Here is a 115343-nt window from a genome sequence, read left to right as displayed (position 1 = left end):
CGCCCGCCGCCCGCCGCACACCCCCCTCGAACACGCCCGCTTCGTCCCACTCGACGTATGCGACGCCGACGCCGTCCACGCCTTCTTCGCCGAACTGCCCCGACTGGACGTCCTCGTCAACAACGCCGGCGGCGCCCCCTACCGGCCGCTCGCCCACGCCGACGCCCGACGGCACGCGCGCGTCATCGAACTCAACCTCCTCGCCCCCCTGACCGTGTCCCTGGCCGCCCACGACCACCTCTCCCGCAGCCAGGGCTCCGTCCTGATGATCGGCAGCGTCAGCGGGGCCCGCCCCTCACCCGGAACCGCCGCATACGGCGCGGCCAAGGCCGGCCTGGAGAGCCTCGCCCGCTCCATGGCCGTGGAATGGGCGCCCCGGGTGCGGGTGAACACCCTGGTCGTCGGAATGGTCCGCACCGAGCGGAGCCACCTGCACTACGGCGGCGACGACGGCCTGCGCGCCGTCGCCCGCACCGTCCCCCTCGGCCGGCTCGCCGACCCCTCCGACGTCGGCGCCGCGGCCGTCTTCCTCGCCTCCGACGCCGCCCGCTACATCAGCGGCGCGAGCCTGCTCCTCCACGGAGGCGGCGAACGCCCCGCCTTCCTCGACGCCGCAACGGCCAACAAGGAGACCTGAGATGAGCGCACTCTGCGACGGACGGGTCGTCGTCGTCACCGGCGCCGGACGCGGCCTCGGACGCGCCCACGCCCTCGCCTTCGCCGCACAGGGAGCCCGCGTCGTCGTCAACGACCTCGGAGTCGCCCTGGACGGCGCCCCCCACCCTCCCGGCCCCACCGGCGCCCGCCCCGACGGCCCGGCCGCCGCTGTGGCCGCCGAGATCCGCGCCGCCGGCGGCGAGGCGATCGCCCACGGCGGGGACATCGCCACCTCCGAGGGCGCCTCCTCCCTCGTCACGACCGCCCTGGAGACCTACGGCCGCCTCGACACCCTCGTCAACAACGCCGGATTCCTGCGCGACCGCATGCTCGTCAACCTCGACGAGGACGACTGGGACGCCGTCCTGCGCGTCCACCTCAAAGGCCACTTCCTCACCCTGAAACACGCGGCCGCACACTGGCGCGCGCAGACCAAGGCCGGCCGCACACCGGACGCGCGCGTCGTCAACACCTCCAGCGGCGCCGGACTGCTCGGCTCCGTCGGACAGGGCAACTACAGCGCCGCCAAGGCCGGCATCGTCGCCCTGACCCTCGTCGCCGCCGCCGAACTCGCCCGTTACGGCGTCCAGGTCAACGCGATCGCCCCGGCCGCCCGCACCCGCATGACACAACGCACCTTCGCCGAGACCATGGCCGCCCCCGCCACCGGCTTCGACGCCATGGCGCCCGAGAACGTCTCCCCGCTCGTCGTCTGGCTCGGCTCGGCGGCGAGCGACGGCGTCACCGGACGCGTCTTCGAGACCGAGGGCGGCCGCATCACCGTCATGGACGGCTGGCGCCCGGGCCCGACCGCGGACCGCGGCGCGCGCTGGAGCGCCGCCGAGGCGGGGGAGACGGTACGGAAACTGCTGACGGCCGCGGCGCCCCCCGGAGCGGTCTACGGCGCCTGAACCGCCCCGGAAACGTCCGTGCTCCCGCACCACGGATGACCACCCGCCCGCCCGCACGCCCGCACGACGGTCTACGTGTCGCACTCCAGCACCGTGCGGCACAGCCCGCACCGGGCCCGCACCCGGCCCCGCACCGGCACCCGGATCCGCTGGTGACAGGTGGGACACGGGAACGTCACCCGCAACGGCCCGGCCGGATCAGCCGCGAACGCGTACGGCACGTCCCCCGCGCCCGCGTCCCCCGCCGACCCGCGCCCCTGCGCCGGCCCGTGCCCCTGCCCATGGCCCTGCGCCTGACGACGGTCACGGGCGTAGCGCCGACGGCCCGTCCAGCCCGCCGCCGTCAACGGCGGCTGCCGCTCGTCACGACGGGCCCGCTCCCACCCCCGCTCGTACGCCGTGTACGCCTGCGCACTGGTGAACCACACCGACGGATCCTCACCGAACGCCGACGACCGCTTCGCCAGCACGTACCCGAACTCCTCCGGCGTGAGATACCCCAGCTTCTGCGACGACGCACCGTCCTCCCGGTACGCGTCCAGCAGCAGCCACCCCGCCCCCAGATACGTCGTCGCCGTGTCCGTGAGGATCTCGTTGTCCCGCGTCCCCGGGAACGACAGATCCACCCGATGCAGATACACATGCATGATCTCGTGCGCCAGCGCCGCACCGATGTCCCGCCGATGCCCCCGGAAACGGTCGTTCAGCTCCACGAAGTACTCCGGGCCCGCCGTCAGCTCCACGTTCGCCGCATGCTGCATCTCACGGAACGCCACGATCATCCGCGCGTCCGGCAACCGGAAATGCCGCACCAGCTCGCGCGCCACCCGCTGCGTCCCCAGATGCAGATCATCCGTGTCGCAGAACGCCACATCGGCAGGCGGCACACTCGTCGAGAACTGCTGGACGGTGTCGTACGACAACCGCCGGTACAACGCCGTGACAGCCGCCCGCACCGTCTCCAGATGCGGAAAACCGTGCTCGACCGGTCCGCCGTCGGCCACGCCACCACCCCCAGGACGCGTGCACCCGATTCCACTGTACGGGCAGCGCGTCCCCCCGCGAAGACATGCCCTAGGGTGATCGCCCATGACCACCAGCAACACCCCCACCGGCGACGCCTGCGGACCCGGCGCCCCCGCCGTCGACCCCGCCGTCCGCGAAGAGCTCGCCCGGCTGCGCGACAGCATCGACAACATCGACGCGGCCGTCGTCCACATGCTCGCCGAACGCTTCAAGGCCACCCAGCAGGTCGGCCACCTCAAGGCCCGCCACCAGCTGCCCCCCGCCGACCCCGCCCGCGAGGCCCGCCAGATCGAGCGGCTGCGCACCCTCGCCGAGAACGCCAAACTCGACCCCGCGTTCGCCGAGAAGTTCCTCACCTTCATCATCGCCGAGGTCATCCGCCACCACGAGCGCATCGCCGAGGACACCGCGGCCCCCACCGGCGGCTGACCGGCCGGCCGCCCCGGCGCTCCGGCCCTGCGGCGCTCCGGCGCGAGAAGCGACATAGCGCGCGTACCGATCCGCCCCTGTGCCCGGCCTGCGGTATCAGGCAGCATGTCGTGCATGTCCGTACTGACGCGCGACGAAGCGCTAAGCCGTGCCAAGCTCCTCGACGTCCACCGCTACACCATCGAGCTCGACCTGACGACCGGCGACGAGACCTTCGAATCCGTCACCGTCATCCGGTTCGCCGCGCGCGCCAACGGGGGCACCTTCGTCGAGGTCAGGCCCGACACACTGCACTCCGTCACCCTCGACGGCGAGCCCCTCGACCCCGGGACGCTCGACGGCGGCCGGCTCGTCCTCGACGGCCTCACCGCCGGCGACCACGAACTGCGCGTCCGCGCCGCCATGCGCTACTCCCGCACCGGCGAGGGCATGCACCGCTTCACCGACCCCACCGACGGCGAGACCTACGTCTACACCCAGCTGTTCATGAACGACGTGCAACGCGTCTTCGCCGCCTTCGACCAGCCCGACCTCAAGGCCGTCTTCGACGTGTCGGTGAAAGCCCCCGACAATTGGACCGTCCTCACCAACGGCATCGCCGAACACCTCGGCGAAGGCCGCTGGCAGGCCGCCCCCACCCCCCTCGTCTCCACCTACCTCGTCGCCGTCGCCGCCGGCCCCTGGCACACCGTGCGCACCGAACACGCCGGACTGCCCTTCGGCCTGCACTGCCGCCGCTCCCTGGCCCCCTACCTCGACGCGGACGCCGACGAACTCCTCGACATCACCCGCGCCTGCTACGACCGCTACCACGAGAAGTTCGAAGAGCCCTACCCCTTCGACTCCTACGACCAGGCGTTCGTCCCCGAGTTCAACGCCGGCGCCATGGAGAACCCCGGCCTCGTCACCTTCCGCGACGACTTCGTCTACCGCTCCGCCGTCACCGACACCGAACGCCAGACCCGCGCCATGGTCATCGCCCACGAGATGGCCCACATGTGGTTCGGCGACCTCGTCACCCTCCAGTGGTGGGACGACATCTGGCTCAACGAGTCGTTCGCCGAGTACATGGGCTACCAGACCCTCACCGAAGCCACCCGCTTCACCGACACCTGGACCGACTTCGGCGTCGTCCGCAAATCCTGGGGCTACGACGCCGACCAACGCCCCTCCACCCACCCCGTCGCCCCCGAGAACGTCGACGACACCGCCTCCGCCCTGCTCAACTTCGACGGCATCTCCTACGCCAAGGGCGCCTCCGCCCTGCGCCAACTCGTCACCTGGCTCGGCGAGAAGAACTTCCTCGCCGGCATCAACACCCACTTCGCCCGCCACAGGTTCGCCAACGCCACCCTCGCCGACTTCATCGACTCCCTCGCCGCCCACACCGACCGCGACGTCCACGCCTGGGCCGACGCCTGGCTGCGCACCACCGGAGTCGACACCCTCACCCCCACCGTCAGCGGCGCCAACGGCGACCGCACCCTGACCGTCGCCCACCACGGCAGCCGCCCCCACCGCGTCGCCGTCGGCCTCTACGACCTCGACCTCGCCGACGAGGGCCGCCACCTCACCCTGCGCCGACGCCTCGAAGTCGACATCCCGCAGAGCGCCCCCCAGCCCATCGGCAAGCTCCCCGCCCTCCTCCTGCTCAACGACGGCGACCTCACCTACACCAAGATCCGCTTCGATCCCGAGTCCTTCACCACCGTCCGCAGCAACCTCTCCGGCCTGCCCGACCCGCTCACCCGCGCCGTCGTCTGGAACGCCCTGCGCGACGCCGTCCGCGACGGAGAACTCGCCCCCGCCGCCTACCTCGAAGCAGCCCGCGCCCACCTCCCGCAGGAAACAGACCTCGCCCTCACCCAAGGCGTCCTCGCCTTCGCCGCCGGCCAGATCGCCGACCGCTACGTCACCCCCGAAGAGCGCCCCGCCGCCCTCGCCACCCTCACCACCCTGTGCCGCGACCTCATCCGCCGCACCGAGGACGGCGACCACCCCGGCCTGCGCCTCATCGCCGTACGCCACTTCATCGCCGTCGCCGCCCACCCCGACACCATCGCCGCCTGGCTCGCCGACGGCATCGTCCCCGGCGGCCCCGAACTCGACCCCGACCTGCGCTGGCGCATCCTCGCCCGGCTCGCCGTCCTCGGCGCCACCGACGCCGAAGCCATCGCCGCCGAACTCGACGCCGACCCCTCAGCCACCGGCCGGGAAGGCGCCGCCCGCTGCCGCGCCGCCCTCCCCGACGCGGCCGCCAAGGAACAGGCCTGGGCGGCCATGTTCTCCTCCGACGGCCTCTCCAACTACCTCTTCAACGCCACCGCCCAGGGCTTCTGGCAGCCCGAGCAGACCGACCTCGTCAGCGGCTACGTCCCCCGCTTCTTCGAGGACGCCGTCACCGTCGCCGCCCGCCGCGGCCCCGCCATCGCCGAGGCCGTAGGACGCTGGGCGTTCCCCGCCCACGCCGTCGACCCCGAGATCCTGCGCCTGGGCGAGCAGTGCCTCGCGACCGCCGGACCCACCCCCGCCCTGCGCCGCAAACTCGTCGACCAACTCGACGACCTCACCAGGGCGCTGCGAGTCCGCACCACCGGCCTGCCCCAGCGGTGACCGACCGGCGGGCCGCCGGTGACCGGCCCGCGGCCCGCCGATGCCGACCCGTCCCCGCTCCCACGAAAACGGCGGACCCGCCCGCCCGAGCCGACGCGCAGACCCCTACAGCGGGCCCCGGCGCAGCTCAGCCCGGCGCACGCCCCCTTCACGCGGTCCCGCACGCCGGTTGCCCACCCCGGCAGCCGGCGTCGGCCCCGGATCCTCCAGGACGAAGCCCGACCGCTCCAGGAAGCGTTCCCCCGGCGCCCATCCCGGCGGGACCGTCGCCGTCACCCGCGTGACGCCCCCCGCACGCGCCAGCAACGCGCCGGCCACCGCCCGCCCCAGGCCCCGCCGCCGGGCCTCCGGCGCCAGCAGGAACATGCCCACCGCCACCGCACCCGGCTCCGGATGATCCCGCACGGCGTCCACCACGCCCGCCACCACACCCGCCCACTCCACCAGCAGCACCACCTTGTCCTGCGGCGCCGCCCCCTCCGGCAGCGCATAGAACAGGCTCTGCACGTCACCCGGCGCCGACGGCAGCCCCGTCGCCGCGACGAACCAGTCCTCGCACTCCTCGAACAGCGCGAGCAGCGCGGCCTCGTCCCCGGGACCCGGCTCACGCACCACCACCGGCTCACCCTCCCACTCCAACTCCCACCCCGACTCCCACTCCCGCCCCGGCACAGACTCCTGCCTTCCCACGCACCACACCTCGCTCGACCGTAGACGTCCGGCAGGGGCCCACACCCCCACCCGCATTCCCCCTACGGGAGTACCCCCTTTCGAGTACCGATCTCCGAGCTTTCGCGCGCGCCCACGCAACCCCGTACAAGCTGGAATCCCGCTGCCCCGCGCCAGCCCGGAGGAGCCCCATGAGCACGCCGCCCCTCGCCTCAGGCCCCCAAGGCCCCGACGCCCTCAGGCCGTTGCTCGCGACCGTCCTCGACGCCCTCGACGCCGGCGCCCGCTCACGCGGCGGCCCGCTCCCCGCCGGCGGACCCGACGCCGTGACCGCCCGACTCGCCCACACCGTGGGCGACATCCTGCCGACCCACGGCGACCCCCACGCCCTGCGCACCCTCGTACACGCCCTCGCCGAAGGCTCCGCCGACCCCGCCCACCCCCACTGCGCCGCCCACCTGCACTGCCCGCCCCTCGCCGTCGCCACCGCAGCCGACCTCGCCGCCTCCGCCCTCAACCCCTCCCTCGACTCCTGGGACCAGGCCCCCGCCGCCTCCGCCCTCGAAACCCTCGTCACCCGCGCCCTCGCCGCCCTCGCCGGCCTCGCCGACGCCCTCGTCACCACCGGCGGCACCGAAGCCAACCACCTCGCCCTCCTCCTCGCCCGCGAAACCCACGGCCCCACCCTCCACCTCGTCTGCGGAGCGAACGCCCACCACTCCCTGCCCCGCGCCGCCTGGCTCCTCGGCCTCCCCCCACCCCTCATCCTCCCCACCCCCACCGGCACCCTCGACCCCACCGCACTCCACCAGGCCCTCACCACCCGCCCCCACCCCCACCCACCCGTCGTCGTGGCCGCCACCGCAGGCACCACCGACGCAGGCCTCATCGACCCCCTCCCCGCCATCAGCGACCTGTGCCGCACCCACGGCGCCCGCCTCCACATCGACGCCGCCTACGGAGGCGGACTCCTCTTCAGCGACCGCCACCGCCCCAAACTCGCCGGCCTCGACACCGCCCACACCGTCACCCTCGACCTGCACAAAATCGGCTGGCAACCCGCCGCCGCCGGACTCCTCGCCGTCCACGACCCCCACGACCTCACCGCCCTGCACCACCACGCCGACTACCTCAACGCCGCCGACGACACCGACGCCGGCCTCCCCGACCTCCTCGGCCGCTCCCTGCGCACCACCCGCCGACCCGACGTCCTCAAGATCGCCGCCACCCTCAAAACCCTCGGCCGCACCGGCCTCGGCGCCCTCGTCGACCAGGTCTGCGACCACGCCCGACACCTCGCCGACCTCATCACCGCACACCCCCGCCTCCAACTCCACGCCCCACCCACCATCAGCACCGTCCTCTTCCGCCCCACCGACGCCACCGACACCACCGTCGCCGAGACCCGCCGCCGCCTCCTCACCGAAGGCCGAGCCGTCCTCGGCCGCGCCCGCCTGGACGGCCGCCTCTGGCTCAAAGCCACCCTCCTCAACCCCCACACCCGCCCCGCAGACCTGACCGCCCTCCTGCACCTGGTGGAAGGAAACACCCCCACATGAGCACGCCCCCACCCCACGACACCGACACCCCCCGCGACCTCGTCGGCATCGGCATCGGCCCCTGCAACCTCTCCCTCGCCGCCCTCGCCCACCCCCTCGCCGAACTCGACGCCGTCTTCTACGAACAACGCCCCCGCTTCGACTGGCACCCCGGCCTCCTCATCGACGGCGCCCGCATCCAGGTCCCCTTCCTCGCCGACCTCGTCACCCTCGCCGACCCCACCAGCCCCTGGACCTTCCTCAACTACCTCAAAACCCACCACCGCCTCTACCCCTTCTACTTCGCCGAGCGCTTCCACACCCACCGCGCCGAATACGACGCCTACTGCCGCTGGGTCGCCGACAACCTCCCCGGACTCCACTTCCGCCACCAGGTCGACGCCGTCCGCTGGAACCCCGAACACGACGTCTTCGAAGTCGACTTCACCCACCTCGACACCGACGGCGAAGCCGAAGCCCTCGGTCGCACCCACACCCGCAACATCGTCCTCGGCATCGGCACCCAGCCCCACATCCCCGACCCCCTGCGCCCCCTCGTCGACGCCCCCGGCGTCCCCGTCGTCCACGCCACCGACTACCTCACCCATCGCGACACCCTCCTCGCCGCCGGCCACATCACCGTCGTCGGCTCAGGACAGTCCGGCGCCGAGATCTTCCTCGACCTCCTCCGCCACCGCCCCACCGGCCGCGAACAACTCCACTGGATCGGCCGCACCCACGCATTCGCCCCCATGGAGTACTCCAAACTCGGCCTCGAACACTTCACCCCCGACTACACCCGCTACTTCCACGCCCTCCCCGAAAACGTCCGAGACCGCCTCACCGACGCCCAATGGCAACTCCACAAAGGCATCGACGCCGGCACCCTCTCCGCCATCCACGACGAGCTCTACCGCCGCACCCTGAACGGCGACTGGCCCGACACCGTCCTCACCCCCGGCGTACGCGTCCGCACCGCAGGACGCATCGCCACCACCAAAATCGAACTCCACCTCGAACACCTCCAGCAGAACACCCGCACCCGCCTCACCACCGACGCCGTCGTCCTCGCCACCGGCCACCGCGAACGCCCCCTCGACCGCATCCTCGCCGGCCTCGACCCCTACATCCGCCGCGACAACAGCGAACGCCCCCGCATCGACGAACACTTCCGCCTCGTCCTCGACCCCTCCGTCACCGCCACCGGCTGCAACGTCTACGTCCAGAACGCCGAACGCCACACCCACGGCGTCGGCACCCCCGACCTCGGCCTCGCCGCCTGGCGCAGCGCCACCATCCTCAACACCCTCACCGCCAAGGAGCCCTACCTCCTCCCCACCCGAACCGCCTTCACCACCTTCGGCCTCGAACAACCACCACAACACCGCATCCCACCCGCCCGACAGGCCCCCACCCTCACCCCCCTCGTCGACCGCCGCCAGCCCCCACCGCCGACCCCCTCCCGCACACGCGAAAGGCGGTGATCACGCAACAGCCGAACCGGCCACCGCGCAACCACCGCCCACCGCCCCGGAACGCCTAGAACACCGGCGTACCGTCCCGCGTCAACTTCCAGTCCACCGACGCGAAGTCCTTCGGGTCCAGCACACCCTTCGCCGTCACCCACTCCGAGATCCGCGTACGGATCTCCGTCGACTCCGACCACAGCTCCTGCGCCGCCGCCACATGCGGGAACGCGCCACCACCGTTGGCCCGGTAGTTGTTCACCGCCAGCACGAACTGCTGCCCGTCCGCCAGCGGCGCACCCTGGAACGTCAGGTTCCTGATCCGCGAACCGGCGGGCTGCGCCACATCGATGTCGTACGACAACCCCGACACGTAGTCGTAGTTGTAATCCGGCCGGTTGTTCGCGTTCGTCAGCTTCTCCACGTCCACCACCACACCGGCAGCCGTCTGCACGAAATACTCCGCCGAATACTCCAGATACGCCCGCACCTGCGCACCCGTCAGCAACTTCGCCACCAACGTGTTGTCGTACACGTACAGGCTCGACAGGTCCCGGATCGTCACCTTGCCCGCCGGGATCTCCGACGTCCGCGAGAACGGCGACGCCTGCGCGATCACCGGCAGCGACGCGTACGACGTCCCCGCCAGCGCCGCCTTCACCACGTCCTCCTGCACCTTCGTGATCAGATCGATGATCGGAGCGTCCTTGTACCGCGCCTCCACCGTCGTCAACGTCTCCGTCGCCGACCCCACCACCTGATTGACGTACTTCACGACCTTCGCGTGCTCGTCGCTCAACAACCTCGTGATCTTCGGATCGTCCGCCACCGTGTTCGAGTTCAACACCTTCGACGAAACCGACTCGACGACCCACCTCCCCTTCTCGAACACCAGCGACACATCGAACACCGACAACCGCTCCGCAAAAGCCAACGGCTCCGAAAGCACCACCGCCCGGCCCGTCTTCGCGTTCGTCACCCGCAGCTCGGGAATCTCCACATGCGCATGCCCGACCAGAATCGCATCGATGTCCGGCACCTGCTGCGCCACCAGAGCCGCGGAATTCTCCACATACGGCAACTGATCACCGTACGACGACGTACCCGACGAACCCGAGTGCGCCGACACGATCACCACATCCGCACCCAGCGACTTCAACCGCGGCACCCACTTCGCCGCCTGCTCCTCCAGACCCGGGAACGCCAGCTTCCCCTGCACATACGCCTTGTCCCAGATGGCGATACCCGGATTCGTCAGACCGAGCACCGCCACCTTCACCGGCGGCGCACCCTTCACACAGAACGTCTTCATCACATACGGCACGAACGCCGGCCGCAACGTCTTCGCGTCCACCGCATTCGCCCCGAGCAACGGGAACCGCAACTGCGACTCGAACTTCCGCAGCGTCTCGATCCCGTAGTTGAACTCGTGATTGCCCAGCGCCGCCGCGTCGTACCCGATCGCGTTCATCGCCTGCGCCATCGGATGCACCGGACCACCCTTGGCGGTGATCGGATCCACCTTCGCGTAGTAATACGTCAGCGGAGTCCCCTGGATCGTGTCACCCGCATCCACCAGGAGCGTGTTCTCGCGCCCCTTCTCCTCCCGGATCCGGTTCACCAGCGTCGAGATACGCGCCAGCCCCTGCGCATTGCCCGCCGCGTCCTTGTACTCCGCGTCCTTGAAGTAGTCCCAGTTGAAGACATGACCATGCAGGTCCGTCGTCCCCATCACCGTCAGCGCGTACCGCTTCGGCTCCCGCACCGGCTTCACCGGCTTCCCCCCGGCCGCCGCCTGAGCCGACGGAGCCGCCACCGCACCCGCGATCGCCACCCCCGCCCCGGTCACAGCGGACTTCTTCAGGAACTTCCGGCGGTTCAACGGCATGTCTCTTACTCCTCGGGGGAAGGCCAATGACGCGCGTAGATTCTGACCCGGCCACGACCGACCGCAACAGGTCCAGGAGGTTGCGATCTGGTGACCAGCACGGTCAACTCCGCCCAGGGAACAGGGAAAGCCGTGACAAGGTAGGACGTATGGCCACCCCCCACGAACCCCCGTACGGCACCCCCCACGCCCCCCTCCTCACCGTCCACGGCCAGGCCGAACTCGAAGTCGACCCCGAGATCGCCCGCCTCGCCGTCACCCTCACCGCCCGCGGCCGCGACCGCCGCACCACCCTCGACGACCTCACCCACCGCAACACCACCGCCCTCACCCTCATCAAGTCCTACGGCCAAGCAGTCGCCGACCTCTCCACCGGCGCCCTGTCGATCACCCCCGAACTCGGCGAACGCAGCCGAGGCGAACACGTCCGCACCTACCACGGCACCCTCCGCCTCACCGCCGACCTCACCGACTTCACCGCCCTCGGCGAACTCACCACCCGCCTCGCCGACCTCGACCTCACCACCGTCGACGGCCCCTGGTGGACCCTCCACCCCCACTCACCCGCCCACCGCCACGCCCGAGAGCAAGCCGTACACGACGCCCTGCAACGAGCCCGGGAATACGCCGAAGCCCTGAACACCACCCTGGCCGCACTGATCCAACTCGCCGACACCGGCTCCGCAGTCACCGGCCTCCACCCCCGAACACACCGCACCGCCCGCATGACCCGATCGGCCGCCATGGCACATGACGAATCCACACCCGAGCCCCTCGACCTCGAACCCCAGCGCCAGCAGGTCAGAGCAGAGGTCAGCGCCCATTTCACGATGAATCCACCACGACTCTGACCGGCCCCCGAATTCACCCGTTCGAGAAAATGCTCATCAGAGCGGAAGACCGCACAATTTATAAGTTGTCAACAACCCTTCACTCAAAGGTTGTTGAGCAGCCATGTGCCACCAATTCCCTACCCACCGGTAAGACATAAGCTCGAAACATGCGCCGAGCAAAAATCGTCTGCACCCTGGGCCCCGCCACCGACACATACGACCAGCTCAAAGCCCTGGTCGACGCCGGAATGGACGTAGCCCGCTTCAACCTCAGCCACGGCACCCACGCCGAACACGAGGAGCGCTACCACCACGTACGCAAGGCCTCCGACGAGACCGGCCACAGCGTCGGAACCCTCGCCGACCTTCAAGGCCCGAAGATCCGCCTCGGCCACTTCACGCAAGGTCCCGTACTCCTCGAACGCGACGACACCTTCACCATCACCGTCGAAGAAGGCGTCGCAGGCGACGGCACCCTCTGCGGCACCACCCACGCCGGCCTCGCCCAGGACGTCACCCCCGGCGAACGCATCCTCGTCGACGACGGCAAAGTCTGCCTCGAAGTCACCCACGTCGACGGCCCACGCGTCCACACCCGCGTCATCGAAGGCGGCGTCATCTCCGACCACAAGGGACTCAACCTCCCAGGCGTCGCCGTCTCCGTCCCCGCCCTCTCCAAAAAAGACGAAGAAGACCTCCGCTGGGCGCTCCGCACCGGCTTCGACGTCATCGCCCTCTCCTTCGTCCGCACCGGCCGCGACATCGTCGACGTCCACCGCATCATGGACGAAGAAGGCCGCCGCCTCCCCGTCATCGCCAAAATCGAAAAACCCCAGGCCGTCGAGAACATCGACGACATCGTCGCCGCCTTCGACGGAATCATGGTCGCCCGAGGCGACCTCGGCGTCGAAATGCCCCTCGAACAGGTCCCGATCGTCCAGAAACGCGCCATCAAACTCGCCAAACGCAACGCAAAACCGGTGATCGTCGCCACCCAGATGCTCGACTCCATGATCGAGAACTCCCGCCCCACCAGGGCGGAAGCCAGCGACGTCGCCAACGCCGTCATCGACGGCACCGACGCCCTCATGCTCTCCGGCGAGACCAGCGTCGGCAAACACCCCATCCAGACCGTCCACACCATGGCGAAAATCGTCGAAGCGGCCGAGCAGGACATCCTCGCCAAAGGCCTCCCCGACCTCACCGAGAACAACAAACCCCGCACCCAGGCCGGCGCCGTCGCCCGCGCCGCCGCCGAGATCGGCGACTTCCTCGACGCGAAATTCCTCGTCGCCTTCACACAGAGCGGCGACACCGTCCGTCGACTCTCCCGCTACCGCTCCCCGATCCCGCTCCTCGCCTTCACCCCCGAACCGGCGACCCGCTCCCAGCTCAACCTGACCTGGGGCGTCGAAACCTTCCTCGGCCCCGCCGTGGCCTCCACCGACGCGATGGTCGACCAGGTCGACGAACTGCTGCTGCGCCACGGCCGCTGCCGCAAGGGCGACGTGGTCGTGATCACCGCAGGCTCCCCGCCCGGCGTCTCGGGCTCGACGAACCTCGTCCGGGTCCACCACGTGGGCGAGGACGACAGCCCGAAGTAGGGGTCAGTGCTTGGGGCCGACGTGGGCGTCGAGGAGAGCGACCTGCGCCTTCTTGGCGACGGAGATGTTGTAGGGGTTTCCGTTGCGGGTGCAGTGCGTCCACTCGATGCCCAGCTTCTCGAGGGTGTCGGTGAAGAGTCGCCGGATGTCGTCGGAGACGTTGGTGAAGAAGTACCGGGGATACTCGTAGCGCTTGCGCTCACCGGCGACGATGCGGGTCGTCCAGTTGGTGATACGGCACCCGTCGGAGTGGATGAGGCCCCGGATGAATTCCCAGGGGTAGGCGTCGACGATGGCCTGCTGCCACGCTTCGAGCTTGATGGGCCGCTCGTGTTTCTTGCCGGGGCCGTGCTGGGGGAACATGCAGGTCCAGTGTCTTGTGTATGACTTCACCTCGACGCAGCCCGCCTTATGGCGCTGACTGACACTGGGGAGTGGCATCACGTTACGCATAGCCTCTTCGGCGGCGACGATCAGGCCGACCTGGGATGCGTTGCAAAAGACGGACAGATGGTGCTGCTTCGGCTTGGAGACGATGTGTCCGTCGCCGAGATAAAGCCCCAGCAGGTATGAATACGCCGTCTCATCGAACTGGCGGTCCGTGCACTTGGGACAGTCCGTCGGCTGTTCGTACGTCTCTCCGCGTACTCTGCGGTCCTCGCTGCGCCACCACCCGACCGTTCCGCGAGGAATGGTCAGACGCTCCGCGACGACTCGATTGGCGACACCTTGCCGCATGAGTGCGACGGCTTGAGCCCGAATCGAAGGGCTGTGCTGTTCCATGTGCCCAGATTGATGGAGCGGTCAGGGCGGCACGCGGCAAAAAAGCGGATGTTCACGAGAACGGGAACATCCGCTTTTCTTTCGCGACCTTGGGAACCAAGGAAAAGTGCCCCGAGTCGGATTCGAACCGACGCTGGATGGGTTTTGAATCCATGGCCTCTACCGCTGGGCTACCGGGGCCCCTTCGAAACGAAGGTCAGCGGTCACCCGCTGTGTCACCACCTTACCGCAGCTAGGTAGGCTCTTGTCAGCAGTACCCGCCCCTGAACGAGGAGCCCCCGTGACCGCCCCCGAGTCGCCCCAGCCCGTAGACGCGCCCGACGACGACAAGTCGCACGTGCCTCCGCTGACGACCCGTGTCGTCATCGCCGAGGACGAGGCGCTGATCCGCCTCGACCTCAAGGAGATGCTGGAGGAGGAGGGCTACAGCGTCGTCGGCGAGGCCGGTGACGGTGAGCAGGCCGTCGAGCTGGCCCGTGAGCACAAGCCGGACCTCGTGATCCTCGATGTGAAGATGCCGAAGCTGGACGGCATCTCGGCGGCGGAGAAGATCGCCGAGGAGCGGATCGCGCCGGTGCTGATGCTGACGGCGTTCTCGCAGCGGGACCTGGTGGAGCGGGCGCGGGACGCGGGTGCGATGGCGTATCTGGTGAAGCCGTTCAGCAAGAGTGATGTCGTCCCGGCGATCGAGATGGCGGTTTCGCGGTTCACGGAGCTGCGTGAGCTGGAGAACGAGGTCGCGGATCTGACGCTGCGGTTGGAGACGCGGAAGCTGGTGGACCGGGCGAAGTCGATCCTGCAGACGGAGTACGGGCTGACGGAGCCGGCGGCGTTCCGGTGGATCCAGAAGACGTCGATGGATCGTCGGATGTCGATGCAGCAGGTGGCCGAGGCGGTCATTCAGGACGCGGACGAGAAGAAGGCGAACAAGGGTTAGTTCCTGCGGCGCTCTGTGCGCATGACGAAGGCCCGCGCCCGGAGAAGGGGTGCGGGCCTTCGTCGTGTGTGAGGGGGGTGGGTCAGTCCTCGCCGAGGTAGGCCTTGCGGACGGACTCGTCGTGGAGGAGGTCCTGGCCGGTGCCGGAGAGGACGATCTTGCCGATCTCCATGACGTGGCCGTGGTCGGCGAGCGAGAGGGCGGCCTGGGCGTTCTGCTCGATGAGCAGGATGGTCATGCCCTGGGACTTGAGCTCGGCGATGGTGGCCATGATCTTCTGCATCATGATGGGGGAGAGGCCCATGGAGGGCTCGTCCAGCATGAGGAGTTTGGGCTGGGACATGAGGGCGCGGCCCATGGCGAGCATCTGCTGTTCGCCGCCGGAGAGGGTGCCTGCGGCCTGCTTGCGGCGTTCTCCCAGGATGGGGAAGAGGTCGTAGGCGCGCTGGATGTCCTTCTCGATGCCTGCCTTGTCGTTGCGGAGGAAGGCGCCGAGGCGGAGGTTGTCCTCGATCGTCATGCGGGGGAAGATGTGCCGGCCCTCGGGGGAGTGGGCGAGGCCCTGCGAGACGATGTTGTGGGCGGGGATCTTCTTCAGCGATTTGCCGTTGAATTTGATCTGGCCGCCGACGGGCTTGAGGAGTCCGGAAAGGGTGCGCAGGGTGGTCGTCTTGCCGGCGCCGTTGGTGCCGATGAGGGTGACGACTTCGCCGGCTTCGACCTTGAACGAGATGCCTTTGACGGCTTCGATCTTGCCGTAGGCGACCCGGAGGTCCTCGACTTCGAGCAGTGCGGTCATCGGTCGTTCTCCTTGCCGGGCGCGGCGTCCGCAGTGGTGTCGGCGCTGTCGGCGTGTGCTTCGGCGGCCTCGACTTCGGCGAGTTCTTCGTCGCCGGGGGCGCTTTCGAAGGGTTCGCCGAGGTAGGCGGCGACGACGCGTTCGTCGCCCTGGACGGTGGCGCTGTCGCCTTCGACGAGTTTTTCGCCTTGGACGAGGACGGCGACGCGGTCGCAGAGGTTGAAGATGAAGCGCATGTCGTGCTCGATGACGAGGACGGCGATGCCCTTGTCGCGGATGGCGAAGACGAGTTCTTCGGTGGCGCGGGTTTCCTGGGGGTTCATGCCGGCGGTGGGCTCGTCCAGGAGGAGGAGGCCGGGTTCGCTGGCCAGGGCTCGCGCGATCTCGAGCTTGCGCTGTTCGCCGTAGGGGAGGTTGCGGGCGAGGTGGTCGGCCTTTTGCTCCAGGCCGATGAACTCGAGCAGTTCCATGGCGCGTTCGCGGGAGGCGGCTTCGGCCTTGTGGAAGGCGGGGAGGCGCAGGACGGCCGACCAGAAGCCTTCTTTGGTGCGGGTGTGGCGGCCGACCAGGACGTTTTCCAGGACTGTCATGTTGCCGAAGAGGCGGATGTTCTGGAAGGTGCGGGCGATGCCTGCGGCCGTGACCTTGAAGGATTTGGGCGGCAGGACTTTGTCCTTGTAGCGGACTTCGCCTTCGGTGGGGATGTAGAGGCCGGTGAGGCAGTTGAAGAAGGTGGTCTTGCCGGCGCCGTTGGGGCCGATGAGACCGACGATTTCTCCGGCGTTGACGTGGAGGTCGACGTCGCGGACGGCGGTGAGGCCGCCGAAGCGCATGGTGACGCCGCGGGCGTCGAGGACCCTTTCGCCGGTGGGGGCGACCGTGGTGGTGGTGTCGGTGGTCATGGTGGTCAGGCCCCTGCCTTCGTCAGGACGGTGGGAGCTTCCGCGTCCTCGTGGAACTCGAGCTGACGTCGCCGGTTGGGGATGAGGCCCTCCGGGCGGAAGCGCATCAGCAGGATGAGTGCGAGGCCGAAGGCGAAGAGCTGGTAGTCGCCGAGGAACTGGAGTTTGTTGGGGATGAGGAAGAGGAGGGAGGCGCCGATGAGGGGGCCGCCGATGGTGCCCATGCCGCCGAGGACGACTGCGGCGAGGAGGAAGGCGGAGTTGGGGGGGATGGGGCCGGCGAAGACGTACTGCTCGGGGGTCACGGTGTAGGTGACGTGGGCTTGTACGGTGCCGGCGAGTCCGGCGAGGGAGGCGCCGACGGCGAAGGCGATGAGTTTGACGCGGAAGCCGTTGATGCCCATGGCGAGGGCGGCGGTCTCGTCTTCGCGGATGGCGACCCAGGCGCGGCCGATGCGGGAGTCTCCGCTGCGTCGGAAGACGGTCACGACGATGGCGGTGATGATCAGCATCAGGAAGAAGTAGTTGGCGAAGCGGCCGATGCTGAAGCCGGCGATGTCGTGGACGGCGCCGAAGTCGAATCCGAGGATGTCGAGGTTCGGGATGGAGGAGATGCCGTTGGAGCCGTTGGTGATGTCGGGTCCGGAGGTGCCGTCGAGGTTGTTGGCGGTGATGCGGAAGATCTCTCCGAAGCCGAGGGTGACGATGGCGAGGTAGTCGCCGCGCAGTCGCAGGGTGGGGGCGCCGATGAGGACGCCGAAGACGAGGGAGGCGGCGGTGCCGACGAGGGCGGCGGCCCAGAAGGGGAAGTGGACGCCGAAGGGGGAGCTGGGGGAGCCGGAGACGAGGGAGGCGGCGTAGGCGCCGACGCCGAGGAAGGCGACGTAGCCGAGGTCGAGGAGTCCGGCGAGGCCGACGACGATGTTGAGGCCGAGGGCGACGGTGGCGAAGATGAGGATGTAGACGCCGACGGTGGCGTACTGGTCGTCGGTCTGGGTGAAGGGGAAGAGTGCGGCGGCGACGAACGCGCCGCAGGTGGTGATGTTCTGGTGGCGGGCGGTGATCTGGCCTGCCTGGGCGACGAGGCCGGCCTTGTTGACGGCGGTGAAGCCGAAGCCCGCGGTGATGAGGAAGCCGACGAAGAGTTCGTCGTACTCGGTGCCGATGCCGTAGGTGAAGACGGTGAGGCCGATGGCGAGGACGGCGACGATGATGAGGATCTCGGCGTAGGAGGGGAGCTTGCCGACGGGCTTGGCGGTGCCGGAGCCGAAGGCTGCCTTGATGGTCTCCCACTGGTGGGCGGCCTTGTGCTTGTTGTGCTCCCACGCGGAGTCGTCGGGGTCGATCGGGTCGGCCTCGGGGTGCTCGAAGGGCAGGGCGAGGGCGCCGATGAGGGCGGCGAGGCTGCCTATGGCGACGAGGTAGCCGCCGAGTTCGAGGTTGACGATGCCGCCGAGTTCGGTGCTGATCGCGATGACCGTGTACCAGCTGGTGGCGAAGGTGGCGAGGGCGGCGAATTTGATGGCGCCGTCGCCGCCGGCGGGGACGAGCCAGCCGAGGCCCTTGATGCCGTAGGTGGCGAGGGCGAAGAGGGTGGTGAGGGCGGCGCCGATGAGGACGAGGACCTGGAGGCCGCCGGGGTAGCCGTAGACGGTGAGGTCGCCGGGGAAGGCGGAGGTCCAGGTCCAGGCGAGGAAGGTGGAGATGAGGGTGAGGACGGCGCCGCCGGTGGCGAGGGCGCGGCCGGCTGCTGCGGGGATGCCGATGAGGCCGGCCTGGGCGGAAGCGGGGGTGTCGAACGCTTCGGCGGTGGTGGTCTGTGTCGTCATCGGTGTCACGCCCTGTCCGCGACGCGCTCGCCGAGCAGGCCTTGTGGCCGCAGCAGGAGCACGAGGATGAGGAGTACGAAGGCCCAGACGTCGGCCCAGGCGTTGCTGCCGAACTGGCCCATGCCGGGGATGTCGGCGATGTAGGCGGTGGCGAGGGTTTCGGCGATGCCGAGGACGATGCCGCCGATCATGGCTCCGTAGATGTTGCCGATGCCGCCGAGGACGGCCGCGGTGAAGGCCTTGAGGCCGAGGAGGAAGCCCATGGTGAAGGAGATCTGGCCGTACTTGAGGCCGTAGGCGACGCCTCCGATGGCGGCGAAGGCGGCGCCGAGGGCGAAGGCGACCACGATGATGCGGTCGGTGTTGACGCCCATGAGTTTGGCGGTGTCGGGGTCCTGGGCGGTGGCCTGCATGCCGCGGCCGGTGCGGGTCTTCATGACGAAGTAGCCGAGGAAGGCCATGCTCAGGGGGGCGGCGACGAGCAGGAAGACGTCGCCGGTCTGGATGGTGACGTTGCCGATGTTGAAGGGGCCGCCGTCGATCTGGGGGAAGACGCGGGCGGACTTGGCCTCGGGGTACCAGGCCCAGACGGCCTGCTGGAGGGCGAGGGAGAGGCCGATGGCGGTGATGAGCGGGGCGAGGCGCGGTGCGTTGCGGAGGGGACGGTAGGCGAACCGTTCCGCTCCCACGGCGACGGTGACGGAGACCATCACGGCTCCGACGAGCATCAGTGGCAGGGCGATCGCCATGGAGGTGCCGTCGGGCAGTACGTACGCGTAGACCGTGAGAGCGCCGAACGCTCCGGTCATGAAGATCTCGCCGTGGGCGAAGTTGATGAGCTGGACAATGCCATAGACCATTGTGTAGCCGATGGCGACAAGGCCGTACATGGATCCCAGTAGCAGGCCGTTGACCAGCTGCTGCGGCAGTTCGTTCACCGCATGTCCTCCGAGACGGTTCGGATGTTTCGACGGGGGGCCGGATGCGAGTCCGCGCGGGGCGCTTGTGGAACAGCGCCCCGCGCGGCTCGGCTGTGGTGCGGGTGTGGTTGTCAGCCGGAGTAGGTGCCGGACTTGACGGCCTTCCAGGCACCGTTCTCGACGGCGTAGACGGTGAGCTGCTTGTTGGTGGCGTCGCCGTACTCGTCGAAGGAGACCTTGCCGGTCACGCCGTCGAAGGAGACGTTCTGGACGGCTGCGGTGACCTTGGCGCGGGCGTCGTCGGGGAGCTTGCCGCCGTTGTCGTCGACGACCTTCTTGACGGCCTCGATGATGGCCCAGGCGGAGTCGTAGGAGTAACCGCCGTAGGCGGCGTACTCCTCCTTGTAGCCGCCGGCCTTGTAGTTGGCGACGAACTCCTTGGCGGAGGGGAGCTGCTCGACGGGGGCGCCGACGGAGGTGGCGAGGTCGCCGGTGGCGTCGGAGCCGGCCAGCTTGATGAAGGTCGGGTCGAAGATGCCGTCGCCGCCGACCACGGGGATCTTGGCGCCGGCGGCCTTGATCTGCTTGCTGAGGGGGCCGGCCTGCGGGTATTCGCCGCCGTAGTAGACGACGTCGGCGCCGGAGTTCTTCACCTGGGTGGCGACGGCGGAGAAGTCCTTGGAGTCGGGGTTGATGTGCTGGGTGCCCGCGATGGTGCCGCCGAGCTTCTTGAACTCCGCGGTGAAGGTGCTGGCGAGGCCGGCTCCGTAGGTCTTCTTGTCGTCGATGACGAAGACCTTCTTCTTCTTGGCGTCGTTGAAGACGTACTGGGCGGCGAACGGGCCCTGGATGGCGTCCGTGGTCGCGGTGCGGAAGTACGACTTGTAGGTGCGCTTCTTGGAGGTGGCCCAGTCGGTGCCCTGGGTGAGCGCGGGGTTGGTGTTGGCCGGGGAGACCTCGACGAGTTTGGCGTCGTCGAAGACCTTCTGCATCGACTCGGCGACCGAGGAGTTCAGCGGGCCGACCACGCCGAGGACGCTCTTGTCGGCGACGAGGGCGGAGGCGTTCTGCTGGCCGGCGGAGGGCTGCGCCTGGTCGTCCTTGGCGACGATCTTGAAGGTGACGCCGTCGACGAGCTTCTGCTTGTTGGCCGTCTTGGCGGCGAGGTCGACGGAGTTCTTGATGCCGAGGCCCAGCGCGGACAGGTCGCCGGTCAGCGGGGCGTCGACGCCGATGGTGACGGTGGTGCCGCCGCTGTCGGAGCCCTTGTCGTCGCCGCTGTCGCGCGAGCCGCAGGCGGTGAGGGTGAGTGCTCCCGCGGACAGCGCGGCGGTGATGGCGATGAGCGAACGTTGACGCACGTTCCAGTCCTTTCCCTGGGCGGCTCTCCCCCCTGGAAGAGGCCGAGTCGAGCGCGGACCTGGAGGGGTATTCCAGCCGCGCGGTGACTGGGCGTGACTCTAAGCGGGTGGAGGGAACGTGGAGGAGGGTCTGACGAAGGCTGTGACTCTCTTGTTATGACACGAGGTAATGCAGAGCGGTACTTGGTGGGTGGAACGGCGGAATTCAGGCCGATTCGCCCTGTCCGCATGCTGAGAATGTGCAGGACGACCCTGGGTGTGGTCAGGCGTCTCGGGTATTTTGGTGATTACCTAATATCGTTGCTGCAGGCGACCTGTAGGGCGTGTGAGAGGTCGTGCGCATAGCGCGGTCCCAGGATGAAACTCTGCACCTGCATTGCGCGCGCATTACGTAGAGTTACGTCTATGAAAGGGAGTCCGGCGTCCCGGGGGACTTTTCCGCATTCCGTCACGTGCATGGTGACGACGATCTTGCGGGCGGCGCCCGACTTCGTCCGGAACGGGGCGCGCGGGGCCGAGGTCAGGGAGAGGCCGTCGTATGGCTGCGTCATTCCGGTCACGGTGACCGCCGGTCCGGACTCCACGCCGAGCAGTACCTCGAAGGCGAAGGTGCGCGGTCGGGTGCCGGGCGGCACGGTGACCTCGCCGAGGTAGCTGACGTCCACCGTCTGCGCGGGGAACGGCAGTTCGGCCCTGACGGGCCGGGCGGCGGGCGGCCGGGTCGCGTACAGGTAGCCGCCGCCGGCGGCGAGGAGGGCCGCGGCGAGGAGGGCGTGTGCGGCGCGGCGGTGGGCGGTGTAGAGGCGGGCGAGCGGCCGGGTGGCGGGTCCGGCGGGCTCGGGGGTGGCGAGGGGATGGCCCTGGGTGCCCTCGCCGGGCTCGACCGGCCCGATGGCGTTCACTGCCAGGGGCCTTCGCCGGGGCCGCCGGAGCGGTACCAGTCCACGCAGCCCCTGTGGGCCTGACGGTCGATCAACTTCGCTGCGGCTGCCGCTCCTTGCTGCTTCTTCTCGGCGCGGGCGGAGTCCAGGACGGTCCGCAGGATGTCGTACTGGCCGTTGGAGAGCCCCATGGACTGGTAGTCGCCGTAGGTGTCGCTGTCGAGCATGACGTGCGACCAGTGGGCGACGATCCGTGTGCACAGCTCCTCGGGGGCGGCTGACGCGGTGGGCGCGGCTGACGTGGTGGGTGTGGAGGCGGCGGTGGGCGCGGCTGACGTGGTGGGTGTGGAGGCGGCGGTGGGCGCGGCGTCCGCAGGCCGGGGGGCCCGGTCGCAGGCGGTCGCCGTCGCCCCGGCCAGGGTCGCCGCCAGAAGGGCCGGCCCGAGCAGCCGTGCCGTCGCTCTCGCCCCCGGGGCGCTCGCCGTCGTCATGCCTGTGACGCTAGGCCGCCGGGGCGGCGCCGGGCAACGGGTGACGCCGCACCGGGTGTCGGGCGTCAGCTCCGGACGGCGGGCGCGTCGCGCAGCAGGCAGGTGAGCCGGGCGGTGCACACGCGCCGGCCCTCCTCGTCGCTGATCACGATCTCGTACGTGGCCGTGGAGCGCCCCCGGTGCACGGGGGTGGCGACTCCGGTCACCAGGCCGGAGCGGGCGCCGCGGTGGTGGGTGCAGTTCAGGTCGACGCCGACGGCGATCTTGGTGCTGCCGCCGTGCAGCATCGAGCCGACCGAGCCGAGGGTCTCGGCGAGGACCGCGGAGGCGCCGCCGTGGAGCAGCCCGTAGGGCTGGGTGTTGCCCTCGACGGGCATGGTGCCCACGACGCGGTCCGCGGACGCCTCGACGATCTCCACGCCCATGCGGGAGCCGAGATGTCCGGCGGAGAACAGGGCGGCGATGTCGATGCCGAGGGCGGCGTACTCGTCGATGACCTCTTGCGGGAACTTCACGTGCTGCTGCTCGCCCATGGGGTCCTGCTCCGTTCGTCGATCACATCCGGCGTCACTGAGCAAACGCTCAGTCGGTGGCCGATTGTTCCAGACGGACCACGACGGACTTGCTGGCCGGGGTGTTGCTGGTGTCGGCGGTGGCGTCCAGCGGGACCAGCACGTTGGTCTCCGGGTAGTACGCGGCGGCGCACCCGCGCGTGGTCGGGTAGAGCACGACCCGGAAGCCGGGCGCCCGCCGCTCCACCCCGTCCTCCCACTCGCTCACCAGGTCCACGTACGCCCCCTCGGCGAACCCGAGGACGCGCGCGTCCTCGGCGTTGACCAGGACGACCCGGCGGCCGTTCCTGATGCCGCGGTAACGGTCGTCGAGGCCGTAGATCGTGGTGTTGTACTGATCGTGCGAGCGCAGCGTCTGCAGCAGCAGCCGGCCCTCGGGCAGCTTCGGATACTCGACCGGCGCGGCGGTGAAGTTGGCCTTGCCGGTGGCCGTGGGGAAGCGCCGCTCGTCACGCGGGGCGTGCGGGAGGGTGAAGCCGCCCGGGCGACCGTCGGAGTCGCTCACGCGCGCGTTGAAGTCCTCGAAGCCGGGGATCACCCGCGCGATGCGGTCGCGGATCGTCGCGTAGTCCTTCTCGAACTCCTCCCACGGCGTCGCGCTGTTCTCGCCCAGCACCCGGCGGGCCAGCCGGCACACTATGGCCGGCTCGGACAGCAGGTGCGCGCTCGCGGGCGCGAGACGGCCCCGGGAGGCGTGCACCATACCCATGGAGTCCTCGACGGTCACGAACTGCGCGCCGCCGTCCTGCAGATCACGCTCGGTGCGCCCGAGGGTGGGCAGGATCAGGGCGCGTGCGCCGGTGACGACGTGCGAGCGGTTCAGCTTGGTCGACACGTGCACGGTCAGCCGGGCGCGCCGCATGGCGGCCTCGGTGACGTCGGTGTCGGGGGAGGCCGACACGAAATTGCCGCCCATGGCGAAGAACAACTTCGCCTCGCCGTCGCGCAGCGCGCGGATGGCCCGCACCACGTCGAAGCCGTGCGCGCGTGGCGGCGCGAACCCGAACTCCTTCTCCAGGGCGTCCAGGAAGGCCGGTGCGGGCCGCTCGAAGATGCCCATGGTGCGGTCGCCCTGCACGTTGGAGTGGCCGCGCACCGGGCACACGCCCGCGCCCGGGCGGCCGATGTTCCCGCGCAGCAGGAGGAAGTTGACGACCTCGCGGATGGTGGGCACGGAGTGCTTGTGCTGGGTGAGGCCCATGGCCCAGCAGACGATGGTGCGCTGCGAGGCGAGGACCATGCGCAGGGCTTCCTCGATCTGTGCGCGGCCGAGACCGGTCGCGGTGAGCGTCTCGTCCCAGTCGGCGGCCCGCGCCGTCTCGGCGAACTCCTCGAAGCCGTGGGTGTGTTCGGCGATGAACGCCTCGTCGAGCGCACCCTCGGTCTCCAGGACGAGCTTGTTGAGGAGACGGAAGAGCGCCTGGTCGCCGCCGATGCGGATCTGCAGGAACAGGTCGGTGAGCGCGGCGCCCTTGACCATGCCCTGCGGGGTCTGCGGGTTCTTGAAGCGCTCCAGGCCCGCCTCGGGCAGCGGATTGACGCTGATGATCTTCGCGCCGCCCGCCTTGGCCTTCTCCAGGGCGGAGAGCATCCGGGGGTGGTTGGTGCCCGGGTTCTGTCCGGCGACGATGATCAGGTCGGCCTGGTAGAGGTCCTCCAGCAGGACGCTGCCCTTGCCGATGCCGATGGTCTCCGACAGGGCCGAGCCGGAGGACTCGTGGCACATGTTGGAGCAGTCCGGCAGGTTGTTCGTGCCGAGTTCGCGGGCGAACAGCTGGTAGAGGAACGCGGCCTCGTTGCTGGTGCGGCCCGAGGTGTAGAAGACGGCCTCGTCGGGGGAGGCGAGGGCGGCCGTCTCCTCGGCGATGATGTCGAAGGCGCGCTCCCAGGTGACCGGCTCGTAGCGGTCGGCCCCTTCGGGCAGGTACATGGGGTGGGTGAGCCTGCCCTGCTGGCCCAGCCAGTAGCCGCTGCGGCCGGCGAGGTCGGCGACGGTGTGCGCGGCGAAGAACTCGGGGGTGACCCGCCGCAGGGTCGCCTCCTCGGCGACCGCCTTCGCGCCGTTCTCGCAGAACTCCGCGGCGTGCCGGTGCTCGGGCTCGGGCCACGCACAGCCCGGGCAGTCGAAGCCGTCCTTCTGGTTGACGCGCAGCAGCGTCAGCGCCGTGCGCTTCACGCCCATCTGCTGCCTGGCGATACGCAGGGAGTGCCCGACGGCCGGCAGGCCCGCTGCCGCGTGCTGGGGCTCGGCGACCCGCGGCGCGTCCTGGACCGGATCAGCTTTGGGCGGCTTCGATGCCATCGCGCGCTCTCCTTCGACCTGCCGTGTGTGCCGTGTGCCGTGCGTGCCGTGTGTGCCGTCCGGCGGGCGTGGCGCACGTCGTGCCGTGCGCACCGCCACACGGGATCCTCGCACGCGGCGCCGACAACGATCCCGTGTGGTACTGGTCACTGACACGGATACGGGCAAAGCCTGCGTGCGGGGGACGCCGGGCTGGGGCGCGGGGCTGGGTGGACGGCGGCGGCGGCGGACGGGCAAGGGGCACGGGGAGCCGGGGAGCCGGGAGCCGGGGAGTGCGGGCTCGTGCCGCGGGCAGAGGTTCGGGCGGGGACCGCGGGCGCCGGGTGCGCCGGTCGGGCGGAGTCGGCCGGAGCCGACTGTCAGTGGGGCGTGGCAGGATCGGGGGCGTGGCAGAGACAGCAGCGAAGAAGACCGACACCCCCACCGGCGCAAGCCGCCCGCGCCTGATGCTCATGGACGGGCACTCGCTGGCGTACCGCGCGTTCTTCGCGCTGCCCGCGGAGAACTTCACCACCGCGACGGGCCAGCCGACGAACGCGATCTACGGTTTCGCGTCGATGCTCGCCAACACGTTGCGTGACGAGTCGCCCACGCACTTCGCGGTCGCCTTCGACGTCTCCCGCAAGACGTGGCGCTCGGAGGAGTTCACCGAGTACAAGGCCAACCGCTCCAAGACGCCCGACGAGTTCAAGGGCCAGGTCGAGCTGATCGGCGAGCTGCTCGACGCGATGCACGTCTCGCGGTTCGCGGTGGACGGCTTCGAGGCCGACGATGTCATCGCCACGCTCGCCACCCAGGCCGAGGCCGCAGGCTTCGAGGTCCTGATCGTCACCGGCGACCGCGACTCCTTCCAGCTGGTGTCCGAGCACACCACGGTCCTGTACCCGACGAAGGGTGTGTCGGAGCTGACCCGGTTCACCCCGGAGAAGGTCTTCGAGAAGTACGCGTTGACGCCCGCGCAGTACCCCGACTTCGCGGCGCTGCGCGGCGACCCGTCCGACAACCTGCCCGGCATCCCGGGCGTCGGCGAGAAGACGGCCGCGAAGTGGATCAACCAGTTCGGTTCGTTCGCGGAACTCGTCGAGCGCGTCGAGGAGGTCAAGGGCAAGGCCGGGCAGAACCTGCGCGACCACCTGGAGGCCGTCAAGCTCAACCGTCGCCTCACCGAGATGGTCCGGGACGTCGAGCTGCCCAAGGCGGTCGCCGAACTGGAACGCGCCCCCTACGACCGCACGGCCGTCGCGATGGTCCTGGACACCCTGGAGATCAGGAACCCCTCGCTGCGCGAGCGGCTGTTCGCCGTCGACCCCGGCGGCGAGGAGGCCGAGGCGACCCCGGTGATCACCGCCGGCGTGGAGCTGGACGGCACGGTGCTGGGCACGGGCGAGCTGGCCGGCTGGCTCGCCGAGCACGGCACGCAGACCCTGGGCGTGGCCACCGTCGACACCTGGGCGCTGGGCGCGGGCTCGGTCGCCGAGATCGCGCTCGCCGCGGCCGGCGGAGCCGCCGCCTGGTTCGACCCGACAGAACTGGACGAGACCGACGAGAGCGCGTGGGCGGCCTGGCTCGCCGCCGAGGAACGCGCCAAGGTCCTGCACGACGCCAAGGGCGCCATGCGGGTGTTCGCCGAGCACGGCTGGTCGGTCGCCGGCGTCCTCATGGACACCGCGCTCGCCGCGTACCTGGTCAAGCCCGGCCGCCGCTCCTTCGACCTGGACGCGCTGTCCCTGGAGTACCTGGGCCGTGAACTGGCCCCCGCCGCGACGGCCGACGGCCAGCTCGCCTTCGGCGCGGACGACGGCGCTGAGGCCGAAGCCCTCATGGTGCAGGCCCGCACCATCGTCGACCTCGGGGAGGCCTTCCGCGGCCGGCTGGAGGAGGTCGGCGCCACCGACCTGCTGCGCGACATGGAACTGCCCACCTCCGCCCTCCTGGCCCGCATGGAACGCCATGGCATCGCGGCCGACCGCGCCCACCTGGAGGCCATGGAGCAGATGTTCGCCGGCGCCGTCCAGCAGGCCGTGAAGGAGGCGCACGCCGCGGCCGGGCACGAGTTCAACCTGGGCTCGCCCAAGCAGCTCCAGGAAGTCCTCTTCGGCGAGCTGGGCCTGCCCAGGACGAAGAAGACCAAGACCGGCTACACCACCGACGCCGACGCCCTGGCCTGGCTGGCCGGCCAGACCGACAACGAGCTGCCGGTCGTCATGCTCCGCCACCGCGAGCAGGCGAAACTGCGCGTCACGGTCGAGGGCCTGATCAAGACGATCGCCGCCGACGGCCGCATCCACACCACCTTCAACCAGACGGTCGCCGCGACCGGCCGGCTGTCCTCCACGGACCCCAACCTGCAGAACATCCCCGTCCGCACCGACGAGGGCCGCGCCATCCGCCGCGGCTTCGTCGTCGGCGAGGGCTTCGAGTCCCTGATGACGGCCGACTACAGCCAGATCGAGCTGCGGGTGATGGCCCACCTCTCGGAGGACGCCGGCCTCATCGAGGCGTTCACCTCCGGCGAGGACCTGCACACCACGGCCGCCTCCCAGGTGTTCGGCGTGGAGCCCGGCGCGGTGGACGCGGAGATGCGCCGCAAGATCAAGGCCATGTCCTACGGCCTGGCGTACGGGCTGTCGGCGTTCGGCCTGTCCCAGCAGCTGAACATCGACGCGGGCGAGGCCCGTGCCCTGATGGACGCCTACTTCGAGCGCTTCGGCGGCGTCCGGGACTACCTGCGGCGCGCCGTCGACGAGGCACGCGCGACGGGCTACACGGCCACCCTGTTCGGCCGCCGCCGCTACCTGCCCGACCTCAACAGCGACAACCGTCAGCGCCGGGAGGCGGCCGAGCGCATGGCCCTCAACGCGCCCATCCAGGGCACCGCGGCCGACATCGTCAAGATCGCCATGCTCAAGGTGGACGGGGCACTGCGCACGGCGGACCTCGCCTCCCGCATGCTGCTCCAGGTCCACGACGAAATCGTCCTGGAGATCGCCCCCGGCGAGCGGGTGGCCGTGGAGGAACTGGTCCGCAGGGAGATGGCAGGCGCCGTCCACCTCAGGGCTCCGCTGGACGTCTCGGTGGGCGCGGGCGCGGACTGGGAGTCGGCCGCGCACTAGCCCGCGGCAGCCGAGGCGCCGTCACCGCCCCCGCTGCGCCTTCGGACGGATGAGGGGTCCTGCCCGCCCGGACAGGACCCCTCACCCATTTCCCCTTTCACCCTTTCCCCTTCCCCCTGCGCTTTTCTCCCCTCGCCCCCTCCCGGCCCTTCCCGCCCTCGCGTCCCTCCGTCGGAGCCGCCGCCCGCGGCGACGCCCTTCGTCACGGCCGGTCATCCCCCGAAGGGCCCTCACCCGCGTGGCCGTCGAGAACAGGCCCCCGACCCTCGCCGACCGCCAGGATGCGGCCATGGGTATACGCATGCTTCACCGCCGCAAGGCCCACGCACGCGTTCACGCCACGGCCGCCGCCGGCACCCGGGACGAACCCGGCACGGCGCACTGGAGGCGTCCACGCCCCGCCCTCGCGCCCCGCGCCGCCACCGCCCGCGTCCCGAGAACGCCCGCCACGGTCCTGCGCACAGCCGCGAGGATCCTGCGCACGGCCGCCGCGCGCCTGCACCGCCCGGACCCGGCCCGGCTCGTCCCCGCGGAGCTGCTCGCGCTCGTCCTGCGGACGCTGCCGCGGGACGGCGCCCGGCGTCTGTGGGCCGCGGTGGCCCACGGCCGGCCGGCGCTCGCCCTCGGCGTCCTCCGCCGGCTCCTCAGGCCCCGCGGAATCCGACGGATCCCCGTGTTCGTCGCGACCGCGCGACCCCTCACGGACCGCCCGGACCGCCCCGCCGCACACTGACCGCCCGCGCTCCCGCACCCGCCTGCGCACCCGCCCCCGTCTCCGCGCCCGGCCGTTCGGGACGCCCGGCCGGGGCGGTCGGCCGCCACAGCCGCACGCCCACGGAGTACAGCAGCACGCCCAGCGCCAGCCCCGCGCCCGCACCGAAGCACACCGTCGGTACGAGCTCCCACGGCTTCGCCCCGCGCGTCCCCCAGTACTCCCACCACCGCGTCGCCCGCCGCACCGCGGCAACCAGCGCACACCCGACGATCAGGCCGCTCGCCCACCACCGGTCCCGCACCGAGAGCACCGCCACCCCGGCCGGCTCGCCGTCGGGCGCCCGGCGCAGCGCGTACGCGACGAACACGGCGATGACGACCGCGGCCACGGCCGAACCCCCGTACTGCAGGTACCAGTACAGCGGCGAGCCGGCGATCTGCTCGCCGAGGACGGGGAACAGACGCATGCCCCAGCGGTCGAGGTGCGTGAACGCGTCCCAGACCACGTGCGTCAGCGCGCCCAGCGCCGCGGAGACGTACCACCGAAGGAGGAGCGGGGGCCGCACCCGCGCGCGGGGGCGCCCGCAGCCGGTCAGGGCGGCCGTCCGGCCCTGCCGTCCGCGCGGCAGCAGCGCCACCAGCGGCTCGCGCACCAGCAGCCAGAGCCCCACCAGCGCCCAGGCGACACCCACGTCGACCGTGAACACGCCGGCGAAGGAATGTGTGACGTTCCCGAACTCCATGGCCCCCGGCAGGACACTCGCCGCGTAGTAGGTCATGTCCGGAGCGAACGATCCCGCCACCAGAGCGGCCGGCGCCAGCCGCCCGCGGCCGGATCCGTCGGCGCGCACGGCGGGCAGCACCGCCGCGGCGTGACTCAGGGTGAACGGCAACGGGGCTCCCGGGGGCGGACGTTGTGGGCCCGAGCGGCCCTGCGGTCGACGACGTCCAGTATGCGGGGCACGGTTCCGGGTTGACGGCGCGTGACCGGCCGGTGAAAACGGCGCTCGAACGGGTGCCGGTAGAAAAGAAGTTGTCGTAGGGTCGCCTGGGTCGCCGCGACCCGAACGCGTCGAACGAAGGCACAAAAAAGAGGGCAAATCGCTTGCGCGTGCAACCCTCGCGGCGGGTGGACCGTCCCACCAGGGGCAACGGAAACCGGCAACCGCAACGAAAACCGGCAACCGCAACGGCCTCAAGCACGACAGCAGCACGAAGGCATCAGACAGCACGAACAACACGGCACACGAGCGACACGGCAATACAGCACCACGAGCGACACGGTGGCTGAGCAGCCGGGCGTCCGGGCGACCGGGCGGCACGGCGACGACAACGTCACAGCGGTGCAGGCGAAGACGGGCGTTCGGCGTCCACGGGAGGGTTTCACTTCATGTCGGCGCATTTCGGCACGAGACTGCGCAAGGGAGCGGTCAACACGACCGTGGCCGCACTCGCCGTCGCGGCTCTGGCCGCGTCCCAGGCACCGGACGTCACGGCCGACGGTCACGGCAGACAGACCGCCGCCGACACCCCGTCCGCCGACGCCGGCACCGGTATCGCCGACAGCGCCACCGGCAACTCGCCGTACTACACGGACCTGCCGCCGCTGAAGAGCCCCGCCCCGGCCCCGACCGCCGGCTCGCCCACTGCCCCGGCCGCCGCCGGCACCGCCGAGGCCGGCATCCCCGCGACCGTCCTCGACGCCTACAAGAAGGCCGAGGCGGCGCTCGCGCAGGCCAAGCCGGGCTGCAACATGCCCTGGCAACTCCTCGCCGCCATCGGCAAGGTCGAGTCGGGCCAGGCGGGCGGCGGCAACGTCACCGCCGACGGCACGACCATCACGCCGATCCTCGGCCCGGTCCTCAACGGCGTCGGCTTCGCCAACATCAAGGACACCGACCACGGCTCCTACGACGGCGACAGCACCCACGACCGCGCCGTGGGCCCCATGCAGTTCATCCCCTCCACCTGGGCGTGGGCGGGCCGCGACGGCAACGGCGACGGCAAGAAGGACCCCAACAACGTCTACGACGCCGCGCTCGCCGCCGGCCACTACCTGTGCCGCTACAACTGGGACATGGCCACCACGGCCGGCATGCGCAGCGCGATCCTCAGCTACAACAACTCGACGGACTACCTCAACACCGTCCTGTCGTGGCTGGAGTACTACCGCAACGGCACGCACGAGATCCCGAACGGCACCGGCAGCGTGCCCGCCAACCGCAGCGACGACTACCCCGGCACGCCCGCCTCGCCGTCCGCCCCGCCGACGCCCGCCCGGCCCGGCGGCCCGTCGACGCCCGCCAAGCCGACGACGCCGAGCAAGCCGCCGGCCCCGCCCAAGCCGCCGGCCCCCACGCCCCCGACCCCCGGCAAGCCCACCCCGCCGGCGCCCACCCCGACCGACACGGTCGACCACCTGGAGGACGCGGGCACGGCGAGCCTCACCGCCATGGCGGGCCACGCCTACACCGAGCGGATCAGCACCCGGGCGGAGACCGCGGCCGGCAAGGCCGTCGCCAAGGTCAGGATCCGCTTCACCATCGTCGGCGACACCGACGCCGTCTTCGCCGGCGGCGAGAGCGTCGCCGTGATCGCCACCGACGGCAAGGGCGTCGCCCTCGCGCCCGCGCTCACGGCGGGCGAGAAGACCGGCGACTTCACCGTTCGCGCCACGCTCCTCGGCCGCACGCTCACCGCCCTCGACTACCGGGCCACCGTCACCGCCCGCGCCGCCGACGCCCTCGCCCGCACCGGCGACACCGCGCTCACCTGCGTCGCCGGCGGCGAGTTCGCCGACCAGGTCGAGGTCAAGGCCACCTACAAGGGGGCCGTCGCGGACAAGGTCGCGGCCACCGCCACCCTGGCCAAGTCGGCCGACGACCCGACCGCGAACGACAGGGGCCCCTACTTCAAGGACGCCGCCGGCAACGCCGTGCGCACCCTCGACCTCCAGACGGATGCGAAGGGCCTGCTGCAACTGCCCAAGCTGTACGCCGACGACACCGCCGGAACGTACCTGCTGCGCATCACCACCGCGGGCGGTGCGACCCTCACCGTGGAACTGGCCGTCACGGCCGCCGCGGCCCCCTCCCCGAGCCCGTCGCCCAGCGAGTCGCCGTCCACGGCCCCCGGCTCGTAACTCCCCGGCCAGTAACCCCTTTCCGCACCACGACCACGGCGTCCCCGCGAACCAGGGGGCGCCGTCGTCGTGTACGACGTGTTCTCATCTCGCGCGCCCGTTGCTACGGTGCCGCACCTGACGACCTGTCAGTTGCGCTGCCGGGCCCCCGGCCGGTTCCGGCAGCCGATTCCGTGGCCGTTGCGCAGGGAGGCCCGATGCGCGCCCTCATCGCCGCCGCGACCGGTCTCGCCGTCGCGCTCGTCCTCGTCCTCACGCTCACCGCGCTGGGCACACCCACCGGCAAGACCTCCCCGAAACCCCTGCTGACGACCGTCCCCGCGCACCCCTGACCGTCCCGGCCCACCCCTGAGCGCCCCGCTCACCCCTGACCGCCCCCCGCCCGGCGGCACCGTCCGCGAAGGAGGCCGAGATGCGCCGCACCGCAGGCCTGGTCCTGCTCGCCCTCGCCGTGTTCTTCGCGGCGCTCGCCCCGCTGCTGCGCTGGTACGCCTACCCGCGCCTGGCCAAGATCCCGGCCGACGAATACCAGACGATGGTCCTGCAGGCGAAGAACGCCACCCTCCTCGACTACGGCACCATGACCGCCCGCACGGTCCCCCAGGTCACCATCGTGCAGACCCTCAAGGGCGATGTGCAGGCCGCCGAGAGGATCGAGAAGACCGCGGGCCGGGACGTCGTCGTCTGGGACGGTCTGTCCTACGTCCAGGGACCCGACGGCAAGATGGTCTCCAAGGTCCCCGAGCGCTACATCTTCGACGCCCACACACAGGAACCCGTCCACGCCACCGGCGAGATGGTCGACGGCGACCCGGTCCGCCGCACGGGCATCGAGTTCAAATGGCCCTTCCTCACCCAGAAGCGGGACTACGAGTACTTCGACGCCCAGACCCGGACCACCGCCCCCATCCACTACCAGGGCACCCGCGACTTCCGCGGCCTGAAGGTCTACTACTTCGAGCAGACCGTCCCATGGACCGAAGTCCCCATGCCCAAGGTGATGCCCGTCCAGGGCATCACCCCCCAGACCGTCGCCAAGACCGGCACCACCCGCTGGTACACCACCGTCCGCAGGTTCTGGGTCGAACCCGTCACCGGAGCGCCCGTCTACGGCGAGGAGATCCACCGGGAGGAACTGCGCGGCGGCACCCTCCTCGGCGGCCGCGCCAAGGTCACGGCGTTCGCCGGACACGTGAAGATGCGCGAGGACTACGTCGAGCACACCGTGGCCATGGTCAAGTCCAACCGCACCCTGGTCCTGCTCCTGACCGCCTACCTGCCCTGGGGCTTCCTCCTGCTCAGCGTCGTGCTGATGTCCCTCTCCCTCTTCCTGGAGGCGCGCTCCCGCCGCCCGCGCGGCCCGGCCCCCGCCGAACCCGCCGAACCCCGGCCGGTCCCCGCCTGAACCACGGCCCCGTCCCCGCCCGAGCCCCCGCCGGTCACCGTCGGAGCCGAGCGTTGGTGTACCGCGTCGCCTCCGCGCCCGCCGGATCCTCCGGCCACGGATGCTTCGGATACCGGCCCCGCAACTCCGCCCGCACCGCCCGGTAGCCCTCCCGCCAGAACGACGCGAGATCGGACGTGACGGCCGCGGGCCGCCCGGCCGGCGACAGCAGATGCACGACCAGCGGCGCCCCCGCCACCCGCGGCGACTCCTGCAACCCGAACATCTCCTGCAGCTTCACCGCCAGCACCGGACGCTGCGGATCGCCGTAGTCGACCCGGATCCTGGACCCGCTCGGCACGGTGATCCGCTCCGGCGCCAGCTCGTCCAGCCGGCCCGCCTCCCCGGACGCCCACGGCAACAGCCGCCCCAGCGCCTGCCCGGCGTCGATCCGCCCCAGATCGGCCCGCCGCCGGGCCCGGCTCAACTCCGGCTCCAGCCATTCGTCCACGCGCGCGTGCAGCGACGCGTCGCACACGTCCGGCCACGGATCCCCCACACGCAGCCGCACGAACGCGAGCCGCTCCCGCAAGGCGTCCGCCTCGGGCGACCACCGCAACAACCGCAGCCCCTCCTGGCGCAGCCCCTCCACCAGCGCACCTCGCACGAGCGAGGCGTCGGGCTTGCGCAGCGGACGCTCCGCCAGCTCCACCGCCCCCAGCCGCTCGACCCGCCGCGCCACCACGTCGCCGTCGGCCCAGTGGACCTCGTCCCGCTCCCGGAGCAACGCACCGGCCGCGCGCCGGGCCACCCCCTCGTCCACGACCGCCGCGAGCTGCACACGCGCGTGCACCTGACCGACAGGCCGGTCGGCGACCGCCACCGCCAACCAGGGCGCCCCCCGCAGCCCGGTGCCCCGACCGGCCTCGGCCCGGGTCCCGGACACCATGAGATACGAACCGCCCTCGGCCCTGGCGAGCCGCTCGGGGAACGCGAGGGCCACCACGAGCCCCACCAGCCCTTCCCCGTCCCCCTCCGCCGCAGCCGGGAGCGGCCCGGACGGCACGGAGACGTCCTGGGCGACGACGGCCCGCAACCGCCGCACCTCGGCCCGCCACCGCCCGGAATACGCGTCACCCCCACGCCGGGCGGCGCGCAACGCGACGGCCAGATCGTCCCCGTACTCGCGCGGAGCCTCCTCGCTCAGCAGCGCCACCACCTCGGCGGCCCGCTCCGCACCCACCGCCGCCGCCCCGTCCAGCAGCGCCCGCCCCAGCCGCGGATGCAGCCCCAGCCGGGCCAGCCGCACCCCGCGTCCGGTGGCCGCGCCGGACGCGTCCACCGCGCCGATCGCCGTCAGCAACTCCCGGGCCGCCGCCATCGCCCCCGCCGGCGGCCGATCCAGCAACGCCAGCCCCGACGCCCGCGGATCGCCCCAGCACGCCGCCTGAAGGGCGAACGAGGCCAGATCGGCAACCTTGATCTCCGGCGCCGGAAACAGCGGCAGCCGAGCGTCCTCCGCCTCCGCCCAGCACCGGTACACCGCCCCCGGCGCCTCACGCCCGGCCCGCCCCGCCCGCTGCCGGCCCGCGGCCCGCGACGCCCGCACGGTCGCCAGCGCGCTCAACCCGCGCGCGTGATCCACGCGCGGCTCCCGCGCCAGCCCCGAGTCCACGACCACCCGCACCCCCGGCACCGTCAACGACGACTCCGCCACGGACGTCGCGAGCACCACCCGCCGCCGCGCCCCCGGCGCCAGCACCGCGTCCTGCACGGCCGCCGGCGCCCGCCCGTGCACCTGGAGCACATCCACCCCGTCCGGAGCCCCGAGCAACCCCGCGACCCGCGCGATCTCCCCGACACCCGGCAGGAAGCACAGCACGTCCCCCGACCGCTCCACCAGCGCCCGCCGCACCACCGACGCCACATGCGACAGCAACGCCGGATCCACCCGCATCCCGTGCGGCGGCCGCACCGCGCCCGCCGGCGGCGCCCAGACCACCTCCACCTCGAAGGCCGCACCCCGGGCCTCCACCACCGGCGCCCCGCCCAGCAACCCCGCCCACCCGGCCGTGTCGGTCGTCGCCGAGGCCGCCACCAGCCGCAGCTCGGGCCGCAGGGTCTCGCGCACGTCCCACAGGAACGCCGCCGACGTGTCCGCGTCCAGATGCCGCTCGTGGCACTCGTCCAGCACCACCACGTCCACACCCGTGAGCTCCTGGTCACGCTGAAGACGTTGCAGCAGCACACCGGTTGTGACGACCTCCACACGCGTGTGCCGCCCCACGACCCGCTCCCCGCGCACCGTGTACCCGACGGTCTCCCCGGCCCGCTCGCCCAGCAGCCACGCCATCCGCCGGGCCGCCGCCCGCGCCGCGATCCGCCGAGGCTCGGCCACCACCACCCGCCGGGCAGGCCCCGCCCCCAGCAGCCCGGCCAGCGCGAGCGGCACCAGCGTCGTCTTGCCGGTGCCGGGCGGCGCGGCGAGCACGGCGGCCCCGTGCCCGTCCAGGGCGTCGTTCAGAGCGGGCAGGGCCGCCCGCACGGGCAGCGCGTCCAGGGCGTCGTCACGAAGGCTCACGCCCCCAGTGTCGTACGCGGCCGAACGCGCGCCCCACGCGCGGGCGCCGCCAGGAGCGGCCTTCCGACGACCGGCGCCACTGCGCCCCCTCAGCCCCCTCGGCCCCGCTCAGTCCCGCTCGCACACGAAGACGGCGGTCCCCGGGATCAGATTGCCGCGCAACGGCGACCAGCCGCCCCACTCCGACGAGTTCCACGACGGCCACTGCGGCTCGACCAGGTCCACCAGCCGGAAACCGCCCGCCACGACGTCGCGGACACGGTCGCCCAGCGTGCGGTGGTGCTCCACGTACACCGCCCGGCCCTGCTCGTCCTGCTCCACGTACGGCGTGCGGTCGAAGTACGACGACGACACCGTCAGCCCCTCCGGCCCCGGCTCGTCCGGGAACGCCCACCGGATCGGATGCGTCACCGAGAACACGAAACGGCCGCCCGGCCGCAGCACCCGCCGCACCTCCTTCAGCACCAGCACCGGATCGGCGACGAAGGGCAGCGCCCCGTACGCCGAGCACGCCAGGTCGAAGGAGGCGTCCGCGAACGGCAGCGCGCCCGCGTCGGCGCACACCAGCGGAAACGGGCCGCCGATGCGCAGCGCGTGCTGGAGCTGGCGGTGGGAGATGTCCAGGGCGACCGGCAGCGCGCCCTGCGCGGCGAGCCAGCGCGCGCACTGGGCCGCGCCGGCGCCGATCTCCAGGACCGCCCGGCCCTTCAGCTCCTCCGGCGGGCCGAGCAGCTCCGCCTCCACCTCGTCCAGGCCCTCCGGGCCCCACACGAAGCGGTCGTCGCCCAGGAAAGTGCCGTGCTCGGTCTGGTATTCGTCCGCGTTGCGGTCCCACCAGCCCCGGTTGGCCCGGGTGCTCTCGGCGACGTCGGCGTCACGTCGGGTGGCTTCCGGCTCGAAGGCCGTCTCGGACGATGCGGGCTCTTGGATGATCGGCTCCCTCGTCGTACTCTTCCGTGCAACCCGCCCGACGGCGGCACCCAGGTGTCACCGAAGGGGCTTCCTGCGGCCTGCGTGGCCTCGGGAGAAAGGTTGTGTGCCGGGTATGCGGCGATCCGCCCCGGGTGTGCGCCTTCGCGCATTGACCCTGCCCGGCTGCCCCCGTATGCTACAAGTTGCGCTGCGGGCCTGCGCACCTCAGACCTAGCAGGCTGCGCTCGCATCTGTTGTATGTCCCCTCGGTTCTCGAGGTGTCATCACCAGTTTCCTGGTGGGACGCTTCCTTGGCTGTCCGGCTTCTTCAGAGCGATACGGGCTCCCGGCGTAGCAGTACCTACGACTTTCTGTCCGTAACCGGAGCCCTTTCCCACATGACGAGCAGCACCGAGACCACCGCCACCACCCCGCAGGTTGCGGTCAACGACATCGGTAACGAGGAAGCCTTCCTCGCCGCGATCGACGAAACGATCAAGTACTTCAACGACGGCGACATCGTCGACGGCGTCATCGTGAAGGTCGACCGGGACGAGGTCCTGCTCGACATCGGTTACAAGACCGAAGGCGTGATCCCGAGCCGCGAACTCTCCATCAAGCACGACGTCGACCCCAACGAGGTCGTCGCCGTCGGCGATGAGATCGAGGCCCTCGTTCTCCAGAAGGAGGACAAGGAAGGCCGTCTCATCCTGTCCAAGAAGCGCGCTCAGTACGAGCGTGCCTGGGGCACGATCGAGAAGATCAAGGAAGAAGACGGCATCGTCACCGGTACCGTCATCGAGGTCGTCAAGGGTGGTCTCATCCTCGACATCGGCCTCCGTGGCTTCCTGCCGGCCTCCCTCGTCGAGATGCGCCGCGTCCGCGACCTCCAGCCCTACGTGGGCAAGGAGCTCGAGGCGAAGATCATCGAGCTGGACAAGAACCGCAACAACGTGGTCCTGTCCCGCCGCGCCTGGCTCGAGCAGACCCAGTCCGAGGTCCGCCAGACGTTCCTCACGACCCTGCAGAAGGGCCAGGTCCGCTCCGGCGTCGTCTCCTCGATCGTCAACTTCGGCGCCTTCGTGGACCTCGGCGGCGTCGACGGTCTCGTCCACGTCTCCGAACTGTCCTGGAAGCACATCGACCACCCCTCCGAGGTCGTCGAGGTCGGCCAGGAGGTCACGGTCGAGGTCCTCGACGTCGACATGGACCGCGAGCGCGTCTCCCTGTCGCTGAAGGCGACCCAGGAAGACCCGTGGCAGCAGTTCGCCCGCACGCACCAGATCGGCCAGGTCGTCCCCGGCAAGGTCACGAAGCTGGTTCCGTTCGGTGCGTTCGTCCGCGTCGACGAGGGCATCGAGGGCCTGGTCCACATCTCCGAGCTGGCCGAGCGCCACGTGGAGATCCCGGAGCAGGTCGTCCAGGTCAACGACGAGATCTTCGTCAAGGTCATCGACATCGACCTCGAGCGTCGCCGGATCTCGCTGTCCCTCAAGCAGGCCAACGAGTCCTTCGGCTCCGACCCGGCCTCGGTCGAGTTCGACCCGACGCTGTACGGCATGGCCGCGTCGTACGACGACCAGGGCAACTACATCTACCCCGAGGGCTTCGACCCCGAGACCAACGACTGGCTCGAGGGCTACGAGACCCAGCGCGAGGCGTGGGAGGGCCAGTACGCCGAGGCGCAGCAGCGCTTCGAGCAGCACCAGGCCCAGGTCATCAAGTCCCGCGAGGCCGACGAGGCCGCTGCCGCCGAAGGCGGCGAAGCCGCCGGTGCGGCTCCGGCCGCGAGCAGTGGCGGTGGCGGTTCGTACTCCTCCGAGGGCGCCGACACCTCCGGCGCGCTGGCCTCGGACGAGGCGCTCGCCGCGCTGCGCGAGAAGCTGGCCGGCGGCCAGAGCTGACCTCCCCCAGCCGGGAGACCCCCAGCTGCTGAGGCTCGGCAGGCAGTAGCCGAAGGCCCGCACCTTTCGAGGTGCGGGCCTTCCGCGTTGCCACGCAACAGTTCCCCCGCATCGCTGAGCGCCGCGGCCGCGCTGCGCGACCCACGACCCGGACGGACGACTGCCGGCCGGCTGGGGCCATTGCCCGCCGGCTCTGGCCGGCTGCCTGCCGGACCGGAGCCTGAGCGCCTACCGGCCACGGACCCTTTGCGTGACCACCGACCGGCTGCGGACCGGTTGCGTGACTACCGACCGGCCGCGGACCGGTTGCGTGACCGTCGACCGGGTACGGACTGGTTGTGCCATCGACGGCTGGGCTGCGCGACCGCTGCTCCGGTCGTGCGGCCGACCACCGACAACGGCCGACAACGGCCGACGACGGTCGACGGAGTTCGACGGACGGTCGACGGACGGAGACGGAGGCCGGCGGCGTACGGGTCCCCACGCCCCTCGGGCAGGAGGATCCCGCCGCCAGGGAGAACCAGCACGACGACGAGCCGGGGGATCCGCAAGACTCCGCCGATCTTGACCGCCCGGCGGGAATGCCCACGCCGCAAGGCGCGTTGTCCTCTAAGAACACGAGGAGGAGCGGTCCAAGTGCTTGATCCGCAGGGTTTGTACGCATGGGAGCCGAAAGGCCTGGCAGTCGTCGACATGGCGTTGGCCCAGGAATCGGCCGGACTTGTCATGCTCTACCACTTCGACGGATACATCGACGCGGGCGAGACCGGCGACCAGATCGTCGACCGACTCCTCGACTCGCTGCCCCACCAACTCGTCGCCCGCTTCGACCACGACCGGCTCGTCGACTACCGCGCCCGCCGCCCGCTGCTCACCTTCAAGCGCGACAGGTGGACCGAGTACGAAGAACCGACCATCGAAGTGCGCCTCGTACAGGACGCCACCGGAGCCCCCTTCCTGCTGCTCTCCGGCCCCGAGCCGGACGTCGAGTGGGAACGCTTCGCCGTCGCCGTGAAGCAGATCGTCGAACGGCTCGGCGTCCGCCTCTCGGTGAACTTCCACGGCATCCCCATGGGCGTCCCGCACACCCGCCCCGTCGGCATCACCCCCCACGGCAACCGCACCGACCTCATGCCCGGCCATCGCAGCCCCTTCGACGAGGCCCAGGTCCCCGGCAGCGCCGAAGCCCTCATCGAATACCGCCTCATGGAAGCCGGCCACGACATCCTCGGCGTCGCCGCGCACGTGCCCCACTACATCGCCCGCTCCACCTACCCGGACGCGGCCCTGACGGTCCTGGAAGCGATCACCGCGGCCACCGGACTCGTCCTGCCCGGCATCGCCCACTCCCTGCGCACCGACGCCCACCGCACGCAGACCGAGATCGACCGTCAGGTCCAGGAAGGCGACGAGGAACTCACCAGCCTCGTCCAGGGCCTGGAACACCAGTACGACGCAGCGGCCGGCGCCGAAAGCCGCGGTAACATGCTCGCCGAACCGGTCGACATCCCGTCCGCGGACGAGATCGGGCAGGAATTCGAGCGGTTCCTCGCCGAACGCGAAGGAGAGGGCTGACCCGTCCGCCGCGCGGCCCCGCCAAGGTCTGCCGGAGCATCCCAGGGCCTGCCGAGTGCGATGTCACCGGCAGGCCCTAAGCTTCCCGTCATGCTGAAGGTGGGCCTGACCGGCGGGATCGGCGCCGGCAAGAGCGAAGTGTCCCGACTGCTCGTCGAACGCGGGGCCGTGCTGATCGACGCGGACCGCATCGCCCGCGAAGTCGTCGCGCCCGGCACCGAAGGCCTCGCGGCCGTCGTCGACGCCTTCGGCGAGGACGTCCTCACCGAGGACGGGAGCCTCGACCGCCCCCGGCTCGGCTCCATCGTCTTCGCCGACCCCGAGAGACTCGCCGTCCTCAACTCGATCGTCCACCCCCTCGTCGGCGCCCGCTCCCGCGCACTGGAGACCTCCGCCCCCGACGACGCCGTCGTCATCCATGACGTCCCCCTCCTCACCGAGAACGGCCTCGCGCCCCTCTACGACCTCGTCGTCGTCGTGGACGCCCGCCCCGAGACCCAGCTCGACCGCCTCGTACGCCTGCGCGGCATGACGGAACAGGACGCCCGCGCCCGCATGGCCGCCCAGGCCACCCGCGAACAACGCCGCGCGATCGCCGACATCGTGATCGACAACGACGTACCCCTCCCCGAACTGCGACAGCGCGTCACAGACGTGTGGAACGACCTCGTCCGCAGAGCCCACACCCCCCGCGAGACCTCCCCGGAATAGGGCCCCCGGCTCCGCGCGTTGAACCCTCCCAGCAAGGGAAGGATTTTTCCGTGCCCGATACCGCAGGTTCGACCGGACGAACTCCGGAGACACACGTCATCGACTTCCGCGCCGCCGAGCAACTGCTCGCCGCACGGGACCCGCGGGGCGCGGTGAAACTGCTCGACCAGGTCATCGCCGCCCACCCCGAGAACACCGCCGCCCGCCTGCTGCGCGCACGCGCCTTCTTCGCCGCAGCGCAACTACGCCCCGCCGAACTCGAGTTCACCGTGGTGCTGGAACGCGAACCGGACAACGCCTTCGCCCACTTCGCGCTCGCCCGCACCTACGAGCGACAAGGACGCGGCGACCAGGCCAAGCGCCACTTCCGACTGGCCGCGGCACTCGACCCCAACCCGCAGTATGTGAAGGCAGCCCGCTTCGAGTCCTGAGGACGGGCCGACCGCGCCCCGTCCCGACGGCTCGACGACACCCCGTCCCGACGGCGCCCCTTCCCACGGCCGCCGCCGTCCCGCCCCACGCGTACCACCACCCCACCCCGCAGCCGAGGCCCGCCCCGTCTCAGGGGCGCCGCTGCTCCGGCGGTCGGTACGGCGGAATGTCGCGGCCCGGCTGATAGTGGGGGCCCTGCCGGATGTGCCGGATCACCACCGTCAGATCGACCGTGGTCACCACCCACAGCGCCGCGCACGCCGCCGCCCACCCCGGGCGCCCCGTCAGAGCGAACGCGGCCGTCCCGAACACCGTCCAGACCACGCCCCACAAGGCCAGCCCGAAACGCAGCCGCAGCGCACTGCGCGCGGTCGTCGGCTCACTGCCCGTACGCATCGTGAAACACCGCTCCTCCCTGAAACGTACTCTTCGCCCCGGACGTTCTCCACAGGGATCCGACGCTTGACGACCAACAGGGGGCCGCCCTTCCATGCTGCCGAACACCGACGAACTGGCCGAAGCACTCCTCGACCTCGCGGTCCCGCACCAGGACATCGACGAAGCCGTCCGGCTGAGCCGGCACATCACGAGCGACACGGAGACCCTGCGGATCCTGGACACGGCCGTGACAGACCTCGTCCAGGACATGGGTCAGCTCCGAGGGACCACCCTCGACTTACCCGGCCTCCCCGACGCCTCCAGCGCGACGGCCCGCTTCTTCCCCCTGTACGTCTTCGTCGCCGCGCTGCCCCACGTCTGGGCCCACCACCAAGAGCGGGGCATTCCCGACGACGTCAGCCGACACACCCTGGCCGACGTCGGCCGATGCGTCGCCTGGTACCGGCGGTGGCACGGCACCGGCGGGCTGCTCATCCCGGAATGGCTCACCCTGCACTTCCACGGCGAGCTGTACCAACTGGGACGACTGCAGTTCCAGCGCACCCGCATCGGACGCCGGACCGGCGCCTCGATCGCGGCGGCGGGACTGCCCCAGACACCAGGAGAGCCGGCACTCGCCGTCCACGTCCCCGACTTCATGGGACCCCTGACCCCGCAGGCCGTCGAGCGATCCCTCGCTCTCGCCCAGGCGTTCTTCACCCGTCACTACCCCGAAGAGACCTACTCGGTGGCCACCTGCGCATCCTGGCTGCTCGACCCCCAACTCAAGCGCCGCCTGCCGAAGGACTCCAACATCGTCCGCTTCCAGGAACGGTTCCATCCCGTCCGCCCGCTGACGGCCCCCGAAGCTCCCGAGCACCTCGAGGACATGGAGCCCGTCCGCTTCGTCTTCGGCACCACCGACGTGCCCCTGGACCGGCTTCCCCGCCGAACCGTCCTCGAACGAGCCGTCCTCGACCACCTCCGGGAGGGCGGCCACTGGCACGTCGGCCGCGGATGGCTCGAGCTGTAGCCGCCACTTGCCGCTGCCCACAACCCGGGGCTCGAACAAGCAGTCACTCCCTCGAACGAGTGAACCCCCACCGGACCCGGAACAGTTGCCCACAGCCCATCCGTTCGCAAGACATGACGCCACACATGCGAGACGGATACAACGGAACCGGCCCCGGTGCGATCACTCCGGACGGCTGCGCGGTCGAGTTCTACTCACGCCTGCCGGTGGGCGACGAGCCGGACGTCATCTCCGCAGCCGTGCCCCCAGGCGCCCACATCCTCGAACTGGGCAGCGGCGTCGGGCGCGTGACCCACGCCCTGCTCCAGCGCGGATTCACGGTCACAGCAGTGGACGAGTCCACCGACATGCTGGAACGGGTCCACGGCGCGCGCACCATATGCAGCCCCATCGAGGACCTCGACCTGGGCGAGACGTTCGACGCCGTGATGCTCGCGTCGTTCCTCGTGCACAACGGCGACATCGAGACACGGCGAAGGATGCTCCAGGCCTGCACACGCCACCTCGCAGAACACGGATGCGTACTGATCCAGCGCGAAGGCGAGGACTACCACTCCGACCTGCCCCGCGAACGCGTCGACCCGAGCGGCTTCACCGTACGCATAGCCTCGGCCGGGCCTGCCGAGAACGGCGTCCACCCCGTGCGCGCGGAGTACGAATTCCCCGACGCGGTGTGGACCCAGACCTTCCGGACCCGGCCACTGACCGAGGGACAGTTCGAAGAGGCGCTCGCGGAGGCAGGCCTGCGCGTGGACCGGTACCTGACCCAGGACCGGATCTGGGTGCGGGCGGTGCGGGCCGCGCGAGCTGTGCCGGGGGAGCCGGCCGGGGAGTAGGCGGGTGGGGAGGGAGGGGGGGGGAGGGGGGAGGCCCCCTGAATTCAACCGACCCGGTCTTACGGTGGAGACATGGACGCCTCCGCCGCCTCCGCTGCCTCAGCATCCGGCACCCCCGCCACCGCCCCGACCTCCCCCGCCCCGACCTCGCCCGTCACTGCCCCGACCTCCCGTGCCATCTCCGCCTGCGATCCCGCCTCCGCCCCATCCGCTCTGGACGTGCTCGACAAGCGGGTCGCGGGGTGCAGGGCGTGTCCTCGGTTGGTGGACTGGCGTGAGGAGGTGGCCCGTACGAAGCGGGCGGCCTTCGCGGACTGGACGTACTGGGGGCGGCCCGTGCCGGGGTTCGGTCCGCCGGACGCCCGGATGCTGATCGTGGGGCTCGCTCCGGCGGCGCACGGCGGGAACCGTACGGGCCGCATGTTCACGGGCGACCGTTCCGGAGACGTGCTGTACCAGGCGTTGTACGACGTGGGGCTTGCCTCGCAGCCCACGTCCGTGGCCGCCGACGACGGTCTGGAGCTGTACGGGGTGCGCGTCACGTCGCCCGTGCACTGTGCGCCGCCGGCCAACAAGCCGACACCCGGGGAACGGGACACGTGCCGGCCCTGGCTGGTGCAGGAGCTCCGGCTGCTGAGGCCGACCCTGCGGTCGGTGGTCGTGCTGGGCGGCTTCGGCTGGCAGGCCGCGCTGCCCGCGTTCGCCGAGGCGGGTTGGAGTGTGCCTCGGCCGCGGCCGGCCTTCGGGCACGGGGTAGTGGTGCCGCTCGACGACCCGGGTGGCGGCGGCGGTCTGGACGTCTTCGGCTGCTTCCACGTCAGCCAGCGCAACACCTTCACCGGTCGGCTCACCCCGGAGATGCTGCGGGACGTGCTGCGCGCGGCGGCGGAGAGCGCCGAGGCCCATGGAGGGTAATCCGTGCGACGGCGGGGGCGCCGGGATCGTACGGTGTCGCGATGGGCCTGTATGCGGAGATCGAACCGTACGAGCACGGCATGCTGGACGTCGGGGACGGCAACCACGTGTATTGGGAGACCTGCGGGAACCCGCGAGGCAAGCCCGCGTTGGTGCTGCACGGCGGGCCGGGTTCCGGAGCGACCCCGTATCTCCGGCGGTTGTTCGATCCCGCCGCGTACCGGATCGTGCTGCTCGACCAGCGCGGCTGTGGTCGGTCCGTCCCGCATGCGAGCGTCTACGGCACCGATATGAGCGTCAACACGACGGCGCACCTTGTGGCCGATCTCGAACTGCTGCGGCGGAGTCTCGGGATCGAGCGGTGGTTGGTGTGGGGGGTGTCGTGGGGGTCGGTGCTGGCATTGCGGTACGCGCAGACGTGTACCGCGGCGGTGAGCGAGTTGGTGCTGACCGGCGTCGCGACCGGGTCCGACGCCGAGGTGGAGTTGTTGACCCGCGGGTTGGGGAAGGTGTTTCCGGAGGCGTTCGAGCGGTTTCTTGCGGGATTGCCGGAGGGCGCGGTGCGGGACGGCAATCTCGCCGCCGCGTACAACAGGTTGCTCGAGTCGCCTGATCCCGGTGTGAGGGAGCGGGCCGCGCGGGCGTGGACGGACTGGGAGACGGCGATGATCCCGGCGCCGCCGCGGTCCGTCGAGCGGTTCGAGGACCCGGTGTTCCGGGCGGGTTTCGCCCGTACGGTCACCCACTACTGGGGCAACGGTCACTTTCTGGACGGGGAGGATGTCGTTCTGCGCGACGCTCACCTCCTCGACGGTGTGCCCGGCACTCTCGTGCAGGGCAGTCTCGACTTCGGGAACCTTCTGGGCATCGTGTGGCGGCTTCATCACGCCTGGCCGGGCAGTGAGTTGGTCGTCGTCGACCACGCCGGACACGGTGCGAAAGCGCGGGGCGTGGCGGAGGCGCTGGTGGCGGCCACGGACGGTTACGCCCGGGGCGGGCAGTGAGGCAGTGAGGCGGGGCGGACGGCCTTCAAGGGGCCGGGAGAGTCTGGGCGGACGGCCTTCGACGGGTCGGGGCAGTTCAGGCGGGCGGTGTTTCCGATGGGGTGCCGAACAACTGCCGTACGGTGGAGCGGTGGTTGGCCCGGACGTGCTTGAGGGCGTGGGTGCGGGCGCGCTCGGGGTCGCCGGAGGCGATGGCGTCGTAGAGCTCCTGGTGTTCGGTGAGGAGTTGGGGCCATTCCTCGTTGCGCCGGGTCAGCCATTGCAGGCGTCCCGCGACGGGTTCCATGACCGAGATCAGCAGGGTGTTGCCGGCCAGGGCGAGGAGGCGGTCGTGGAAGCGGGTGTTGATGTCGGTGATGGTCTCGGCGTCTTCGGCTGCGGTTGCGTCGGCCGCGTCGGCCAGTAGTTGGCGCAGTTCGGCGAGGGCTTCGGGGGTCGCGCGGGTGGCGGCCAGCCCGGCGGCGTACACCTCCAGCGCCTCGCGCAGTTCGAAGAGTTCCTCGACGTCCGTGGGGCTGAGGGGCCGTACGACGGTGCGTCGGGGAGTTTCGAAGTGGACGAAGCCCTCGGCGACCAGGGCGCGGATGGCCTCTCGGACGGGAACTCTGGAGACGCCGAAGCGCTCTGCCAGTTCTCGTTCGACGAGTCGGTCTCCGGGGCGCAGCCGGCCGGCGATGATCTCCTGCCGCAGGGTTCCCAGGACGCGCTCGCGCACCGCTCCGAGCGGTTCGATCTTCGTCATGGGCTCATCTTCGCCGATGCGAGGGGGCTTTTACGGAGCCGTAACGGGACGGACATCGGTCGCAATGCTTGACGGCGGGACTATGAGCGCAGTTTGGTATACCAAACGGCCCGGTCAGTTCTCCTCCTCCGTCCCCTTGCTCAGGGAGGCCCCGTGTCCCTCGCCGACAGCGCCCGAGCCACCGGCGCACCAGCGTTCGTTCCCGATCCCCGGCTCACCAACGAAGACCTCGCGCCCGCCCAGAAACGGAACTGGAAGGCCTTCGACCTCTTCGCCATGTGGATGTCGGACGTCCACAACCTCGGCAACTACACCTTCGCGGCCGGCCTGCTCGTCCTCGGCATGAACGTGTGGCAGATCTTCACCGCCCTCCTCGTCGGCTTCGTGCTGATCTACGTCGGCATGAACTGGATGGGAAAGATCGGTCAGCGGCACGGAGTGCCCTTCCCGGTGATCAGCCGCATCAGCTTCGGCGTCTGGGGCGCGAACATCCCGGCTCTCATCCGGGCCGTGATCGCCATCATGTGGTACGGCATCCAGACCTACCTCGCCTCCGTCGCCGTCAACGTGATGCTGCTGGCGGCCTGGCCGGGCCTGGAGTCCTGGACGCACAGCTCATTCCTGGGGCTCGACGCGCTGGGCTGGATCTCCTTCGTGTCCCTGTGGCTGATCCAGGCGCTGATCATCAGCCAGGGCATGGAGTCGGTGCGCAAGTTCCAGGACTTCTGCGGCCCCGCGATCTGGCTGGTGATGATCGCGCTCGCGGTCTGGGTGCTGGCCAAGGCCGGCTGGACCATCTCGCTCACGAGCACCCCGCACCCCGTCCCGGTGGGTGAGCAGTGGCGGCAGTGGTTCGGCGCGATCGGGCTGATCCTCGCCACCTACGGCACGCTGATGCTCAACTTCTGCGACTTCTCCCGCTTCGCACCCGACTACCGGACCGTGCGCCGCGGCAACTTCTGGGGGTTGCCCCTCAACTCGACGGCCTTCGTGGTCGTCTCCGTGATCGTCACGGCCGGCTCGCTGGAGGTGTTCGGTGAGGCCATCACCGACCCGGCGGAGCTGGTCGCCAAGGTCGGCAACACCTGGGTGCTGGTCCTGGGCGCGCTCACCTTCGCCATCGCCACCATGGGCGTCAACATCGTCGCCAACTTCGTGTCGCCGGCGTACGACCTCGCCAACGTGTGGCCGCAGAAGATCACTTTCAGGATCGGCGGCGTGATCAGCACGGTCGCCGCACTCGTCGTCACCCCCTGGAACCTCTTCTCCAACCCGACCGTCGTCAACTACTTCCTGGGCGGCCTCGGCGCCTTCCTCGGCCCGCTGTTCGGCGTGATCATGGTCGATTACCACTGGGTCAAGCGCGGCCGCGTCGACGTCGACGAACTGTTCGACGCCACTCCCGGATCCCGCTACTACTACCGCAAGGGCGTCAACCCCAAGGCGCTGTGGGCGTTCCTGCCCTCGGCGGCCGTCGCGGCGGTGCTGGCGCTGGTGAAGTCCTTCAGCGATGTGGCTCCTTACTCCTGGTTCATCGGGACGGCGCTCGGCGCCGTCCTGTACCTGCTGCTGTGCCGCAGTGAGCGGGCGACCGGATCCAGGGTCGGCGTCGAGAAGCCCGCGGAGGTCTGAGCAGGTGCGGAACGTGCGGATCATCGTCACCAACTGCAACACCACGCAGGAGATGACCGAGGAGATCGTGCGAGGCGCCCGGGCCGCTGCCGGCCCGGGCACCGCCGTGACCGGGCTGACCCCCGCCTGGGGGCCGGAGTCCGCGGAGGGCTGGCTGGACAGCTACCTTTCCGCGACGGCGGTCATGGACGCCCTGCGCACCTACGACGGGCCGACCTACGACGCCGTGGTCATGGCAGGCTTCGGCGAGCACGGGCGGGAGGGCGTGCGGGAACTGGTGGACGTGCCCGTCGTCGACATCACCGAGGCCGCCGCCCATCTGGCGTGTCTGCTGGGGCGCCGATACGGGGTGGTGACCACGCTGGAGCGCTCCTGCGGCCAGATCGAGGACAGCCTGGAACTGGCCGGAGTGGGCCGCAACTGCGCGGCCGTCGTCGGCACCGGCCTGGGCGTTCTCGACCTGGCCGACGCCGACCGCACCCGGACGGCCTTCCTCGCCGCCGCCGGACGGGCCCGGGAGGCGGGGGCCGAGGTGCTGGTCCTGGGCTGCGCGGGCATGACGGGACTGCAACGCACGGTGGAGGACAAGCTGGGGCTCCCGGTGGTCGACGGGGTCGGGGCGGCGGTGAAGCTGGCAGAGGGACTGGTGGGGCTGGGGCTGAGCACCAGCAGAGCGGGCAGCTTCGCCAGGCCGGTGCCCAAGCGGAGGGTGTGGCGGGCCCGGTAGGGGAGCGGCGGCGACTTCCCGATGGTCATGGGGCCTGCCCGGGTCCGTGTGGCTTCGGGGCGCACCCTTGCCGGAACTCCTCGCCGCGTTCGGCCGCTTCGACCCGTTCGACGCGGTAGAGACGCAGGTGCGGCGCGGCCCGCGCGCGGGGATCGACGCTGAGCCGGTCCGGCGGCCCCAGCAGCCGGTGCACCAGCGCGCCCGTCCAGCCCCGCATCCGCAGTCCGGCCAGCGACACGTACCGCCGCCCGTCCTCCTCGTACCTCTCCATGACTCGCTCCCCCCGCCACGCTCGGCTCGTGACGCTCTGTGACGACACCCTCCATTGAAGCGCGCACCACTGACAATCGCCCCGAGGCGGATGTCCGCCGGGCGATCCCCGACCTCGCCGGACGGCGCGTCGATGTGCATGACCGGGAGCTCGACGTCGTCGCCCACGAAGCCGACCACGCGGTGGCCGGCCGCCGCGCCGAGGTCGCCGGCCAGCTCGCCGCGGCCGCGGCCCGGACCGGCCACGCGGCGTCGGCGGCACAAGGTCGCGGACCGCGTGCGGACCGCGTGCGGATCGCCCGCGTCCGGCCGGTGACCGGTGCGGCATCAGCCGTTGACCGGTCGCCGATAACCATTGGAGCGAGGGGGACCGCCGTTGTTACGGTCCTTCTCGTGGCGAAACTCAATCAGATCATCGCAGTCGAGAAGGGCGTCAAGTCCAAGGCTCACCAGGACCTGACCGCCGCCCAGCACGGACTGCAGAAGCCCGCGCTGCTGGCCGGCATCTCGCGGACCTACCAGCCCAAGGACGAGGAGGGCGAGCAGCTGCCGCCCGAGTCGACCAGGGTGCAGGTCAAGGCCGAGGACGTGCTGCGGGATACCGCGGCCACGCTGACCCGGCTGTTCGACGTGACCGCCACGAAGGACTGGGCCAACTGCTCGGCCCGCGCGGACGTGAAGGTGGACGGGCGGGTCCTCGTCGCCGACGTGCCCGTGTCCTATCTGCTCTTCCTGGAGAAGCAACTGGTCGACCTCGGGGCCTTCGTGCGCAGGCTGCCCGTGCTCGACGCCTCCGAGTCCTGGGTGCAGGACCCCTCCACCGACGCGTGGAAGACCGAGCCGGTACGGACGCTGCGCACCAAGAAGGTGCCCCGCAACCACGTGAAGGCGGAGGCCACCGACAAGCACCCGGCGCAGGTCGAGGTCTACTACGAGGACGTGCCGGTCGGTTACTGGACGACCGTGAAGTTCTCCGGCGCCCTGCCCGCCCGCCGCGTCAACGAACTGCTGTCCCGCCTCGAGAAGGTGCAGCAGGCGGTGAAGTTCGCCCGGGAGGAGGCGAACGGCGCCGAGGTCGTCGACCAGCGGGTCGGTGACGCCGTGTTCGGCTACCTGTTCGGGTAGCCTTCGAGACTCCCCGGTCCTTCGTGACCGGGGTGCGCGAGGAGCGCAAGCTGAAGCTGAAGCTTGTCGTGACGAGCGAACCGTACCCGCGGAACGATCCAGGGACGGATCGCGATGAATCTCAGACTCTTGCTCCAGACTCAGCATTCGCCGCCGATCGCCGGAGCGACCGGGCCCAGGCCCCCGACGTCGAAGTGCCGGTTCAAGTCCGGCCCGCGCAGCTCGATGCGCGGTGGTCCAAAGGCAGGACGCGACGACATCACGACTGACCTGGGTCCTCAAGTGCGCCGGTGTGCGACATGGGTGGCTCTTCAGGGGCCGGGGGCAGGCTACGCTCCCGGTCCCGCTCCCTTTTGCGGGGTTGCGTTCATAAAGAACGCGGGTTTCGGCGCACTCGTCACCTCGCCGCAACGCAACCGGTCCGTTCCGGTCGGGCCCACCGCCTACCGTGGACACCCAGCCCACAGCTGACCGCCCCGGCCACCGTCGCCCGAAGGCGCACCCCGCCCTCGTCACGACAGGAGCTCCGTGTCCCCGCGCCCGCACCTTCCCGCTCGCGCACGCTCCGTTCTGCCGCCCTGGCTCGCGCACGCCCTGCGCGCCCAGCGCGGGCCCGTGCCCTGGAGCGCGGTCACCCGCGGGGCGCTGGCGGCGGGGCCCCTGCTGCTGGTCGCCGTGCTCGTCGACCGCACCTCGCTCGGGGTGGTCGCCGCCGTCGCCGCCATGCTGGCCGGGATCAACGACCGGCCCGGCAGCCGGCGCGTCTCCGTCAAGCGGCTCGGCGTCCCCGCGCTCGCCGGAGCGGCAGGCCTGCTGGTCGGGGTGTATGCGGGGGACCGGGTCGGAGCCGTCGCGCTGACCGCCGTCCTCACCGGTCTGGGGCTCCTCGCCGGCAAGATGAGCGCGGTCGGACCGGTCGCCTCCGGGGCGGGCACGCAGTTGCTGGTGGGCGCGGCGATCGGCGCGGGGATGCCGGTCCCCGGGTCGGGCTGGATCCGCGCCCTGGCGTTCCTCGCCGGGGCGGGCTGGCTGCTCGCGCTGCGGCTGGCCCTGCCCACGCCCGGTGGGATGACCGGGGACTTCCGGTTCGACGGGGAACGGGACGCGGTGGCACGCGTGTACGACGCCGTCGCGGAACTCCTCGACGCGGCCGGCGCCGAGGACGCGATCGCCCGCCGTGCCGCCCTCACCGCCGCCCTCGACCACGCCCAGGACGCCCTGGCCGGGCCCCGGCTGCGGCGCTACGCCAGTTCCTCGGCCGAGCGGAGGCTGCACGCCCAGTACGCCGCCGCGCTGCCGCTCGCCGAGGCGGCGACCGCGCTCGCCTGGGCCGGGGAGCCGCTTTGCGAACGGTCCTCCGTCGGCCCCCGACGGCTCGCCGCCGCCGTGCGCGAGAACACACATCCCGGGCCGCTGCCCGCGCCGTCGCGGTCCGGGCCCGCCCTGCGCGCCCTCGACGACGCCCTGCTGCGCGCCGCCGACGCCTTCGACCAGGGCGACGGAGGCGACCTGCACACCCGCCGACGCAGCGCACGCGACCTGCTGCGCGCCGCCTTCGGGCCGGGCGGACGCGAGTACGGGCTACGGGTCGCGCTCTCCTTCGGGGCCAGCGCCGCTGTCGCGCAGGCCCTGTACCACTCCCAGTGGTACGGCCGGCACACCCACTGGTACTGGCTGCCCGCCACCGCCGTCTTCCTGGTCAAGCCCGACCTCGGGCCGCTGGTGTCGCGCGTGCTGTGCCGGGCCGCGGGGACCGTGCTCGGGGCGCTGGTGTTCGCCGGATGCGCAGCCGTGCTGCCCCGGCCCGAGGGCCTGGTGGCGCTGGTGGCGTTGTGCGGGGCGCTCATCCCCGCGTCGACCCGGCACTTCGCCGCGCAGACCGCCGTCGCCACCGTGCTGGTGCTGTCCTTGGTGATGGTCGGCGGGGAGCCCCAGGCCTCCGCCGCGCGGATCGCCGAAACCCTGCTGGCCTGCGCGATCGTCCTGATCGTCGGACATCTGCCGATGCCGGGGCAGCGGGGCGGGCAGGTGCGCGCCCGACTCGCCGCGGCCGCCGACGCCGCGCACGCCTACCTCGTACACGTCCTCGACGGCTCCGACGGCTCCGACGGCTCCGACGGCGTCAACAGCTCCGACGACCGGGTCACCCGGTGGACCCTGCGCCGAGAGGCCTATCGCACGCTCGCCGAGGCCCGCACCGCCAGCGCACTCGCCGCCCACGAACTGCCCGCCCTGGCCCGGCACACGGAGGGCACCGACGAGGTCGCCGCCGCTCTCGAACGGCTCGTCGACACGACCACCGCCTGCGCCGTCCACCTCGACGACACCGGGCGGCTCACCGACCGGCACCGGGAGCGGCTCGCCGAACTCCTCGACGAACTCGCCGAGGGCCGGAGAAAAGTGGGACTGCCCCCACCCGACCCGCGGCCGGCTCCGGCCGGATGACGCCGGGCCGGCCCGCCGCACGCACCGCACGCACCGCACGCACCGCACCGACCGACCGACCGACCGCACCGCATCCGCCGCATGCGGCCGCGTCGTCCGAAATGCGTTCCGGGGCGGCGATGAGTTCCGCGCCGCCCGCAAGTCTCCCCCCGCGACGGACCGTTGCGCAGAAGGGGCAGCCATGGCGTATCCGGAGCTTCCGCAGATCGTCTCGCGCGAGGAGTGGCGCATCGCGCGCGGGAAGCTGCAGGACAAGGAGGACGCGATGGCACGCGCCCGGGACGCCGTGAACGCCGAGCGGCGGGCGTTGCCCATGGTGGAGGTCGAGGAGGCGCACGTCTTCGAGGGCGGCGACGGCAGGGCCGGGCTCCTCGACCTGTTCCGCGGCCGGCGGCAACTCGTCGTCCATCACTTCATGTTCGCGCCCGAGTGGGAGGCCGGCTGCCGGGACTGCGCGGCCTTCCTCGACCAGGTCGGCCATCTCGCGCACCTGCACGCGCGCGACACGTCGTTCGCCGTGGTCTCCCGCGCTCCGTTCACCAGAATCCTGCCGTTCAAGGCGCGGATGGGCTGGGCGCTGCCCTGGTACTCCTCGTACGAGGACGACTTCAACGACGACTTCGAGGCGACGCTGGAGCGGGACGGAACGCTCGTCGAGAGGGCCGGGATCAGCTGCTTCCTCCGCGAGGGCGACCGCGTATTCCATACATACTCGACATACGAGAACCATGGGACGAACAACGGATACGAGACGTATGGCGGACGGGAGGCAAGCGTCGGGCGGCAGGCGTCCGCGACGGGCGGAGTGCCTGAAGGGGGTCTCGGGCGGCTCGGCTCGACCGTCGGCCTGCTGGATCTGACGGCGCTGGGGGCCGCATCCGGCATGCCGGTCCGATATCACGACGAGTACGACTACTGACACGAAGAGTGTCCGGGGTGTTCGTAAGGTGACGGGATTCTCACGCTCAGCGGTGAACCCGTGTCAACTACGTCTCAGTCCCGCAACTGGCCGAGGCGTTCCACCTCCCAAGAGCGTTAACTCCTACAAGCACCATGCTTATCGGAGGTAGGTGGCCAGATGGTGAACGGGCGAACGGTGCTCGAACGCTTTCCCGCGGGCGGGCCGCGCGGCTCGTGGCCGGCGGAGGAGTTCGCGCATGCCCGGCGCTTGGAGGGGCTGCCCGCGGAGGTCGTCATGGACCTCGCCACGGACACGTTCCTGGTGGTCGTGCGGGGCGGCGACGCCCCGCGGTGAGCGGTCAGCCCGCCTGTGAGGGGGCGGGCGCCTGCGCCGTGAACTGCTCGGCCTGCAGCGCGTACAGCTCGGCGTAGACGCCACCGCCCGCCAGCAGCTCCTGCGGGGTTCCGGACTCCACCAGCCGGCCCTGGTCCAGGACGTGCACCAGGTCCGCGTGCCGGACCGACGCCAGCCGGTGGGTGATCAGGACGACCGTCTGACCGCCGTCGGCCAGCGCCCGGATCTTCTCGAACACCTCCAGCTCGGCCCGGGCGTCCAGGGCCGCCGTCGGCTCGTCCACGATGAGGATGCGCCCGCGCCGGTACGCCGCCCTGGCGATGCCGAGGCGCTGCCACTGGCCGCCGGAGAGCTCGTGGCCGCCGCTGAAATGCCGCGCCAGCAGGGTGTCCAGGCCGCGCGGCAGGTCCGCGACCACCTCCTCGGCGCCCGCCTCGGCGATCGAGGAGGCCATCCGCTCCTCGGTGAGCGGCGCGGCGGAACGGCCCACGGCCACGTTGACCCGGGCCGTGAACGGCCACCGCTTGAAGTCCTGCGCCACCATCGCGATGCGCTCGGCCAACGCGTGCCGGTCCGCGCCCGCCGCGTCGACGTCGTCCCACAGGATGCGCCCCCGGTCCGGCTTGTACAGCCCGGCCAGCAGCTTCACCAGGGTCGTCTTGCCAGAGCCGTTCTCGCCGACCAGCGCGATGATGCGGCCCAGGGGCAGGGAGAGCGTGACGTCGTCGAGGGCGGGCCGTGCCGACTCACCCGGGTAGCCGAAGGTGACGTGCTCGAAGCGGATGTGGCGCGGGTCCTCGGGCAGGGCCGCCCCGCCGACCGGGATCGCGCGTTCGGCCGCCTCCACGTAGAGCCGTTGCAGATCACCCACGAACAGCGCCTCCTCGTGCAGCTGGTTGACCTCCAGGACGAGGGTGTTCAGGCTCGCCGAGCCGCCGCGGATCGCGATCACGGCCGTGCCCGCCACCGCCAGCGCCATGGTTCCGGTGAGCAGCAGCCCACCGAGCGTGGCGTACGTCGCCAGCGTCGCCAGTCCCGTCCAGGTCGCCGCGATCAGGCCGGTGCGGGCGGCGAGCCGGGCCAGCCGGGCCTGCTCCGCCTCCGCGGTCTCCGACATCGCGCGGAAGTGACGCAGCAGGAACGGTCCGACCCCGTGCACCCGGATCTCGGGCGCGGCCGCGGGCTCGGTGAGCAGGCCGGCGATCAGGTGCCCCGCGCGCGCGTGCTGCACCCAGGTGTGGAAGGACTCGTAGCGGCGCCGGGCGTTCGTCAGGGCGCTCCAGGCGCTCGGCAGGGTCATCGTCACCAGCAGGGGGAGCAGCAGCGGGTGCAGCACGGTGAGCACGCCCGCCGACGCGGCCAGCGAGATCATCGCGTTCACCACGCGCGTGCCATGGCTGATCATGTAGCGGCTGGACCGGGCTCCGTACTGCGCGGTGTCCAGCAGCTTGTGGAAGGCGTGGTCCTCGATCGCGGCGAGTTCCACGGCGGCCGCCCGCTCCAGGTACAGCTCGGTCGCCACCCGCTCCACCTTGGGCTCCAGCCGGCCGGTGGCATACGTCGACGCGGCCCGCAGCAGCGTCCCGGCCAGGAGCACGGCGGCCATCGCGGCCAGGGCGGGGACGGCGCCGCGCAGCCGCTCGTCGATCGGGCCGCCGCTGATGAGCCGGCCCAGCACGGTGTTCATCGCGAGCAGGCCGACCGCCTGCGTCGCGCCCCGGGCGATCTCGGCGGACAGGACGATCCGGGCGGCCCCCGGGTCGGCCTGCCGGGCCAGGCGGAGGCTGGCGGTGAGCAGGGAGGGCAGCCGGGTCACCATGGCGCGGAGGTTCAGCTCCAGGAACGCGTCCGTGTGCTGGTTCCAGCCCATGTCGTAGCGCAGCGGGCCGCCGAACAGCAGTTGCTCCGACTCGGACACGTCACGCTCGTCGCCGTCGCCCGGCTTGCGCGCCTTCCCCGCCTGCCGTGGCATGTCCGTCTGTCCCTCGGGCCGCGGCGTCTGCGTCTGTCCCGCCGGCCGTGGTGTGTCCGTCTGCCCTGTCTCGTCCGCCTGCCCCTGCTGCCGTGCCTGCCCCACCGTCGGCCTCCCCGATCGCGATAGCCGGACGACGGCCACTATCGCGGGACGAGCCCGGTGAGGGCAGGGCGCAGGAAGAGGGAGGCGGGACGCGCGGGCGTGCGCCGGGCCGCGCTGCCGATCACCCTGGGAGGCGCGCGAATCAGGCGCTGATCGGCCGCGACCAGGTGGGCGTCGCCCCGGTGAGGCGGCACAGGGTCAGATAGAGGGGGATCGGCGGGGTGTACGGGAGGGTGCCGTCCGGCCGGTGGAACAGCTCGGGGGCGCGCGAGGCGCCCGGGAGGATCGCGCCGGTGACGTACTGCGCGGGCGCGGGCCATTCCAGGGCGTAGTCGGAGTCGGCCGGGACCAGCCACCACCAGTGCGTGCGGTCGGCGTAGACGCATCCCATGCGCGGCAGCCGCGGCACGAGCAGCCGGCCGAGGCGGGCGGGGACCAGGACGGCGTCGCAACCCAGGGGGGCCGTCATGCCCTCGGGCACGGCGAGCCGGCGCGGCGGCTCGGCGACGACGTCGCCGCCCAGCTCGCGCTTCAGGCGTACGAGCGTGTTCAGGGTGAGAAGGGGTGCCCGGCCGGGCACGGTGGTCATGTCCGCCCCCGCTCGCGGCCGTACCCGAGAGGCAGGGCGCGGGCGGGGTGACCGGGAGCCCATCCGTCCCGGCCTTCGTGTCGAACGTGGTCGGCTGCGCGGTGCCACTGCGGCGCGACGCGCGGGAGCGGCCCGTCCGCGGGCGCCGAGGCCGTGGCGGTGAGAGGTCGGGGCACGGCGGCCTCGCCGACACGCGGGCGCCGCTGCTCGGGGCGGTCGTCCTCGTCTTCCGAGCCGTCGGCGGGGCCGGGCTTGGGGCGAGCGCCCCAGCCGAGGTCGTTGCGAGGCTGGTCGCAGTCGCCGTACGACGCGACCGGGCCGTCGGGGAACTCGTCCAGGGTGTCGAGGAGTTCGCCGTGGCCGGCGAGGTGCCTCTCGACGGCGGGGTCGAGGTCGAGGCCGAGGTCGTTGCAGGGTTCGGCGGGATCGCGCGGGGCGTCGGCCTTGCGGGGCAGGTCGGCCCAGACCAGCAGGCCGAGCCCGTGCTCCTGGGCGCCCCAGGCGTGACAGAGCGCCTCGACGAGCAGCAGCCCTCTTCCGTGCTCCTCCTCGGGACGCTGCGGCGAGGGGTGGGGCTCGTCCGGCGAGCAGCCCTGGTCCCGCACGGCTATGCGGACCAGGTCGTCGCCGTCGTGCAGCTCGCAGACGACGACGTCGCTCGCGGTGTGCACGATCGCGTTGGTGACCAGCTCGGAGACGACCAGGGCGGCGGTGTCACAGGTGTCCTCGCACACCGACCAGCCGGTCAGCCGGGCCCTCGTCAGGCGTCTGGCCTGGGCGGGGGAACCCGGATGGGCGGCCAGTTCGAATCGGAACCGGCGCTCGGCAGCGGCCTGGTCAGGGCCTGCTCCCGCGCTGGCACCGAGACCCTGGGGGCGGCCTGCGGCGGCGTCTGTTCCTAAGGGCGCGGACGGAATCACGCTTGCCACTATCGCCCCGCCATGAACACTTGGCAAGTGTCACTCTGAAAATTGCAGAGTGCTGTGTGACGCGGTGAAGCGCCGTGGCACACTGCTCGCAACAGCACGTTGAACGGCGCCAGTCGGGATCAACGGAGATCCGTACACATTCGTACGGATCGTCCGATCGCTCCCCGGCGGGCGCCGTAGGGCTGTCGGGATTCTTTTCGTGACCGGCCGGATCGGGGCTCGTGAGGCCCCCGCGCGCGGCCGGCCGGGCTCTTCGTGGAGGTGGAGCGTGAGCGAACCGCGGTCCGCGCCGACGGTCGGACAGGTCGTCCTCGGTCGGCGTCTGCTGGACCTGCGGGAACGCGCCGGCCTCAAGCGCGAGGAAGCCGCCCGCATCCTGCGTGTCGCACCCGCCACGGTCCGCCGCATGGAGATGGCCGAGGTCAGCCTCAAGATCCCCTACCTCCAGCTGCTGCTGAAGGCCTACGGGATCACCGACGAGGAGGCCGACGGATTCGTCCAGCTCGCGGAGGAGGCGAACAGGCCCGGCTGGTGGCAGCGGTTCCACGACGTGCTGCCCGGCTGGTTCTCCATGCACGTCAGCCTCGAAGGCGCCGCCGCCCTCATCCGTCAGTACGAGCCCCACTTCGTCCCGGGCCTGCTGCAGACCGAGGACTACGCGCGTGGCGTGCTCACATCCGGCGCCATCGGCCAGACCCGGCCGGAGGACATCGAGCGCCTGGTCGACCTGCGCATACAGCGCCAGGGCCTGCTCACCCGCGAGGACGCGCCCAGGCTGTGGGTCGTGATGGACGAGACAGCGCTGCGCCGCCCGGTCGGCGCCCCGGAGGTGATGCGCGCGCAGATCGACAAGCTGCTCGAGGCCGCGAAGCTGCCCAACGTCACGCTGCAGATCGCCCCGTTCGCCAACGGGCCGCATCCGGGCACGTACGGGCCCTTCGTGCTGTTCCGATTCGCCATGCCGGAGCTTCCGGACATGGTCTACAGCGAGTACCTGACCGGCGCCGTCTACCTCGACGCCCGCACCGAGGTGGCGACCCACCTCGAGGTCATGGACCGAATGGCGGCGCAGGCCGCTACAGCACATCGCACGAAGGAGATCCTCCGGGATCTCCGCAAGGAGTTGTGAATGGACCGCATCAAGACCCAGTCCAGGCCGCGGGTCCGCGCTCAGCGGATCTACAACGGCATGCCCGCCCGGGACCTGGGCAGCGAGGGCTGGCACAAGCCGTGGAGCGGCGGCAACGGAGGCAACTGCCTGGAGGCCATGAAGCTCGCCGACGGCCGGATCGCCGTCCGCCAGTCCACCGACCCCGACGGCCCCGCCCTGATCTACACCTCCGACGAGATGACGGCCTTCATCCAGGGGGCCAAGGCGGGGGAGGCGGACTTCCTGCTCTCCTGAACGACCTGTCCGGCCCGCTGGAGTCCGGCCCCTTTTTCACTGCTGACCTTCTTTTACTGCTGACCTTCGTGTTCCGTTCGCGTTCACCACGCGCTGCTTCCGCTGCATTCCTTGATTTGGCACTGACTTGATCACTCATCGCGTCACATGGTTACGGAGCGCCTCATGACCGGGCACGACCCGGCCGGCGCCGTCGAGATCGACACGAGCAAGCCCTACCTGACACGGATGGACGACCGACACCTCGCGGGCAGGGACAGCCGCCCGCTCGACGAGCGAGGGGCCGCCCCCCACGCTCAAAGCCGCGGGGGAGGGCCGGGCGGGGCGCCTCACCGGGAGGCGGGAGCGGGGCGCGCAGGGGGTGAGAGGGCCCGGCACAGGGCGTCCAGCGCCGCGCCGTAGGCGTGCTCCGACGGCGTCGCGTACCCCACGACGAGGCCGTCCTGCGCCGCCATGTCCGTCCCCGGATGCCGGAAGGCGGCCAGGCCGTCCAGCGCGACGCCCTGCTCGGCGGCCGCACCGAGCACGGATCGCTCGGTGCCGGTCGGCAGCCGCAGCACCGCGTGCAGACCGGCCGCGACGCCGGTGACCTCGACGTGTGGCGCCCGGGCGGCGAGTGCCTCGACCAGCCGGTCCCGGCGCGCCCGGTAGCGCTGTCGCATGCGCCGCACATGACGGTCGTACGCCCCCGATGAGAGGAGATCGGCCAGGCTCAGCTGGTCCAGGACGCTCGCCCAGGCCTCCCGCTCGCCCTTGGCGGCCAGGACGCCGTCGACGTACCGCCCGGGCAGCACCATCCAGCCCAGGCGCACCGCGGGGGACAGGCTCTTGCTCACCGAGCCGATGTAGATCACCCGCTCCGGATCGAGCCCCTGGACGGCCCCGACAGGCCTGCGGTCGTAACGGAACTCCCCGTCGTAGTCGTCCTCGACGAGCACCCCGCCCCGCGCGCGTGCCCAGTCCACGACGGCCGCCCGGCGGCTCGCGTGCAGGGGGCCGCCGGTCGGGAACTGGTGAGCGGGGGTGAGGAGGACGGCCCGCTCGCGCCCCAGGCGGTCGACGCGCGCCCCGTCCTCGTCCAGCGGCAGCGCGTTCGTGCGCACGCCCGCGGCCGCCAGCAGTTCGCGATGGAATCCCAACCCGTACGCCTCCACGGCCAGCGGGCCGCGCAGCACCGCGCCGCCCGGGGCGAACAGCAGACGCAGCGCATGGGCGAACCCGGAGCAGATCACGATGCGTCCGGGTTCGGTGCGCACCCCTCGCGCGCGGGCGAGGTACTCCGTCAGGGCCTCGCGGAGCTCCCGCCGACCAGCGGGATCGCCGGGGCCGAACACCTCGTTGGGCGCCTGCTGCAGGGCCCGCCGGTAGGAGGCCAGCCAGGCCGCGCGCGGGAACGACGACGCGTCGGGGGTTCCCTGCATCAGGTCGTGCCGGGGGCCACGCGCGCGTGCGGGCTCCCTGACGGGCGGGCGCTCGGCGTGGCGCAGGGGAGCGGCGCGGTCGGCGACCCGGGTGCCGGACCCCTGCCGGGCGGTCAGCCAGCCCTCGGCGACCAGCTCCGCGTACGCGTCGGCCACCGTGTTACGGGCCACGCCCAGGTCGGCGGCGAGCGAACGGTACGGCGGCAGCCGGGTCCCCGGCGCGAGCCGCCCGCTGCGCACCGCCTCACGCAGCGCCCGGATCAGGGCCGCGCGCCGCCCGCCCGGACCGGCCGGCTCCAGGTGCAGGTCGGCGCCGATCCGCTCCGCGGAATCGACCCACGAATCCCCCATGGAAACGCACCCTACAGGCGGTCTCCCGGGTCCGAGGGCCGGGTGCGCAGGTCGGGCCGGGTGTCCGGGCCGGGTGTTCGGGTCGGGTGTCCGGGCCGGGCCGGTCGCGCGGAGACGGCCCGAGCCGTTCGATCCGGCGCGGCCGGGCGCGCCGCGGACGGTCCGACAGGGCCGGCGGGGGCTAAACGCTCATCGGCCGGTCGTACGGCCCGATCGGCGTCGGCAGCCGTGAACTCCCGGTCAGATGGCGGTCGACGGCGGCCGCCACCGCCCGTCCCTCCGCGATCGCCCACACGATCAGCGACTGTCCGCGCGCCGCGTCCCCCGCGGCGAACACACCGGGCACGTTCGTCTCGAAGTCGCCGCCCCGCGCGATCGTGCCCCGTGGCTCCAGCGCCAGCCCTAGCTGCTCGACGAGCCCGTCCTCGCGGTCGGGGCCCGAGAAGCCGAGGGCGAGCAGGACGAGGTCCGCGGGAAGCGCCCGAGCGGTGCCCTCCACCGGCCGTCGTCGCGCGTCCACCTCGACGAGGTGCAGCGACCGCACATGCCCGGTCGTGTCGCCGGTGAAGCGGAGCGTGGACGCCGCGAACAACCGCGCGTCCGCGTCCGCCGCCGGCGCGGACTCCAGGTCGCGCGCCTCCTCGTGCGCCGCCGAGAGCCGGTAGATCTTCGGAAACGTCGGCCAGGGGTCGGCGTCCTCGTCGCGCTCCGTTCCGGGCTGTGCGTAGATGTCCAGCTGCGTGACGGACGCGGCGCCCTCGCGCACCGCCGTGCCCAGACAGTCGGCCCCCGTGTCACCGCCGCCGACGATGACGACATGCTTGCCCGCGGCGGACATCGGAGACGCCTCCAGGTCGCCCTCGCACACCCGGTTGGCCAGCGGCAGGTACTCCATCGCCTGCTGGATCCCGGTCAACTCACGTCCGGGAACGTGCAGTTCCCGCCACTCGGTCGCCCCGGTGGCGATGACGACGGCGTCGTAGCGCGTCCGCAGATCCCCGGCCATGACGTCCCGCCCGACGGTGGTCGACGTGCGGAACTTCGTGCCCTCCGCCCGCATCTGCTCGATCCGCCGCTCCAGATGGCGCTTCTCCATCTTGAACTCGGGGATGCCGTACCGCATCAGACCGCCGATCCGGTCGTCCTTCTCGTAGACGGCGACCGTGTGCCCGGCCCGGGTCAACTGCTGGGCCGCGGCCAGCCCCGTGGGCCCGGAGCCGATCACCGCGACCGTCTTCCCCGACAGCCGGTCCGGCGGCCGTGGCGGCGTCAGCCCGTCGGCCCAGGCCCGGTCGGCTATGGCCGCCTCGACGTTCTTGATGGTGACGGCCGGCTGGTTGATGGCGAGCACGCACCCGGCCTCGCACGGCGCCGGACACAACCTCCCGGTGAACTCGGGGAAGTTGTTCGTCGCGTGCAGCCGGTCGCTCGCCGCCCGCCAGTCCTCCCGCGAGACCAGGTCGTTCCACTCGGGAATCAGATTGCCGAGCGGACAGGCCTCGTGGCAGAACGGAACCCCGCAGTCCATGCAGCGGTCGGCCTGCTTGCTGATCAAGGGCAGCAGCGCCCCGGGGACGTACACCTCGTCCCAGTCCCGGACCCGCTCCTCGACCGGCCGGCGGGGCCAGTCCTGGCGCGGTGTGGTCATGAATCCCTTGGGATCGGCCATGGGCGTGTTCCTCGCGTACGCGTACGACAGGCCGAGCGTCATCGGGCGGCACTCTTCCGGCCACGATACGTGCCGTCGCCCGCCTACGCAGAGTGGGAGGACAGCGCTTTCCGCCGGGATGGATCCGATCTGATCCGATCCGACCCGATCAGATCAGGGCGAGGGCGTAGACGAGTGCCGCGACCGCGGAGGCGAAAGCCCGCACATGGTTCCACCTCGTCCACTCGCGCAGATAGGTCGGCCAGTAGACGACGGCCTCCGGGGCGCCCGGCGCCGGCCGCGCCAGTGCCTCGTTGCGCGGCACGTTCGCCATCACGGTCACCCCGAACGCGCCGCACAGATACAGCGCGCTGCCCAGCAGCAGGTGCACCGTCCCGTGGTCCGGCCACAGCACGAACGTCACGACGGCGATCACCGCGCACAGGACGGCCACGCCCAGGAAGAGGACCATGAAGGCCGGTGCCATCGCCGAGGAGTTGATCGCGTTCATCGCCGCCACGCCCTGCGCGGCCGGCAGCGCGGCCAGCCCGCGCATCACCAGGACCGAGAAGGCGCAGAAGACCCCGGCCATCAACCCCGTCGCCAGCGCGCCCAGCATCGCGAGCACCGGGTACGGTCCATCGATCATGACAACGTCAACTCCCACTCGTCGAGCGGAGATCTTGCCCGGTACGCTCCGTCACCTCAAGTGAAATCCTGTCCGTGATCGGTGACCATGGCCGAAACGCGCGCCGGCACGCATCCGCCGGGCCGCCTGCGCGTCCTCAACAGGACGCCGCCCCGGCCGCGCGACCCTCGTCCCCGTCGACGCGTGTCGGTTCCGTGCGTGTCGGTTCCGTGTGCGGCGGTTCCATGTGCGGCGGTGACGCCTCTCGCCACGTCCGTAACCGCGCCTCCACGCCGGCCGCGATCTGCCGGCGTGCCTCGTACCGCGGCAGCCCGCTCATCAGCAGACGGTCGTACGGCGTGTCGAGATGACGTACGGACGCCACGACCGCCGAGACGACGGCTCCCTCGGTCAGCGCCCGGCCGGCGGCGCTGCGTCCGACCCGACCGCTGCCCCGGAGCGAGGCGTGCCCGGCGATCCCGTGCGCCCGGTCCTGCGGACAACCGGGAAACAACCGCAGGATTTCCGCAGCGAACGCCTCCGCGAACCGCTTGTCCTGTGCGGCCCGCCGTCGGGCGTCCCGGACCCGGCGCCGCCGTCGTGCCTCGGCGTCCGCAAGGCAACGCTCCTCCGCCCGCGTGAGCGCAGCCTCCTCGACGAGGACGCCCTGCCGCTCGTAACGCCCCTTGCGCCGGTTGAACCGGACCACCACCGCCGACAGCCCGCTCTCCTCACGCGCTCTGCGGGTCAGCGCCGTGTCGCCGCGCGGCAGGAACACCAGGTGACCGAGATCCGCGCAGTCGAGGCAGCGGGGCGCGGCGTCCTCCAGGATCAGCATCGCCAGTGGCCCGCGACGACACCCTGCGCACAGCTTCCGCCGTAGCGGTTGGACGACGACGAACCGGCTGTGCGGTGCGGAGACGGTGCGGGCTACGGATGCCATACCGGCTTCATTCCCTCTGGTGGCCGTGGAGGCAACCGGCCACCGACCGCGGCCCGCCCGATCGCCCCGCATGCCTGTCCGCCGTACACCACCGGCGCATGGGCGCCGACCCCCATGGCCTCCGACCCCAGTGGCCTCCGACCCCGATGGCCTCCGACCTTCGTGGCCTTCGACCGTGACGCATGCCGACCGGCGCCTGACGCATCATGGGCCGTGTGCGACTCGAAGCGATCACTTGGGAACGGCTCGGCGACCTCCTCGCCGAGCGGCTGCTCGACCTGAAGCCGGACGACGGGAGCCCCTGGCCGCGCGTCGCCTTCGACGGCGCCCCGGCGGCCCGCCCCGGAGATCTCGCGTCGCGCGTCGCCGAGGCCCTGCGCACCCGCGGCCGTCCCTCCCAGGTGGTGGACACGCACGGCTTTCTGCGCCCCGCCTCCCTCCGCCTGGAGTACGGACGGCAAGACGTCGAGGCCTATTACGACGGCTGGTTCGACACCGGCGCGCTGTGGCGCGAGGTCTTCAATCCCCTCGACGCGGGCGGCGCCGGACGCATCCTGCCCGATCTCCGCGATCCCGTCACCGACCGCGCCACCCGCAGCTCCTATGTCCCCCTGCCGCCGGGCGGCTTCCTGTTGCTGCACGGCCCGTTCCTGCTGCGCCACTGGTTCCCCCTCGACCTGAGCGTCCACGTGCTGCTCTCTCCGGCCGCCCTGCGCCGGCGCACCGCAGAAACCGACCACTGGACCCTGCCCGCCTTCGAGCGCTACGACCAGGAGACCGATCCGGCGGCGACGGCCGACGTCCTCGTGCGTGCGGACGACCCGCGCCATCCGGCCTGGAGTGGCTGATTCCCGCCCCATCCCACCGCTTTTAAATGCATACGCATGTAACTAGGGTGGTGTCATGTCGATCTCCGAAGGCACTTCCCTCCCCGCTGCGTCCGTGGTCCCCGCGGACTCCGCAGCGCCCGTCTCCTTCACCGGGCCCGTTCGCGCCCTGCTCGACGGCAAGAACTTCGCCGCCGTCGCCACCCTCGGCCCCGGCGGAGCCCCGCAGAACTCGGTGGTCTGGATCAAACGCGAGGGCGACACCGTGGTCTTCTCCTCGACGGACGGCCGTCAGAAGGTGCGCAACCTCCGTCGTGACACCCGCGTCAGCCTCTCCGTCTTCGACCTCGCCAACCCTTACGACTCGGTCGAGATCCGTGGCGTCGCCGAGATCCTGCCGGACCCCGACAAGCGGCTCCCGCACGAGCTGTCGCACAAGTACCTCGGCATCGATCCGCCCGCGGAAAGGGGCGACGAGGTCCGCGTGATCATCCGCGTCGTCCCGCAGAAGATCGTGGGCTTCTCCGCCTGAGGACCGCAGACCGAGAGCCGGGCGTCGAGCGTCGAGCGGAAGGAGCGGGGGCTGCGGAGCGGCGGCGCGAGGGCCGCTCAGAGCCAGCCGTTGCGCCGGAAGCCGCGGTGCAGGACCCAGCAGGCGACGGATATCACGCCGACGACCAGCGGGTAGCCGAACCTCCAGTGCAGTTCCGGCATGTGGTCGAAGTTCATGCCGTACACCCCGCAGACCATCGTCGGCACCGCGATCTCCGCCGCCCAAGCCGTGATCTTGCGCATGTCCTCGTTCTGCGCCACCGTGACCTGCGCCAGGTGCGCCTGCAGGATCGAGTTCAGCAGTTCGTCGAAGGCGGCGATCTGCTCCGTGGCCCGCAGCAGGTGGTCGGAGACGTCCCGGAAATAGGCCTGTATCTCCGGATCGACCACCCGGACCGGCCGGTCCGCCAGGTCCAGCAGCGGCCGGCCGAGCGGCACCACCGCCCGCTTCAGCTCCAGGAGTTCACGCTTGAGCTGGTAGATGCGCCCGGGGTCCGCCCGCGCGCCGTTCTCCGCGAACACATCCGTCTCGACCTGGTCGATGTCCGCCTGCACCGCGTCGATGACGTTGAGGTAGTCGTCGACCACATGGTCCGCGATGGCGTGCAGCACCGCCGACGGGCCCTTCGTCAACTGGCCTGTGTCGGACTCCAGCGCCTCGCGCAGCGGCCCCAGCGAACCGTGCCGTCCGTGGCGCACCGTGATGACGAAATCCTGGCCGACGAACACCATGATCTCCCCGGTGTCGACGACCTCGCTCGTCGCGGTGAGCTCCTCGTGCTCGACGTAGCAGACCGTCTTGAACACCGCGAACAACGTCTCGCCGTAGCGCTCGACCTTCGGCCGCTGATGGGCCTCGACGGCGTCCTCGACCGCCAGCGGGTGCAGGTCGAAGAGTTCGGCGATGCCCGCGAACTCGTCGTTGGTCGGCTCGTGCAGGCCGAGCCAGACGAAACCGTGGCCGCTCTTGCGGACCCGCTCCACGGTGTCGACCAGATTCCCGCCGCGCGGAGCACGGACGCCGTCCCGGTACGTCACGCAGTTCACCACGGACGACCCCAATGGGGAGCGGGCATGGTGACTCAGGTCGACCCGCGGATGCCGTCGGGCCAACCGCGCCACCCTGCGCAGGCCGCCGACCTTTCCGAAGTCGGCGACCTTCCGCAGATTCCCCGCCATGGTCATCCCGGTCTCCTTGCGTGAATCTCCTCGTGCCGCATTCCTGCGCCCTGGCGCGCCAGTCTGCCAGGCCCGGGTATCTCGCGCGTAAGCCTGTGGAAAGGGAAGGTTCCGTTTTGTTCCCGCCTGTGGACAACGGGACTTCGGACGATTCGGACCCTTCGCCCGACGGGACCTCGCACCCGTCGGACCCTTCGGGCGACGGCATTTCCGACACTTCCCGAGAGCGGCTGCGGGCCTTCCGGGGTCGGGCGCCCGGCCGCGTCGACCACGTTCAGCACGCCGGACGACTGGGATGATCGCCGCATGACGCGATCCGACGGATACCTCCTCGACAACCGGCAGCCGGAGGCGGGGGAACGCTTCGACGCCTTCGCCGCCCTGTTCGATCCGACGACGTTCCGCCATCTCGACGGGCTCGGGATCGGCCCCGGCTGGCGCTGCTGGGAGGCGGGCGCCGGCGGCGCCTCCGTGGTGTCCTGGCTGGCGAAGAAGGTCGGTCCGACGGGCAAGGTCCTCGCGACGGACATCGATACCTCCCGCCTGCGGCCCGTCGCCCGCCCGCCGGTGGAGGTCCGCGTCCATGACCTCGGGCTCGACGAGCCGCCGATGGAGGGGCTCGACCTGGTGCACGCCCGGCTCGTCCTGGTCCATGTGCCCGACCGGGAACGCGCGTTGCGGTCGATGGTCAGTGCTCTTCGCCCCGGTGGACGGCTCCTGATCGAGGACGCCGACCCCGCCCTGCAGCCCCTGCTCTGCCCCGACGAGCACGGCCCCGAACAGCAGTTGGCGAACCGTCTGCGACACGGCTTCCGTCAGCTCCTCGCCGGCCGGGGCGCCGACCTCTCCTACGGCCGCAAGCTGCCGCGTCTGCTCCGCGAGGCCGGGCTGGTCCGGGTCGAGGCCGACGCCTGCTTCCCCCTCACCTCCCCGGCCTGCACCGCCCTGGAGTCCGCGACGGTCCGCCAGATCCGCGACGAGCTCGTCAAGGCAGGGCTCGCGACCGACGAGGAGATCGATCAGCACCTGGCGAACGTCGCCTCCGGCAGCATGGACCTCGCGACCGCACCGATGATCTCGGCTTGGGGCCGAAAGGAATAGCTTTCGGCGGCCCGGCGGCCCGGCGGCCGTTCGCGGTGTGCGTTCGCCGTTGCGCGGCGCGCGAGGCCGGCTGCCGCTCGGGCGGCCGGTCGGGAGGTGCCGCTTCGGTTGCCGCTCGTGTCAGGGCCGGTGGGTCGTCCGGGTCGTCGTCGGCTCCGGGGCGTCACCCGGGGCGGGCGGTCTGCCGCCGACGCGTTCCACTGCCATGGCCCCGGTCCGGCAGCCCTCCGCAGCGGCCGCCACCGCGTCGGCGCCCGTGAGCAGCGCGGCGAGGAACGCTCCGGTGAATGCGTCGCCCGCGCCCGTCGTGTCCTTCGGGGTCGCCGCGACTGCGGGAACGCGGGCGAGGACGGCGCCGTCCCGGGCCACGAGCGCGCCGTCCGCGCCTTGCTTGGCCACCACCAGTGGGATGCGGCGGCTCAGCTCGGCCGCGGCGTCCAGCGGATCGGACAGCCCCGTCAGCAGAGTGGCCTCGTCGCGGCTGGGCAGCAGGACGTCCACTTCCTCGACGAAGGTCAGGAAGCGGTCGACGCCCAGTTCCCTGAGGAAGCCCGCCGACGCGGGATCGAGGCTCACCGGCGTCCCGCGCGCGCGTGCCGACGCCACCGCCGTGCGCACCAGCGCCCGCCCGGTCTGCGAGAACAGCAGATAGCCCGACAGATGCAGTCGGCCCACCCCGTCGAGAAGGGCGTCCGACCAGTCCTCGGGGTCGAGCCTCAAGGAGGCGCCGCTGTCGGTGAGGAACGTCCGCTCGGCGGCGGCGTCCGTGTCGACCAGACAGATCACCGTGCCGGTGGCCGCGTGCGGGTCGACGACGAGGCGGGGCCGCACCCCGCAGGCGATCAGCTCCTGCTCGTGCCAGGCCGCCGACTCCGCGCCCACCCGCCCGAGCAGCCGTACGTCCGGGCACCCCCGATACGCCGACCAGCACGCCACGTTGGCGCCCGCGCCCCCCGGCAGCGTGCGGATCACGGAGGTCGTGTCCGTGCCCGGGGCCAGCGGCCCCCGATGCCGCGCGACGACGTCCGTCACGACGTCCCCGACGACCAGCAGCGCCCCGCCGCCTCCCACCCCCGACGCGGAAGCCGCCCTCGTGAGGGACCGCGTGCCCGTGCCCCTTCCCCGGGACTGTCCCCGGCAGCCCTCCGGTCCGCTTTCCCCGCCCTCACCCGGGTCCCGGACCGAGCCGCCGTCACCGCGGTCCGCCCCGTCCGCCCCGGCCGCTTCGCCCGGGACGCCGGCCCCCTCCGCCCCGGCCGCTTCGCCCGGCCGGCCGGTCATGCCTCGGTCCACGCCGTCGCGATCCGTGCCGCCAGCCGCACATTGCCGCGCACCGCCGCGAGGTTGGCGCTCAGGGACGCGCCGTCGGTGTGCCTGACCAGATAGTCGAGCAGGAACGGTGTGACGCCCTGGCCGGTCACGCCCGCCTCGGCGCACGCGTGCAGCGCGTCGGCGAGCACACGCGCGTGCAGCTCGGGATCCAGCTGCTCGTCCTCCGGCACCGGGTTCGCGACGATCAGCGCCGACTCCGGCACCCCGAGCGCGTCCTGAGCCCGCATCACCTCGGCCGCCTGCCGCGGGGTCTCCAGTGTCCAGTCGACGGGGTGGCCCGAGTCGGAGAGATAGAACCCGGGGAAGCGGTCGGTGCCGTACCCGGCGACGGCGACGCCCAGGGTCTCGAGCCGCTGCAGGGTCGCCGGCACGTCCAGGATCGATTTGACGCCCGCGCACACGACCGTGATCCGGGTGCTCGCCAGCAGCCCGAGGTCGGCCGACTCGTCCTGGGTGAGCGTCCACTCCCGGTGCACCCCGCCGAGCCCGCCCGTCGCGAACACCCGTACCCCCGCCAGCGCCGCCAGCAGGGCCGTCGCCGACACCGTGGTCGCCCCGCTCGCCCCGGAGGCCACCGCGAGCGGCAGGTCCCGATGGCCCAGCTTGCGGAAGCCGTCCTCGTTGGCCACCCGCTCCAACTGCCCCTTGTCCAGACCCACATGGGGCCGCCCGTCCAGCACCGCGATCGTCGCGGGCACGGCGCCCTCCGCGCGGACGACCGCCTCCAGCTCCAGCGCCACCTGCAGGTTGCGCGGGCGGGGCAGCCCGTGCGAGATGATCGTGGACTCCAGGGCCACCACGGGTCGACGCGCGTCGACCGCGTCCCGCACCTCTTCCGACACCACCAGCACCACGCGCCCGCCTCCTGTCTGTCGGTCTTTCCCTCATCTCTGGCGAGCGGCGCGACCGGTCAAACCCCGGCGGCCTGTGGGGGACGACACCGCCCTGCCGCGCATGACGGACCGCACGGGCGAGGAACCGTCCCCCGAGCGCCCCGCTCAGAACAGCGGCTCGGGCAGGACGCCCTCCAGCGCGAGCAGCTTCCGCTTGGTCTCCAGACCTCCGCCGAACCCGCCGATGCCGCCGTTGCTCTCGACCACCCGGTGGCAGGGCACGACGACCGGCAGGGGATTGGAGCCCATCGCCACCCCCACCGCCTGCGCCGCGCCCGGCTGCCCCACCCGCCTGGCCAGATCGCCGTAGCCGACGACGGCACCGTAGGGAACGCCGGAGGCGAGCTCGCGCAGCACCTGCCCGTTGAAGCCCGAGATCCCCGAGACCAGGGACCAGTCCAACGGCAGCTCGAAAGCGCGCCGCTCGCCGGCGAAGTACGCCTCGAACTGCCGTATCGCCTCGGCCAGCAGGGGGGAGCCGGGCGCCTCGACGGGCTCCGCGCCCATGCGGCCCGCCAGCCGGCCGAGCGCCCTGTCGCGCACCGCGTCGGTGGCGTGGAACACGACGGTGAGCAGGCCCTCGCCGGTCGCGGCCAGCAACAGCGGACCGATGTCGGTGCCGACGACGGTCCACACCACCTGCTGCTCGTGCTGCCCATGGCTGTCCATGTGCCCACCGTACGACCAGCCACCGACAACGCCCCGGGACGTCGGCGCCCGGCTAGTACCGGTACAGGGCGCGCCGCACCACGTCCGCCTTGTCGGTGATGACGCCGTCCACGCCGTAACCGGCGACGGTCCGGGCGGTCGCGGCGTCGTCGACGGTCCAGGCGAAGACCCTCATGGGCGTGCCGTGCGGTCCGCTCAGCGCGTGCACGGCGTCGACGTAGGCCGGGGACAGAGCGGTGTGCGAGGGGTTGATCAGATCGGCATACCCGGCGTACTGACGCAGGTCCCGCACGGGCGGCGTGCCGAGCAGCCCCGTCCGCACCCCCGGCTTCAGCCGGTGCACGGTGCGCAGGCTCGCGGCGCTGAAGCTCTGCACGATGAGCCGGTTGGCGAGATGCCGTCGGTCCAGCCAGCCCTCGTTGCCCAGTGCCTTGAGGATCTGCTGCTCGATGCCCGGATACAGCTCCGGGTTCTTGACCTCCAGGAGCAGCTTCTGATGGTGGTGCTCGACCCGGTCGAGGTACGCCTCGAGCGTCGGCACGCGCGCGCCCCTGTAGGCGGCGCCGAACCAGCTGCCCGCGTCGAGCCGCGCGATCTCGGCCCCGGTGAAGTCCTTCACCTTCCACGGAGCGCGGCCGGGAAAGACGTCCTCGGCGTCGGTCGTGCGGCGGAGAGTGTCGTCGTGGATCACCACGAGCTCGCCGTCCTCGGTGCGCTGGACGTCGTTCTCCACCCAGAGGGCACCCAGGGAGGCGGCCTTGTCGACGGCGTCCAGGGTGTTCTCCGGGGCGTAGGCGGACGCGCCCCGGTGGGCGATCACCGCGGGCCGCACGGCTGTGCCCGCCCTGGCGTCGCGAACGGGTGACAGAAGGGCGACGCAGCCCAGGACCGCGGCGGCCGTGGCGGCGACTACGCGCGCGTGCATGCCTACTCCTCGCGTCGAGCGATCACCTACAGCCCCACTGTGACAGCAGAGAGTCGACGGCGGAGGAGCGCAGAACGACCACAGGAGGCAGGGGGACGTCCGAGGCCCCTCACCAGTGCCGCACATGTGCGGCAAGGCCGTGTTTCTTTGCCGGAAAATCGTTCGACCATTCCGGTGGGAGTCATACTTCTCTCTCGGCCTTGACCGCGCTCGGCGGTCGCGGGCGGGCGCGTATTCGAAGATCCAGCATCAGGGCGAAGGGCAACCGCGCATGCAAGGCACGGTCGACGGTTTCAGCTACGGACTCGTCACACCGGTGGTGGCCTACCTCATGGCCTGCCTCGGCGGTGCTCTCGGTCTGCGCTGCACCACCAGAGCCATGCTCGTCGCCCATTCCTGGCGCCCGGGATGGCTCGCTCTCGGCTCGGCGGCCATCGGCTCCGGCATCTGGACCATGCACTTCATCGCGATGATCGGCTTCACGGTCGAAGGCGCCCCGATCCACTACGACAAACCGACGACGTATGCCAGCCTGGGCGTCGCCATCCTCATGGTGGGCGTCGGGATCTTCATCGTCGGCTACAAGGGCGCGACGGGGACCGCGCTCTTCACAGGAGGCACGATCACCGGTCTGGGCATCGCCTCGATGCACTACCTGGGCATGGCGGGGATGCGCTTCAACGGCGACTTCGAATACGACACGTTCACCGTGAGCGCCTCCGTCGTCATAGCGATGGTCGCCGCCACCGCCGCCCTGTGGGCCGCGGGCCAGGTCAGGGGCTTTCTGTGGAGCGTGGGCGCCAGCCTCGTCATGGGACTGGCCGTCACCGGCATGCACTACACCGGCATGACCGCCCTGAGCGTCCACCTGCACACCACCGAGACGCCGACCGCGGGCGACTCGCCGGCCGCCCTCCTCGCGCCGATGCTGATCGGCCCCCTCGCCTTCCTCTGCCTCGCCGGGGTCGTCGTGATGTTCGACCCGCTGATGGTCATGGGCAAACCCGACTGGACCCCCGCCGAGCACAAGCCCGGCGTGCCCGCGCACCCGCCCGCTCCGCACTCCTCGCGCCGTTCCCAGCTCCGCAGCCGCCGGAGGGTGGCCCACCGCGAGTCGTCCCGCGCCCCGCAGAACCGCTGAGCCCCGGACCCGGCAGCGTTGCCGACCGCCGACCGCCGACCGCCGACCGCCGGCCGCCGGCCGCCGACCGCCGACCGCCGGCCGCCGACCGCCGCGCCGACCGCCGACCCGCCGCCGTGCCCCGCGGAACCGCTGAGCCCCGGCCGGCCCCGCCCCCGGACGGGGGCGAAGTCCGCGAAAGCCCTGATCGGGCCCCGTTGTCAGTGGGGAGTCGTACGGTGGATGGCATGCGGCCCGTTTCCCACATCGAACGCACGGTGGCGCCTTTCGAGGTCGTCAGTCCCTATCAGCCCAGCGGCGACCAGCCGGCGGCCATCGCCGAGCTGGCCAAGCGCGTCGAAGCAGGCGAGAAGGACGTCGTCCTGCTCGGCGCGACCGGCACCGGAAAGTCCGCGACCACCGCGTGGATGATCGAGAAGCTCCAGCGCCCCACCCTGGTGATGGCGCCGAACAAGACCCTGGCCGCCCAGCTGGCGAACGAGTTCCGCGAACTGCTGCCGAACAACGCGGTCGAATACTTCGTCTCGTACTACGACTACTACCAGCCCGAGGCGTACGTACCGCAGTCGGACACCTACATCGAGAAGGACTCCTCGATCAACGAGGAGGTCGAGCGTCTGCGTCACTCCGCGACCAACTCGCTGCTCACCCGGCGTGACGTCGTGGTGGTCGCCTCGGTCTCCTGCATCTACGGCCTCGGCACCCCGCAGGAGTACGTGGACCGGATGGTCCCCCTCCGGGTCGGTGACGAGCTCGACCGGGACGAGCTGCTGCGACGCTTCGTCGACATCCAGTACACGCGCAACGACCTGGCCTTCACCCGCGGCACTTTCCGGGTGCGCGGCGACACCATCGAGATCTTCCCGGTCTACGAGGAGCTCGCCGTCCGCATCGAGATGTTCGGCGACGAGATCGAGGCGCTGTCCACCCTGCACCCGCTCACCGGCGAGATCATCAGCGACGACCGGCAGCTGTACATCTTCCCGGCCACCCACTACGTCGCGGGCCCCGAGCGCCTGGAGCGGGCCGCGAACGACATCGAGAAGGAACTGGGCGAGCGCCTGGCCGAACTGGAGAAGCAGGGCAAACTGCTGGAGGCCCAGCGGCTGCGGATGCGCACCACGTACGACCTGGAGATGCTCCGCCAGATCGGCTCCTGCTCCGGCGTCGAGAACTACTCGATGCACTTCGACGGCCGACTGCCGGGCTCTCCGCCGAACACCCTGCTCGACTACTTCCCGGACGACTTCCTGCTCGTCATCGACGAGTCCCACGTCACCGTCCCCCAGATCGGCGCCATGTACGAGGGCGACGCCTCCCGTAAGCGCACCCTCGTCGACCACGGCTTCCGGCTGCCCTCCGCCCTCGACAACCGCCCGCTGAAGTGGGAGGAGTTCCAGGAGCGCATCGGGCAGACCGTCTACCTGTCGGCCACGCCCGGCAAGTACGAGCTCTCGCGCGGGGACGGCGTCGTGGAGCAGATCATCCGCCCCACCGGCCTCATCGACCCGGAAGTCGTCGTCAAGCCGACCGAGGGTCAGATCGACGACCTGGTGCACGAGATCCGCACACGCGTGGAGAAGGACGAGCGCGTCCTGGTCACCACGCTCACCAAGAAGATGGCCGAGGACCTCACGGACTACTTCCTGGAACTCGGCATCCAGGTGCGCTACCTGCACAGCGACGTCGACACGCTGCGCCGTATCGAGCTGCTGCGCGAACTGCGCGCCGGCGAGTTCGACGTCCTGGTCGGCATCAACCTCCTGCGTGAGGGCCTGGACCTGCCCGAGGTGTCCCTGGTGGCGATCCTCGACGCCGACAAGGAGGGCTTCCTGCGCTCGGGCACCTCGCTGATCCAGACCATCGGCCGCGCGGCGCGCAACGTCTCCGGTCAGGTCCACATGTACGCCGACAAGATCACCCCGGGCATGGAGCGGGCCATCGAGGAGACCAACCGCCGCCGGGAGAAGCAGGTCGCCTACAACACGGCGCGTGGCATCGACCCGCAGCCGCTCCGCAAGAAGATCAACGACATCGTCGCCCAGATCGCCCGCGAGGAGGTCGACACCGAGCAGCTGCTGGGCTCCGGCTACCGGGCGAAGAAGGACGGCCGCGGGACGAAGGCCCCGGTGCCCTCCCTCGGCGACAAGGCGGCCAAGGGCGCGAAGTCCAAGGCGGCCAGGGGCAAGGCCAAGGAGACCGTCCCGACCGATCGTCCCGCGGCCGAACTCGCCGAGCAGATCGAGGAGATGACCGAGCGTATGCGGGCCGCCGCCGCGGACCTCCAGTTCGAGGTCGCCGCCCGGATCCGCGACGAGGTCTCCGAGATGAAGAAGGAACTGCGCCAGATGAGAGAGGCCGGACTCGCCTGACGGAGAGGCCGGACCGGCCCAGCGGGGCGGGTGCGGTCGCTGTGGCCGGGCCGGGCACGTGCTGTGTTGCAAGACCGACACAAAGTGCGGGCCTGGCTACGGCAGTGTCGGTGCCTTTGCGTAGTGTTTCGGTCAACCGCGGGGGCCGCGGCAACAGGGGACAGTCCGAGAGGGGAATCAGCGCGTGACCGTCAACATGACCAAGGGTCAGGCCATCAGTCTGCAGAAGAACGACGGGGGCAGCCTGACCGCGGTGCGCATGGGTCTCGGCTGGCAGGCGGCCCCGCGGCGCGGCCTGTTCGGCTCCCGCACCCGGGAGATCGACCTCGACGCTTCCGCCGTTCTGTTCGCGGACAAGCAGCCGGTCGACGTCGTCTTCTTCCGCCACCTGGTGAGCGACGACGGCTCCGTCCGTCACACCGGCGACAACCTCGTCGGCGGTGTCGGCCAGGGCGGTGACGACGAGGCGATCCTCGTGGACCTCGCGCGCGTGCCGGTCCACATCGACCAGATCGTCTTCACCGTGAACTCCTTCACCGGACAGACGTTCCAGGAGGTGCAGAACGCCTTCTGCCGTCTGGTCGACGAGACCAACGGCCAGGAGCTCGCGCGCTACACGCTCGCGGGCGGCGGCGCCTACACGGCCCAGATCATGGCGAAGGTGCACCGCGTGGGCAGCGGCTGGAACATGACGGCCCTCGGCACGCCCGCCAACGGCCGCACCTTCCAGGACCTGATGCCCGCGATCCTGCCGGCGCTGTAGCAGGCCCCGGCAAGCGGCACACGACGACACCACACGCGACGCAGGGGGACGACAGGCGATGGTGGCCGAACTGGTGCGGGGGCAGAACCACCCGCTCTCCCAGGTCCGGCTCGAGATCCGGGTCTCGGCCGGCCGGCCGGTCGTGGCGGCTGCCACGCTCGGGGACGAGAGCGGCAGGATCCACGGCGTCGAATGGGTGGCCCACCCGGGGGTGCCCACACTGCCCGGCCTGGAGGTCTCCCGGCAGGCGGCCGCCGACCACCGCCTCGCGGTGGACCTGGACGCCATGCCGGCGACCGTGCACCGGGTCGACGTCCTGCTCGCGCTGCCCCCCGGTGCCGGCGGGCCGGTCAGCTTCGGCTCGCTCTCGGCTCCCTTCGTCGCGGTCACCGGGCTCGACGGCGCCGAGGTCGCCTCGTACACCATCACCGGCCTGGACGCGGAGTCGGCGGTCGTCGCGCTGGAGCTGTACCGACGGCAGGGCGCCTGGAAGGTGCGCGCCGTCGGCCAGGGCTACGCGGGCGGCCTGGCCGAACTCCTCACCGACCAGGGGCTGCCGCAGGCCCACCAGCTCGCGGCCGCCATCGACGACGCCGTCGCCCAGGGCCTGGCCCGCTCGATTCCCGCGCCGGGGCCGCGCACAGCCGACGGCGAACGCTCCCGTCAGGCGGCCGCGTCCGCGCTCGGCCCGGATCAGAGCGGCTCGCCGTACAGCGTCCAGCAGGGCGGCACGCAACAGGGCGGCGCCCCGCAGGGCGGTCACGGTGCGGTCGGCCCGTACGGGGCGGTCCAGAACCCGCAGGGCTCCCCAGGGCAGGACAGCAGTCCGGCGGGTTCCCCGTCGGTGGATCCGGACGCCACCCGGCCGACGCCGACGGCGCCCCCCGGTGGACCGATCGACTACAGCCACCCGCGTCGGCAGAACGCGGCGCCGCCTCCGCCCCCGCCCACCGCGCCCCCGGCGCAGCCCGGACAGCCCGCACCTCCCGTCGCGGGCGACGCGACCGGCTGGTCGATGGAGGAGCGGCTGTACAACCAGGTCTGGGGCATGTTCGAGGACCTGGCCCGCAGCACGGCCGCATACCGCAGCGCCGTCGACTTCGCCGACGCGCGGTTGGAGAAGGAACTCGACCAGGTCCTGTCCGACCCGCGCAGCAGGATCGGCGGACAGGGCGACGCGGCCCGGGAGGCGGCGCAGACCAGGCGCATCCAGCTCGTCGACCAGGCCCGCGAGGCGCTGGAGCGGGATCTCGTCCAGCTCGGCGCCGAGGCCGACGTGGTCGAACCGGCACTGCCGGCGGCGTTCGCGCGCTGGGACAACCCCGTGTGGCACGCCTACCGGGCGCCCATGGAGATGCCCATGGCCCTGCGGCTGGGCGACCTCCACCTGCCGGAGAGCGATCCGCTGCGGATCCCGATGCTGGTCCGGCTCCCGCTCGAACGCGGCCTGTGGATCGACAGCGGCCGGCCGGGCTCGTTCGACGGGGCGATGGCCGACTCGCACGAGCTGCGACGCCTCGCGATGGAGTCGGCCGTGGCGCACATCGCCCGTCTGCTGGCGGTGCACCCGGCGGACGAGTTCACCGTGCACGTCGTCGATCCGGCCGGTTCGGGCGCCAGGGAGCTCGCGCCGCTGGTGCAGAGCGGGGTGCTCGCGGCCCCGCCCGCAGGGGGCGCGGCAGGCGTGGCGGCGGTCCTCGGGCAGCTCACCGAGCGGGTCGACCTGGTGCAGATGGCGGTGCGCGGAGGGGCGGCCGACTCATTGCCGCCCGGCTTCGACACCTCGCAGCAGCTCTTGGTCGTCAACGACTTTCCGCACGGTTTCGACGACCGGGCGGTGACGCAGCTGCGCTACCTCGCGGACGAGGGGCCCGCCGTGGGCGTGCACCTGATGATGGTCGCCGACCGCGAGGACGCCGGCGGTTACGGTCCGTTGCTGGATCCGCTGTGGCGCGGGCTGCTGCGGCTGACGCCGGTGGCCGAGGATCATCTCGCCGACCCCTGGGTCGGTCATGCCTGGACGTACGAACCTGCGCTCGTGCCGCCCGGCAGCCAGGTGCTCCAGCAGGTCCTCGCGCAGGTGGCCAGGGCGCGCACCAAGTACTCGTAAAGGCTCTTGACCAGGCAACTTGGTATTTCTTTTGCCAATCGCTTTACCTTTTCTTGGTGGTTGGGGTACTGTTTTCCTCACGGAGGGGAGTACTCCTGCTGCGACGTACCCGTCAATACGGATCACCGATGATCCCGGGGCGTCGGCCCGTTCCCGAGCGGAACGGGTGGAAGAGACCTCCGGCAGCGCAACGACGCTGATCACCTGCCGTTACGTACTGCCGGAGGCGCAGTGGATGTTTCCGTGACCCTATGGGTCCTCACCATCGTGGGCCTTGCCGCCCTCATCGCGGTCGACTTCTTCATCGGTCGCAAGCCGCACGACGTGTCCATCAAGGAAGCCGGGATCTGGACCGTCGTCTGGATCGCCCTGGCCGGGCTCTTCGGGGTCGGGCTGCTCCTCTTCGGCGGCGGTGAGCCCGCCGGGGAGTTCTTCGCCGGCTTCATCACCGAGAAGTCGCTCAGCGTCGACAACCTCTTTGTCTTCGTCCTGATCATGGCGAAGTTCGCGGTCCCGTCGCAGTACCAGCAGCGGGTTCTGCTCATCGGCGTCCTCATAGCGCTCGTCCTGCGGGCGATCTTCATCGCCGCCGGCGCCGCGATCCTCGCCAGCTTCGCCTGGGTGTTCTACCTCTTCGGCGCCTTCCTGATCTGGACCGCCTGGAAGCTCATCCAGGAAGCCCGCGCCGACGAGGAGGACGAGGAGTTCGAGGAGAACAAGCTGCTCAAGGCGGTGGAGAAGCGCTTCGGAGTCGCCGACCGCTACCACGGCACGAAGCTGTGGATCGAGCAGAACGGCAAGCGGGTCATGACCCCGATGCTGGTCGTCATGCTCGCGATCGGCACGACCGACGTGCTCTTCGCCCTCGACTCGATCCCCGCGATCTTCGGCCTGACGCAGGACCCGTACATCGTCTTCACGGCCAACGCGTTCGCGCTGATGGGTCTGCGGCAGCTGTACTTCCTCATCGGCGGTCTGCTGCGGAAGCTGGTCCACCTCAGCTACGGCCTGTCGATCATCCTCGGATTCATCGGCGTGAAGCTGGTGCTGCACGCGCTGCACGAGTCCGGGGTCCATGTCCCGGAGATCAGCATCCCGGTGTCCCTGGGCGTGATCTGCTCCGTCCTGATCGTCACCACGATCACCAGTCTGCGCGCCTCTAAGAAGAAGGCGGCGGACGAGGCGGCGCAGGGCACGAACGAAGGCGCTCCGAAGGACAGCATCGAGGCCTGACCACGGACGACGTAGGAACAACCACCCCCGGGGGCGGTGCGCGGCGAATTGCCGAGCACCGCTCCCGGTGCTTCGTTGGGGGTGGGCGTCCCCGTCGGGGGGCGCCGGACCGTCCGGAGGCGCCATGAGTACACCGCAGAGGTTCGTGCAGATCCTGGAGTTCGAGACCGACCGCATCGACGACATGCGGGCGCTGGGCGAGGAGGGGGACCAGCGTCTTGCCGGCCGCCCCGGCGGCCCGGTCCGCCGCCTCGTCCTCAAGGACAGGAGCAGGCCCGACCGCTACCTGATGTTGGTCGAGTTCGACTCCTACGAGGAGGCCATGCGCAACAGCGACGACCCCGAGACGGGCAAGTTCGCGCACGCGATGGCCGCGCTGTGCACCACACCTCCGTCCTTCACCGACTGCGACGTGGTGGACGCGACAGACTTCAGGTGACGCAGACCGCCGCCCGGCCCGCGCCTGCCGCATCGGTCGCAGCAGGCGCACCGGAGTCACCGGTCAGGCAGGCCGCACCAGCCCCAGGGGCCGGAATGCGGAGCCCGTACGGCTCTGCGACGATCACTGCATGATCGCTCGGCTCACGTCGGTCGCGGCCCGGTGGACGTCCCTCGTGCCGGCGCTCGCGGTCGTCCTGCTGGCCCTGACCTGGGGACGCGACCTGCCCGGCGCGGTCGTCGCCCTGGTGACGCTGGTGCTCGCCGCAGCCGTTCTGGCCGCCGTGCACCACGCCGAGGTCGTGGCCCACCGGGTGGGGGAGCCGTTCGGCTCCCTCGTCCTCGCAGTCGCCGTGACGATCATCGAAGTCGCCCTGATCGTCACCCTGATGGCGGACGGCGGTGACAAGAGTGCCACGCTGGCCAGGGACACCGTCTTCGCCGCCGTGATGATCACCTGTAACGGCATCGTCGGCTTGTGCCTGCTGGTCGCCTCCCTGCGCCACGGCACGGCGGTCTTCAACCCGGAGGGCACCGGTGCCGCCCTGGCCACCGTAGCGACCCTTGCCACCCTGAGCCTGGTCCTGCCGACCTTCACCACCAGCAGACCGGGCCCGGAGTTCTCCGACGTCCAACTCACCTTCGCCGCCGTGTCCTCGCTGATCCTGTACGGCCTGTTCGTCACGACGCAGACCGTCCGGCACCGCGACTACTTCCTGCCGATCACCCGCCAGGGGGAGGTGATCACCGTGGAGGACCACGCCGACGTCCCCACCTCCCGGACCGCGCTGGTCAGTCTCGGTCTGCTCGGCCTCGCCCTGATCGGCGTGGTGGGCCTCGCCAAGGGCGTCTCGCCCACGATCGAGTCGGCCGTGGAGAGCGCCGGCCTCCACCACGCCGTCGTCGGCGTGATCATCGCGCTGCTCGTGCTGCTCCCCGAGACCATCGCCGCTCTGCGCTCCGCCCGCCGCGACCGGGTGCAGACCAGCCTCAACCTCGCACTCGGCTCCGCGATGGCCAGCATCGGACTGACCGTCCCCGCCGTCGCGCTGGCCTCCCTCTGGCTCTCCGGGCCGCTCGTCCTCGGCCTCGGCTCCACCTACACGGTGCTGCTCGCGCTGACGGTCGTGGTCAGCTCGCTGACCGTGGTCCCCGGCCGGGCCACGCCGCTGCAAGGCGGCGTCCACCTCGTGCTGTTCGCGGCCTACCTGGAGCTGGCGGTCAATCCGTAGCCGGCTGCGCCCCGGCCACCGGCACCGGACGGGTCTCCGGGAGCAGCGCAAAGCAGCCCAGGCTGAGCAGGGCCACCCCGGTCAGATACGCGCCCACACCCCAGGGAACCGGGCCCGAGCGCTCCGCGAGCGCCGTCGCCACGATCGGCGTGAGCGCCCCTCCGAGGACCCCGCCCAGGTTGTAGCCGACCGCCGCACCGGTGCAGCGCACGCGCGGCGGGTACAACTCCGGCAGATAGGCCGCGATCACCGCGAACATCGTGACGAACGTGACCAGCGCGCCCAGGATCCCCAGGAACATCGGCAGCGGCTCACCTGTCGCGAGCAGCGCGACCATCGGCAGCATCCACAACGCGGCCCCCGCGCAGCCCGCCAGACACAGCGGCCTCCGGCCGAAGCGGTCGCCGAGCAGCGCCATCACCGGTGTCAGCGACCCCTTCACCACCACGGCGCCCATGATGCAGGCCAGCATCACCGTGCGGCTGACCCCCAGCCGTTCGGTCGCGTACGCCAGGGACCAGGTCGTCACGGCGTAGAAGATCGCGTACCCGACGGCGAGCGCGCCCGCGGTCAGCAGGACGAGCCGCCAGTGCTCGCGCGCGACCTCGGCGAGCGGCACGCGCGCGTGGTCGTCGATCTCCAGGAACCGGGGGCTCTCCGGCAGCGACGTACGCAGCCACAGCCCGCACACGGCGAGGACTCCGGCGGCCCAGAACGGCACCCGCCACCCCCATCGCGCGAACTGCGTCTCGGTCAGCGCGGCCGACAGGGCCAGCACCGTTCCGTTGGCGAGCAGGAACCCCACCGCTGGACCGACCTGGGGAAAGCTCGACCACAGCGCGCGCCGCTCGGCGGGAGCGTGCTCCGCGGTCAGCAGCACCGCTCCGCCCCACTCCCCGCCCAGCCCCAGCCCCTGCAGGAAACGCAGCACGAGCAGCAGCACGGGGGCGGCCGTCCCGATCGTGTCGTACGTCGGCACACAGCCCACCGCGACCGTCGAGGCGCCGGTCAGCAGCAGCGAGACGACGAGGACCGGCCGCCGTCCGCGCCGGTCCCCGAGGTGCCCGAACAGCACCGCGCCCAGGGGCCGCGCCACGAACCCCACGCCGAACGTCGCGAACGCGGCCAGCGTCGCCGCCGGCGGCGAGAACGTCGGGAAGAACAGCGGACCCAGGACCAGCGCGGCCGCGGTCCCGTAGACGAAGAAGTCGTAGAACTCGATGGCCGTCCCGGCGAGCGAGGCGGCCGCGAGACGCGGCATGGAGGGCGCGTTCACGGTGCGTACGTCGTGCATGCCGCGTCAACCAGCCACGGCGATCGCGGGTTACGGGGGCGTACGGAGCACGGACCGCCGCGCGGGAGCTCGGTAGGTCACGATCACGCGCCGCGCGGGACCGTCGACGCGGACCGCTCCGCCGTAGGGGGTGACCAGTTGCGGGTCCGTGTGACCGAATTCCACGCCGAAGACGGCCAGGGTGTCGGGGGCGTACGCCCGCAGCGCACGCCCCACCGCCGCCCTCCGGTCGGCGGCGTAACGCGCGGCCTCCTGCGGGCTGTTGGGGCGCCCGAAGGGCCGGCTCCTGGCGCGGCCGCCAGCAGCGCGGGGGAGCGCCGCAGCAGGCCGCGCTCGCCCATGCAGCGCAGGATGCGGAAGTCCTCCGCGGCGCTCGGCAGTTCCGGGAGGATACGGCTGCTGCCCTGCTGGTTCACCGTGATAAACCGGTCCGAGCGGCGGTCCTCGACGGGCCGCTCCCGAACGGACCGGAGGAACCGTGCCCCGCACCCTGGCCAACGCCCCGATCATGATCCTCAACGGGCCCAACCTGAACCTCCTGGGCCGCCGCCAGCCGGAGATCTACGGTACCGACACGCTCGCCGACGTCGAGGCGATGTGCGTCAAGGCGGCGGCCGCGCACGGCGGCACGGTGGACTTCCGCCAGTCCAACCACGAGGGCGAACTGGTCGACTGGATCCACGAGGCACGGCTGCACCACTGCGGCGTCGTGATCAACCCGGGCGCCTACTCGCACACCTCGGTGGCGATCCTGGACGCGCTCAACGCCTGCGACGGCCTTCCGGTGCTGGAGGTCCACATCTCCAACATCCATCAGCGCGAGTCGTTCCGGCACCACTCGTACGTGTCGCTGCGCGCCGACGGCGTCATCGCCGGCTGCGGCGTGCAGGGCTACGTGTTCGGCGTGGAGCGCGTCGCGGCGCTGGCCGGGGCGGGGAAGACCGAGGCGTAAGGACCGCCTCCAGGGACGACGGGCCTTACCAAGCCTTGCCCGTCGCCGGTCACAGACGTCCGGCCTTCACGATCCGCCGCAGGAAGCGCCGGGTGCGCTCCTGCTGCGGGTCTGCGAAGACCTGCTCGGCGGTGCCGCGCTCCAGCACGACGCCCGCGTCCAGGAAGCACACCTGGTCGGCGACCTCGCGTGCGAAGCCCATCTCATGGGTGGCCAGCACCATGGTCATGCCGTCCCCCTTCAGGTCGCGGACCACGTCGAGGACCTCGCCCACCAGCTCCGGGTCGAGGGCCGCGGTGATCTCGTCGAGCAGCAGCAGCCGTGGGCGCACGGCGAGGGCGCGCACCAGGGCCACACGCTGCTGCTGGCCGCCGCTGAGCCGGTCGGGGTACTCGCCCGCCCTGCCGCCCAGCCCGAGCCGCTCCAGAAGCTCTCCGGCATGTTCCTCCGCCTCCGCGCGCGGGACGCCGTGCACCCGGCGCGGGGCGAGCGTGATGTTCTCCAGCACCGTCATGTGCGGGAACAGGTTGTAGGCCTGGAAGACGACGCCGATCCTCCGCCGTACCGCGTCCTGGTCCACGCGCGGGTCGGTGATCTCCTCGCCGTCCAGCCAGATCGCGCCGTCGTCGACGTCCTCCAGCAGGTTGGCGCAGCGCAGCAGGGTGGACTTGCCGGAGCCGGAGGCGCCGATCAGCGCGGTCACCGTGTGCGGGGCGACCTCCAGATCGACGTCGCGCAGGACGACGGAGTCGCCGAAGGTCTTGCGGACGGACTCCATCCGCAGCACCGGGGCGTCGCTCATGTCGTTCCTCCCTGTGTGCGCCGGCGGTCCATCCGGGCCGTCACCCAGTCCGTGAAGCGCGTCATCGGAATGGTGAGGGCGACGAAGACCAGCCCCGCCACGATGTACGGCGTGTAGTTGAGGCTGCGGCCCACGATGATGTCCGCCGCGCGGACGGCGTCGATCGCGCCGCCGATCGAGACGAGACCGGTGTCCTTCTGCAGCGACACCAGGTCGTTGAGCAGCGGCGGCACTTGTCGGCGCACCGCCTGGGGGAGCACCACGTACCGCAGCGCCTGCCGGTTGGACAGGCCCAGCGAGCGGGCCGCAGCGCGCTGCGAGGGGTGCACGGACTCGATTCCGGCGCGGAACACCTCGGCGACGTACGCCGAGTACGTCAGCGTCAGCGCCGTGCCGCCGAGCCACACCGGGTCGACCGTCACGCCCTGCAGACGCAGCGCCGGGACGCCCAGGACCACGATCATCAGGTTGATGATCAGCGGCAGACCGCGGAAGAAGTCCGTGTACGCCGCCGCCAGCGCCCGCAGCGGGAAGAACACGGGGCCGCGCAGCGTACGGGCGACGGCGATGAGCATGCCGAGCACCAGCACGGCGACGCCGCACACCAACAGCAGCCGGACGTTCAGCCACAGCCCTTCGAGGACCTTCGGGAGCGCCTCGCGCGCGTACTGCCCGTTGAAGAACGTCTCCTTGGTGCGCGGCCAGCCAGGTGCGCTGACGACGACGAAGTACAGGACGACGCCGGTGACCAGGGTCGACAGCGCGGCGATCGCGGTGGCACGGCGGGCCCGCGCGCGGCGGTGGCGCTCGCGCTCCAGCCGCCGCGGCGACGGGGTGTAGGCCGCGCCGCCGGCCCCCGGCATGTCGCCGTCGTCGTCCGAGCCCTCCGGTCCGGACTCCTGTTCCGTGACCGTCACTTGAGCACCGGGGCGTCGACGGCGTCGGAGAGCCACTGCTGTTCGAGCTTCGCCAGGGCGCCGTTCTCGCGGAGCGCGTCGACGGCGGCGGTCACACAGGGCGTGAGGGCGCTGCCCTTGTCGAGGACCAGCCCGAACTGCTCGGGCGCGGCCCCCTGGTTCTCGAACTGGCCGACGATCTCGGCGTCGGTGACCTCGGCGGCGGTGATGTAGAAGGCGGTCGGCAGATCGACCACGATGGCGTCGACCTGCCCGTTCTTCAGCGCCGACTTGGCCTGGTCGTTCTTGGCGTAGACGGCCGCGTCCCGGGTCGGCTTCACCACGTCGTCGATGTAGTCGAGGCTCGTCGTGCCGACCTGGGCGCCGAGCTTCAGGCCCTTGAGGTCCGCGACGGTCTTCGCCCTGGCGGCCTTGGAGCCCTTCAGGGCGACGACGGCCTGGCGCACGTCGTAGTAACCGGACGAGAAGTCCACGGCCTTCTTGCGCTCGTCGCTGATCGAGACCTGGTTGATGTCGAAGTCGAAGGTCTTCGCACCCGGCGCGAAGGCCTTGTTGAACGGCACGCTCTGCCAGACGACGGCGCTCTTGTCGTAACCGAGCTGCCGGGCCACCGCGTAGGCCACCGCGGACTCGAAGCCCTTGCCGTCGGACGGCTTGCCGTCCTTGAACCACGGCTCGTACGCCGGCTCGTCGGTGGCGATCGTCAGCTTCCCCGAGGTCCCGGTCGCCAGCTTGCCCTTGACGCAGGCGCTCGCGCGCGAACCGGAAGGCGTGGAAGCCGCCTTCTCCTCCGGCTGCGGGGCGCAGCCCACGGCGGTGGCGAGAAAGGCCACGGTGGCGCCGGCGACGGCGCGGCGCAGTACACGAGGGGCGAGGTGCATGGCGGGAGAGTGGCAGCGAAACGCCTGTTTGTCGAGGTCACACCATCATCTGTCCGCATTCTGGGAACGGGTGTTGCGTTCTCGTGAACACGGCGGGAGAGAGGCCCGGGCCGCCGGCCGAGGGCGGGGATCGTAGACCGGCGGCCCTTCCGCGCCGGAGCCGTCATCCCGCGCGGGGCTGCCACCAGTTGACCGCGCAACCAGGTGCGCCGGGAGCGTGCTCACGGCATGGGCGCGTGCGTACGGTTCACACGGGGCGCGCGTCGGACGACGTGCGCCCCGTGGCCTGTCCGGACGGACCTCACCACCCGCGCGCGTGCCACTCCGGCAGGTGCGGCCGCTCGGCGCCCAGCGTGGTGTCGTCGCCGTGCCCGGGGTAGACCCAGGTCTCGTCCGGCAGGACGTCGAAGATCTTCGTCTCGACGTCGTGGATCGGAGGGGCGAACGCCTCGGGGTCCTTGCGGGTGTTGCCCACGCCTCCCGGGAACACCACAGCACGCGCCAACACACGAGGTCACGGCGGCGCGTAAACCTGCGGGCCGTGCCTCCGCGGCGTCGAAGTGGGCCGACGGCATCAGATGCCTGTGCACTGCGGCCGGCCGTGCCCTTCTCAGCGGTGGCGCGGGCGAGGCAGCAAGGCGAACGCGCTCTCCGCTATCGAGGTCAGGCGGGCGGGACTGTGGCCGTACGCGCCTACGACATCGGTCCCGCGGATGATGGTCAGCAGCAGGTAGGCAAGGTCGTCGGGATCCGCGTCGGGGTCGAGGTCGCCGTTGCGCTGCGCCGCTCGCACGCACTCGGCCACCGCCGTGGCGACCACGGAGAAGCAGTCGTTGGCCAGGCGTTTCACCTCGGCGTCGGAGGCGCCGATCTCCAGGGCCATCTTGGCGGCGAAGCAGGCCGCCCCCGCCCGGTCAGAGGCGGGGGGTACGTCGGCGGCGAGTGGCACCCCGTGGACGGCGCGGAGCAGGTATGCGTGCAGTCGTTCCAGGGCGCCCTCGTCCGGTCCGGCGAGCGCATTCCGCGGACCCTGCGCCAGCCGGGCGAAGTAACCGGCCATCGCCTGCAGCAGCACGCCGTGCTTGCCGTCGAACGCGGCATAGAGGCTGCCGCGGCCCAGGCCGGTGGCCGAGCTGATGTCGTCGACGCTCGTGCCGTTGTAGCCCGAGGCGCGGAACTGCCGCTCGGCGGCATGGAGGACGTGGTCGCGGTCAAAGCTTCGTGGTCTCGCCATACGCCGAAGGTAAAGCCGACCCGCCGTACTTGACAACTCAGTACAGAACTACCTACGTTTCTGACTGTTCAGTACACAACCATCCCGAGCTCACCGGACAGGGTGCGTGCACGTCTGGCGCGATGGAGAGCAACCCATGCCTTTGCACTCCTCCGCGCCGCCCGGCATTGCGACGTCGTCCAGGCCGCCACGGCCCGGTCGGATCCTCGCGATCCCGGCGACGGCGAGTTTCATCGCCGGACTGGATCTGTGCATCACGAACGTCGGGCTGTCCTCGGCGCGGGGCACTTCCCGCACCTCGAACAGCCCTGGACGGTCGCCGATCACATCCTGGGCCTCCTGAACAGCTGGCCACCCTCCGACCACCCAGAACTCGAAAGGTCGACCGAACCATGACTGACAAGGAAAGGCAGGAGGTCATGGCTGTGACGACTCCTCCGTACGCGAGCGACGCACTGGCCGAGGGGACCGTCGACGCGGTGGTGATCGGCGGGGGCGCCGCGGGACTGAACGGTGCACTGATCCTCGCCCGCTCCCGCCGCTCGGTCGTCGTGATCGACAGCGGCTCCCCGCGCAACGCGCCCGCGGAGGCCGTGCACGGCCTCATCGCCCTGGACGGCACCCCGCCGCCCGAGATCCTGCGACGGGGCCGGGAGCAGGTGCGCCAGTACGGCGGACACGTCGTGTCCGGCGAGGTGGTCTCGGCCGAGTCCGCCGCCCCGTCGGCGGACGGGGACCTGCGGTTCACCGTCACCCTGGCCGACGGCCGCCGCATCACCGCCCGCCGCATCCTGGTGGCCACCGGACTGAAGGATGTGCTCCCGGAGGTGCCCGGGCTCGCCGAGCACTGGGGGCACAGTGTGGTGCACTGCCCGTACTGCCACGGCTGGGAGGTGCGCGACGAGCCCATCGGCATCCTTGCCACCGGGCTGCCTTCCATCGGTCACGCGTATCTGTTCCGTCAGCTGACCGAGGACCTGACCTACTTCACCCACGGCACCGACCTGGACGAGGACAGCCGCGTCCGCTTCGCCGCCCGCGGCATCCGCGTCATCGACACCCCGGTCACCGAGGTCGTCAACGACGAGGACGGTGCCCTCGCCGGGGTGCGCCTGGCCGACGGCCAGGTCGTGGCCCGCCGCGTCCTCGCGGTCGCCGCGCCGATGCAGGCCCGCACGCAGGGCCTGGAAGGTCTGGGCTTGCCGGTGCGGGACGTGCCGAACATGGGCCGCGCTTTCGCCTCCGGCACGGCCGGCACCACCGAGGTGCCGGGTGTGTGGGTGGCCGGCAACGTCACCGATCTGGTCGCCCAGGTCGGGGCCTCCGCAGCGGCCGGCGCACTGGCCGGCGCCGACATCAACAGGATGCTGGCCATCGCGGACGCCGACGCGGCCCTCCAGGGGATCACCGAGGGAAGCCCGCAAGGGGCCACAGGATGATCTTGAAGCCCGGAGATCTCAGCTCGTCGCTCGCTCGCCTCACGGGCGATCAAGTGATGCCGCTCGTCCGCCGCGTCCCCCTCAGGAGCTACTGATGTCCTTCCTTGCGAACACCCCGGTGGAGAAGATGGCCGGGCCTTACGCGCGGCGCTGGTGGGCGCTGCTCGTGCTGTGTCTGAGCCTGCTGATCACGGTGATGGCGAATACGTCGCTGATCGTCGCCGCCCCCGACATGACCACCGAGCTGGGCCTGAGCAGCAGTGATCTGCAGTGGGTCGTCGACAGCTACACCGTTCCGTACGCGGCGCTGATGCTGGTGCTGGGCGCGATCGGCGACAAGTACAGCCGGCGCGGCGCGCTGGTGCTGGGTCTGCTGATCTTCGCCGGCGGTTCGGTGATGGGGAGCATGGTCGACGAGACCTCGCTGGTCATCGTGGCCCGCGCGATCATGGGTGTCGGTGCCGCGGTCGTGATGCCGGCCACGCTGTCCCTGGTGGTCGCGACCTTCCCCCGGAGCGAGCGGGCCAAGGCCATCACCGCCTGGGCCGCGACCTCCGGGGTGGCGGTAGCAGTCGGCCCGCTGGTCTCCGGCTGGCTGCTGGAGGACCACGCCTGGGGCTCGACCTTCCTGATCAACGTGCCGATCGCCCTCGTCGCCGTGTTCGGCGCGCTCACCCTGGTACCGCCGTCGAAGGCGGAGGGCATGGGCCGGATCGACTACGTCGGTGGTCTGCTGTCGATCGTCTCCGTCGGCTCCCTGATCTACGCCGCCATCGAGGGCCCGCACTTCGGCTGGGGCGCCGGCCCCGTCACCGCCGCAGTGATCGCCGGTGCCGGTCTGGTCGCCTTCGTCGCCTGGGAGCTGCGCCACCCGCACCCGATGCTGAACGTCCGAAAGTTCGTGCTGCGCCCCTTCACCGGCTCGATGCTCGCGGTGATGTTCTTCTTCTTCGGCATGTTCGCCGTGCTCTACTACTCGACGCAGTTCCTGCAGTTCGTCCTCGGCTACGACGCCCTGGACACGGGCCTACGGCTGCTGCCGCTGGGCGGTGCGGTGTTCCTCGGGTCCGCGGTGACCGGGGCGCTCACCCCGAAGCTGGGGGTGAAGGCGATGGTGGTGACCGGCATGACCATCGGCACGACGGGCATGTTCCTGCTCACCCAGATCGACAAGGGGTCGACGTACGGGGACTTCCTGACACCGCTGATGATGCTGGGCCTCGCGCTCGGACTGAGCATCTCCCCGGCGACCGACACGATCATGGGCTCCTTCCCCGAGTCCGAGCTGGGCGTCGGCGGCGGTGTCAACGACACCGCGCTGGAGCTGGGCGGAGCGCTGGGTATCGCGGTGCTGGGCTCGCTGCTGGGCACGGCCTACCGGGACGAGCTGACCGACCTGGTGGGCAACCGGCTCCCGGCGGAGGCGATGGAGACCGCCAAGGACTCGGTCGGCGCCGGCCTGGCCGTCGCGCAGCGGGTCGCGCAGGATCCCTCCGCAGGGCCCCAGCAGGCCCAGGTCGCCGTGGACGCCGTCCACCAGGCCTTCGCCCACGGCGTCGCCCAGGCCAGCCTCATCGGCGGGATCATCATGGCCGCCGGAACACTGATCGTCCTCGCGATCATGCCGGGCCGGCGCGGGTTCGCGAAGAAGGCCTCCGAGCCGGGGTCCGCGACGACGGCGAACGAGGCGGCGACTGTGCCGGAGCACACCGGGTCCACCCGCTAGATCGCCGGCGGGGCGTTCACCGGATCGCCGGGGACGCGCCCGCCCGAGCGACGGGCACCGCCTTCGCCGGGGCGCCCGCCAGGTGCGTCGGGCAGGAGCCCGGCGGCGCGAGACGCGCAGGGCGCGGGCGTGGTCCACGGCCCACGGCCACGCGGATCCTCTGCCGGAACACCTCACCGTCCTCGGCCTCCGGGCCGCTCCGCAGGAGAGCCCCGGGGCGGCCCGGAGGCCAAGGGCCGTGAGGTGACAGCGGCGGTCGCAGCCCGCTTGAGCGCGGCCTCCAGCTGGGTGCGGGTGTTTCGAGCCCGTAGTACGGCTGGGAGCCGAAGGGATGGACTGCGGAGAAGTGGGAGGTCCCGCTGCCTGCCAGGTGTGAACCCGGCCCGGCAGACCGCAGTCCATGCACCAGTTCCCCTGGTCATGGCGGTCACCGCTGCTGGCGTCGGTGACGGTGCTCTGGAGGCCACCGTCCGTGGGGCATGACCCTCCCGAGCGCGGAACGGGCCTGAATGCGCGACCGCCCCCGCTTCGGTTTCGAAACAGGGGCGGTCGTCGTCGGACGGTTACCAGCCTCGTGCGCGCCACTCCGCGAGGTGGGGCCGCTCCGTGCCGATGGTGGTGTCGTTGCCGTGGCCGGGGTAGATCCACGTCTCGTCGGGCAGGACGTCGAAGAGCTTGGTCTCCAGGCCGTCCATCAGGGAGTTGAACTCTTCCGGACGTGTTGTCCTACCAGGACCGCCCGGGAACAGACAGTCGCCGGTGAACACGTGGGGATGGCCGTGCGGGTCGTCGTAGACCAGGGCGATCGAACCGGGTGTGTGCCCGACCAGGTGGCGCGCGGTGAGCTCGACGTTGCCCACCCGGATGACGTCGCCGTCGTCGACCGGGACATCGGTCGGCACCGGGATGCCCTCGGCGTCCTCGCGGCCGGCGTGGGTACGCGCGTGCGTGGCCGCCACGACCTCGGCCAGCGCCTGCCAGTGGTCGCCGTGCCGATGCGTGGTGACCACGGACGCGATGCCGTCGTCGCCGATCGTGCCGAGCAGGGCGTGCGCGTCGTTCGCCGCGTCGATGAGCAGCTGCTCGTCCGTGGCCCGGCAGCGCAGCAGATAGGCGTTGTTGTTCATCGGGCCGACCGCGATCTTGGTGATCATCAGGTCCTTGAGCTCGTGCACGTCCGCCGGGCCGCCGACCGTCACCTGTCCGCTGTACGTCATGGCCGCAGCCTATAGCGGGGGGAGCGCCGGCAGCGGCCCGCCGTCGACCGCCAGCCCGGATCCGTCGCGGCGGCCCGAGAGCCAGCCCAGGAGGTCCGCCGGGGCGCCCGTGACGGTCACCTCGGGACCCTCGGCCTTCCGGCCGGTGTGCCACGCGCGCGTGCCGTCCGTCAGGCGGGTCGGCGGTACCTCGGGATGCCCCTCGAAGCGCTCCGCGAGGAACTCGATCTCCCGCTCGGTGAACTCCTCGGACAGATCCTCCAGCTCATGGCCGATGCCGAGGTCCACGTGGTGCAGCTCGACCTCCACCCACCGGCGGAAGGGCAGCCGGGCCGCCGCGTCGACGACCCCGTTGCGCAGCTCCACCGTGCGCGACCAGTCCGCGGGAGCTGCCCCCGCCGACTGGAAGCGGGCCGCGCTCTCCCGTACGTCCGCGAGCTGGACGTCCAGCGGACGCGGGGCGTCGCGCTCGATGTCCGCGTCGCGGACGTGCGCGTCGGCGTACATGGGGCGGCCTTCGAGGACGTTCACGAGCGCGTCGGCGTTGCGGGCGATGTGAGCCAGGACATGGCCGCGGCTCCAGCCGGGCAGGCGTGACGGTTCGGCCGCGGACGCGTTGTCCAGTTCGGCGACTGCGTTGAGGAGCCGCTCGGTCGCCTCACGTACAGACTCCAGGTCATGAGCGTGATCAATCATGGTCATGACCCTAGCCCCGCCACCCCTTCGGGTGAAGGCGGCCGACGGAGCCCGCAAATCGAATGCACGTGCTATAAGGTCGGTGACGGCGTCGGGCATGCTGGAAGGCCGGGGATTGTTGTGAACCGGTGAATCCGGGATCCATCTCGACCGGCGTTGTCAGTGGCTCCCCCTAGTCTGGGAAAGACGGGGGCCTCGCCCCTGTCACTTCTCTCAAGAAAGGTGCGGACCGGCGTGGCCGACCGTCTCATCGTCCGTGGCGCGCGCGAGCACAACCTCAAGAATGTCTCGCTCGACCTGCCACGCGACTCGCTCATCGTCTTCACGGGCCTGTCGGGGTCGGGCAAGTCCTCGCTGGCCTTCGACACCATCTTCGCCGAGGGTCAGCGGCGCTACGTCGAGTCGCTCTCCTCGTACGCCCGCCAGTTCCTCGGCCAGATGGACAAGCCGGACGTCGACTTCATCGAGGGCCTCTCCCCGGCCGTCTCGATCGACCAGAAGTCGACCTCGCGCAACCCGCGCTCCACGGTCGGCACCATCACCGAGGTCTACGACTACCTGCGTCTGCTCTTCGCGCGCATCGGCAAGCCGCACTGCCCCGAGTGCGGCCGGCCGATCACGCGCCAGTCGCCGCAGGCCATCGTCGACAAGGTGCTGGAGCTGCCCGAGGGCAGCCGCTTCCAGGTGCTGTCGCCGCTGGTGCGTGAGCGCAAGGGGGAGTTCGTCGACCTGTTCGCCGAGCTCCAGACCAAGGGCTACAGCCGCGCAAGGGTGGACGGCGAGACGGTGCAGCTGTCCAGCGCACCCGCCCTGAAGAAGCAGGAGAAGCACACCATCGAGGTGGTCATCGACCGCCTCACGGTCAAGGACACCGCCAAGCGTCGTCTCACCGACTCCGTGGAGACCGCCCTCGGACTGTCCGGCGGCATGGTCGTGCTCGACTTCGTCGACCTCCCCGAGGACGACCCCGAGCGCGAGCGCATGTACTCGGAGCACCTGTACTGCCCGTACGACGACCTGTCCTTCGAGGAGCTGGAGCCGCGCTCCTTCTCCTTCAACTCGCCCTTCGGCGCCTGCCCCGAGTGCACTGGCATCGGCACGCGCATGGAGGTCGACCCCGAACTGATCGTCCCGGACGAGGACAAGTCCCTGGACGAGGGCGCCATCCACCCCTGGTCGCACGGCCACACCAAGGACTACTTCAGCCGTCTGATCGGCGCCCTCGCCGACGCCCTGGGCTTCCGCACGGACATCCCCTTCGCGGGCCTGCCGCAGCGCGCCCGCAAGGCATTGCTGCACGGCCACAAGACGCAGATCGAGGTCCGCTACCGCAACCGGTACGGCCGCGAGCGGGTCTACACGACCCCCTTCGAGGGCGCCGTCCCGTTCGTGAAGCGCCGGCACAGCGAGGCCGAGAGCGACGCCAGCCGGGAGCGCTTCGAGGGCTACATGCGCGAGGTGCACTGTCCCACCTGTGGCGGCACCCGTCTGAAGCCGCTCGTCCTCGCGGTCACCGTGATGGGCAAGTCCATCGCCGAGGTCTCCGGCATGTCCATCAGCGACTGCGCGGACTTCCTGGGCGAGCTCAAGCTCAACGCCCGCGACAAGAAGATCGCCGAGCGGGTCCTGAAGGAGGTCAACGAGCGGCTGCGGTTCCTGGTCGACGTCGGCCTGGACTACCTCTCGCTCAACCGCGCGGCCGGCACGCTCTCCGGCGGCGAGGCCCAGCGCATCCGGCTGGCCACCCAGATCGGTTCCGGCCTCGTCGGCGTCCTGTACGTCCTCGACGAGCCGTCCATCGGCCTCCACCAGCGCGACAACCACCGGCTGATCGAGACCCTCGTCCGCCTTCGCGACATGGGCAACACGCTCATCGTCGTCGAGCACGACGAGGACACCATCAAGGTCGCCGACTGGATCGTCGACATCGGTCCCGGCGCCGGCGAGCACGGCGGCAAGGTCGTGCACAGCGGTTCCCTGAAGGAGTTGCTCGCCAACGACGAGTCGCAGACCGGGCAGTACCTGTCCGGCAAGAAGGCGATCCCGTTGCCCGACATACGGCGTCCGCAGGACCCCTCCCGTCGGCTCACCGTGCGCGGCGCCCGCGAGAACAACCTGCAGGACATCGACGTGTCCTTCCCGCTGGGCGTGTTCACCGCGGTCACCGGCGTGTCCGGTTCCGGCAAGTCCACGCTGGTCAACGACATCCTGTACACGCACCTGGCCCGCGAGCTGAACGGTGCGAGGAACGTCCCGGGACGGCACACGCGCGTGGAGGGCGACGACCTCGTCGACAAGGTCGTGCACGTCGACCAGTCGCCCATCGGCCGCACCCCGCGCTCCAACCCGGCCACGTACACCGGTGTCTTCGACCACGTCCGCAAGCTGTTCGCGGAGACGACCGAGGCGAAGGTCCGCGGCTATCTGCCCGGCCGCTTCTCGTTCAACGTCAAGGGCGGCCGCTGCGAGAACTGCGCGGGCGACGGCACGATCAAGATCGAGATGAACTTCCTCCCGGACGTCTACGTCCCGTGCGAGGTCTGCCACGGCGCCCGCTACAACCGGGAGACCCTGGAGGTCCACTACAAGGGCAAGTCCATCGCCGACGTCCTGAACATGCCGATCGAGGAGGCGACGGGCTTCTTCGAGGCCGTCCCCTCGATCGCCCGGCATCTCAACACCCTGAAGGACGTCGGCCTCGGCTACGTCCGCCTCGGCCAGGCCGCGACCACGCTCTCCGGCGGTGAGGCCCAGCGCGTGAAGCTCGCCAGCGAGCTGCAGAAGCGCTCCACCGGCCGCACGGTCTACGTCCTGGACGAGCCGACCACGGGCCTGCACTTCGAGGACATCAGCAAGCTCCTCACGGTCCTCTCCGGCCTCGTCGACAAGGGCAACACGGTCATCGTCATCGAGCACAACCTCGACGTGATCAAGACCGCCGACTGGGTCGTGGACATGGGCCCGGAGGGCGGCGCGGGCGGCGGTCTCGTCATCGCCGAGGGCACGCCGGAGGAGGTCGCCGGGGTGTCGACCAGCCACACCGGCAAGTTCCTGCGCGAGATCCTCGACGCCGACCGGATCAGCGACGCGGCGTCCGTCCCCGCCCCGCGCCGGGCGGCGGCGAAGAAGACGGCCGCCGCCAAGAAGACCGTCGCGGCCAAGACGGCGACGGCCAAGACGGCGACCGCCAAGAAGGCCGCCGGGTCGGCCAAGGCGACCCCCGCGAAGAAGACGACGCGGGCCCGTAAGGCCTGAGGGCACCCACAACGGGCGGCGCTGCACGGGGACTCCCCGTGCAGCGCCGCCCGTTCGTCCGGCAGCCGCAACCGGAGCCGCAGCCGCAACCGGAGCCGCAGCCGCAACCGGAGCCGCAGCCGCAGCCGCAGCCGCAGCCGCAACCGGAGCCGCGCCGCAGCCGCAGTCGACGCGGCCCCTAGCGGTCCCCGTACGCCCCCAGTTCGGCGGCGTACGGGGGTTCCGCGCCCGCCCGGGAGCAGGTGATCGCCGCCGCGCGCGCTGCGAACCGCAGCAGCTCCTGCCAGCTGGTGGCGCCCAGAGCGGCCGGCGCGGCCGGGGACAGCGCGTCCCGCAGCGAAAGCCCGTGCAGAAGAGCCGCGTTCACGGTGTCCCCGGCGCCGATGGTGTCCACGACGTCCACCTGCTCGCCCGGCACCGAGTACACGGCTCCGTCCCGGGTGAACGCGGTCAGTCCGTCGCCGCCCTGGGTGATCACGACGGCCGAGGGGCCCGCGGACAGCCACTCGTGCGGGGTGCCGCCCAGCCATGCGGCGTCCTCCTCGGAGAGCTTCAGCAGCGACACCGAGGGCAGCCAGCTCTTGAAGCGGGCGCGATACGCGTCGGCGTCCGGTATCAGCCCGGAGCGGATGTTCGGGTCGAGCGCCGTGAACAGGCCCTGCGAGGCGGCGGTGCGCATCAACTCCTCGTACGCGCTCGCGCCCGGCTCCAGCACGAGCGAGCAGGTCCCGAAGGACACCGCACGGGTCCCCGCGGGCAGCGCGTCCGGGGCGGCGAACAGCCGGTCGGCGGTGCCGTCGACGTAGAAGGAGTAGGCGGCCGAACCGTTCGCATCGACCGAGGCGACCGCGAGCGTGGTCGGTTCGGGGCCGCGCTGCACCGCGGACAGGTCCACGCCGGATTCCCGCAGCCTTTCGAGCAGCGCGTCGCCGAAGGCGTCCCGGGAGACTCGGGAGGCGAAGGCCGTGGGGGAGCCGAGGCGGGCCAGAGCGACCGCCGTGTTGTACGGGCCGCCGCCGAGCGCCGGCCGCAGAGCCGCGAGGGCGCCCGTTCCCTGCGGCACCAGGTCGATCAGGGCCTCACCGGCGACGACGATCACGGGGCGGTTCCTCTCTCCGGCTGTCTGCGACCGCTCGGACCGCTGCCCGCGACCCGGCCGCACGAGGTGCGACGGACGAAGGGGCAGGTGAGCCGCCGGCCGGGAAGCTACCCCATTTCACCGTCGCGCCCCAAAAGCCGGCCTGGAGCGCAGCCCAGGGGCGCGCGTCACGGACCGCGCGCCGTACGAGGGGCGGTCACCGACCACGGCAGGAGGGCACGGGCGTTCGCGGACTCCGGCAGCGGACTCCGGCAGAGGAGGGCGAGCGTCCGGCCGGGTCGGGCCGAGACGGTCGGACGGTCCGCGAAGCGCGGCCCGGGCCCACCGACGGCCGTCGGTCACTCCCAGTCCCAGCCGATGCCCACCATGCCCGAGCGCACCCGCGGCTCGACCAGGTGCACCGAACGGTGCCGCCCGCTGAGCGGCAGTTCCTGGCGGCCGCCGCGCGGGGCCGCGGCCGAGTGCTGGGTGAACCGGTGGCAGCGCACGGGCACGGCGAGTTCGTCGAAGCGGATCTGCAGGGCGTACTGGCCGCCCGCCGCGCCGAAGCCGCGGACGTACTCGGTGGAGGCGTCGGCGGTGCCGTCCTCGAAGCCGTAGCGGAAGAGGAAGGTGTCGCCGGCCCGCAGGCGGGTGTCGAAGAGGAGCTCGGCCACGAGCACACCGGCGCCGTGGTGGCGCCGGACGCGCCCGGCCCGGCAGTTCTCCAGGGCGTGCACCGTCATCCCCTCCGGCGCGCACCCCGGGTCGCCGTGATGGACGGCCACGAAACGGTCGACGCCGTCGCGATGGGCGCGCACGATGTGCTGCGACTCCCGTCCGAGCAGCTCGCGGCGGGCCCCGATGCGGACCCGCTCGTGATGGCCCAGCGTGTGCAGTCCGCCGTCCAGCGGGCACTCCAGTTCGCCGAGCAGTTGTTCGAGGATGCCGGAGGCCTGGAGGAGCGAGCGGTAGGAACGTCCCGCGGTCCGCCCGCCCGCCGCGCCGGGCTGCCCGACGTGTCCGCCGTGCGCCTCGTCCGACTCGGCGAGCAGCCGGATCAGGGACTCGTCCGGCAGCCGCAGGATCTCCTCCAGCGCGCGTACCGCGCGCAGCGACTCGGGGCGCTGGGGCCGTCGGGCGCCCTGCTGCCAGTAGCTCAGGCTGGTCACGCCGACCTTGACCCCGTGGCGCGACAGGTGGTGCTGGACACGCTGCAACGGCAGTCCACGGGCCGCGATCGCGGCCCGCAGCGCCACGTGGAAGGGCCCGCCGCGCAGGGCCGTGTCCAGGTCCTCGGTGACGGCGTCGGCGGCGTCCGCGTGCTGTGTGGCGTGCGGCATGCAGGGGCCTCTCTGTGAATGCTCACGACGGCTGGTCGGACCGTGCGTGGGGTGGTCGGGGCCTCTACCGGGCCGCCGGAACTCCTTCACATCCGTAAGGCGGCCTTCAGCGCCCCGAGTTCCCCCGCATTGAAGCGTGTTGACCTAGTCCCGACAACACCTGATGTCCGAGTGGCACGTGCGGGTGGCTCAGTCCGCGCCTGCGGACCCCCGTCCTCCGGATCCGGCTCGTGCGAGGTCGCGCCGCGGACGCCGGGCGTTGTCCACAGGCCCGCCGGAGTGTCACCCCACGCCAGTAGGGTGTGAGACATGGCCGACCCCTCCAGCTACCGCCCCGAGCCGGGACAGATCCCGGACTCTCCGGGGGTGTACCGATTCCGCGACGAGCACCGCAGGGTGATCTACGTGGGAAAGGCGAAGAGCCTGCGCCAGCGCCTGGCGAACTACTTCCAGGACCTGGCGGGCCTGCATCCGCGCACCCGCACGATGGTCACCACGGCCGCGTCGGTGGAGTGGACGGTGGTGTCCACGGAGGTCGAGGCGCTGCAGCTGGAGTACTCCTGGATCAAGGAGTACGACCCCCGGTTCAACGTCAAGTACCGCGACGACAAGAGCTACCCCTACCTCGCGGTGACGATGAACGAGCAGTACCCGCGCGTGCAGGTGATGCGCGGCCACAAGAAGAAGGGCGTCAGGTATTTCGGCCCGTACGCGCACGCGTGGGCGATCCGGGACACCGTCGACCTGCTCCTGCGCGTCTTCCCCGTGCGCACCTGCTCCGCCGGCGTGTTCAAGAACGCCGCCCGCACCGGCCGCCCCTGTCTGCTCGGCTACATCGGCAAGTGCTCCGCGCCCTGCGTGGGCCGGATCTCCCCCGACGACCACCGGGAACTGGCCGACGACTTCTGCGACTTCATGGCCGGCCGCACCGGCACCTACCTCCGCCGCCTGGAGAAGCAGATGATGGAGGCGGCCGAGGAGATGGAGTACGAGCGGGCCGCCCGCCTGCGCGACGACATCGAGGCGCTGAAGAAGGCCATGGAGAAGAACGCGGTCGTGCTCGCCGACGCGACCGACGCCGACCTGATCGCGGTCGCCGAGGACGAGCTGGAGGCGGCCGTCCAGATCTTCCACGTCCGCGGCGGGCGCGTGCGCGGTCAGCGCGGCTGGGTGACGGACAAGGTCGAGGACGTCACGACCGGCGCACTCGTCGAACACGCTCTGCAGCAGCTGTACGGCGAGGAGCGCGGCGACTCCGTCCCCAAGGAGGTCCTGGTCCCCGCGCTGCCCGATCCGGTGGAGCCCGTGCAGGAGTGGCTCACCGAGCGCCGCGGATCCAACGTGTCGCTGCGCATCCCGCAGCGGGGCGACAAGAAGGACCTGATGGCGACCGTCGCCCGCAACGCGCAGCAGGCGCTCGTCCTGCACAAGACCAAGCGCGCCTCCGACCTGACCACCCGCTCGCGCGCCCTGGAGGAGATCGCCGAGGCCCTCGACCTGGACAGCGCCCCGCTGCGGATCGAGTGCTACGACATCTCCCACCTCCAGGGTGACGACGTCGTGGCCTCCATGGTCGTCTTCGAGGACGGTCTGCAGCGCAAGAGCGAGTACCGCCGCTTCCAGATCAAGGGCTTCGAGGGCCAGGACGACGTCCGCTCCATGCACGAGGTGATCACCCGCCGCTTCCGGCGCTACCTCGCCGAGAAGGAGAGGACGGGCGAGTGGACCGACGGCGCGGACGCCCTCGCGGACGGGACGGGAGCCGCCCTCGACGGGACCGGCACGCCGCTCGACGGGACCGGCACGCCGCTCGACGGGACCGGGACGGCGCTCGACGGGACCGGGCCGGCCCTCTCCGGCGGCACGCCGGCCGTCGTCGCCGACGCGGGCGAAGCGCCTCTCACCAGCAGCCTCAACAGCCTCAAGGACGACGACGGCCGTCCCAGACGCTTCGCCTACCCGCCCCAGCTCGTCGTCGTCGACGGCGGTCAGCCGCAGGTCGCGGCGGCCAGGAGGGCGCTGGACGAGCTGGGCATCGACGACATCGCCGTCTGCGGTCTGGCCAAGCGGCTGGAGGAGGTCTGGCTGCCGGACGACGACGATCCGGTCGTCCTGCCCCGCAGCAGCGAGGGCCTCTATCTGCTTCAGCGCGTCCGCGACGAGGCACACCGGTTCGCGATCACCTACCAGCGCACCAAGCGGGCCAAGCGCTTCCGGGCCGGTCCGCTGGATGAGGTGCCGGGCCTCGGCGAGACGCGCAAGCAGGCGCTGATCAAACACTTCGGCTCGGTGAAGAGGCTGCGGGCCGCCACCCTCGACCAGATCTGCGAGGTCCCGGGCATAGGCCGCAAGACGGCGGAGACCATCGTCGCGGCCCTTGCCCTGGCGGCGCCGCCCGCCCCCGCCGTGAACACGGCGACCGGAGAGATCATTGATGATGAGGAACCCGACACCACGACGGGTTCCCCCGGAGCCCCCGTCACGTCGGGCGCCCCGGAGCAACGACGGGGGCAGGAGACATGACCGACCACGACGCACACCCCACGGCCCAGCCGCAACAGACGCCCACTACTGTGCCCACAGCCGATTCCCGGCCCGACCCCCAAGGGCCCGGCGAGGCTGCCGCACCGCCCCCCGCGGTCGCCGACAGCCCTGGGCAAGAAGCACGCCACGAAGACGGAGCACAGGTGAGTACGGACGTCACGCCGCCCGGGATCCCCGACGCGGCCATTCCCGAGCTGGTGATCATCTCCGGCATGTCCGGAGCCGGCCGTTCGACGGCGGCCAAGTGTCTGGAGGACCTCGGCTGGTTCGTGGTCGACAACCTCCCGCCCGCCCTGATCCCCACCATGGTGGAGCTCGGCGCCCGCTCCCAGGGCAATGTGGCCCGCATCGCGGTCGTCGTCGACGTCCGCGGACGGCGCTTCTTCGACAACCTCCGCGAGTCCCTCGCCGACCTCGAGTCGAGGAGCGTCACCCGGCGCATCGTCTTCCTGGAGTCGTCCGACGACGCGCTGGTGCGCCGCTTCGAGTCGGTGCGCCGGCCGCACCCCCTCCAGGGCGACGGCCGCATCGTCGACGGCATCGCCGCCGAGCGCGAACTCCTGCGCGAGCTGCGCGGCGACGCCGACCTGGTGATCGACACCTCCAGCCTGAACGTGCACGAGCTGCGGGCCAAGATGGACGCCCAGTTCGCCGGCGAGGAGGAGCCCGAGCTGCGGGCCACCGTCATGTCGTTCGGCTTCAAGTACGGCCTGCCGGTCGACGCCGACCTCGTGGTGGACATGCGCTTCCTGCCCAACCCGCACTGGGTCCCTGAGCTGCGCCCCTACACCGGCCTCAACGAGGAGGTCTCCGCGTACGTCCTCAACCAGCCCGGCGCGAAGGAGTTCCTCGACCGGTACGCGGAGCTTCTCCAGCTGGTCGCCGCGGGCTACCGCCGGGAGGGCAAGCGCTATGTGACCATCGCGGTCGGCTGCACCGGCGGCAAGCACCGGTCGGTGGCCATGTCGGAGAAGCTCGCCGCGCGCCTCGCGGCCGAGGGCGTGGAGACGGTGGTCGTGCACCGGGACATGGGACGGGAATGACCGGACGTTCTCCACGGCTCGGCCGTCTGCGCAGGACCGCACCCGACGGGCGCGTGAGCCGGCCGGTCGAGGCCCGCGGCGGTAAACCACGCCGTCGCGGCACCCAGCCCAAGGTCGTCGCCCTCGGCGGCGGCATGGGCCTGTCCGCCTCGCTCACCGCGCTGCGCCGGATCACCGGCGACCTCACCGGGGTCGTCACGGTGGCCGACGACGGCGGCTCCAGCGGCCGCCTGCGCGACGAGCTGGGCGTGCTGCCGCCGGGCGACCTGCGCAAGGCCCTGGCCGCGCTGTGCGGCGACGACGACTGGGGCCAGACCTGGGCCCGGGTCATCCAGCACCGTTTCCAGTCGCAGGGCGAGATCAACGGGCACGCCGTCGGAAACCTGCTGATCGTCGCCCTGTGGGAGCAGCTCGGCGACCACGTCCAGGCCCTGGACCTGGTCGGCAAGCTGCTCGGCGCGCAGGGGCGGGTGCTGCCCATGTCCGCCGTGCCGCTGGAACTCCAGGCACTGGTCAAGGGACATGATCCGCTGCGGCCGGACGACGTGGACACCGTCCGCGGACAGGCGACCGTGGCGCTGACGCGCGGCGAGGTGCAGTCCGTGCATCTGGTCCCGCACGACCCGCCGGCCGTCCCGGAGGCCGTCGACGCCGTCCTGGACGCCGACTGGGTGGTGCTCGGGCCCGGCTCCTGGTTCTCCTCGGTCATGCCGCATCTGCTGGTGCCCGACCTGCTGGACGCCCTCATGGCGACGAAGGCGCGCCGGGTGCTCTCGCTGAACCTCGCGCCGCAGCCGGGAGAAACCGATGGCTTCTCCCCGCAGCGTCATTTGGAGGTTTTGGGACGACACGCCCCTAAACTCGCCCTGGACGTGGTGCTGGCCGACGAGGCCGCCGTGCCCGACCGCGACTCGCTGGCCGAAGCCGCCGAACGGTTCGGGGCGGCGGTCGAACTGGCGCCGGTGGCCCGGCCCGACGGAACCCCGAGGCACGACCCGGAGCTGTTGGCCGCCGCGTACGACCGTATTTTTCGGATGCATGGAAGGATCGGCCCATGGCGATGACGGCAGCGGTGAAGGACGAGATCTCCCGGCTCCCCGTCACCCGGACCTGCTGCAGAAAGGCGGAGGTCTCCGCCCTTCTGCGGTTCGCCGGCGGCCTCCACCTGGTGAGCGGGCGCATCGTGATCGAGGCGGAGCTGGACACCGCGATGGCGGCCCGTCGGCTCAAGCGGGACATTCTGGAGATCTTCGGCCACGGCTCGGAGCTGATCGTGATGGCGCCCAGCGGCATCCGCCGCGGCTCGCGCTACGTCGTGCGCGTGGTCGCGGGCGGCGACCAGCTGGCCCGGCAGACGGGACTCGTGGACGGCCGCGGCCGCCCGATCCGGGGCCTGCCCCCGCAGGTGGTCTCCGGCGCGACCTGTGACGCGGAGGCGGCCTGGCGCGGCGCCTTCCTGGCACACGGCTCGCTCACCGAGCCCGGCCGCTCGTCCTCCCTGGAGGTGACCTGCCCGGGCCCGGAGGCCGCGCTCGCGCTGGTCGGGGCGGCCCGCCGGCTGTCCATCGCGGCCAAGGCCCGCGAGGTGCGCGGGGTCGACCGGGTCGTCGTCCGCGACGGCGACGCGATCGGCGCGCTCCTCACCCGGCTGGGCGCGCACGAGTCGGTGCTGGCCTGGGAGGAGCGCCGGATGCGGCGCGAGGTGCGCGCCACGGCGAACCGGCTCGCGAACTTCGACGACGCCAACCTGCGCCGCTCGGCGCGCGCGGCCGTCGCCGCCGGGGCCCGCGTCCAGCGCGCCCTGGAGATCCTCGCGGACGACGTGCCCGAGCACCTCGCGGCGGCCGGGCGGCTGCGCATGGACCACAAGCAGGCCTCCCTGGAGGAGCTGGGCGCGCTCGCCGACCCGCCGCTGACGAAGGACGCGGTCGCCGGCCGGATCCGCCGGCTGCTGGCGATGGCCGACAAGCGCGCCTCCGACCTCGGCATTCCGGGCACGGACGCCAACCTCAGTGACGAACTCGCCGACAACCTGGTCGGCTGACGCACCCTCAGAACGCCGGTGGCGTCGCCCGATCGGGCGACGCCACCGGCGTTTTCCGTGACGCCGAGGCGCTCTTGACTGGATCATGAACTGTCATGAGCCTGGCAGGGTTCGCTGCTGGGGCGAACTCAGGCAAGGGGGGTTCATGAGACGAAGAGCGAGATCGATCCTCGCTGTCGGCGCGCTGCTGCTCGGTGGAGCGGCACTCGCACCCGTCGCCCAGGCGCAGCCCGGCGCCACACCGAAGCCCGACACCGACGAGGTCAAGGTCTTCCGCGCCGACGTCACCCAGCAGCAGGTACCCCTGCTGCTGGCGGCCGGCCAGGACGGTCAGGAACTCAGCGAGCAGGTGCCCCGCAAGGGCACCGCGACGGTCGAGGTCTACCTCACCGACAAGCAGGCGAAGAAGCTCGGCAAGCAGGGCGTCCGGCTCACCGAGCACACTCTGTCGGCCACGGCGGAGAACCGCCTCGACGCGGCCGCCGGCGGGGTGTTCCGCCCCTACAGCGGCAGCGGCGGCCTGAAGGAGGAGATCCTCCGCACCGCCAGGGAGAACCCGAGCCTCACCAAGGTCGTCTCCATCGGCAAAACCGTCCGCGGCCAGGACATCCTCGCGCTCAAACTGACCAGGGACGCGAAGAAGTCCAAGGACGGCTCCAAGCCGTCGGTGCTGTACATGTCCAACCAGCACGCGCGGGAGTGGATCACCCCGGAGATGACCCGGCGGCTGATGCACTACTACCTGGACCACTACAGGACCGACCGGCGGGTCAGGAAGATCGTCGACTCCAGCGAGCTGTGGTTCGTCCTGTCGGCGAACCCCGACGGCTACGACTACACCTTCCAGGACCCCGCCAACCGGCTCTGGCGCAAGAACCTGCGGGACGTCAACGGCGACGGCGTGATCTCCGCCGGCGACGGCGTCGACCTCAACCGCAACTTCGCCTACAAGTGGGGCTACGACAACGAGGGTTCGTCACCCAACCCGACCAGTGAGACCTACCGCGGCGCGAGCCCCGCCTCCGAGCCCGAGACCAAGGCGCTCGACGCCTTCGAGAAGCGGATCGACTTCACGTACGGCATCAACTACCACTCCGCCGCCGAGCTGCTGCTCTACGGCGTCGGCTGGCAGGTCGCCACCGACACCCCGGACGACGTCGCCTACAAGGCGCTCGCCGGCACCCCCGACAAGTCCGCGGTCCCGGGCTACCACCCGCAGGTCTCCTCGGAGCTGTACACCACCAACGGCGAGGCCGACGGCCACGCTGCGAACGTCAACGGCATGGGGATGTTCACCCCCGAGATGTCGACCTGCCAGACCGCGTCGAACATCGACCCGAACGACCGGTGGAACGCGGCCGACTGCCAGTCGGTCTTCAACTTCCCGGACGACGAGAAGCTGATCCAGGGCGAGTTCGCCAAGAACGTCCCGTTCGCGCTCTCCGTCGCCGAGTCCGTCGCCCACCCCGACCAGCCGAAGTCCTCGGTCGGCCTGTCCGCCGCGGACTTCACCCCGGCGCCGTTCACCACCTCGTACGCGCGCGGCACGGGCCAGGAGGTCTCCGTCGTCGTACGGAAGGCGATCCGCGACAAGGAGCTCAAGTACCGCGTCAACGGCGGCCGCACGCGGGACCGGGCGCTCAGGGCCTGGAAGGGCGGCGAGACCTACGGCGGGGACGACAACCTCCACTACGACGAGTACCGGGCCACCGTGCGGGACGGCAAGCCGGGCGACAAGGTCGAGGTGTGGTTCACCGGCGAGACCAAGGCCGGCAAGAAGGTCTCCAGCTCGCACTTCACGTACTCGATCGCGCAGCGGCCCCAGGCCGACACGCTCGTCGTGGCCGAGGAGGGCGCGGCGGCCACGCAGGCGCAGACCTACGTCGACGCGCTGAAGGCCAACGGCCGCAGGGCGGTCGTCTGGGACGTCGCCACCCAGGGCGTGCCCGACGCGCTCGGCGTGCTGAGCCACTTCCGCACGGTCGTCCACTACACGGGCGCGAGCGCCCCGGGCAACCCGACCCAGCTCGAACTGCGCGCCTTCCTCAACGAGGGCGGCAAGCTGATCGAGGCGGGCGAGCTCGCCGGCGGCAACGTCTCCCTCGCCGACGGCACCCTGTCGAACGACTTCAGCCAGTACTACCTGGGCGCCTACTCCCGTACGTCCACCCCCGGCGCCACCGGCTTCACCGGTTCGGGTGAGCTGGGCGGGTTCACCGGGGCCCTCGGGGCCGCCGCCGGCAACCCGCTGGACAAGGCCGGCACCTACGGGGTCACCTCGGACGAGCTGCCGGCCGCCGCGTACCCGCAGTTCGCCAGCTCCGGCTCCGGCCAGTTCGCCGGGACGGTCAACCCTTACGGGCCGTACGCCGGCTCGTACATGGCCGCGGCCGTGCACACCGACGACGCCTACAAGCGCCTCACCCGCACCATCGACCTCAGCGCCGTCGGCGCGGCGAGCAAGCCGGCGCTGCGCACCCGGCTGCTGTGGGACACCGAGCCCGGCTACGACAACGCCATCGTCGAGATCCACACGGTCGGCGCCGACGACTGGACCACGCTTCCCGAGGCGGGCGGCGCCACCGGCACCGCCGTGCCCGCGGAGTGCGGGGGCGGGTTCTACGTCGGCGAGCACCCGTGGCTGCGGCACTACCTCACCCTCACGTCGGGCGACTGCACGGCGACCGGCTCCACCGGATCCTGGAACGCGCTCACCGGTGCGTCCAGCGGCTGGCAGCAGGTGAACTTCGACCTGAGCGCGTATGCGGGCAAGAAGGTCGAGGTCTCGATCGCCTATGTCACCGACCCCGGCACCGGCGGCCACGGCGTCCTCGCGGACGACGCGTCGCTGGTCGTCGGCGGCACCGCCACCGAGACCGAGGGCTTCGAGACGTCGCTGGGCGCGTGGCGGGCGAGCGGTCCGCCGGCGGGCAGCCCGGCCGTGCTGAAGGACTGGACGCGCACGGGCGTGCTCTTCCGGACCTACGGCGCGGTCACCACCGACGACACCGTGCTGCTGGGCTTCGGCCTGGAACACCTCACCTCGGCGGCCGACCGCAAGACGCTCATCGGCAAGGCACTCGACTCACTTGAGGGCTGACACGCCGAAGTCAACTCGGCGTGAAGGTTCGTGACCGGATCGAGTGATCGGGCCCGTCCGGCCCGGGCGGTCCGTACCCCTACTGGCGGGTACGGACCGCCGTGCCGTGTATGGGCGAACTCGATGTCACTCCGGCGGCCTCGGAGAGGTAGGGTCGGTGGTGGTCGGGGACATCCCAAATACAGCTCGCCGGCACTGCATGGGCCGGCGTACCAACGAGGAGATCGGTTCGTGACGATCCGCGTAGGCATCAACGGCTTTGGCCGCATCGGTCGTAACTACTTCCGCGCGCTGCTGGAGCAGGGTGCTGCCATCGAGATCGTGGCTGTCAACGACCTCGGTGACACCGCGACCACCGCCCACCTGCTGAAGTACGACACCATCCTGGGCCGTCTCAAGGCCGAGGTGTCGCACACGGCGGACACCATCACCGTGGACGGGCACACCATCAAGGTGCTGTCCGAGCGCAACCCCGCCGACATCCCGTGGGGCGACCTCGGCGTCGACATCGTCATCGAGTCGACCGGCATCTTCACCAAGAAGGCCGACGCCGAGAAGCACATCGCGGGCGGCGCCAAGAAGGTCCTGATCTCGGCTCCGGCCAAGGACGAGGACATCACCATCGTGATGGGCGTCAACCAGGACAAGTACGACGCGGCGAACCACCACGTCATCTCCAACGCCTCCTGCACCACCAACTGTGTGGCGCCCATGGCCAAGGTCCTCGACGAGAACTTCGGCATCGTCAAGGGTCTGATGACGACGGTCCACGCGTACACCAACGACCAGCGCATCCTGGACTTCCCGCACTCGGACCTGCGCCGCGCCCGCGCCGCCGCCGAGAACATCATCCCGACCACGACGGGCGCCGCGAAGGCCACCGCCCTGGTCCTGCCGCAGCTCAAGGGCAAGCTCGACGGCATCGCGATGCGCGTCCCGGTTCCCACCGGCTCGGCCACCGACCTGGTCGTGACCCTCCAGCGCGAGGTCACCAAGGACGAGGTCAACGCCGCGTTCAAGAAGGCCTCCGAGGACGGCGACCTCAAGGGCTACCTGACCTACACCGAGGACCCGATCGTGTCCTCGGACATCGTCGGCGACCCGGCTTCCTGCACCTTCGACTCCTCCCTGACCATGGTCCAGGAGGGCACCTCGGTGAAGATCCTCGGCTGGTACGACAACGAGTGGGGCTACTCCAACCGCCTCGTGGACCTGACGGTCTTCGTCGGCGACCGGCTCTGATCCACGGATCAGGCACCTCGATGTGAGCGCAGGGCTCGGGCGGCGCAGGGACGCGCCGCCCGAGCCCTGCGGCACGTACCGATCAGCCCTCTCACGATCACGAGCGATCACGAGCACCACGAGCCCTTCCCAGGAGCCCCCGTAATGAAGACGATCGACGAACTTCTCGCCGAAGGCGTCGCAGGCAAGCGGGTCTTCGTCCGCGCCGACCTCAACGTGCCGCTCGACGGCGGCGCCATCACCGACGACGGCCGGATCCGCGCCGTCCTGCCCACCGTCAAGGCCCTCGCGGACGCGGGCGCCAAGGTGGTCGTCGCCTCGCACCTGGGCCGCCCCAAGGGCGCCCCGGACCCGGCGTTCTCCCTCGCCCCCGCCGCCTCCCGACTGGGCGAGCTGCTCGGCGCTCCCGTGGCCTTCGCGACCGACACGGTCGGCGAGTCCGCGAAGTCGACGGTCGCCTCCCTGGCCGACGGCGCGGTCGCCGTCATCGAGAACCTGCGCTTCAACGCGGGCGAGACCAGCAAGGACGACGCCGAGCGCGGCGACTTCGCCGACCGGCTCGCCGAACTCGCGGACGTCTACGTCGGCGACGGCTTCGGCGCGGTGCACCGTAAGCACGCGTCGGTCTACGACCTCCCGTCCCGGCTGCCGCACGCGGCCGGATTCCTGATCGCCACCGAGGTCGGCGTCCTGAAGAAGCTCACCGAGGACGTCAAGCGGCCCTACGTCGTCGCCCTCGGCGGTTCCAAGGTCTCCGACAAGCTCGCCGTCATCGACCAGCTGCTGGGCAAGGCGGACCGCCTCCTCATCGGCGGCGGCATGGTGTTCACCTTCCTGAAGGCCAAGGGATACGAGGTGGGCGCCTCGCTCCTGCAGGAGGACCAGATCCCGGTCGTCCAGGAGTACATCGAGCGCGCGGAGAAGACCGGCGTCGAGCTGGTCCTCCCCGTCGACGTGCTGACGTCCACCGACTTCCCGGATCTGAAGACCAAGGCGCCGGCGCACCCGAACACCGTCGCCGCGGACGCCATGCCCGGCGACCAGCTGGGCCTGGACATCGGTCCCGAGACCCGCAAGCTGTACGCCTCGAAGCTCGCCGACGCCGCCACCGTCTTCTGGAACGGTCCCATGGGCGTTTTCGAGCACCCCGACTACGCCGAGGGCACCAAGGCGGTCGCCCAGGCCCTCGTCGACTCCCCGGCCTTCACGGTCGTCGGCGGCGGCGACTCCGCCGCGGCCGTCCGCCTCCTGGGCTTCGACGAGAACGCATTCGGCCACATCTCGACCGGCGGCGGCGCCTCCCTCGAATACCTCGAGGGCAAGACGCTCCCCGGCCTCGCCGCACTGGAGGACTGACCCCGCATGACCACTCGTACGCCGCTGATGGCGGGCAACTGGAAGATGAACCTCAACCACCTCGAGGCCATCGCCCACGTCCAGAAGCTCGCCTTCGCCCTGGCCGACAAGGACTACGAGGCCGTCGAGGTCGCCGTCCTTCCGCCGTTCACCGACCTGCGCTCCGTGCAGACCCTGGTCGACGGCGACAAGCTCAAGATCAAGTACGGCGCCCAGGACATCTCGGCGCAGGACTCCGGCGCCTACACCGGTGAGATCTCCGGCGCCATGCTCGCCAAGCTGAAGTGCACGTTCGTGGCGATCGGCCACTCCGAGCGCCGCCAGTACCACAACGAGACCGACGAGCTGGTGAACGCCAAGGTCAAGGCCGCCTACAAGCACGGTCTGACCCCGATCCTGTGTGTGGGCGAGGAGCTGCCCGTCCGCGAGGCGGGCAACCACGTCTCCCACACCCTCGCCCAGGTCGAGGGCGGTCTGAAGGACCTCCCGGCCGAGCAGGCCGAGACGGTCGTGATCGCCTACGAGCCCGTGTGGGCCATCGGCACCGGCAAGGTCTGCGGCGCCGAGGACGCGCAGGAGGTGTGCGCCGCGATCCGCGCCAAGATCGCCGAGCTGTACACCCAGGAGCTGGCCGACCGGGTCCGCATCCAGTACGGCGGCTCCGTGAAGTCCGGCAACGTCGCCGAGATCATGGCGCAGCCCGACATCGACGGCGCGCTGGTCGGCGGCGCCTCGCTGGACGCCGACGAGTTCGTCAAGATCGTGCGGTTCCGCGATCAGTGATCCTGCGGTGATCCGCTGGTGATCCGAGCTGTGAGTATGCGGTAGCGGCGATCCGTCGTACCCTTGCGGGGGCACAGCGCCACGCGGCGGAGCCGCACCTGGACAACGACGCTGTGCCCCCGTTGTCCGCACCGTTCGTCCGAGTCGTCATCCGAATCCGAGGAAGTTGGTCCAGCCGTGGTTTTGGGGTTCTCGATCGCCCTGATCGTCTTCAGCCTGCTGCTGATGCTGCTGGTGCTGATGCACAAGGGGAAGGGCGGCGGCCTCTCCGACATGTTCGGTGGCGGCATGCAGTCCTCCGTCGGCGGCTCCTCGGTCGCCGAGCGCAACCTCGACCGCATCACCGTGGTCATCGCTCTGCTGTGGTTCACCTGCATCATCGTCCTCTGCATCGTGATGAAGACGAACAACTGATCAGCCTCTCACAGGCACGCACATTCCGGTACGTAAGGCCCCATGTTCGGTACGCGCAGCTGAGCGCGGCCTATCATGGGGCTTGCGTCTAGGTGTGGAAGCTGTAACTCCAATCACTGGACGCGCGTTGGGCCTTACGTAGACTGAGGCGCTCGCAGCGAAGCGAAACGCCGACTCGCTTTGCGGCACCATCACGCAGGGAGTTACGACCGTGGCAAGTGGCAACGCGATCCGAGGAAGCCGGGTCGGGGCGGGGCCGATGGGCGAGGCCGAGCGGGGCGAGTCCGCGCCCCGTCTGCGCATCTCCTTCTGGTGCTCCAACGGACACGAGACGCAGCCCAGCTTCGCCAGCGACGCGCAGGTCCCCGACACCTGGGACTGCCCCCGCTGCGGGTTCCCGGCCGGACAGGACCGGGACAACCCCCCGGACCCGCCCCGCACCGAGCCCTACAAGACGCACCTCGCGTACGTGCGGGAGCGGCGCAGCGACGCGGACGGCGAGGCGATCCTCGCCGAGGCGCTCGCCAAACTGCGGGGCGAGATCTAGAAGTCGGGACCGGCCGGGCGCCTCAGGGAGCCTGGCCGCACTCGTTCCGGGTCCGGACGGCTGCTCGTCCGCGAGCCGATTGTCAGTGGCGCCCTCTACGGTTTTCCCAGCGGTTCCCGTCTCTGCGGCGAACCGGTCAGCCGTGAGGGGGAGTTGTGGCGACGGTCGGAACCGCGGGAGTGTGCGCGCCGGCGTGGCGCGGCGGGTTCGGGCGACTGTGGAGCGCCGCGGTGGTCTCGCGCTTCGGGGACGCGCTGCGCACGACCGCGCTGCCCCTGCTCGCCGTGCGGCTCACGGACGACCCTGTGGTCATCGCCTCCGTCACCGCCTGCGCCTACCTTCCCTGGCTGCTGTTCGGGCTGCTCGGCGGAGCCGTCGCCGACCGGGTCGACCAACGGCGTGCGATGTGGGCCGTGGACACCGTGCGCGGTCTGCTCGTCGCCGCCTTCGCGCTCGCGGTGGGGCTCGGCCACGCCTCCGTCCTCCTGTTGCTGGCCCTCGCCTTCCTGCTGACCGCGCTGCAGACCCTCTTCGACAACGCGTCCACAGCTCTGTTGCCCTCGCTGGTGGACGCGGAGGCCCTCGGCGGGGCCAACGCCCGTCTGATGACCGGCCAGCAGCTCGCGGGCGGACTGCTGGCCGGCCCCGTGGTGCCGCTGCTGCTCGGCGTCGGCGTGTCCGTGCCGTTCGCGGCCGACGCGGGCACCTATCTGCTGGCCGCGGCGCTGGTGGCGTCCCTGCGGGTGCGGCCGCCCGAGCGGGAGCCGCGCCCGGCGGGCAGCACCCTGCGCGCCGAGATCGGCGACGGCCTGCGTCATCTGTGGCGCGACCGCGTTCTGCGGCCGATCTGTCTGGCCACTCTGTCGTGCAACATCGGGATGGGTGCCCTGATCGCCACCCTGGTGCTGCACGTGACGCGCTGGCTGCACGCGGGAGACACCGCGTTCGCCGCCGCGATGACGGTGTACGCGCTCGGCAGCCTCGCCGGCGGCCTCCTCGCCCAGCGGATCGCCCGCCACGTCGGCCGGGCCCGGTCCCTGCTGCTCGCCGGGACGGTCCAGACGGCGTCACTGCTGCTCATGGGCGCCGTCCAGCACCTGGTCGCCCTGTTCGCGGGCATGCTGCTGCTCGGCTCCATGGGCATGGTGTGGAACGTCAACCAGATCACGCTGATGCAGCAGCGCAGCCCGGCGCCCATGGTGGGCCGCATCTCCTCCGCGTTCCGGACGGCCTCCACCTCCGGCGCCCCGGCGGGAGCCCTGCTCGGCGGAGCGGCGGCCCAGGCGTTCGGCCTGAACGCGCCCGCGCTGCTCGCCGCCCTGCTCTTCGCACTCGCCGTCGCCGCCTTGATACCCGCGGGCCGGGCGGACGTACCTGTCGGTGTGCCGCAGGACGGCGCCGCGACAGCTCGCGTCGCCCCCTGATCAACTAGGTTGGGACCGGCGGGGCAAGCCGTGCGAGGCAGCACGGACAGGTGAGGAAGGGCTGAAGTCCGACATGAACGCAGACGGCCGTACGAGGCTCGACCAGACGCCCGAGTGGACCGCTCTGGCCGAACACCGCGCGAAACTCGGAGAGGTGCGGCTGCGCGACCTGTTCGACGCCGACCCCGAGCGTGCCGCCGGGTACACGCTGCAGGTCGGCGACCTGCACATCGACTACTCCAAGCATCTCGTCACCGGCGAGACGCTGCGGCTCCTGCGGGAGCTGGCCGCCGCCGCCGACGTCTTCGGCCTCAGGGACGCCATGTTCCGCGGCGAGAAGATCAACACCACCGAGGACCGCGCGGTCCTGCACACCGCCCTGCGCGCCCCGCGCGACGCGGTGATCGAGGTCGACGGGGAGAACGTCGTCCCCGCGGTGCACGCCGTGCTGGACAAGATGGCCGACTTCGCCGAGCGCGTGCGCTCCGGCGCCTGGACCGGCCACACCGGGCGGCGCATCCGCAACGTCGTCAACATCGGCATCGGCGGCTCCGATCTGGGCCCCGCCATGGCCTACGAGGCGATGCGCGGTTACACCGACCGCGGCCTCACGGTCCGCTTCGTGTCCAATGTGGACGGCGCCGACCTGCACGAGGCCATCCGCGACCTGGACCCGGCCGAGACGCTGTTCATCATCGCCTCCAAGACGTTCACCACCATCGAGACCATCACCAACGCGACCTCGGCCCGCAGTTGGCTGCTGGACGCGGGGGCCGGGGAAGGGGCCGTCGCCCGGCATTTCGTCGCCCTGTCGACCAACGCCGAGAAGGTCGCCGAATTCGGCATCGACACCGCCAACATGTTCGAGTTCTGGGACTGGGTCGGCGGCCGCTACTCCTACGACTCGGCCATCGGCCTCTCCCTGATGATCGCGATCGGGCCGGACCGCTTCCGTGAGATGCTCGACGGCTTCCACCTGGTCGACGAGCACTTCAGGACCGCGCCCCCCGAGTCCAACGTCCCCCTGCTGCTGGGTCTGCTCGGCATCTGGTACGGCAACTTCCACGACGCCCAGTCGCACGCCGTGCTGCCCTACAGCCACTACCTCTCCAAGTTCGCGGCCTATCTCCAGCAGCTGGACATGGAGTCCAACGGCAAGTCCGTCGGCCGCGACGGCAAGGAGGTCGAATGGCAGACCGGCCCCGTCGTCTGGGGCACGCCGGGCACCAACGGGCAGCACGCCTACTACCAGTTGATCCACCAGGGCACGAAGCTCATCCCGGCGGACTTCATCGGCTTCGCCGAGCCGCTCGCCGAGCTCGGCGACGGACTCCGGGCGCAGCACGACCTGCTGATGGCCAACTTCTTCGCCCAGACGCAGGCGTTGGCCTTCGGCAAGACGCCGCAGGAGGTGCGCGCGGAGGGCGTGCCGGAGGAACTGGTGGCCCACAAGACGTTCAAGGGCGACCACCCCACGACCACGGTCCTCGCCCGCCGGCTGACCCCCTCGGTCCTCGGCCAGCTCGTCGCGCTCTACGAGCACAAGGTGTTCGTCCAGGGCGCGGTGTGGAACATCGACTCCTTCGACCAGTGGGGCGTGGAGCTCGGCAAGGTCCTCGCCAAGCGCGTCGAGCCCGCGCTCACCGAGGGGGCGCAGGTGCCCGGCCTGGACGCCTCGACCCGGGCCCTGGTCGCCAAGTACCGGGAACTGCGCGGCCGGTAGCGGGGCGGGGGCAAGAGCCCGCTGCGGGAGGCGGCAGCCCTGCCGGGCTGCGCCCTCTCGCGCGGCGGTTGACCGGCGGGGCCGCGGGGTCAGGCCACCGCGCTCAGGGTGTCCGCGAGCCGGCGCCGGGCCGCGCGGGACGCCGGCAGGGCGGCGAGGGCGGACGCGCCCAGCACCGCGGCGGCGGCGAACAGCGCCAGCAGGGCCGGGGAGGGGCCCCGGGCGATCCCGGCGCCGATGCCGCTCGACGCGCCCTGGGCGTCGATCAGCCACCGTGCGAACGGTGTGCCGACGGCGGTCGCGGCGAGGGCCGCGGCCAGGACGGTACAGCCGGTGGCCGTGACGGTGACCGCGGTGATCTGCCGGGGGGACAGGCCGATGGCCTTGAGGGCGAGCAGGTCCCGCTCGCCCTCGCGCACCGTTCCGCCGATCACGGTGAGCAGCTCGATGAGCCCGATCAGGGCGAGGACGGCGATCAGTCCCGTGATCACCGCGCGCAGCGGGGAGAGCCCGTCGGCAGGGTTGGCCACGGTGTGCACGTCCAGGTGGCCCTGCCCGGCGGCGGTCAGCCGGCCGGCGACCTCCCGCGGGTCCGCGCCGGGGCGCAGCCGGAGCTGGTAGAGGGTGGGGCCGAGGACGGGGTCGTTCTCCCGGAGGGTGTCCAGCGAGGTGGAGATGACCCGTCCGGCGTTCTCCGGTTCGATGCTGCGGCCCACGATGTGCAGGATCTGCGGCTGCTCGCCGACGGTCACCCGCACCCAGTCGCCCACCCGCGCGTCGAGCAGGTCGAGCAGGCCCTGTCCGGCCACCGCCTCGTCGCGGCCGCGGGGGCGATCGCCCTCCGCCAGGACGAACGGGTACGGTTCCCGGCCGGTGCCCAGGCCGCGCAGGGCGATGGTCGCCGTCTGCCCCGGGACCAGGGCCGCCACCTGCGCGCCGGGGTAGGCGGCGGCCACCTGCGGGTCGCGCTCCAGCACGGCGAGGGCGTTCCGGCCGCTCGGGCCGGAGTCCACGCGGACGCTGAGCGCGGCCGGGAGGCCGACCTGCTCGGGGCTGCTGTGGAAACGGTCGATGGTGGTCCAGGCGCTCATCGCGACCACGATCAGCAGCAGCGGCAGCGTCAGCCGGGCCACCGACGCCAGTGACCGAGGGCGCCGTGAGAACGCCTTGTGCCAGCCGAGCACCAGCGCGGGCGGCAGCCGCAGTCCGAGCGCCCGGCGCGCCGTGCCCGACAGGGCCCCGCCCGCCGCGCCGACGGGCCGCGCCACCGGTACCGGCGGCACCCGCCCG

At 71.3% G+C, this 115343-nt stretch carries 96 protein-coding genes, 1 tRNA gene and 3 pseudogenes (1 of these 100 running past the window's edge); 56 read left to right on the top strand and 44 right to left on the bottom strand.

Going from position 1 to position 115343, the window contains the following annotated elements:
- Both BG482_RS18710 and BG482_RS18705 read left to right on the top strand, forming a co-directional pair.
- Nucleotides 1-637, top strand: partial view of an SDR family oxidoreductase gene (locus BG482_RS18710; protein WP_069770201.1) — the 3' portion only. It extends 104 nt beyond the left edge of the window; the window shows 637 of its 741 coding nt (coding positions 105-741); the start codon falls outside the window, past its left edge; its stop codon occupies nucleotides 635-637.
- Nucleotide 638: 1 nt separating this feature from the next.
- A complete protein-coding gene (locus BG482_RS18705; RefSeq protein WP_069770200.1) occupies nucleotides 639-1568 on the top strand; it encodes an SDR family oxidoreductase in 930 nt (309 codons plus the stop codon).
- Between the two features lie 71 nt (nucleotides 1569-1639).
- On the opposite strand, the gene BG482_RS18700 is transcribed toward BG482_RS18705, so the two are convergent.
- Entirely contained in the window at nucleotides 1640-2572 is a 933-nt protein-coding gene (locus BG482_RS18700; protein WP_069770199.1) for a hypothetical protein, read from the bottom strand.
- Between the two features lie 85 nt (nucleotides 2573-2657).
- Between BG482_RS18700 and BG482_RS18695 the strand changes: the two genes are divergently transcribed.
- On the top strand, nucleotides 2658-3023 hold the full coding sequence (locus BG482_RS18695) for a chorismate mutase (protein ID WP_069770198.1): 366 nt from the start codon (nucleotides 2658-2660) through the stop codon (nucleotides 3021-3023).
- A gap of 114 nt (nucleotides 3024-3137) precedes the next feature.
- The gene (pepN, locus tag BG482_RS18690) at nucleotides 3138-5636 is read left to right on the top strand and encodes an aminopeptidase N (protein WP_069770197.1); all 2499 of its coding nucleotides are present in this window, start codon (nucleotides 3138-3140) and stop codon (nucleotides 5634-5636) included.
- Nucleotides 5637-5741: 105 nt separating this feature from the next.
- Here the strand turns inward: pepN and BG482_RS18685 are convergent, their stop codons facing one another.
- A complete protein-coding gene (locus BG482_RS18685) occupies nucleotides 5742-6326 on the bottom strand; it encodes a GNAT family N-acetyltransferase (protein ID WP_176741416.1) in 585 nt (194 codons plus the stop codon).
- A 170-nt stretch (nucleotides 6327-6496) separates the two neighbouring features.
- Here BG482_RS18685 and BG482_RS18680 point away from each other — a divergent pair, with 170 nt between their 5' ends.
- Both BG482_RS18680 and BG482_RS18675 read left to right on the top strand, forming a co-directional pair.
- Complete coding sequence (locus BG482_RS18680) at nucleotides 6497-7864, top strand: aminotransferase class V-fold PLP-dependent enzyme (protein WP_069770196.1); 1368 nt, start codon at nucleotides 6497-6499, stop codon at nucleotides 7862-7864.
- Nucleotides 7861-9327, top strand: coding sequence for a lysine N(6)-hydroxylase/L-ornithine N(5)-oxygenase family protein (locus tag BG482_RS18675; RefSeq protein WP_069770195.1), 1467 nt, complete (start codon nucleotides 7861-7863; stop codon nucleotides 9325-9327). The genes BG482_RS18680 and BG482_RS18675 overlap by 4 nt, the downstream gene beginning before the upstream one ends.
- 55 nt (nucleotides 9328-9382) lie before the next feature.
- Here BG482_RS18675 and BG482_RS18670 read toward each other — a convergent pair whose 3' ends face one another.
- Nucleotides 9383-11197, bottom strand: coding sequence for a bifunctional UDP-sugar hydrolase/5'-nucleotidase (locus tag BG482_RS18670; protein ID WP_069770194.1), 1815 nt, complete (start codon nucleotides 11195-11197; stop codon nucleotides 9383-9385).
- A 149-nt stretch (nucleotides 11198-11346) separates the two neighbouring features.
- On the opposite strand from BG482_RS18670, the gene BG482_RS18665 reads away from it, so the two are divergent.
- Together BG482_RS18665 and pyk are read left to right on the top strand one after the other, a co-directional pair.
- Nucleotides 11347-12048, top strand: a complete 702-nt coding sequence (locus BG482_RS18665) for an SIMPL domain-containing protein (protein ID WP_069770193.1) — start codon at nucleotides 11347-11349, stop codon at nucleotides 12046-12048.
- A 149-nt stretch (nucleotides 12049-12197) separates the two neighbouring features.
- The gene (pyk, locus tag BG482_RS18660; protein ID WP_069770192.1) at nucleotides 12198-13634 is read left to right on the top strand and encodes a pyruvate kinase; all 1437 of its coding nucleotides are present in this window, start codon (nucleotides 12198-12200) and stop codon (nucleotides 13632-13634) included.
- Between the two features lie 3 nt (nucleotides 13635-13637).
- On the opposite strand, the gene BG482_RS18655 is transcribed toward pyk, so the two are convergent.
- Both BG482_RS18655 and BG482_RS18650 read right to left on the bottom strand, forming a co-directional pair.
- Nucleotides 13638-14417, bottom strand: coding sequence for a hypothetical protein (locus BG482_RS18655; RefSeq protein ID WP_069770191.1), 780 nt, complete (start codon nucleotides 14415-14417; stop codon nucleotides 13638-13640).
- A gap of 107 nt (nucleotides 14418-14524) precedes the next feature.
- A tRNA-Leu gene (locus BG482_RS18650) sits at nucleotides 14525-14597 on the bottom strand.
- 100 nt (nucleotides 14598-14697) lie between these two features.
- Here BG482_RS18650 and BG482_RS18645 point away from each other — a divergent pair.
- Nucleotides 14698-15354 carry an ANTAR domain-containing response regulator gene (locus BG482_RS18645; RefSeq protein WP_030596546.1) on the top strand — a complete coding sequence of 219 codons (657 nt, stop codon included), beginning with the start codon at nucleotides 14698-14700 and terminating at the stop codon, nucleotides 15352-15354.
- 82 nt (nucleotides 15355-15436) lie between these two features.
- Here BG482_RS18645 and BG482_RS18640 read toward each other — a convergent pair whose 3' ends face one another.
- From BG482_RS18640 to BG482_RS18600, 9 genes are all read right to left on the bottom strand, one after another.
- Entirely contained in the window at nucleotides 15437-16153 is a 717-nt protein-coding gene (locus BG482_RS18640) for an ABC transporter ATP-binding protein (RefSeq protein WP_069770190.1), read from the bottom strand.
- A complete protein-coding gene (locus tag BG482_RS18635; protein ID WP_069770189.1) occupies nucleotides 16150-17055 on the bottom strand; it encodes an ABC transporter ATP-binding protein in 906 nt (301 codons plus the stop codon). Before BG482_RS18635 ends, BG482_RS18640 begins: the two co-directional genes overlap by 4 nt.
- Before the next feature lie 5 nt (nucleotides 17056-17060).
- A complete protein-coding gene (locus BG482_RS18630; RefSeq protein ID WP_069770188.1) occupies nucleotides 17061-18884 on the bottom strand; it encodes a branched-chain amino acid ABC transporter permease in 1824 nt (607 codons plus the stop codon).
- Between the two features lie 5 nt (nucleotides 18885-18889).
- Entirely contained in the window at nucleotides 18890-19822 is a 933-nt protein-coding gene (locus tag BG482_RS18625; protein WP_069770187.1) for a branched-chain amino acid ABC transporter permease, read from the bottom strand.
- Nucleotides 19823-19935: 113 nt separating this feature from the next.
- Nucleotides 19936-21165 carry a branched-chain amino acid ABC transporter substrate-binding protein gene (locus tag BG482_RS18620; RefSeq protein WP_069770186.1) on the bottom strand — a complete coding sequence of 410 codons (1230 nt, stop codon included), beginning with the start codon at nucleotides 21163-21165 and terminating at the stop codon, nucleotides 19936-19938.
- 287 nt (nucleotides 21166-21452) lie between these two features.
- Nucleotides 21453-22067: a Tat pathway signal sequence domain protein gene (locus tag BG482_RS18615; RefSeq protein ID WP_069770185.1), complete on the bottom strand. Its 615-nt coding sequence runs from the start codon at nucleotides 22065-22067 to the stop codon at nucleotides 21453-21455.
- On the bottom strand, nucleotides 22064-22537 hold the full coding sequence (locus BG482_RS18610; RefSeq protein WP_079141897.1) for a hypothetical protein: 474 nt from the start codon (nucleotides 22535-22537) through the stop codon (nucleotides 22064-22066). Before BG482_RS18610 ends, BG482_RS18615 begins: the two co-directional genes overlap by 4 nt.
- A gap of 65 nt (nucleotides 22538-22602) precedes the next feature.
- Entirely contained in the window at nucleotides 22603-23070 is a 468-nt protein-coding gene (locus BG482_RS18605) for a PaaI family thioesterase (protein ID WP_069770184.1), read from the bottom strand.
- Nucleotides 23071-23119: 49 nt separating this feature from the next.
- Nucleotides 23120-25411 carry an FdhF/YdeP family oxidoreductase gene (locus tag BG482_RS18600; protein ID WP_069770183.1) on the bottom strand — a complete coding sequence of 764 codons (2292 nt, stop codon included), beginning with the start codon at nucleotides 25409-25411 and terminating at the stop codon, nucleotides 23120-23122.
- A 386-nt stretch (nucleotides 25412-25797) separates the two neighbouring features.
- Between BG482_RS18600 and polA the strand changes: the two genes are divergently transcribed.
- Nucleotides 25798-28524 carry a DNA polymerase I gene (polA, locus tag BG482_RS18595; protein WP_069770182.1) on the top strand — a complete coding sequence of 909 codons (2727 nt, stop codon included), beginning with the start codon at nucleotides 25798-25800 and terminating at the stop codon, nucleotides 28522-28524.
- A gap of 289 nt (nucleotides 28525-28813) precedes the next feature.
- The gene (locus tag BG482_RS18590) at nucleotides 28814-29257 is read left to right on the top strand and encodes a hypothetical protein (protein ID WP_141746641.1); all 444 of its coding nucleotides are present in this window, start codon (nucleotides 28814-28816) and stop codon (nucleotides 29255-29257) included.
- Here the strand turns inward: BG482_RS18590 and BG482_RS18585 are convergent.
- The gene (locus BG482_RS18585; RefSeq protein ID WP_069770180.1) at nucleotides 29223-30131 is read right to left on the bottom strand and encodes a DUF4184 family protein; all 909 of its coding nucleotides are present in this window, start codon (nucleotides 30129-30131) and stop codon (nucleotides 29223-29225) included. The two genes, BG482_RS18590 and BG482_RS18585, sit on opposite strands and share 35 nt — an antisense overlap.
- A gap of 497 nt (nucleotides 30132-30628) precedes the next feature.
- Here BG482_RS18585 and BG482_RS18580 point away from each other — a divergent pair, with 497 nt between their 5' ends.
- The 3 genes from BG482_RS18580 to BG482_RS18575 all read left to right on the top strand — a co-directional run bounded on the left by BG482_RS18580 (nucleotide 30629) and on the right by BG482_RS18575 (nucleotide 33785).
- Nucleotides 30629-32380: a lytic transglycosylase domain-containing protein gene (locus tag BG482_RS18580; protein WP_069770179.1), complete on the top strand. Its 1752-nt coding sequence runs from the start codon at nucleotides 30629-30631 to the stop codon at nucleotides 32378-32380.
- A gap of 197 nt (nucleotides 32381-32577) precedes the next feature.
- Entirely contained in the window at nucleotides 32578-32712 is a 135-nt protein-coding gene (locus BG482_RS42715; protein WP_107450623.1) for an SPW_0924 family protein, read from the top strand.
- Between the two features lie 80 nt (nucleotides 32713-32792).
- Nucleotides 32793-33785: a DUF3068 domain-containing protein gene (locus BG482_RS18575; protein ID WP_069770178.1), complete on the top strand. Its 993-nt coding sequence runs from the start codon at nucleotides 32793-32795 to the stop codon at nucleotides 33783-33785.
- A 34-nt stretch (nucleotides 33786-33819) separates the two neighbouring features.
- Here BG482_RS18575 and hrpB read toward each other — a convergent pair whose 3' ends face one another.
- Both hrpB and BG482_RS18565 read right to left on the bottom strand, forming a co-directional pair.
- Complete coding sequence (gene hrpB / locus BG482_RS18570) at nucleotides 33820-36345, bottom strand: ATP-dependent helicase HrpB (RefSeq protein ID WP_069770177.1); 2526 nt, start codon at nucleotides 36343-36345, stop codon at nucleotides 33820-33822.
- 108 nt (nucleotides 36346-36453) lie between these two features.
- Nucleotides 36454-37278: a class I SAM-dependent methyltransferase gene (locus tag BG482_RS18565; RefSeq protein ID WP_370745826.1), complete on the bottom strand. Its 825-nt coding sequence runs from the start codon at nucleotides 37276-37278 to the stop codon at nucleotides 36454-36456.
- 377 nt (nucleotides 37279-37655) lie between these two features.
- Here BG482_RS18565 and rpsA point away from each other — a divergent pair, with 377 nt between their 5' ends.
- The 4 genes from rpsA (at nucleotide 37656) to BG482_RS18545 (ending at nucleotide 41878) form a co-directional block, all read left to right on the top strand.
- Nucleotides 37656-39161 (top strand): 30S ribosomal protein S1, encoded by a 1506-nt coding sequence (gene rpsA / locus BG482_RS18560; protein WP_069770175.1) that lies wholly within the window; start codon nucleotides 37656-37658, stop codon nucleotides 39159-39161.
- A 636-nt stretch (nucleotides 39162-39797) separates the two neighbouring features.
- Nucleotides 39798-40736, top strand: a complete 939-nt coding sequence (locus tag BG482_RS18555; protein WP_069770174.1) for a PAC2 family protein — start codon at nucleotides 39798-39800, stop codon at nucleotides 40734-40736.
- A 90-nt stretch (nucleotides 40737-40826) separates the two neighbouring features.
- Complete coding sequence (coaE, locus tag BG482_RS18550; RefSeq protein ID WP_069770173.1) at nucleotides 40827-41447, top strand: dephospho-CoA kinase; 621 nt, start codon at nucleotides 40827-40829, stop codon at nucleotides 41445-41447.
- A gap of 50 nt (nucleotides 41448-41497) precedes the next feature.
- Nucleotides 41498-41878, top strand: a complete 381-nt coding sequence (locus BG482_RS18545; RefSeq protein WP_069770172.1) for a M48 family metallopeptidase — start codon at nucleotides 41498-41500, stop codon at nucleotides 41876-41878.
- A gap of 130 nt (nucleotides 41879-42008) precedes the next feature.
- On the opposite strand, the gene BG482_RS18540 is transcribed toward BG482_RS18545, so the two are convergent.
- Entirely contained in the window at nucleotides 42009-42275 is a 267-nt protein-coding gene (locus BG482_RS18540) for a DUF6343 family protein (RefSeq protein ID WP_069770171.1), read from the bottom strand.
- Nucleotides 42276-42369: 94 nt separating this feature from the next.
- Here BG482_RS18540 and BG482_RS18535 point away from each other — a divergent pair, with 94 nt between their 5' ends.
- The 4 genes from BG482_RS18535 (at nucleotide 42370) to pip (ending at nucleotide 46045) form a co-directional block, all read left to right on the top strand.
- Entirely contained in the window at nucleotides 42370-43290 is a 921-nt protein-coding gene (locus BG482_RS18535; protein WP_069770170.1) for an acyltransferase domain-containing protein, read from the top strand.
- Between the two features lie 125 nt (nucleotides 43291-43415).
- Nucleotides 43416-44126, top strand: coding sequence for a bifunctional 2-polyprenyl-6-hydroxyphenol methylase/3-demethylubiquinol 3-O-methyltransferase UbiG (locus tag BG482_RS18530; protein ID WP_069770169.1), 711 nt, complete (start codon nucleotides 43416-43418; stop codon nucleotides 44124-44126).
- 72 nt (nucleotides 44127-44198) lie between these two features.
- The gene (locus BG482_RS18525) at nucleotides 44199-45041 is read left to right on the top strand and encodes a uracil-DNA glycosylase (protein ID WP_079141895.1); all 843 of its coding nucleotides are present in this window, start codon (nucleotides 44199-44201) and stop codon (nucleotides 45039-45041) included.
- Nucleotides 45042-45082: 41 nt separating this feature from the next.
- Nucleotides 45083-46045 (top strand): prolyl aminopeptidase, encoded by a 963-nt coding sequence (pip, locus tag BG482_RS18520; RefSeq protein WP_069770168.1) that lies wholly within the window; start codon nucleotides 45083-45085, stop codon nucleotides 46043-46045.
- A gap of 76 nt (nucleotides 46046-46121) precedes the next feature.
- Here the strand turns inward: pip and BG482_RS18515 are convergent, their stop codons facing one another.
- Entirely contained in the window at nucleotides 46122-46787 is a 666-nt protein-coding gene (locus BG482_RS18515; protein WP_069770167.1) for a GntR family transcriptional regulator, read from the bottom strand.
- Nucleotides 46788-46940: 153 nt separating this feature from the next.
- Between BG482_RS18515 and BG482_RS18510 the strand changes: the two genes are divergently transcribed.
- The gene (locus BG482_RS18510) at nucleotides 46941-48419 is read left to right on the top strand and encodes an NCS1 family nucleobase:cation symporter-1 (protein ID WP_069770166.1); all 1479 of its coding nucleotides are present in this window, start codon (nucleotides 46941-46943) and stop codon (nucleotides 48417-48419) included.
- 13 nt (nucleotides 48420-48432) lie between these two features.
- Nucleotides 48433-49146: an aspartate/glutamate racemase family protein gene (locus BG482_RS18505; RefSeq protein ID WP_069770227.1), complete on the top strand. Its 714-nt coding sequence runs from the start codon at nucleotides 48433-48435 to the stop codon at nucleotides 49144-49146.
- A gap of 25 nt (nucleotides 49147-49171) precedes the next feature.
- Here BG482_RS18505 and BG482_RS18500 read toward each other — a convergent pair whose 3' ends face one another.
- Nucleotides 49172-49417: a hypothetical protein gene (locus BG482_RS18500; RefSeq protein ID WP_069770165.1), complete on the bottom strand. Its 246-nt coding sequence runs from the start codon at nucleotides 49415-49417 to the stop codon at nucleotides 49172-49174.
- Nucleotides 49418-49809: 392 nt separating this feature from the next.
- On the opposite strand from BG482_RS18500, the gene BG482_RS18495 reads away from it, so the two are divergent.
- The 4 genes from BG482_RS18495 to BG482_RS44020 all read left to right on the top strand — a co-directional run bounded on the left by BG482_RS18495 (nucleotide 49810) and on the right by BG482_RS44020 (nucleotide 54241).
- Nucleotides 49810-50541, top strand: a complete 732-nt coding sequence (locus tag BG482_RS18495; RefSeq protein ID WP_069770226.1) for a hypothetical protein — start codon at nucleotides 49810-49812, stop codon at nucleotides 50539-50541.
- Nucleotides 50542-51069: 528 nt separating this feature from the next.
- The gene (locus BG482_RS18490; RefSeq protein ID WP_069770164.1) at nucleotides 51070-52986 is read left to right on the top strand and encodes an FUSC family protein; all 1917 of its coding nucleotides are present in this window, start codon (nucleotides 51070-51072) and stop codon (nucleotides 52984-52986) included.
- Between the two features lie 181 nt (nucleotides 52987-53167).
- The gene (locus tag BG482_RS18485) at nucleotides 53168-53905 is read left to right on the top strand and encodes a DUF899 domain-containing protein (RefSeq protein WP_069770163.1); all 738 of its coding nucleotides are present in this window, start codon (nucleotides 53168-53170) and stop codon (nucleotides 53903-53905) included.
- A 159-nt stretch (nucleotides 53906-54064) separates the two neighbouring features.
- Nucleotides 54065-54241, top strand: coding sequence for a hypothetical protein (locus BG482_RS44020; RefSeq protein ID WP_176741415.1), 177 nt, complete (start codon nucleotides 54065-54067; stop codon nucleotides 54239-54241).
- A gap of 4 nt (nucleotides 54242-54245) precedes the next feature.
- On the opposite strand, the gene BG482_RS18480 is transcribed toward BG482_RS44020, so the two are convergent.
- From BG482_RS18480 to BG482_RS45255, 3 genes and pseudogenes are all read right to left on the bottom strand, one after another.
- A complete protein-coding gene (locus BG482_RS18480) occupies nucleotides 54246-56213 on the bottom strand; it encodes an ABC transporter ATP-binding protein (RefSeq protein WP_069770162.1) in 1968 nt (655 codons plus the stop codon).
- Nucleotides 56214-56460: 247 nt separating this feature from the next.
- On the bottom strand, nucleotides 56461-56907 hold the full coding sequence (locus BG482_RS18475; protein ID WP_069770161.1) for a hypothetical protein: 447 nt from the start codon (nucleotides 56905-56907) through the stop codon (nucleotides 56461-56463).
- Between the two features lie 410 nt (nucleotides 56908-57317).
- Nucleotides 57318-57836: pseudogene (locus BG482_RS45255) on the bottom strand (ATP-binding protein); the annotation flags it as partial.
- Nucleotides 57837-58104: 268 nt separating this feature from the next.
- On the opposite strand from BG482_RS45255, the gene BG482_RS18465 reads away from it, so the two are divergent.
- Both BG482_RS18465 and BG482_RS18460 read left to right on the top strand, forming a co-directional pair.
- Nucleotides 58105-58965, top strand: coding sequence for a helix-turn-helix transcriptional regulator (locus BG482_RS18465; RefSeq protein WP_069770160.1), 861 nt, complete (start codon nucleotides 58105-58107; stop codon nucleotides 58963-58965).
- Complete coding sequence (locus BG482_RS18460; RefSeq protein ID WP_069770159.1) at nucleotides 58966-59241, top strand: DUF397 domain-containing protein; 276 nt, start codon at nucleotides 58966-58968, stop codon at nucleotides 59239-59241.
- A 329-nt stretch (nucleotides 59242-59570) separates the two neighbouring features.
- Here the strand turns inward: BG482_RS18460 and BG482_RS18455 are convergent, their stop codons facing one another.
- The 4 genes from BG482_RS18455 to BG482_RS18440 form a co-directional block, all read right to left on the bottom strand.
- Nucleotides 59571-61013 (bottom strand): PLP-dependent aminotransferase family protein, encoded by a 1443-nt coding sequence (locus BG482_RS18455; protein WP_069770158.1) that lies wholly within the window; start codon nucleotides 61011-61013, stop codon nucleotides 59571-59573.
- 181 nt (nucleotides 61014-61194) lie between these two features.
- Nucleotides 61195-62682, bottom strand: coding sequence for a glutamate synthase subunit beta (locus BG482_RS18450; protein WP_069770225.1), 1488 nt, complete (start codon nucleotides 62680-62682; stop codon nucleotides 61195-61197).
- Nucleotides 62683-62830: 148 nt separating this feature from the next.
- A complete protein-coding gene (locus BG482_RS18445; RefSeq protein WP_069770157.1) occupies nucleotides 62831-63310 on the bottom strand; it encodes a DUF1772 domain-containing protein in 480 nt (159 codons plus the stop codon).
- A gap of 136 nt (nucleotides 63311-63446) precedes the next feature.
- Complete coding sequence (locus BG482_RS18440) at nucleotides 63447-64232, bottom strand: DUF2293 domain-containing protein (RefSeq protein WP_079141893.1); 786 nt, start codon at nucleotides 64230-64232, stop codon at nucleotides 63447-63449.
- A 206-nt stretch (nucleotides 64233-64438) separates the two neighbouring features.
- Between BG482_RS18440 and BG482_RS18435 the strand changes: the two genes are divergently transcribed.
- Both BG482_RS18435 and BG482_RS18430 read left to right on the top strand, forming a co-directional pair.
- On the top strand, nucleotides 64439-65080 hold the full coding sequence (locus BG482_RS18435; RefSeq protein ID WP_176741414.1) for a uridine kinase: 642 nt from the start codon (nucleotides 64439-64441) through the stop codon (nucleotides 65078-65080).
- Nucleotides 65081-65135: 55 nt separating this feature from the next.
- Nucleotides 65136-65591, top strand: coding sequence for a PPOX class F420-dependent oxidoreductase (locus tag BG482_RS18430; RefSeq protein WP_079141891.1), 456 nt, complete (start codon nucleotides 65136-65138; stop codon nucleotides 65589-65591).
- A 77-nt stretch (nucleotides 65592-65668) separates the two neighbouring features.
- On the opposite strand, the gene BG482_RS18425 is transcribed toward BG482_RS18430, so the two are convergent.
- Nucleotides 65669-66796, bottom strand: a complete 1128-nt coding sequence (locus tag BG482_RS18425) for a magnesium and cobalt transport protein CorA (protein WP_069770156.1) — start codon at nucleotides 66794-66796, stop codon at nucleotides 65669-65671.
- 300 nt (nucleotides 66797-67096) lie between these two features.
- Between BG482_RS18425 and BG482_RS18420 the strand changes: the two genes are divergently transcribed.
- Nucleotides 67097-67891, top strand: a complete 795-nt coding sequence (locus BG482_RS18420; RefSeq protein WP_069770155.1) for a class I SAM-dependent methyltransferase — start codon at nucleotides 67097-67099, stop codon at nucleotides 67889-67891.
- A 120-nt stretch (nucleotides 67892-68011) separates the two neighbouring features.
- On the opposite strand, the gene BG482_RS18415 is transcribed toward BG482_RS18420, so the two are convergent.
- The 4 genes from BG482_RS18415 to BG482_RS18400 all read right to left on the bottom strand — a co-directional run bounded on the left by BG482_RS18415 (nucleotide 68012) and on the right by BG482_RS18400 (nucleotide 71710).
- Nucleotides 68012-68962: a sugar kinase gene (locus BG482_RS18415; protein WP_069770222.1), complete on the bottom strand. Its 951-nt coding sequence runs from the start codon at nucleotides 68960-68962 to the stop codon at nucleotides 68012-68014.
- 206 nt (nucleotides 68963-69168) lie between these two features.
- Nucleotides 69169-70074 (bottom strand): pseudouridine-5'-phosphate glycosidase, encoded by a 906-nt coding sequence (locus BG482_RS18410; protein WP_176741417.1) that lies wholly within the window; start codon nucleotides 70072-70074, stop codon nucleotides 69169-69171.
- 147 nt (nucleotides 70075-70221) lie between these two features.
- Nucleotides 70222-70785: a methylated-DNA--[protein]-cysteine S-methyltransferase gene (locus BG482_RS18405; RefSeq protein WP_069770153.1), complete on the bottom strand. Its 564-nt coding sequence runs from the start codon at nucleotides 70783-70785 to the stop codon at nucleotides 70222-70224.
- 52 nt (nucleotides 70786-70837) lie between these two features.
- A complete protein-coding gene (locus BG482_RS18400) occupies nucleotides 70838-71710 on the bottom strand; it encodes a glycerophosphodiester phosphodiesterase family protein (protein ID WP_069770152.1) in 873 nt (290 codons plus the stop codon).
- Between the two features lie 271 nt (nucleotides 71711-71981).
- Between BG482_RS18400 and BG482_RS18395 the strand changes: the two genes are divergently transcribed.
- From BG482_RS18395 to BG482_RS18365, 7 genes are all read left to right on the top strand, one after another.
- Nucleotides 71982-72851 (top strand): MHYT domain-containing protein, encoded by an 870-nt coding sequence (locus BG482_RS18395; protein ID WP_069770151.1) that lies wholly within the window; start codon nucleotides 71982-71984, stop codon nucleotides 72849-72851.
- A gap of 227 nt (nucleotides 72852-73078) precedes the next feature.
- Entirely contained in the window at nucleotides 73079-75223 is a 2145-nt protein-coding gene (uvrB, locus tag BG482_RS18390) for an excinuclease ABC subunit UvrB (RefSeq protein ID WP_069770150.1), read from the top strand.
- Nucleotides 75224-75407: 184 nt separating this feature from the next.
- Nucleotides 75408-75986: a TerD family protein gene (locus BG482_RS18385; RefSeq protein WP_069770149.1), complete on the top strand. Its 579-nt coding sequence runs from the start codon at nucleotides 75408-75410 to the stop codon at nucleotides 75984-75986.
- Nucleotides 75987-76044: 58 nt separating this feature from the next.
- Nucleotides 76045-78096, top strand: a complete 2052-nt coding sequence (locus BG482_RS18380) for a TerD family protein (protein WP_069770148.1) — start codon at nucleotides 76045-76047, stop codon at nucleotides 78094-78096.
- A 231-nt stretch (nucleotides 78097-78327) separates the two neighbouring features.
- On the top strand, nucleotides 78328-79329 hold the full coding sequence (locus tag BG482_RS18375) for a TerC/Alx family metal homeostasis membrane protein (RefSeq protein WP_107450622.1): 1002 nt from the start codon (nucleotides 78328-78330) through the stop codon (nucleotides 79327-79329).
- 124 nt (nucleotides 79330-79453) lie between these two features.
- Nucleotides 79454-79768, top strand: coding sequence for a hypothetical protein (locus BG482_RS18370; protein WP_069770146.1), 315 nt, complete (start codon nucleotides 79454-79456; stop codon nucleotides 79766-79768).
- A gap of 130 nt (nucleotides 79769-79898) precedes the next feature.
- Entirely contained in the window at nucleotides 79899-80999 is a 1101-nt protein-coding gene (locus BG482_RS18365; protein WP_069770145.1) for a calcium:proton antiporter, read from the top strand.
- Here the strand turns inward: BG482_RS18365 and BG482_RS18360 are convergent.
- Together BG482_RS18360 and BG482_RS41175 are read right to left on the bottom strand one after the other, a co-directional pair.
- Nucleotides 80989-82293: an MFS transporter gene (locus BG482_RS18360; RefSeq protein ID WP_176741413.1), complete on the bottom strand. Its 1305-nt coding sequence runs from the start codon at nucleotides 82291-82293 to the stop codon at nucleotides 80989-80991. The two genes, BG482_RS18365 and BG482_RS18360, sit on opposite strands and share 11 nt — an antisense overlap.
- 30 nt (nucleotides 82294-82323) lie before the next feature.
- Nucleotides 82324-82676 (bottom strand): annotated as a pseudogene (locus tag BG482_RS41175) (hypothetical protein); the annotation flags it as partial.
- A gap of 95 nt (nucleotides 82677-82771) precedes the next feature.
- On the opposite strand from BG482_RS41175, the gene aroQ reads away from it, so the two are divergent.
- Nucleotides 82772-83245, top strand: a complete 474-nt coding sequence (gene aroQ, locus BG482_RS18350; RefSeq protein ID WP_069770143.1) for a type II 3-dehydroquinate dehydratase — start codon at nucleotides 82772-82774, stop codon at nucleotides 83243-83245.
- 49 nt (nucleotides 83246-83294) lie between these two features.
- Here the strand turns inward: aroQ and BG482_RS18345 are convergent, their stop codons facing one another.
- From BG482_RS18345 to BG482_RS18330, 5 genes and pseudogenes are all read right to left on the bottom strand, one after another.
- On the bottom strand, nucleotides 83295-84047 hold the full coding sequence (locus BG482_RS18345; RefSeq protein WP_176741412.1) for an amino acid ABC transporter ATP-binding protein: 753 nt from the start codon (nucleotides 84045-84047) through the stop codon (nucleotides 83295-83297).
- Complete coding sequence (locus BG482_RS18340; RefSeq protein WP_069770142.1) at nucleotides 84044-84964, bottom strand: amino acid ABC transporter permease; 921 nt, start codon at nucleotides 84962-84964, stop codon at nucleotides 84044-84046. Before BG482_RS18340 ends, BG482_RS18345 begins: the two co-directional genes overlap by 4 nt.
- Entirely contained in the window at nucleotides 84961-85845 is an 885-nt protein-coding gene (locus BG482_RS18335; RefSeq protein ID WP_069770141.1) for an ABC transporter substrate-binding protein, read from the bottom strand. Before BG482_RS18335 ends, BG482_RS18340 begins: the two co-directional genes overlap by 4 nt.
- A gap of 301 nt (nucleotides 85846-86146) precedes the next feature.
- Nucleotides 86147-86335: pseudogene (locus tag BG482_RS41170) on the bottom strand (MBL fold metallo-hydrolase); the annotation flags it as partial.
- 120 nt (nucleotides 86336-86455) lie between these two features.
- The gene (locus BG482_RS18330) at nucleotides 86456-87079 is read right to left on the bottom strand and encodes a TetR/AcrR family transcriptional regulator (RefSeq protein WP_069770140.1); all 624 of its coding nucleotides are present in this window, start codon (nucleotides 87077-87079) and stop codon (nucleotides 86456-86458) included.
- A 419-nt stretch (nucleotides 87080-87498) separates the two neighbouring features.
- On the opposite strand from BG482_RS18330, the gene BG482_RS18320 reads away from it, so the two are divergent.
- A complete protein-coding gene (locus BG482_RS18320; RefSeq protein WP_069770138.1) occupies nucleotides 87499-88518 on the top strand; it encodes an NAD(P)/FAD-dependent oxidoreductase in 1020 nt (339 codons plus the stop codon).
- A gap of 94 nt (nucleotides 88519-88612) precedes the next feature.
- On the top strand, nucleotides 88613-90244 hold the full coding sequence (locus BG482_RS18315) for an MFS transporter (RefSeq protein ID WP_069770137.1): 1632 nt from the start codon (nucleotides 88613-88615) through the stop codon (nucleotides 90242-90244).
- Between the two features lie 563 nt (nucleotides 90245-90807).
- Here BG482_RS18315 and BG482_RS18310 read toward each other — a convergent pair.
- On the bottom strand, nucleotides 90808-91461 hold the full coding sequence (locus tag BG482_RS18310) for an MBL fold metallo-hydrolase (protein ID WP_069770136.1): 654 nt from the start codon (nucleotides 91459-91461) through the stop codon (nucleotides 90808-90810).
- A 9-nt stretch (nucleotides 91462-91470) separates the two neighbouring features.
- Nucleotides 91471-92157, bottom strand: a complete 687-nt coding sequence (locus BG482_RS18305) for a maleylpyruvate isomerase family mycothiol-dependent enzyme (RefSeq protein WP_069770219.1) — start codon at nucleotides 92155-92157, stop codon at nucleotides 91471-91473.
- Nucleotides 92158-92391: 234 nt separating this feature from the next.
- Here BG482_RS18305 and uvrA point away from each other — a divergent pair, with 234 nt between their 5' ends.
- Entirely contained in the window at nucleotides 92392-95412 is a 3021-nt protein-coding gene (gene uvrA, locus BG482_RS18300) for an excinuclease ABC subunit UvrA (RefSeq protein WP_069770135.1), read from the top strand.
- Nucleotides 95413-95590: 178 nt separating this feature from the next.
- On the opposite strand, the gene BG482_RS18295 is transcribed toward uvrA, so the two are convergent.
- Together BG482_RS18295 and BG482_RS18290 are read right to left on the bottom strand one after the other, a co-directional pair.
- Nucleotides 95591-96511: a carbohydrate kinase gene (locus BG482_RS18295; RefSeq protein WP_069770134.1), complete on the bottom strand. Its 921-nt coding sequence runs from the start codon at nucleotides 96509-96511 to the stop codon at nucleotides 95591-95593.
- Nucleotides 96512-96849: 338 nt separating this feature from the next.
- Nucleotides 96850-97833, bottom strand: coding sequence for a hypothetical protein (locus BG482_RS18290; protein WP_069770133.1), 984 nt, complete (start codon nucleotides 97831-97833; stop codon nucleotides 96850-96852).
- A 309-nt stretch (nucleotides 97834-98142) separates the two neighbouring features.
- Between BG482_RS18290 and uvrC the strand changes: the two genes are divergently transcribed.
- The 12 genes from uvrC (at nucleotide 98143) to pgi (ending at nucleotide 114053) form a co-directional block, all read left to right on the top strand.
- Nucleotides 98143-100356: an excinuclease ABC subunit UvrC gene (gene uvrC / locus BG482_RS18285; protein ID WP_069770132.1), complete on the top strand. Its 2214-nt coding sequence runs from the start codon at nucleotides 98143-98145 to the stop codon at nucleotides 100354-100356.
- Complete coding sequence (gene rapZ, locus BG482_RS18280; RefSeq protein WP_079141890.1) at nucleotides 100353-101420, top strand: RNase adapter RapZ; 1068 nt, start codon at nucleotides 100353-100355, stop codon at nucleotides 101418-101420. The genes uvrC and rapZ overlap by 4 nt, the downstream gene beginning before the upstream one ends.
- Nucleotides 101417-102484, top strand: a complete 1068-nt coding sequence (gene yvcK / locus BG482_RS18275) for a uridine diphosphate-N-acetylglucosamine-binding protein YvcK (RefSeq protein ID WP_069770130.1) — start codon at nucleotides 101417-101419, stop codon at nucleotides 102482-102484. The genes rapZ and yvcK overlap by 4 nt, the downstream gene beginning before the upstream one ends.
- Nucleotides 102475-103464, top strand: coding sequence for a DNA-binding protein WhiA (whiA, locus tag BG482_RS18270; protein ID WP_069770129.1), 990 nt, complete (start codon nucleotides 102475-102477; stop codon nucleotides 103462-103464). Before yvcK ends, whiA begins: the two co-directional genes overlap by 10 nt.
- 145 nt (nucleotides 103465-103609) lie before the next feature.
- The gene (locus BG482_RS18265; RefSeq protein WP_069770128.1) at nucleotides 103610-106564 is read left to right on the top strand and encodes a M14 family metallopeptidase; all 2955 of its coding nucleotides are present in this window, start codon (nucleotides 103610-103612) and stop codon (nucleotides 106562-106564) included.
- A 231-nt stretch (nucleotides 106565-106795) separates the two neighbouring features.
- On the top strand, nucleotides 106796-107806 hold the full coding sequence (gene gap, locus BG482_RS18260; protein ID WP_069770127.1) for a type I glyceraldehyde-3-phosphate dehydrogenase: 1011 nt from the start codon (nucleotides 106796-106798) through the stop codon (nucleotides 107804-107806).
- A gap of 144 nt (nucleotides 107807-107950) precedes the next feature.
- Nucleotides 107951-109162: a phosphoglycerate kinase gene (gene pgk / locus BG482_RS18255; protein ID WP_069770126.1), complete on the top strand. Its 1212-nt coding sequence runs from the start codon at nucleotides 107951-107953 to the stop codon at nucleotides 109160-109162.
- Between the two features lie 6 nt (nucleotides 109163-109168).
- Nucleotides 109169-109945 carry a triose-phosphate isomerase gene (gene tpiA, locus BG482_RS18250; RefSeq protein ID WP_069770125.1) on the top strand — a complete coding sequence of 259 codons (777 nt, stop codon included), beginning with the start codon at nucleotides 109169-109171 and terminating at the stop codon, nucleotides 109943-109945.
- 177 nt (nucleotides 109946-110122) lie between these two features.
- Nucleotides 110123-110359 carry a preprotein translocase subunit SecG gene (secG, locus tag BG482_RS18245; protein ID WP_176741411.1) on the top strand — a complete coding sequence of 79 codons (237 nt, stop codon included), beginning with the start codon at nucleotides 110123-110125 and terminating at the stop codon, nucleotides 110357-110359.
- A 211-nt stretch (nucleotides 110360-110570) separates the two neighbouring features.
- The gene (locus tag BG482_RS18240; RefSeq protein WP_003957010.1) at nucleotides 110571-110906 is read left to right on the top strand and encodes an RNA polymerase-binding protein RbpA; all 336 of its coding nucleotides are present in this window, start codon (nucleotides 110571-110573) and stop codon (nucleotides 110904-110906) included.
- A gap of 155 nt (nucleotides 110907-111061) precedes the next feature.
- Nucleotides 111062-112330, top strand: coding sequence for an MFS transporter (locus tag BG482_RS18235; RefSeq protein ID WP_079141889.1), 1269 nt, complete (start codon nucleotides 111062-111064; stop codon nucleotides 112328-112330).
- 73 nt (nucleotides 112331-112403) lie between these two features.
- Nucleotides 112404-114053, top strand: coding sequence for a glucose-6-phosphate isomerase (gene pgi / locus BG482_RS18230; RefSeq protein WP_069770122.1), 1650 nt, complete (start codon nucleotides 112404-112406; stop codon nucleotides 114051-114053).
- A gap of 89 nt (nucleotides 114054-114142) precedes the next feature.
- On the opposite strand, the gene BG482_RS18225 is transcribed toward pgi, so the two are convergent.
- A partial coding sequence (locus tag BG482_RS18225) for an FtsX-like permease family protein (RefSeq protein WP_141746640.1) occupies nucleotides 114143-115343 on the bottom strand: 1201 nt, incomplete at its 5' end.

Source organism: Streptomyces sp. LUP30 (genome assembly GCF_001746365.1).
In the GTDB taxonomy this organism is placed as follows: Bacteria; Actinomycetota; Actinomycetes; order Streptomycetales; family Streptomycetaceae; genus Streptomyces.
This window is presented reverse-complemented; position numbering and strand designations above follow the sequence as displayed.

Bases quoted from the DNA above. Each gene is read 5' to 3' on its own strand.
- BG482_RS18705 (WP_069770200.1), top strand. From the start codon at position 639: ATGAGCGCACTCTGCGACGGACGGGTCGTCGTCGTCACCGGCGCCGGA.
- BG482_RS18695 (WP_069770198.1), top strand. From the start codon at position 2,658: ATGACCACCAGCAACACCCCCACCGGCGACGCCTGCGGACCCGGCGCC.
- pepN (WP_069770197.1), top strand. From the start codon at position 3,138: ATGTCCGTACTGACGCGCGACGAAGCGCTAAGCCGTGCCAAGCTCCTC.
- BG482_RS18680 (WP_069770196.1), top strand. From the start codon at position 6,497: ATGAGCACGCCGCCCCTCGCCTCAGGCCCCCAAGGCCCCGACGCCCTC.
- BG482_RS18675 (WP_069770195.1), top strand. From the start codon at position 7,861: ATGAGCACGCCCCCACCCCACGACACCGACACCCCCCGCGACCTCGTC.
- BG482_RS18670 (WP_069770194.1), bottom strand. From the start codon at position 11,197: ATGCCGTTGAACCGCCGGAAGTTCCTGAAGAAGTCCGCTGTGACCGGG.
- BG482_RS18665 (WP_069770193.1), top strand. From the start codon at position 11,347: ATGGCCACCCCCCACGAACCCCCGTACGGCACCCCCCACGCCCCCCTC.
- pyk (WP_069770192.1), top strand. From the start codon at position 12,198: ATGCGCCGAGCAAAAATCGTCTGCACCCTGGGCCCCGCCACCGACACA.
- BG482_RS18655 (WP_069770191.1), bottom strand. From the start codon at position 14,417: ATGGAACAGCACAGCCCTTCGATTCGGGCTCAAGCCGTCGCACTCATG.
- BG482_RS18640 (WP_069770190.1), bottom strand. From the start codon at position 16,153: ATGACCGCACTGCTCGAAGTCGAGGACCTCCGGGTCGCCTACGGCAAG.
- BG482_RS18635 (WP_069770189.1), bottom strand. From the start codon at position 17,055: ATGACCACCGACACCACCACCACGGTCGCCCCCACCGGCGAAAGGGTC.
- BG482_RS18630 (WP_069770188.1), bottom strand. From the start codon at position 18,884: ATGACGACACAGACCACCACCGCCGAAGCGTTCGACACCCCCGCTTCC.
- BG482_RS18610 (WP_079141897.1), bottom strand. From the start codon at position 22,537: ATGACGACGGCGAGCGCCCCGGGGGCGAGAGCGACGGCACGGCTGCTC.
- BG482_RS18605 (WP_069770184.1), bottom strand. From the start codon at position 23,070: ATGGGCGAGCAGCAGCACGTGAAGTTCCCGCAAGAGGTCATCGACGAG.
- BG482_RS18600 (WP_069770183.1), bottom strand. From the start codon at position 25,411: ATGGCATCGAAGCCGCCCAAAGCTGATCCGGTCCAGGACGCGCCGCGG.
- BG482_RS18590 (WP_141746641.1), top strand. From the start codon at position 28,814: ATGGGTATACGCATGCTTCACCGCCGCAAGGCCCACGCACGCGTTCAC.
- BG482_RS18580 (WP_069770179.1), top strand. From the start codon at position 30,629: ATGTCGGCGCATTTCGGCACGAGACTGCGCAAGGGAGCGGTCAACACG.
- BG482_RS42715 (WP_107450623.1), top strand. From the start codon at position 32,578: ATGCGCGCCCTCATCGCCGCCGCGACCGGTCTCGCCGTCGCGCTCGTC.
- BG482_RS18575 (WP_069770178.1), top strand. From the start codon at position 32,793: ATGCGCCGCACCGCAGGCCTGGTCCTGCTCGCCCTCGCCGTGTTCTTC.
- rpsA (WP_069770175.1), top strand. From the start codon at position 37,656: ATGACGAGCAGCACCGAGACCACCGCCACCACCCCGCAGGTTGCGGTC.
- coaE (WP_069770173.1), top strand. From the start codon at position 40,827: ATGCTGAAGGTGGGCCTGACCGGCGGGATCGGCGCCGGCAAGAGCGAA.
- BG482_RS18540 (WP_069770171.1), bottom strand. From the start codon at position 42,275: ATGCGTACGGGCAGTGAGCCGACGACCGCGCGCAGTGCGCTGCGGCTG.
- BG482_RS18535 (WP_069770170.1), top strand. From the start codon at position 42,370: ATGCTGCCGAACACCGACGAACTGGCCGAAGCACTCCTCGACCTCGCG.
- BG482_RS18530 (WP_069770169.1), top strand. From the start codon at position 43,416: ATGCGAGACGGATACAACGGAACCGGCCCCGGTGCGATCACTCCGGAC.
- BG482_RS18525 (WP_079141895.1), top strand. From the start codon at position 44,199: ATGGACGCCTCCGCCGCCTCCGCTGCCTCAGCATCCGGCACCCCCGCC.
- pip (WP_069770168.1), top strand. From the start codon at position 45,083: ATGGGCCTGTATGCGGAGATCGAACCGTACGAGCACGGCATGCTGGAC.
- BG482_RS18515 (WP_069770167.1), bottom strand. From the start codon at position 46,787: ATGACGAAGATCGAACCGCTCGGAGCGGTGCGCGAGCGCGTCCTGGGA.
- BG482_RS18500 (WP_069770165.1), bottom strand. From the start codon at position 49,417: ATGGAGAGGTACGAGGAGGACGGGCGGCGGTACGTGTCGCTGGCCGGA.
- BG482_RS18485 (WP_069770163.1), top strand. From the start codon at position 53,168: ATGGCGTATCCGGAGCTTCCGCAGATCGTCTCGCGCGAGGAGTGGCGC.
- BG482_RS44020 (WP_176741415.1), top strand. From the start codon at position 54,065: ATGGTGAACGGGCGAACGGTGCTCGAACGCTTTCCCGCGGGCGGGCCG.
- BG482_RS18480 (WP_069770162.1), bottom strand. From the start codon at position 56,213: ATGCCACGGCAGGCGGGGAAGGCGCGCAAGCCGGGCGACGGCGACGAG.
- BG482_RS18475 (WP_069770161.1), bottom strand. From the start codon at position 56,907: ATGACCACCGTGCCCGGCCGGGCACCCCTTCTCACCCTGAACACGCTC.
- BG482_RS18460 (WP_069770159.1), top strand. From the start codon at position 58,966: ATGGACCGCATCAAGACCCAGTCCAGGCCGCGGGTCCGCGCTCAGCGG.
- BG482_RS18455 (WP_069770158.1), bottom strand. From the start codon at position 61,013: ATGGGGGATTCGTGGGTCGATTCCGCGGAGCGGATCGGCGCCGACCTG.
- BG482_RS18450 (WP_069770225.1), bottom strand. From the start codon at position 62,682: ATGGCCGATCCCAAGGGATTCATGACCACACCGCGCCAGGACTGGCCC.
- BG482_RS18445 (WP_069770157.1), bottom strand. From the start codon at position 63,310: ATGATCGATGGACCGTACCCGGTGCTCGCGATGCTGGGCGCGCTGGCG.
- BG482_RS18440 (WP_079141893.1), bottom strand. From the start codon at position 64,232: ATGGCATCCGTAGCCCGCACCGTCTCCGCACCGCACAGCCGGTTCGTC.
- BG482_RS18435 (WP_176741414.1), top strand. From the start codon at position 64,439: ATGGGCCGTGTGCGACTCGAAGCGATCACTTGGGAACGGCTCGGCGAC.
- BG482_RS18430 (WP_079141891.1), top strand. From the start codon at position 65,136: ATGTCGATCTCCGAAGGCACTTCCCTCCCCGCTGCGTCCGTGGTCCCC.
- BG482_RS18425 (WP_069770156.1), bottom strand. From the start codon at position 66,796: ATGACCATGGCGGGGAATCTGCGGAAGGTCGCCGACTTCGGAAAGGTC.
- BG482_RS18420 (WP_069770155.1), top strand. From the start codon at position 67,097: ATGACGCGATCCGACGGATACCTCCTCGACAACCGGCAGCCGGAGGCG.
- BG482_RS18405 (WP_069770153.1), bottom strand. From the start codon at position 70,785: ATGGACAGCCATGGGCAGCACGAGCAGCAGGTGGTGTGGACCGTCGTC.
- BG482_RS18400 (WP_069770152.1), bottom strand. From the start codon at position 71,710: ATGCACGCGCGCGTAGTCGCCGCCACGGCCGCCGCGGTCCTGGGCTGC.
- BG482_RS18395 (WP_069770151.1), top strand. From the start codon at position 71,982: ATGCAAGGCACGGTCGACGGTTTCAGCTACGGACTCGTCACACCGGTG.
- uvrB (WP_069770150.1), top strand. From the start codon at position 73,079: ATGCGGCCCGTTTCCCACATCGAACGCACGGTGGCGCCTTTCGAGGTC.
- BG482_RS18380 (WP_069770148.1), top strand. From the start codon at position 76,045: ATGGTGGCCGAACTGGTGCGGGGGCAGAACCACCCGCTCTCCCAGGTC.
- BG482_RS18370 (WP_069770146.1), top strand. From the start codon at position 79,454: ATGAGTACACCGCAGAGGTTCGTGCAGATCCTGGAGTTCGAGACCGAC.
- BG482_RS18365 (WP_069770145.1), top strand. From the start codon at position 79,899: ATGATCGCTCGGCTCACGTCGGTCGCGGCCCGGTGGACGTCCCTCGTG.
- BG482_RS18360 (WP_176741413.1), bottom strand. From the start codon at position 82,293: ATGCACGACGTACGCACCGTGAACGCGCCCTCCATGCCGCGTCTCGCG.
- BG482_RS18345 (WP_176741412.1), bottom strand. From the start codon at position 84,047: ATGAGCGACGCCCCGGTGCTGCGGATGGAGTCCGTCCGCAAGACCTTC.
- BG482_RS18335 (WP_069770141.1), bottom strand. From the start codon at position 85,845: ATGCACCTCGCCCCTCGTGTACTGCGCCGCGCCGTCGCCGGCGCCACC.
- BG482_RS18330 (WP_069770140.1), bottom strand. From the start codon at position 87,079: ATGGCGAGACCACGAAGCTTTGACCGCGACCACGTCCTCCATGCCGCC.
- BG482_RS18320 (WP_069770138.1), top strand. From the start codon at position 87,499: ATGGCTGTGACGACTCCTCCGTACGCGAGCGACGCACTGGCCGAGGGG.
- BG482_RS18315 (WP_069770137.1), top strand. From the start codon at position 88,613: ATGTCCTTCCTTGCGAACACCCCGGTGGAGAAGATGGCCGGGCCTTAC.
- BG482_RS18310 (WP_069770136.1), bottom strand. From the start codon at position 91,461: ATGACGTACAGCGGACAGGTGACGGTCGGCGGCCCGGCGGACGTGCAC.
- BG482_RS18305 (WP_069770219.1), bottom strand. From the start codon at position 92,157: ATGATTGATCACGCTCATGACCTGGAGTCTGTACGTGAGGCGACCGAG.
- BG482_RS18290 (WP_069770133.1), bottom strand. From the start codon at position 97,833: ATGCCGCACGCCACACAGCACGCGGACGCCGCCGACGCCGTCACCGAG.
- uvrC (WP_069770132.1), top strand. From the start codon at position 98,143: ATGGCCGACCCCTCCAGCTACCGCCCCGAGCCGGGACAGATCCCGGAC.
- rapZ (WP_079141890.1), top strand. From the start codon at position 100,353: ATGACCGACCACGACGCACACCCCACGGCCCAGCCGCAACAGACGCCC.
- yvcK (WP_069770130.1), top strand. From the start codon at position 101,417: ATGACCGGACGTTCTCCACGGCTCGGCCGTCTGCGCAGGACCGCACCC.
- whiA (WP_069770129.1), top strand. From the start codon at position 102,475: ATGGCGATGACGGCAGCGGTGAAGGACGAGATCTCCCGGCTCCCCGTC.
- BG482_RS18265 (WP_069770128.1), top strand. From the start codon at position 103,610: ATGAGACGAAGAGCGAGATCGATCCTCGCTGTCGGCGCGCTGCTGCTC.
- pgk (WP_069770126.1), top strand. From the start codon at position 107,951: ATGAAGACGATCGACGAACTTCTCGCCGAAGGCGTCGCAGGCAAGCGG.
- tpiA (WP_069770125.1), top strand. From the start codon at position 109,169: ATGACCACTCGTACGCCGCTGATGGCGGGCAACTGGAAGATGAACCTC.
- pgi (WP_069770122.1), top strand. From the start codon at position 112,404: ATGAACGCAGACGGCCGTACGAGGCTCGACCAGACGCCCGAGTGGACC.